The organism is Psychromarinibacter sp. S121, assembly GCF_049801035.1.
Taxonomy (GTDB): Bacteria; Pseudomonadota; Alphaproteobacteria; order Rhodobacterales; family Rhodobacteraceae; genus Psychromarinibacter.
The window spans coordinates 1-113,912 of sequence record NZ_JBNAGE010000006.1; the positions used below are offsets into that span (position 1 = coordinate 1).

The 113,912-nt window shown below is 66.0% G+C and carries 104 protein-coding genes and 1 riboswitch (1 of these 105 running past the window's edge); of the genes, 40 read left to right on the top strand and 64 right to left on the bottom strand.

The features are described from left to right. A partial coding sequence (locus ACP156_RS21920) for a hypothetical protein (RefSeq protein ID WP_425053526.1) occupies positions 1-188 on the bottom strand: 188 nt, incomplete at its 3' end. A gap of 344 nt (positions 189-532) precedes the next feature. Here ACP156_RS21920 and ACP156_RS21925 point away from each other — a divergent pair. Then, positions 533-1,219 (top strand): NUDIX hydrolase, encoded by a 687-nt coding sequence (locus ACP156_RS21925; RefSeq protein WP_425053319.1) that lies wholly within the window; start codon positions 533-535, stop codon positions 1,217-1,219. Between the two features lie 109 nt (positions 1,220-1,328). After that, positions 1,329-2,234 (top strand): MBL fold metallo-hydrolase, encoded by a 906-nt coding sequence (locus ACP156_RS21930; protein WP_425053318.1) that lies wholly within the window; start codon positions 1,329-1,331, stop codon positions 2,232-2,234. A 3-nt stretch (positions 2,235-2,237) separates the two neighbouring features. Here ACP156_RS21930 and ACP156_RS21935 read toward each other — a convergent pair whose 3' ends face one another. From ACP156_RS21935 to ACP156_RS21995, 13 genes are all read right to left on the bottom strand, one after another. Next, entirely contained in the window at positions 2,238-3,302 is a 1,065-nt protein-coding gene (locus tag ACP156_RS21935; protein ID WP_425053317.1) for a YeeE/YedE family protein, read from the bottom strand. Between the two features lie 86 nt (positions 3,303-3,388). Next, positions 3,389-3,826 carry a DUF302 domain-containing protein gene (locus tag ACP156_RS21940; protein WP_425053316.1) on the bottom strand — a complete coding sequence of 146 codons (438 nt, stop codon included), beginning with the start codon at positions 3,824-3,826 and terminating at the stop codon, positions 3,389-3,391. Positions 3,827-3,906: 80 nt separating this feature from the next. After that, positions 3,907-5,166, bottom strand: a complete 1,260-nt coding sequence (locus tag ACP156_RS21945; RefSeq protein ID WP_425053315.1) for an FCSD flavin-binding domain-containing protein — start codon at positions 5,164-5,166, stop codon at positions 3,907-3,909. 22 nt (positions 5,167-5,188) lie between these two features. Beyond that, positions 5,189-5,902, bottom strand: coding sequence for a c-type cytochrome (locus tag ACP156_RS21950; protein WP_425053314.1), 714 nt, complete (start codon positions 5,900-5,902; stop codon positions 5,189-5,191). Further along, on the bottom strand, positions 5,899-7,248 hold the full coding sequence (locus tag ACP156_RS21955; RefSeq protein WP_425053313.1) for a c-type cytochrome: 1,350 nt from the start codon (positions 7,246-7,248) through the stop codon (positions 5,899-5,901). Before ACP156_RS21955 ends, ACP156_RS21950 begins: the two co-directional genes overlap by 4 nt. Then, the gene (gene soxC / locus ACP156_RS21960) at positions 7,232-8,500 is read right to left on the bottom strand and encodes a sulfite dehydrogenase (protein ID WP_425053312.1); all 1,269 of its coding nucleotides are present in this window, start codon (positions 8,498-8,500) and stop codon (positions 7,232-7,234) included. Before soxC ends, ACP156_RS21955 begins: the two co-directional genes overlap by 17 nt. Positions 8,501-8,517: 17 nt before the next feature. After that, the gene (gene soxB / locus ACP156_RS21965; RefSeq protein WP_425053311.1) at positions 8,518-10,215 is read right to left on the bottom strand and encodes a thiosulfohydrolase SoxB; all 1,698 of its coding nucleotides are present in this window, start codon (positions 10,213-10,215) and stop codon (positions 8,518-8,520) included. 87 nt (positions 10,216-10,302) lie between these two features. Beyond that, positions 10,303-11,163 (bottom strand): sulfur oxidation c-type cytochrome SoxA, encoded by an 861-nt coding sequence (gene soxA, locus ACP156_RS21970; RefSeq protein ID WP_425053310.1) that lies wholly within the window; start codon positions 11,161-11,163, stop codon positions 10,303-10,305. Positions 11,164-11,218: 55 nt separating this feature from the next. Beyond that, complete coding sequence (gene soxZ, locus ACP156_RS21975) at positions 11,219-11,548, bottom strand: thiosulfate oxidation carrier complex protein SoxZ (RefSeq protein WP_425053309.1); 330 nt, start codon at positions 11,546-11,548, stop codon at positions 11,219-11,221. 21 nt (positions 11,549-11,569) lie between these two features. Then, positions 11,570-11,989, bottom strand: a complete 420-nt coding sequence (soxY, locus tag ACP156_RS21980; protein WP_425053308.1) for a thiosulfate oxidation carrier protein SoxY — start codon at positions 11,987-11,989, stop codon at positions 11,570-11,572. A 26-nt stretch (positions 11,990-12,015) separates the two neighbouring features. Continuing rightward, positions 12,016-12,489: a sulfur oxidation c-type cytochrome SoxX gene (gene soxX, locus ACP156_RS21985; RefSeq protein WP_425053307.1), complete on the bottom strand. Its 474-nt coding sequence runs from the start codon at positions 12,487-12,489 to the stop codon at positions 12,016-12,018. A 95-nt stretch (positions 12,490-12,584) separates the two neighbouring features. Next, positions 12,585-13,160, bottom strand: coding sequence for a thioredoxin family protein (locus ACP156_RS21990; protein ID WP_425053306.1), 576 nt, complete (start codon positions 13,158-13,160; stop codon positions 12,585-12,587). 15 nt (positions 13,161-13,175) lie between these two features. After that, the gene (locus ACP156_RS21995; protein WP_425053305.1) at positions 13,176-13,907 is read right to left on the bottom strand and encodes a cytochrome c biogenesis CcdA family protein; all 732 of its coding nucleotides are present in this window, start codon (positions 13,905-13,907) and stop codon (positions 13,176-13,178) included. Positions 13,908-13,960: 53 nt separating this feature from the next. Between ACP156_RS21995 and ACP156_RS22000 the strand changes: the two genes are divergently transcribed. The 10 genes from ACP156_RS22000 to ACP156_RS22045 all read left to right on the top strand — a co-directional run bounded on the left by ACP156_RS22000 (position 13,961) and on the right by ACP156_RS22045 (position 23,061). After that, a complete protein-coding gene (locus ACP156_RS22000; RefSeq protein WP_425053304.1) occupies positions 13,961-14,347 on the top strand; it encodes a hypothetical protein in 387 nt (128 codons plus the stop codon). Between the two features lie 121 nt (positions 14,348-14,468). After that, a complete protein-coding gene (locus ACP156_RS22005) occupies positions 14,469-14,759 on the top strand; it encodes an ArsR/SmtB family transcription factor (RefSeq protein ID WP_425053518.1) in 291 nt (96 codons plus the stop codon). Positions 14,760-14,796: 37 nt separating this feature from the next. Next, entirely contained in the window at positions 14,797-15,852 is a 1,056-nt protein-coding gene (locus ACP156_RS22010) for a YeeE/YedE family protein (RefSeq protein WP_425053303.1), read from the top strand. Positions 15,853-16,089: 237 nt separating this feature from the next. Beyond that, a complete protein-coding gene (locus tag ACP156_RS22015; protein WP_425053302.1) occupies positions 16,090-17,115 on the top strand; it encodes a Bug family tripartite tricarboxylate transporter substrate binding protein in 1,026 nt (341 codons plus the stop codon). 86 nt (positions 17,116-17,201) lie between these two features. Further along, complete coding sequence (locus ACP156_RS22020) at positions 17,202-17,687, top strand: tripartite tricarboxylate transporter TctB family protein (protein ID WP_425053301.1); 486 nt, start codon at positions 17,202-17,204, stop codon at positions 17,685-17,687. Continuing rightward, a complete protein-coding gene (locus ACP156_RS22025) occupies positions 17,687-19,228 on the top strand; it encodes a tripartite tricarboxylate transporter permease (RefSeq protein ID WP_425053300.1) in 1,542 nt (513 codons plus the stop codon). Before ACP156_RS22020 ends, ACP156_RS22025 begins: the two co-directional genes overlap by 1 nt. Next, the gene (locus ACP156_RS22030; protein WP_425053299.1) at positions 19,225-19,875 is read left to right on the top strand and encodes a TetR family transcriptional regulator; all 651 of its coding nucleotides are present in this window, start codon (positions 19,225-19,227) and stop codon (positions 19,873-19,875) included. Before ACP156_RS22025 ends, ACP156_RS22030 begins: the two co-directional genes overlap by 4 nt. A 69-nt stretch (positions 19,876-19,944) precedes the next feature. Continuing rightward, positions 19,945-21,096: a Gfo/Idh/MocA family protein gene (locus ACP156_RS22035; protein WP_425053298.1), complete on the top strand. Its 1,152-nt coding sequence runs from the start codon at positions 19,945-19,947 to the stop codon at positions 21,094-21,096. Continuing rightward, a complete protein-coding gene (locus ACP156_RS22040) occupies positions 21,093-22,235 on the top strand; it encodes a dihydrodipicolinate synthase family protein (RefSeq protein WP_425053297.1) in 1,143 nt (380 codons plus the stop codon). Before ACP156_RS22035 ends, ACP156_RS22040 begins: the two co-directional genes overlap by 4 nt. A gap of 1 nt (position 22,236) precedes the next feature. Continuing rightward, on the top strand, positions 22,237-23,061 hold the full coding sequence (locus ACP156_RS22045) for a sugar phosphate isomerase/epimerase family protein (RefSeq protein WP_425053296.1): 825 nt from the start codon (positions 22,237-22,239) through the stop codon (positions 23,059-23,061). 28 nt (positions 23,062-23,089) lie between these two features. On the opposite strand, the gene ACP156_RS22050 is transcribed toward ACP156_RS22045, so the two are convergent. The 15 genes from ACP156_RS22050 to ACP156_RS22120 all read right to left on the bottom strand — a co-directional run bounded on the left by ACP156_RS22050 (position 23,090) and on the right by ACP156_RS22120 (position 38,979). Then, complete coding sequence (locus ACP156_RS22050) at positions 23,090-23,866, bottom strand: TIM barrel protein (RefSeq protein ID WP_425053295.1); 777 nt, start codon at positions 23,864-23,866, stop codon at positions 23,090-23,092. Then, the gene (gene iolB, locus ACP156_RS22055; protein WP_425053294.1) at positions 23,863-24,669 is read right to left on the bottom strand and encodes a 5-deoxy-glucuronate isomerase; all 807 of its coding nucleotides are present in this window, start codon (positions 24,667-24,669) and stop codon (positions 23,863-23,865) included. The genes ACP156_RS22050 and iolB overlap by 4 nt, the downstream gene beginning before the upstream one ends. A gap of 14 nt (positions 24,670-24,683) precedes the next feature. Further along, positions 24,684-26,537, bottom strand: a complete 1,854-nt coding sequence (gene iolD / locus ACP156_RS22060) for a 3D-(3,5/4)-trihydroxycyclohexane-1,2-dione acylhydrolase (decyclizing) (RefSeq protein WP_425053293.1) — start codon at positions 26,535-26,537, stop codon at positions 24,684-24,686. Positions 26,538-26,646: 109 nt separating this feature from the next. Continuing rightward, positions 26,647-28,560, bottom strand: a complete 1,914-nt coding sequence (locus ACP156_RS22065) for a bifunctional 5-dehydro-2-deoxygluconokinase/5-dehydro-2-deoxyphosphogluconate aldolase (protein ID WP_425053292.1) — start codon at positions 28,558-28,560, stop codon at positions 26,647-26,649. A 3-nt stretch (positions 28,561-28,563) separates the two neighbouring features. Continuing rightward, positions 28,564-29,496 carry a TIM barrel protein gene (locus tag ACP156_RS22070; protein ID WP_425053291.1) on the bottom strand — a complete coding sequence of 311 codons (933 nt, stop codon included), beginning with the start codon at positions 29,494-29,496 and terminating at the stop codon, positions 28,564-28,566. Then, the gene (locus ACP156_RS22075; RefSeq protein WP_425053290.1) at positions 29,493-29,783 is read right to left on the bottom strand and encodes a putative quinol monooxygenase; all 291 of its coding nucleotides are present in this window, start codon (positions 29,781-29,783) and stop codon (positions 29,493-29,495) included. Before ACP156_RS22075 ends, ACP156_RS22070 begins: the two co-directional genes overlap by 4 nt. Next, entirely contained in the window at positions 29,776-30,819 is a 1,044-nt protein-coding gene (locus ACP156_RS22080; protein ID WP_425053289.1) for a Gfo/Idh/MocA family protein, read from the bottom strand. The genes ACP156_RS22075 and ACP156_RS22080 overlap by 8 nt, the downstream gene beginning before the upstream one ends. Before the next feature lie 14 nt (positions 30,820-30,833). Beyond that, on the bottom strand, positions 30,834-31,775 hold the full coding sequence (locus tag ACP156_RS22085; RefSeq protein WP_425053288.1) for a sugar phosphate isomerase/epimerase family protein: 942 nt from the start codon (positions 31,773-31,775) through the stop codon (positions 30,834-30,836). 26 nt (positions 31,776-31,801) lie between these two features. Further along, complete coding sequence (locus ACP156_RS22090) at positions 31,802-32,974, bottom strand: Gfo/Idh/MocA family protein (RefSeq protein WP_425053287.1); 1,173 nt, start codon at positions 32,972-32,974, stop codon at positions 31,802-31,804. 29 nt (positions 32,975-33,003) lie between these two features. Next, entirely contained in the window at positions 33,004-34,029 is a 1,026-nt protein-coding gene (locus tag ACP156_RS22095) for a Gfo/Idh/MocA family oxidoreductase (protein WP_425053286.1), read from the bottom strand. A 10-nt stretch (positions 34,030-34,039) separates the two neighbouring features. After that, the gene (locus ACP156_RS22100) at positions 34,040-34,939 is read right to left on the bottom strand and encodes a sugar phosphate isomerase/epimerase family protein (protein WP_425053285.1); all 900 of its coding nucleotides are present in this window, start codon (positions 34,937-34,939) and stop codon (positions 34,040-34,042) included. 65 nt (positions 34,940-35,004) lie between these two features. Continuing rightward, the gene (locus ACP156_RS22105; RefSeq protein ID WP_425053284.1) at positions 35,005-35,835 is read right to left on the bottom strand and encodes an ATP-binding cassette domain-containing protein; all 831 of its coding nucleotides are present in this window, start codon (positions 35,833-35,835) and stop codon (positions 35,005-35,007) included. 4 nt (positions 35,836-35,839) lie between these two features. Next, entirely contained in the window at positions 35,840-36,835 is a 996-nt protein-coding gene (locus ACP156_RS22110; protein ID WP_425053283.1) for an ABC transporter permease, read from the bottom strand. Between the two features lie 10 nt (positions 36,836-36,845). Beyond that, positions 36,846-37,865 (bottom strand): ABC transporter permease, encoded by a 1,020-nt coding sequence (locus ACP156_RS22115; RefSeq protein ID WP_425053282.1) that lies wholly within the window; start codon positions 37,863-37,865, stop codon positions 36,846-36,848. A gap of 139 nt (positions 37,866-38,004) precedes the next feature. Beyond that, the gene (locus ACP156_RS22120; RefSeq protein ID WP_425053281.1) at positions 38,005-38,979 is read right to left on the bottom strand and encodes a substrate-binding domain-containing protein; all 975 of its coding nucleotides are present in this window, start codon (positions 38,977-38,979) and stop codon (positions 38,005-38,007) included. Positions 38,980-39,138: 159 nt separating this feature from the next. Between ACP156_RS22120 and ACP156_RS22125 the strand changes: the two genes are divergently transcribed. Both ACP156_RS22125 and ACP156_RS22130 read left to right on the top strand, forming a co-directional pair. Continuing rightward, complete coding sequence (locus tag ACP156_RS22125) at positions 39,139-40,179, top strand: LacI family DNA-binding transcriptional regulator (protein WP_425053527.1); 1,041 nt, start codon at positions 39,139-39,141, stop codon at positions 40,177-40,179. A 709-nt stretch (positions 40,180-40,888) separates the two neighbouring features. Next, a complete protein-coding gene (locus ACP156_RS22130) occupies positions 40,889-47,521 on the top strand; it encodes a cadherin-like domain-containing protein (RefSeq protein ID WP_425053528.1) in 6,633 nt (2,210 codons plus the stop codon). A gap of 67 nt (positions 47,522-47,588) precedes the next feature. Here ACP156_RS22130 and mtnK read toward each other — a convergent pair whose 3' ends face one another. Beyond that, positions 47,589-48,842: an S-methyl-5-thioribose kinase gene (gene mtnK / locus ACP156_RS22135; RefSeq protein WP_425053529.1), complete on the bottom strand. Its 1,254-nt coding sequence runs from the start codon at positions 48,840-48,842 to the stop codon at positions 47,589-47,591. 200 nt (positions 48,843-49,042) lie between these two features. On the opposite strand from mtnK, the gene ACP156_RS22140 reads away from it, so the two are divergent. Continuing rightward, positions 49,043-49,873: an N-acyl homoserine lactonase family protein gene (locus tag ACP156_RS22140; protein ID WP_425053530.1), complete on the top strand. Its 831-nt coding sequence runs from the start codon at positions 49,043-49,045 to the stop codon at positions 49,871-49,873. A 70-nt stretch (positions 49,874-49,943) separates the two neighbouring features. Here ACP156_RS22140 and ACP156_RS22145 read toward each other — a convergent pair whose 3' ends face one another. From ACP156_RS22145 to ACP156_RS22170, 6 genes are all read right to left on the bottom strand, one after another. Next, entirely contained in the window at positions 49,944-50,546 is a 603-nt protein-coding gene (locus ACP156_RS22145; protein ID WP_425053531.1) for a dihydroxyacetone kinase subunit L, read from the bottom strand. A 1-nt stretch (position 50,547) separates the two neighbouring features. After that, a complete protein-coding gene (locus tag ACP156_RS22150; protein ID WP_425053532.1) occupies positions 50,548-51,537 on the bottom strand; it encodes a dihydroxyacetone kinase subunit DhaK in 990 nt (329 codons plus the stop codon). A gap of 14 nt (positions 51,538-51,551) precedes the next feature. Beyond that, on the bottom strand, positions 51,552-52,565 hold the full coding sequence (locus tag ACP156_RS22155; RefSeq protein WP_425053533.1) for an ABC transporter permease: 1,014 nt from the start codon (positions 52,563-52,565) through the stop codon (positions 51,552-51,554). 24 nt (positions 52,566-52,589) lie between these two features. After that, positions 52,590-54,134: a sugar ABC transporter ATP-binding protein gene (locus ACP156_RS22160; RefSeq protein WP_425053534.1), complete on the bottom strand. Its 1,545-nt coding sequence runs from the start codon at positions 54,132-54,134 to the stop codon at positions 52,590-52,592. A gap of 4 nt (positions 54,135-54,138) precedes the next feature. After that, positions 54,139-55,053 (bottom strand): sugar ABC transporter substrate-binding protein, encoded by a 915-nt coding sequence (locus ACP156_RS22165; RefSeq protein WP_425053535.1) that lies wholly within the window; start codon positions 55,051-55,053, stop codon positions 54,139-54,141. Between the two features lie 378 nt (positions 55,054-55,431). Beyond that, entirely contained in the window at positions 55,432-56,331 is a 900-nt protein-coding gene (locus ACP156_RS22170) for a LysR family transcriptional regulator (protein WP_425053536.1), read from the bottom strand. Positions 56,332-56,461: 130 nt separating this feature from the next. On the opposite strand from ACP156_RS22170, the gene ACP156_RS22175 reads away from it, so the two are divergent. The 6 genes from ACP156_RS22175 (at position 56,462) to ACP156_RS22200 (ending at position 63,921) form a co-directional block, all read left to right on the top strand. Further along, positions 56,462-57,469: a TAXI family TRAP transporter solute-binding subunit gene (locus ACP156_RS22175; RefSeq protein ID WP_425053537.1), complete on the top strand. Its 1,008-nt coding sequence runs from the start codon at positions 56,462-56,464 to the stop codon at positions 57,467-57,469. Positions 57,470-57,576: 107 nt separating this feature from the next. After that, positions 57,577-59,493, top strand: coding sequence for a TRAP transporter permease (locus tag ACP156_RS22180; protein WP_425053538.1), 1,917 nt, complete (start codon positions 57,577-57,579; stop codon positions 59,491-59,493). Beyond that, positions 59,480-60,526 (top strand): amidohydrolase family protein, encoded by a 1,047-nt coding sequence (locus tag ACP156_RS22185; RefSeq protein ID WP_425053539.1) that lies wholly within the window; start codon positions 59,480-59,482, stop codon positions 60,524-60,526. Before ACP156_RS22180 ends, ACP156_RS22185 begins: the two co-directional genes overlap by 14 nt. Continuing rightward, positions 60,523-62,172 (top strand): FAD-dependent oxidoreductase, encoded by a 1,650-nt coding sequence (locus tag ACP156_RS22190; RefSeq protein WP_425053540.1) that lies wholly within the window; start codon positions 60,523-60,525, stop codon positions 62,170-62,172. Before ACP156_RS22185 ends, ACP156_RS22190 begins: the two co-directional genes overlap by 4 nt. Next, the gene (locus tag ACP156_RS22195; protein ID WP_425053541.1) at positions 62,169-63,134 is read left to right on the top strand and encodes an amidohydrolase family protein; all 966 of its coding nucleotides are present in this window, start codon (positions 62,169-62,171) and stop codon (positions 63,132-63,134) included. Before ACP156_RS22190 ends, ACP156_RS22195 begins: the two co-directional genes overlap by 4 nt. Positions 63,135-63,264: 130 nt before the next feature. Then, positions 63,265-63,921 carry a riboflavin synthase subunit alpha gene (locus ACP156_RS22200; protein ID WP_425053542.1) on the top strand — a complete coding sequence of 219 codons (657 nt, stop codon included), beginning with the start codon at positions 63,265-63,267 and terminating at the stop codon, positions 63,919-63,921. A 67-nt stretch (positions 63,922-63,988) separates the two neighbouring features. Here ACP156_RS22200 and ACP156_RS22205 read toward each other — a convergent pair whose 3' ends face one another. From ACP156_RS22205 to ACP156_RS22220, 4 genes are read right to left on the bottom strand one after another with little or no spacing between them, the layout of a single operon-like run. Continuing rightward, the gene (locus tag ACP156_RS22205; protein WP_425053543.1) at positions 63,989-65,701 is read right to left on the bottom strand and encodes an ABC transporter permease subunit; all 1,713 of its coding nucleotides are present in this window, start codon (positions 65,699-65,701) and stop codon (positions 63,989-63,991) included. Then, entirely contained in the window at positions 65,698-66,744 is a 1,047-nt protein-coding gene (locus ACP156_RS22210; protein ID WP_425053544.1) for an ABC transporter substrate-binding protein, read from the bottom strand. Before ACP156_RS22210 ends, ACP156_RS22205 begins: the two co-directional genes overlap by 4 nt. Positions 66,745-66,778: 34 nt before the next feature. Further along, the gene (locus tag ACP156_RS22215; RefSeq protein WP_425053545.1) at positions 66,779-67,801 is read right to left on the bottom strand and encodes an ABC transporter ATP-binding protein; all 1,023 of its coding nucleotides are present in this window, start codon (positions 67,799-67,801) and stop codon (positions 66,779-66,781) included. Next, complete coding sequence (locus ACP156_RS22220; RefSeq protein WP_425053546.1) at positions 67,798-68,613, bottom strand: creatininase family protein; 816 nt, start codon at positions 68,611-68,613, stop codon at positions 67,798-67,800. The genes ACP156_RS22215 and ACP156_RS22220 overlap by 4 nt, the downstream gene beginning before the upstream one ends. A gap of 538 nt (positions 68,614-69,151) precedes the next feature. Here ACP156_RS22220 and ACP156_RS22225 point away from each other — a divergent pair. Continuing rightward, positions 69,152-70,336 carry an amidohydrolase gene (locus tag ACP156_RS22225; RefSeq protein ID WP_425053547.1) on the top strand — a complete coding sequence of 395 codons (1,185 nt, stop codon included), beginning with the start codon at positions 69,152-69,154 and terminating at the stop codon, positions 70,334-70,336. A 9-nt stretch (positions 70,337-70,345) separates the two neighbouring features. Continuing rightward, positions 70,346-71,824, top strand: coding sequence for an FGGY-family carbohydrate kinase (locus ACP156_RS22230; protein ID WP_425053548.1), 1,479 nt, complete (start codon positions 70,346-70,348; stop codon positions 71,822-71,824). 16 nt (positions 71,825-71,840) lie between these two features. On the opposite strand, the gene ACP156_RS22235 is transcribed toward ACP156_RS22230, so the two are convergent. Further along, on the bottom strand, positions 71,841-72,632 hold the full coding sequence (locus ACP156_RS22235) for an SDR family NAD(P)-dependent oxidoreductase (RefSeq protein WP_425053549.1): 792 nt from the start codon (positions 72,630-72,632) through the stop codon (positions 71,841-71,843). Between the two features lie 137 nt (positions 72,633-72,769). Between ACP156_RS22235 and ACP156_RS22240 the strand changes: the two genes are divergently transcribed. Next, positions 72,770-73,603, top strand: coding sequence for a DeoR/GlpR family DNA-binding transcription regulator (locus ACP156_RS22240; RefSeq protein WP_425053550.1), 834 nt, complete (start codon positions 72,770-72,772; stop codon positions 73,601-73,603). A gap of 24 nt (positions 73,604-73,627) precedes the next feature. Then, on the top strand, positions 73,628-74,431 hold the full coding sequence (locus tag ACP156_RS22245; protein WP_425053551.1) for a BtpA/SgcQ family protein: 804 nt from the start codon (positions 73,628-73,630) through the stop codon (positions 74,429-74,431). An 80-nt stretch (positions 74,432-74,511) separates the two neighbouring features. Here the strand turns inward: ACP156_RS22245 and ACP156_RS22250 are convergent, their stop codons facing one another. Then, the gene (locus tag ACP156_RS22250; protein WP_425053552.1) at positions 74,512-75,978 is read right to left on the bottom strand and encodes an NAD(P)-binding domain-containing protein; all 1,467 of its coding nucleotides are present in this window, start codon (positions 75,976-75,978) and stop codon (positions 74,512-74,514) included. 131 nt (positions 75,979-76,109) lie between these two features. Next, positions 76,110-77,087 carry a LysR family transcriptional regulator gene (locus ACP156_RS22255; protein WP_425053553.1) on the bottom strand — a complete coding sequence of 326 codons (978 nt, stop codon included), beginning with the start codon at positions 77,085-77,087 and terminating at the stop codon, positions 76,110-76,112. A gap of 346 nt (positions 77,088-77,433) precedes the next feature. On the opposite strand from ACP156_RS22255, the gene ACP156_RS22260 reads away from it, so the two are divergent. The 5 genes from ACP156_RS22260 to ACP156_RS22280 all read left to right on the top strand — a co-directional run bounded on the left by ACP156_RS22260 (position 77,434) and on the right by ACP156_RS22280 (position 83,890). Further along, positions 77,434-78,483, top strand: coding sequence for a questin oxidase family protein (locus ACP156_RS22260; RefSeq protein ID WP_425053554.1), 1,050 nt, complete (start codon positions 77,434-77,436; stop codon positions 78,481-78,483). A gap of 389 nt (positions 78,484-78,872) precedes the next feature. After that, the gene (locus tag ACP156_RS22265) at positions 78,873-79,892 is read left to right on the top strand and encodes a glycosyltransferase family 2 protein (RefSeq protein WP_425053555.1); all 1,020 of its coding nucleotides are present in this window, start codon (positions 78,873-78,875) and stop codon (positions 79,890-79,892) included. Position 79,893: 1 nt separating this feature from the next. Next, on the top strand, positions 79,894-80,880 hold the full coding sequence (locus ACP156_RS22270; protein ID WP_425053556.1) for a lysylphosphatidylglycerol synthase transmembrane domain-containing protein: 987 nt from the start codon (positions 79,894-79,896) through the stop codon (positions 80,878-80,880). Positions 80,881-80,897: 17 nt separating this feature from the next. After that, positions 80,898-82,229, top strand: coding sequence for an NAD(P)/FAD-dependent oxidoreductase (locus tag ACP156_RS22275; RefSeq protein WP_425053557.1), 1,332 nt, complete (start codon positions 80,898-80,900; stop codon positions 82,227-82,229). Beyond that, complete coding sequence (locus ACP156_RS22280) at positions 82,226-83,890, top strand: hypothetical protein (protein WP_425053558.1); 1,665 nt, start codon at positions 82,226-82,228, stop codon at positions 83,888-83,890. The genes ACP156_RS22275 and ACP156_RS22280 overlap by 4 nt, the downstream gene beginning before the upstream one ends. Before the next feature lie 36 nt (positions 83,891-83,926). Here ACP156_RS22280 and ACP156_RS22285 read toward each other — a convergent pair whose 3' ends face one another. The 5 genes from ACP156_RS22285 to ACP156_RS22305 all read right to left on the bottom strand — a co-directional run bounded on the left by ACP156_RS22285 (position 83,927) and on the right by ACP156_RS22305 (position 89,118). Then, the gene (locus tag ACP156_RS22285) at positions 83,927-84,673 is read right to left on the bottom strand and encodes an ABC transporter ATP-binding protein (RefSeq protein ID WP_425053559.1); all 747 of its coding nucleotides are present in this window, start codon (positions 84,671-84,673) and stop codon (positions 83,927-83,929) included. Beyond that, entirely contained in the window at positions 84,670-85,512 is an 843-nt protein-coding gene (locus ACP156_RS22290; RefSeq protein ID WP_425053560.1) for an ABC transporter ATP-binding protein, read from the bottom strand. Before ACP156_RS22290 ends, ACP156_RS22285 begins: the two co-directional genes overlap by 4 nt. A gap of 4 nt (positions 85,513-85,516) precedes the next feature. Continuing rightward, entirely contained in the window at positions 85,517-86,410 is an 894-nt protein-coding gene (locus ACP156_RS22295) for an ABC transporter permease (protein ID WP_425053561.1), read from the bottom strand. After that, a complete protein-coding gene (locus tag ACP156_RS22300; RefSeq protein ID WP_425053562.1) occupies positions 86,407-87,435 on the bottom strand; it encodes an ABC transporter permease in 1,029 nt (342 codons plus the stop codon). Before ACP156_RS22300 ends, ACP156_RS22295 begins: the two co-directional genes overlap by 4 nt. Positions 87,436-87,510: 75 nt before the next feature. Beyond that, complete coding sequence (locus ACP156_RS22305) at positions 87,511-89,118, bottom strand: ABC transporter substrate-binding protein (RefSeq protein WP_425053563.1); 1,608 nt, start codon at positions 89,116-89,118, stop codon at positions 87,511-87,513. A 424-nt stretch (positions 89,119-89,542) separates the two neighbouring features. Here ACP156_RS22305 and ACP156_RS22310 point away from each other — a divergent pair, with 424 nt between their 5' ends. The 3 genes from ACP156_RS22310 (at position 89,543) to ACP156_RS22320 (ending at position 91,901) form a co-directional block, all read left to right on the top strand. Further along, positions 89,543-90,307: a FadR/GntR family transcriptional regulator gene (locus ACP156_RS22310; protein ID WP_425053564.1), complete on the top strand. Its 765-nt coding sequence runs from the start codon at positions 89,543-89,545 to the stop codon at positions 90,305-90,307. A gap of 146 nt (positions 90,308-90,453) precedes the next feature. After that, positions 90,454-91,560 (top strand): mandelate racemase/muconate lactonizing enzyme family protein, encoded by a 1,107-nt coding sequence (locus ACP156_RS22315; protein WP_425053565.1) that lies wholly within the window; start codon positions 90,454-90,456, stop codon positions 91,558-91,560. 11 nt (positions 91,561-91,571) lie between these two features. After that, positions 91,572-91,901, top strand: a complete 330-nt coding sequence (locus tag ACP156_RS22320) for an L-rhamnose mutarotase (protein WP_425053567.1) — start codon at positions 91,572-91,574, stop codon at positions 91,899-91,901. A gap of 367 nt (positions 91,902-92,268) precedes the next feature. Here the strand turns inward: ACP156_RS22320 and ACP156_RS22325 are convergent, their stop codons facing one another. The 8 genes from ACP156_RS22325 to ACP156_RS22360 form a co-directional block, all read right to left on the bottom strand. Next, entirely contained in the window at positions 92,269-92,454 is a 186-nt protein-coding gene (locus ACP156_RS22325; protein WP_425053568.1) for a hypothetical protein, read from the bottom strand. Between the two features lie 71 nt (positions 92,455-92,525). Continuing rightward, positions 92,526-92,795, bottom strand: a complete 270-nt coding sequence (locus ACP156_RS22330) for a hypothetical protein (protein ID WP_425053569.1) — start codon at positions 92,793-92,795, stop codon at positions 92,526-92,528. 63 nt (positions 92,796-92,858) lie between these two features. Beyond that, positions 92,859-93,200 carry a hypothetical protein gene (locus ACP156_RS22335; protein ID WP_425053570.1) on the bottom strand — a complete coding sequence of 114 codons (342 nt, stop codon included), beginning with the start codon at positions 93,198-93,200 and terminating at the stop codon, positions 92,859-92,861. Between the two features lie 42 nt (positions 93,201-93,242). Further along, a complete protein-coding gene (locus tag ACP156_RS22340; protein WP_425053571.1) occupies positions 93,243-94,445 on the bottom strand; it encodes an SH3 domain-containing protein in 1,203 nt (400 codons plus the stop codon). A 553-nt stretch (positions 94,446-94,998) separates the two neighbouring features. After that, the gene (locus ACP156_RS22345) at positions 94,999-96,516 is read right to left on the bottom strand and encodes a sugar ABC transporter ATP-binding protein (protein WP_425053572.1); all 1,518 of its coding nucleotides are present in this window, start codon (positions 96,514-96,516) and stop codon (positions 94,999-95,001) included. Then, entirely contained in the window at positions 96,516-97,478 is a 963-nt protein-coding gene (locus tag ACP156_RS22350; protein WP_425053573.1) for an ABC transporter permease, read from the bottom strand. Before ACP156_RS22350 ends, ACP156_RS22345 begins: the two co-directional genes overlap by 1 nt. A 16-nt stretch (positions 97,479-97,494) precedes the next feature. Then, positions 97,495-98,535, bottom strand: a complete 1,041-nt coding sequence (locus ACP156_RS22355) for an ABC transporter permease (RefSeq protein WP_425053574.1) — start codon at positions 98,533-98,535, stop codon at positions 97,495-97,497. 112 nt (positions 98,536-98,647) lie between these two features. Then, on the bottom strand, positions 98,648-99,670 hold the full coding sequence (locus ACP156_RS22360) for a sugar ABC transporter substrate-binding protein (RefSeq protein ID WP_425053575.1): 1,023 nt from the start codon (positions 99,668-99,670) through the stop codon (positions 98,648-98,650). A gap of 169 nt (positions 99,671-99,839) precedes the next feature. Between ACP156_RS22360 and ACP156_RS22365 the strand changes: the two genes are divergently transcribed. The 5 genes from ACP156_RS22365 to ACP156_RS22385 are packed head-to-tail and all read left to right on the top strand — an operon-like array spanning position 99,840 to position 105,010. After that, positions 99,840-100,583 carry a GntR family transcriptional regulator gene (locus tag ACP156_RS22365; RefSeq protein ID WP_425053576.1) on the top strand — a complete coding sequence of 248 codons (744 nt, stop codon included), beginning with the start codon at positions 99,840-99,842 and terminating at the stop codon, positions 100,581-100,583. 35 nt (positions 100,584-100,618) lie between these two features. After that, complete coding sequence (locus ACP156_RS22370) at positions 100,619-101,359, top strand: SDR family NAD(P)-dependent oxidoreductase (protein WP_425053577.1); 741 nt, start codon at positions 100,619-100,621, stop codon at positions 101,357-101,359. A 10-nt stretch (positions 101,360-101,369) separates the two neighbouring features. Then, positions 101,370-102,836, top strand: coding sequence for a mannitol dehydrogenase family protein (locus tag ACP156_RS22375; protein ID WP_425053578.1), 1,467 nt, complete (start codon positions 101,370-101,372; stop codon positions 102,834-102,836). Continuing rightward, positions 102,837-104,024 (top strand): mannonate dehydratase, encoded by a 1,188-nt coding sequence (uxuA, locus tag ACP156_RS22380; RefSeq protein WP_425053579.1) that lies wholly within the window; start codon positions 102,837-102,839, stop codon positions 104,022-104,024. Beyond that, positions 104,021-105,010, top strand: coding sequence for an aldo/keto reductase (locus tag ACP156_RS22385; RefSeq protein ID WP_425053580.1), 990 nt, complete (start codon positions 104,021-104,023; stop codon positions 105,008-105,010). Before uxuA ends, ACP156_RS22385 begins: the two co-directional genes overlap by 4 nt. Positions 105,011-105,018: 8 nt before the next feature. On the opposite strand, the gene ACP156_RS22390 is transcribed toward ACP156_RS22385, so the two are convergent. From ACP156_RS22390 to ACP156_RS22410, 5 genes are all read right to left on the bottom strand, one after another. Next, entirely contained in the window at positions 105,019-105,216 is a 198-nt protein-coding gene (locus ACP156_RS22390; RefSeq protein WP_425053581.1) for a hypothetical protein, read from the bottom strand. Beyond that, positions 105,213-106,193: an ABC transporter substrate-binding protein gene (locus ACP156_RS22395; RefSeq protein ID WP_425053582.1), complete on the bottom strand. Its 981-nt coding sequence runs from the start codon at positions 106,191-106,193 to the stop codon at positions 105,213-105,215. The genes ACP156_RS22390 and ACP156_RS22395 overlap by 4 nt, the downstream gene beginning before the upstream one ends. Next, complete coding sequence (locus ACP156_RS22400; protein ID WP_425053583.1) at positions 106,190-106,930, bottom strand: ABC transporter ATP-binding protein; 741 nt, start codon at positions 106,928-106,930, stop codon at positions 106,190-106,192. Before ACP156_RS22400 ends, ACP156_RS22395 begins: the two co-directional genes overlap by 4 nt. Then, positions 106,917-107,675 (bottom strand): ABC transporter permease, encoded by a 759-nt coding sequence (locus tag ACP156_RS22405; RefSeq protein ID WP_425053584.1) that lies wholly within the window; start codon positions 107,673-107,675, stop codon positions 106,917-106,919. The genes ACP156_RS22400 and ACP156_RS22405 overlap by 14 nt, the downstream gene beginning before the upstream one ends. A 66-nt stretch (positions 107,676-107,741) precedes the next feature. Beyond that, a complete protein-coding gene (locus ACP156_RS22410) occupies positions 107,742-108,353 on the bottom strand; it encodes a YkoF family thiamine/hydroxymethylpyrimidine-binding protein (RefSeq protein WP_425053585.1) in 612 nt (203 codons plus the stop codon). After that, a riboswitch (TPP riboswitch) is annotated at positions 108,344-108,450 on the bottom strand. It overlaps the preceding gene by 10 nt. Before the next feature lie 233 nt (positions 108,451-108,683). Between ACP156_RS22410 and ACP156_RS22415 the strand changes: the two genes are divergently transcribed. After that, positions 108,684-109,829, top strand: a complete 1,146-nt coding sequence (locus ACP156_RS22415; protein WP_425053586.1) for a DUF475 domain-containing protein — start codon at positions 108,684-108,686, stop codon at positions 109,827-109,829. A gap of 117 nt (positions 109,830-109,946) precedes the next feature. On the opposite strand, the gene ACP156_RS22420 is transcribed toward ACP156_RS22415, so the two are convergent. The 3 genes from ACP156_RS22420 to pyrC form a co-directional block, all read right to left on the bottom strand. Beyond that, a complete protein-coding gene (locus ACP156_RS22420) occupies positions 109,947-111,458 on the bottom strand; it encodes a replicative DNA helicase (RefSeq protein WP_425053587.1) in 1,512 nt (503 codons plus the stop codon). Positions 111,459-111,700: 242 nt separating this feature from the next. Beyond that, the gene (locus ACP156_RS22425) at positions 111,701-112,375 is read right to left on the bottom strand and encodes an orotate phosphoribosyltransferase (protein ID WP_425053588.1); all 675 of its coding nucleotides are present in this window, start codon (positions 112,373-112,375) and stop codon (positions 111,701-111,703) included. A gap of 41 nt (positions 112,376-112,416) precedes the next feature. Then, a complete protein-coding gene (gene pyrC / locus ACP156_RS22430; RefSeq protein WP_425053718.1) occupies positions 112,417-113,451 on the bottom strand; it encodes a dihydroorotase in 1,035 nt (344 codons plus the stop codon). A gap of 211 nt (positions 113,452-113,662) precedes the next feature. Here pyrC and ACP156_RS22435 point away from each other — a divergent pair, with 211 nt between their 5' ends. After that, on the top strand, positions 113,663-113,912 hold the 5' end (the start) of the coding sequence (locus ACP156_RS22435) for an urease accessory protein UreD (RefSeq protein WP_425053589.1). It continues 578 nt past the right edge of the window; only the first 250 of its 828 coding nucleotides appear in the window; it begins with the start codon at positions 113,663-113,665; its stop codon lies beyond the right edge, outside the window.

A 113,912-nucleotide genomic window follows, 5' to 3' on the forward strand; every position in this document is an offset into this window, starting at 1 on the left:
TTGCCGTAGTAGTCGTAGACGGTGACCCATTCGCAGTAGTAGGCGGTCTCGAAGCTTTCGCTGGTTTCGGCTGCGACGGGGGCCAGGTCGGCGAGGGTGTTGAAGGCAAGGGCGTCGGCGGGGGTGGCGGCCTGGGCGGTGACGGCGGTCAGGGCGAAGGCGGCGGCGGTCAGGGCGATCTTGAACATTTGATTTTCCTTTCGGTGTTGGGTGTTTGGTTTGGTGTGTCTGTCTGTCTGCGTCTTGATGATGTAGTTTTTACACTAACAGTAAGTGTTGTAAACACACTTAATGAAGGCCTTGTCCGGAAATCCGGTAAGGCTTTGATACGGAAAGTAAAAAAGTTTGAGATTTTGAGCGTTAGTGGCGCATTCCGGATGGAATCACCCACCCGGGATGCCCTGACTCCGCGACTCACGGCGTGGTTTTGACGGCTTTCGGGGTAGGGGAGCCGGCTCTGGCGGCCGATTCCGCACGGTCTTTACAGGGCTGGCGGACGAAAATAGTGTCCCGTCCACACAAAGAGGTTCCGATGCCCTATACCTATGACTATCCCCATCCGGCGGTCACCGCGGATGTCATCGTCTTCTCGATCATCGAGGGGCGGCTGAACGTGGCCCTGATCCAGCGCGCGGCAGAGCCGTTCAAGGGCTCCTGGGCTTTGCCCGGTGGCTTCGTGCAGATGGACGAGGATCTGGAAACCGGCGCGCGGCGGGAACTGGCGGAAGAGGCCGGCATCAATCCCGAACATCTGGATGGCCTGCCGTTCTTTCAGATCGGCGCATATGGGCGACCGGATCGCGACCCGCGCGAACGGGTGATCACCGTGGCCTTCGCGACGCTGGTGCCGATGGATCGGGTGGCGCTTGTCGCCTCAAGCGACGCGGCCGAGGCCCAGTGGTTCCCGCTGGACGACCTGCCGCCGCTTGCCTTCGACCATGCCGCAATCTTGTCCGATGCCCGCGCGGCGCTTGCGCGGATGGTCGAGACGCGGCTGACCGACGAGGCTTCGGCCGTCTTCGCCTTTCTGCCGGACGCGTTCACGCTGGCGCAGGCGCAGTCCGTGTTCGAGATCGTGAAGGGGCAGGAGCTGGACAAGCGCAACTTCCGCAAGTGGATCGACGCGAACTGGGAGATCGAGGACCTGAAGCGCAAGACCACCGGAGGCCGGCACCGGCCCGCGGCGCTGTTCCGGCTGGTGGGGCTGAAGGCGGGCTAGGGCGTTACGGAAAACGAAGGGACAGCGGCATTGCCGCTGGCCGGGGCGGGTTTCTCTCTATAACATTCACCAAAGCGAATTTGTGATTTCTTTGGGAGGAGAAACCGGCATGAATCGTCGTGATCTTTGCATCGCCATGGCCGCAAGCGCCGTCTTGCCCATCTTCACGACCCGCGCGGTCGCGAATGTGGCGGTGGCGGGCGGAACCCTGACCACTGTCAGCGATGGCAACCTTGTCCTGCCGCCCGCCTTCGTGCTGAGCGAATTGACCGACGCCGAGAAGGCCGAGGTCGCTTCGCGCTACGGGTTCGGCGAAGGATCGTACGAGCCGCCCTGCAACCTTACCCTGTTCCGCAAGGGCGACATGACGGTTCTGTTCGACGCGGGCTCGGGCGGAGAGTTCATGCCCTCGGCCGGTTCCCTGCTGGACAGTCTCGACGCAGCCGGGGTGTCACCCGAGGACGTGACGCATTTGCTGTTCACGCATGCGCATCCGGATCACCTGTGGGGGATCATCGACGACTTCGAGGATCTCGTGTTCGCGAATGCCGAGTACCGCATCGGGCGGGCCGAGTGGGACTATTGGACCCGGCCCGAGACGGTGGATGAAATCGGGGCAGAGCGGCAGGCTTTCGCGGTGGGCGCGGCGCGACGACTGGCGATACTGGAGGACCGGATCGACTTTTTCGACGATGGCGAAGAGGTGCTGCCGGGTATTGCCGCCGTCGCGACGGTCGGGCACACGCCGGGGCATATGTCTTTCGACATCATAGGCGACGGAGGCGGCGTCTTCGTGACCGGCGACGCCATCGCCAACCCGCATATCTCCTTCGGCTGGCCGGGCTGGAAGCTGGGCAGCGATCAGGACCCCGAGACTGCGGCGGCCACGCGGGTGGCGCTGTTCGACCGGCTGGTGGCCGAGGATCGGACCGTCGCGGGGTTCCACCTGCCCGGAGGCGGAATTGGCCGCGTGGCAGCGGACGGCGACGGCTATCGCTTCGACGCGGCGGAGTAGGGGTCAGGACAGGGTGGGCTGGGCGCTGTGACGGCCAAGCAGGGCATTCGTCAGCAGCGCACCGGCCCACATCGACGCCACCGCTACCCACGCCGTCAGCGCAAGGATCGCGCCGCCTGAAACGCCGGCGCCGACGGCGCATCCCCCCGCCAGCATCGCGCCGAAGCCCATCAGCACCGCTCCGACAAGGTAGCGTTCCATCGGGGTATCGGCGCCGAAGCGCTGGATCTGCCATTCCCCGGTCGCAAGCGCCGTCATGGCCGAGCCCGCGAAGACGCCGGGGACAAGGCCGATGCCGAAGGACAGCGGCAGGTTCCGCTCGGCGACCAGCGCCATCAGCGTATCGGTGGACGGCCCGGTGAAGGTGACCGAGGCGATGGGGATGACCTCGAACGAAACGGACGCGATGGCGTAGGTCGCCATCCAGCCAAGGGCGACGGCGAGGCCCACGACACCGCCGGCCAGCACCCGGCTGACGCGCACGCAGTGCCGTCGCGCCAGTTCCAGCCCTGCCAGCAGTCCGGCCACGCCGAAAGCCGTCGCGGCCCAGCCCGGCAGGCCCAGCAGGGCGGCAAGATCCCGCGACCCGCCGCCGGGAACGGTCCACAGTGCCGCGATCGCCTCGCGCGCGGGGGCAAGGATGCCGCGATACGAGGCCTGTGCGACCAGCGTGACGATCAGGCCGGTGACAAGGGCGCGCATGTTGCCGGTGCCCGACAACACCAGCAGGCGGCTTGCGCAGCCCCGGGCAAGGATCATCCCCGCTCCGAACATCAGCCCGCCGATCACCGCGCCGCTGAGACTGCCCGTCGCGGCCAGTTGCCGTGCGCCAGAGACGTCCAGAACCCCGGTAAGGATGGCGAGTTGCGTGGCGAGAAGCGCCGAGAAGAAGGCCAGAAGCCAGACCGCCATGCGCTCTCCGGGCCGGCGCTCGGCGACCTCGATGGTGGCGGCGCGCAGGCAGAAGCGGGAATGCTGCGCCGCCGCCCCGAAGAGAAGCCCCACGGCAAGGCCGCTTGCGCCCAGAAGCGGCGCCTCGCCATAGGTGTCGATCAGGGTTTCCAGCATCCGGCGTCTTTCGTTCCGCCGCAGGCTACCCGGCAGCCACGGCGGTTGGCATGATCTGCGTCAATCCGGGGCTCCCGGCGGCAGGATCATTCGGCGATCGCGTCCTTCACGATCCCGGCCAGAAGCTCTTCGACCGCGTCCATCGCGCCGTCGGGATAGTCGTGGTGGCCGATGGTCACCTTGCCGTCCATCTCGGCGACGAAGATGTTGTAGGGGCAGTGCACGATGTTCATCGGGTCCGCCTCCATCACCTGCCGCGACACGACGGCCGAGCAGAAGATGTAGATGTCCGCCGCCTCGAACAGCATCACGTCGCTGCCGACGTCCTCGCCGGTGCGGTTCAGCATGTCGCCGACGTGGCTGACGTAGTCGATCACAAGCCCGTGGTCGACGATGGCCGATTCCAGCGCGAAGGTGGCGTCGTCGAAGCTGCCTGCATAGTCGTAGGTGATAGCGTCCTGCGCGAAGACGGACGGCGCAAGGCCAAGCGTGGCGGCAGAGGCTAGGGCGAGAAGCAGTTTCATGGCGCGGTCCTTTCCGGTGCGTTTCAAAGTGTTTCGGGGCAGGGTGGTCCGGCCCCGCGAAGGGCCGGACCTGGGAGGCGTCAGCCGAACATGTCGGCGGTAATGCCGGCATACCAGCCGACGGATTCCTCGTAAGTGGCCTTGCGCAGCGCGGCGTCTTCGCCGGTCTGCGACACGAAGCCCTCGACCGAGGCGATCTTTTCCTCGGTCGGCTCGTAGCTGGCGCCGACCTTGACGCCGTCGTCCACGGCGATCAGCGACCAGCAGGTGTTGGTGTACTTGGCCGGGAACACGCGGCTTTCGGTCAGCGCGCCGCGGATGGCGTTGGCGCAGACCTTGGCCTGACTGTTGGCCGAGAAGCCGGACTTGGGCATGTCGCCCTGCTGGCTGGCGTCTCCCAGCACGTAGATGTCCGGGTCCGCCTTCGACGACATGTCGGTCGGGTTCACCGGCGCCCAGTTGCCGTCGGTCACGCCCGCGACCTCGGCGATGTGGCCGGCCTTCATCGCGGGGATGACGTTGCAGACGTCCACGTTCTCGACGCTGCCGTCGATGTCGATCGTCATCGCATCCGCATCGACCGAGACGTTGTTGCCGCCGAAATCCGGGCCGATCCGCTCGATCATTCCGCCGTAGTGCTTCTGCCAGCCTTCCTCGAACAGACCCTGTTTCGAGAACTTCTCTTTCGGGTCGACGATCAGGATCTTGGCGGTGGGGTTGGTCTGCTTCAGTTGCCACGCCACCATCGACACCCTCTCGTAGGGTCCCGGCGGACAGCGATAGGGGTTGGGCGGCGCGATCATCGCGAAGGTGCCGCCCTCGGGCATCGCCATGACCTGCGCCTTCAGAAGCTCGGTCTGCGAACCGGCCTTGAAGGCGTGGGGCATCTTGTTCTGGACCGAAACGTCCCAGCCGGGCACCGCGCCGTCGACGAAGTCGATGCCGGGCGACAGGATCAGCTTGTCGTAGGGCAGGCTGGCGCCGCTGGCGAGCGTTACGGTCCTGGCGTCGCGGTCCACCCCGACGGCATAGTCGTGGACAACGTTGATGCCGTATTCCGAGGCCAGCGTGCCGTAGGTATGGGCAAGGCTGTCAAGCTCGCGGAAGCCGCCGAGATAAAGGTTGGAAAAGAAGCAGGTGTAGTAGGTCCGCGACGGCTCGATCAGCGTGACGTCGATCTCGCCTTTCGAGTCCTTCGCGATGTAGCGCGCGGCGGTCGCTCCTCCGGCGCCGCCGCCGACCACCACGACACGGGGCATCCCGTGCGCCGCGGCCTGAACCTTCGGCGCGGCCAATACCGCGCCGGCAGTCGCCACGAACGTGCGTCTGTTGAATTTCATTGTCTCCTCCCTGTTTTCGCCCCTAGTCGTCCGGGGCCGCGAAATACGCGGCAAGCGCCGCGATCTCTTCTTCTCCGAGCCGCCCGGCAACCATGTTCATCACGGGATGCGTGCGGGATCCGGTCTTGTAGGCATGCATCGCGACGACGAAATCCTCCTCGGGCCAGTAGACGATCGAGGGGATGCCCTCGTCGCCGCCCTTGGCCTGATGGCAGGTCGTGCATTCGCTTGAGAGATACGCGCCGTATTCCGCATCGCCCTCGATGGCGAGGATCGCCGGGTCGAGGTCATGGTCGGTGGGACGGGCGGTCGGATCGGATTCCGGGTAGTTGGCCGGCGAGGCCGAGAAGGTTCGAAGGTAGGCGATCAGGTCGGCGCGCTCTTGCGCGTCGTCCATGCCGCGGAAACTCATACGCGTTCCGGGCACGATGGCCCGGGGGGACTCGAGAAAGGCGTGCAGCGTGTCGGCGTGCCATTCCAGCCCCTTGGACCCGGCACGGTCGAACGCCTTGGAATACCGAAACCCTTCGACCGTCGCGGCGCGTCGTCCGAAGATATTGTTCAGGATCGGGCCGATGCGGTTCGACGCATCGGCCCCGACCTGATGGCAACCCTTGCAAAGGCCGAACAACGCCTTGCCGCGCGCGGCGTCCCCGATGTCGTCGGCGGGCGCAGGTCCGGCAAGGCCGAACCCGGCAACCAGCGCGACGGTCAGGGACGCCGTCCTGGCGGTCATTCGTCGAAGGTCCGCAGGTAGGCGACGATGGCATCGATGTCCTCGGCATCCTTGAAGCCTGCGAAGGACATCTTGGTCCCCTTGATGTAGTCCTTCGGCTTCGCAAGGAACTCGGCCACCGTTTCCTCGGTCCACGTGAAGCCCTCGTCGTGGAGCTTTGCGAAGGGCGACGAGTACTTGAAGCCGTCGATGCTGCCCGCGACGCGCCCGAACAGGTCGTTCAGCACCGGGCCGGTGCGGTTCTTCGCGCCTTCGCCGACCTGATGGCAGGCCTTGCACTTCTTGAAGGCATTCTCGCCCGCTGCGATCAGTTCCGGATCGGCAGCCATCGCGTCATCCGCCTCGGCCGTCATCTCTTCGGCCGCTTCCTCGGCGGGGGCTTCGTCGGCGGGGGCCTCGGCGCTGGCTTCCTCGACTTCCGCCGCTGCATCGGCTTCGGGCGCGTCGTCGTTGGCGGCGGCGGCCGCGGCTTCCAGCCGTTCGCGTGCGGCGGCGTCGTCCGGGGTCACGTCGATGACCGCGGCGCGGGCGGTAATCTCGACGGTTTCCTTGCAGTTCTCCATGCAGGCGTCTTCCGAGAACGCCGCAAGCTCGCCGTCGGCGCGGTCGTCCATGTAGAAGTTATCCTCGTTTGGAAGGCGGACTTCGGTGAAGTTCTCGTTCGACAGGACGAAGTCGTCCTCGACGATGTAGTTGAGATACAGAAGGTAGGCGACGATGGCATACACGTCGTCATCGCTGAGCGACTGCGCATTGCCGAAGGGCATGGCGCGGTGGACATAGTCGAATACCGTCGACAGGTACGGCCAGTACGAGCCGATCGTCTTCACCGGATCCTCACCGTCCAGCGTGCCTTCGCCCCCGGCCAGCACCGGCCAGCGGTCGATGGCCTCGCCGAAGTCTCCGTGACACATGGCGCAATTGTCGGTGTAAAGCTCTTCGCCTGTCAGCGCGTCGCCCGATCCGACTGGCAGGCCCTGACCGTCATAGCGAATGTCGATGTTCCACGCCGCGACCTCGTCAGAGGTGGCCGCACGGCCAAGGCTGAAGGTCTCGCCCTCGGGAAGCGGGTCGCCAAGCCCTGCGGGCACGACGCTGGACTTCAGTTCCTCGATCTGGGTCGTCAGGTCGGTGGCCGAGGTATTCAGTTCCTCGACCTGCGTGGTCAGGGCCGCAACCTTTTCGGCCTCGGCGGCTGCGCGCTGCTCGGCGGCGGCGGCCTGCTTTTCGGCAAGCTCGGCCACATCGGCGCGATAGCTGCGGGTCGCAAGGCCGTAAGAGACGCCAAGCACAAGGGCCGCCCCGCCGACTGCGGGGATCAGCAGGCTACTAAGAGACTTCGACATTTTCGGCGATCCCCTGCTCGTTGACGTACCATGTCTGGATACCGTTGTTGTGATAGATCGAGTTCAGCCCGCGCCATTCGCGCAGCTGGTTCTTCGTCGGCTGCACATAGCCGGTGCTGTCATGCGCCCGTGACTGCAGCAGCAGCGGCGAGCCGTCCCAGTCGAACTCGTAGTAAAAGCGGTGCATCGACTTGTCGAAGCTGGGCCCCGACATGCGCGCCGCGTGCCAGTTCTTGCCGCCGTCGATGGTCACATCGACCCGCGGGATCGAGCCGCGGCCCGACCATGCGACACCGGTGATGGTGGTGCGTCCCGGCCCGTGCAGGATCGGCGCCTGCGGCGACGGGTTGGTGATGACGGACTTGGCGTCCATCTCCCACGTGAAGCGGCGCGCTTGCCCGTTTTCCAGCAGGTCGGTGTATTTCGACGTTTCCTCGCGGTGATGCCACGGCTCGTCGCCCACCTCGATCCGGCGCAGCCACTTGATCCACATGTTGCCTTCCCAGCCCGGCACCACCAGCCGCAGCGGGTAGCCCTGTTCCGGGCGCAGCGCCTCGCCGTTCATCTTGAACGCGACCATGCAGTCGTCGAGCGCCTTCTCGATCGGGATCGAGCGGGTCATGCCCGACGCGTCGGCGCCTTCGGGCAGGATCCACTTGGCGTTGGTCTTCAGCCCGGCGGTTTCGAGGATGTAGCGCAGCGGGATGCCGGTATACATCACGTTGTGGATCATGCCGTGGGTGAACTGGCAGCCGTTCAGCTGCGCGCCGCGCCATTCCATCCCCGAGTTCGCCGCGCATTCGAGGAAATAGACCCGGTTGTCGCGCGGATACCGCATCAGGTCCTGCATCGTGAAGACCAGTTCCTGCTCGACCAGACCGTTGATCATCAGGCGGTGCTGCGCCGGGTCGATCTCGGCGATGCCGCCGTGATGACGCTCGAAGCAGACGCCGTTGGGGGTGATGATGCCGTCCAGTTCGTGCAGCGGCGTGAAGTTCACCGACGAGATCGGGTCAGCGGTCAGCCACTCGACGCTGCGACGTTTCACATGCGCCTCGTACTGGCTGGGCGTGCCGTAGGGGCGGGCGTCGACGCCGTCGCCCAGCACCTGGTTCCATTCCTGCAACTCGAGGATCGCCGGATCGCCTTCCGCGCCGCGCGCGGCCCCGGCGGCAAGCGTCGCGCCCCCGGCGGCCACGGCGGACTTCAGGAAGCCGCGGCGCGAGGTCGTTGCCTTGTGGTCTTTGCTCATGACTTCATCTCCGTACTTCAGCCCGTCACGACCTGGACGCTGGTGTTGGGGTCGAGTGTCACCGTGCCGATCCGCTTGATGTGGCTTTCCACCACGTCCCAGATCTGCGGGCCCTCTGTGCCCGCGTTCACGCTGGCCCAGCCGGCGATCACGTAGCTGCGGGACGGGTCGATGGACTCGCCCGATTTCAGCAGGGTCATGTCGCTGATGCGCTCGCCCTGCGGTTTGGTGATGTCGATGCGGTAGCCAAGCCCGCCCGTCCGCACCATGTCGCCGCCCTGCTGGTAGTAGGGGTCCGGGTTGAACAGGTTGTCGGCCACGTCTTCCAGCACGACCTTCAGGAATTCGCCGGTCATTTCCGTGCGATAGGCCTGGCCGTAGGTCATCGAGGTGACGTTCCAGATGTCTTCGCGCGTGATCGCGTCGCCGGGCATCAGGCTGGGTCCCCAGCGCACGCCGGGCGACAGGGCGATTTCCGCCTCGCGCTCTTCCAGCAGGGCCTGACAGATCAGGTCGTCCCACGATCCGTTGAAGTTGCCACGGCGGTACAGAAGGCTGTCGGTAGTGCCGATGACCTCTTCCAGCTGCGCCAGATGCGGTGCGCGGATCTCGTCGATGACGGCGGTCATCTCGGGGTCGGGCGCGATGACATCCGAGAAGATCGGGATCAGCTTGTGCCGGAAGCCCATCATCTGGCCGTCGCGCACATCAAGGTCGACGCGGCTGACGAACTTGCCGTTGGAGCCAGAGGCCACGATGATCGTCTCGCCCACAAGCACGGGCTCGGGAAGGGCGTCGTGGGTGTGGCCCGACAGGATCACATCGATGCCGGTCACGACACCGGCCATCTTCTTGTCGACGTCGAAGCCGTTGTGGGACAGCAGGACCACCAGTTCGGCGCCCATGCCGCGAACCTCGTCCACCATCTCCTGCATGCGCTCGTCGCGGATGCCGAAGCTGTATTCGGGGAACATCCACGAGGGGTTGGCGATCGGCATGTAGGGGAAGGCCTGCCCGATGACGGCGATCTTGACGCCGCCGCGCTCGAACATCTCGTAGGGCTTGAAGTTCTCTGCGGGCTCGTCCCATTCGGCGTCGAAGATGTTCTGGCCAAGCGCCGCGAAGGGCAGGGCGTTCACGTGTTCCAGAACCTTGTCTGTGCCCAGCGTGAATTCCCAGTGGAAGGTCATCGCATCAGGCTTCAGCGCGTTCATCGCGGTGACCATGTCCTGCCCCTGCGTGTGATAGCAGGTGTAGGACCCGTGCCACGTGTCGCCGCCGTCCAGCAACAGCGCGTCGGGCCGGTCGGCGCGGATCGCGTTGATCACGGTGGCGACCCGGTCCAGCCCGCCCATGCGGCCATAGGCTTTGCCGAGCGCGGTGAAGTCGTCGTAGGTCAGCGCATAGTGCGAGGGGCTTCCGTCGTCGATGCCGTAGAGGCGGCGGAAGTCGGCGCCGGTGATATGGGGAACCTCGCCCTTGTTGGGGCCGACGCCGAGATTGATCTCGGGCTCGCGGAACCAGATCGGTTTCAGCTGGGCATGGATGTCGGTGACGTGGATCAGGCTGACGTTGCCGAAGCTGTCGAAGGACAGGAGGTCATCCTGCGACAGCGCCTGCTGGGCCGCGAGCCGGGACCAGTTCCCGAAGCCCGATCCGCCATACAGCGCCGCCGACGCCATGGCGGCCTGCAGAAAGTCTCGACGAGAGATCATCTGGCGCCTCTGTGTTGTTTTAACATTCGCATATTTGCATTCGTGAGGGCAGAGAAAGCCGCGCCCCTGTCGGAGCGCGGCTTTCTTTTACTGACGAACCGCGGGGGTCTCGACAGACAGGCCGTTGCCGCGCGAGGCGACGTAGAGTTCAAGCGCGCGGAACTCGTCCGAGCCTTCCTTGAAGGTCTCGGCCTGCGTGTCGCGGATACAGCCCTTGAAGCGGTTGTGCCGCGAGATCAGGGTGGCCTGCTTCAGGCGGTAGACCGGAAAGCCGGTGATCTGGCCCTGGCTCAGGTGGTCGGCCCGGATCATGTTGCCCCAGTTGTCTTCGTGACAGTTGGCGCAGGACAGTTCGAGCTTGCCGTACCGGGTGTAGTACATCTCTTTCCCCTGCTCCCAGTAGGGGGCGGCGGGGCCGTCGATGGCCACGTCGACCGGCATGCCGCGCGACTGAAGTCCGATCAGCGCGACCATGGACTGCATGTCGAGGCTGTTCCACTTCCACTCGTCGGCTTGCATCCGGTCGGTCCGGCACTCGTTGATGAGGTCTTCCATCACCACGAGCTTGCCGTCCTCGTCGACCTTGGGCATATGCGCGGCCAGACCGGCAAAGCTTTCCGGATCGTCGTGACACGACGCGCAGCTTTCGCCGGCAGCGCCCTCGACCGTCCCGAACATGTCGATCGCCGCGTCGACAGCCAGCATCGCCGGGTTGTCGAAGTCGTCGAGTTCCAGCGCCTGCGTCTCATCGGTGCGGAAGCGCCAGCCCGAGTAAATCGTGTCGATGTATTCCATGTGCTCGGGGGCCGGAGCCTCGGTGATGATCTCGGTCTCGCCGTTGATCACCAGCGCGTCGTCGTCCGGGTCGCCGAGGGCGGGTCCGGTCAGGGCCAGCACCGCTGCCAGAGCGGTCGCTGTCCCGAGACCGGGAGCGTAGGCTTTTTTCATGTTTTCCTCCCTTGAGTTGCCCCGCCGGTGACCCGCCGGGGCTGCCGTCGGCGGATCAGTTGACCGCAACCTCCTGCACGCTCTCGTAGACAGAGCCGTCATCGTCGTACCAGGTGAAGTGGAACTCGCCCGCTTCCGGCACGGTCGCTTCGAACTCGAAATAGGGGTTGGTCGAGATCGCCGGTTCGAGGGTCACGTCGATGACGTTCTCGCCGTTGAAGTCGACCACGAAGCGATTGATGATCGAGCGCGGAATGACGTTGCCGTCGCTGTCCTTGCGCTGGCCCGATTCCATCTGGTGACTGATCAGCGTCTTGATGGTGATGGTTTCACCGGCCGAGACCGACTTGGGCACCTTGACGCGCGGTTTGACACCTTCTGCCATTTTACTAGTCCTCTCCCTGACTCAGCCGCCGCAGCCGCCGATGGTGACCTTCACTTCCTTGCGGTCGCTGACGAAGCTGCCGTCGGCCATCTTGGCGACGGCGACCACGTCCTGCGTCCCGGCGAGGCGGATCCGCGTCGAAGCGCTCTGCGAGGCCGAAAGCGGGCCGAAGTTGAACGTGGCGACACCCGGGTTCGGGTTGCCGGCGGCGAGGATCAGGATCGACACCGCGCCGGGGGCCGATACCTCGATCGGAACCGTGTTGCCGTTCTCGGCGATCTCGGGCGCGGTCAGCGTGATGCCGCCCGTGCCGACTTCGGCGCCGCCGGTGAAGGCCGCGATGTCGTCCTCGGCGGCGGCAAGCGCGGCGCGATAGGGCAGCAGGGCCGCGGTGGCGGCGCCCAGCCCGATGGCCAGCGTCTGACGTCTTGTGTAACTCATGGATGTTTCTCCCATTCCTGCCTCGGTCACTCTTCCTTCAGCGTCATGAGGAAGGCGACCACGTCCTCGATTTCCTGCGCGGTGAGCAGGGGCTCCAGCGGCGTCGGGGCCGCCTTGCCGGTGTAGGCGTCACCCGGACGGATGTAGCCGTCGGTCCGGTAGAACGACGGCATCATCGACTCGGGGAACATGACCTTGGCGTTGGCGACGATCCCGCGCAGTTCGGCCTCGGTCCAGCGGTCGGCGGCGCCGTCCAGCATTGGCCCGATCTCGCCATGGAACGGCAGATCGGCCAGCGCGGTGACCTCGTGGCACGCGATGCAGTTGCCCGCGCCCTTGTTCATGATCGACCGGCCGTTTTCCGGATCGCCGGGCACCCCGGTCAATGACATGGCGACTGCCCCATCCTCGTACACAACGTCCGAGGGGGCAGGCGGTCCGGCGAGCGCGGCGCCTGCAAGGCACACTCCCGCCGCAACCAGCAAGCTAGTTGTTTTCATGACTCCTCCCGTCTTCATGAAGGAAAGCTTAGACGCGTGTCGGCCCAATACGCAACATCAAATTCATAGGAATGAATAATATGATGGGTTAAACGTCACTCGGTTCCGGCCGCGCGGCGTTCCTCGAACCGGCGGGCGTGGTAGCGTTGGAAATCCTCGCTGTCGTCGAGATAGCGTTCCTCGACCACCCAGGTCAGCATGTCGATCGTCGTGCCCGCCTCGAAGGCGCCCGGCATCACCGCCACGGCGGCCTGAGCGCCGGTGGTTCCATCGGCGACGTCCTCGGGGAAGAACAGCAGGGTGGGGGTGAACAGCAGGCCCCATTTGCGCGTCAGCGCCCTTTCTTCCAGCGCTTCGCCGTCGAAGTCGATCACCTCGGTCGAGCCGTGCAGGTTCAGTTGCACCACGAAGTAGTGTTCGTTGATGTACTCCGCGATTTCCGGGCGCGGAAACACCTCTTCGTGCATCTTCGTGCAGTAGATACAGCCGCGCTGTTCCACGATCACCATCAGGCGTTTGCCTTCGGCATTGGCCTCGGCGAGGTCTTCGCGCAGGTCCTTGAAGGTGTCGCGCATCCAGTCGGCCTTGTGCAGGCCGTCATCGCCGAGTTCCGCGCCAAGCGCGGCGCCGGCCCAGAAGACTGCGGCAAGCGCGATCAGGTAACGTTTCATTGCTTCCTCCCTTGCTCAACCGATGCCCGGCCAGAAGCCGACCATCCAGTTCGCGATCCAGTTGACGGTTTCGGTGGCGATCAGGATGCCGAAGACGATCAGCAGCACGCCCATCGCCTTCTCGATCGCCGCCATGTGTTTGCGGAACCGGCGCATCCAGTTCAGGAACGGCCGGATGAACGCGGCCGCGAGGACGAAGGGCGCCGTCATGCCGATGGCGTAGACCAGAAGCAGGCGCATGCCTTCGCCGACGGTTTCCTGCCCGCCCGCCATGAACAGGATCGCCGCCAGCACCGGGCCGACACAGGGCGTCCAGCCGAAGGCAAAGGCCAGCCCGATCACGTAGGCGCCCAAGATGCTGGTGTTGTTGGTGTCGCCCGCACCGGTGTTGAACTGGCGGTACAGGATGCCGATCCGGATCACGCCAAGGAAATGCAGTCCCATCGCGATGATCACCGCTGCCGCGACCCAGCGCAGAACGCCGAACCACTCGCGCACAAGCTGGCCGAAGGCGGTGGCCGCCGCGCCAAGGCCGACGAAGATCGTGGCCACGCCAAGGGCGAACATGATCGAGGCCAGAACGGCGCGTTTGCGGACGCCGGGCGGAAGCTCTTCGCCGGATTGCAGCGCGTTGATTCCCGCACCTGCAAGATAGGACAGGTAGAACGGCACAATCGGCAGCACGCATGGCGACAGGAATGACAGTAAACCGGCGATCAGCGCCCCGGTCAGCGTGACGTCGAACATTCTCCCCCCGGTTCGCTTGTCGGCTTCAGATAAACATATTATGATCCTTATATATGATCGGTCAATTCCTCGCTCGACTGCTCGTCATCATGGGCCTGCTGTTTCCGGGGGGCGCCATGGCCGCGGGCGAAGACACGCTGTTGCTGATGGGCGAACAGCGGGGCTGCATCTACTGCGCCCGGTGGGATGCCGACGTCGCGCCGGAGTACGCAAAGACCGCAGAGGGCCGTTCGGCGCCGCTGTTGCGCGTCGATATTCACGAGCCGCTGCCCGAAAACGTCGACCTTGCCGGGCCGCTCAGGATCACGCCGACTTTCGTGCTTCTCAGAAATGGTCGCGAAATCAGCAGGATCGAAGGTTACCCGGGCGAGGATTTCTTCTGGGGCCTGCTTCAGCGCATGTTGGACGATGCAGGCATTGACTATGGCGCCGGAGGGTAGTGTTTTGCGCGGCATGACTCCGATCGATGCAAGCGGCCCCGACCACGGGGCGATGACCGACGACGAAACCGACCAACAGGGGCGGTTGCCCGTGATTTCGGAGACCACGACTCCGGAAGAGATGGATCGTATCGCCGAGAACGCAGAGCTTGCAGCGAACTTCCTGAAGGCGATCAGCCACGAAGGCCGGCTGATGATCCTGTGCCATCTCGCGACGGGCGAGAAGTCGGTGACCGAGCTGGAGGACCTGCTTTCGGCCCGGCAGGCGGCGGTCTCGCAACAGCTTACCCGGCTGCGGCTGGAAGGGCTGGTGAAGCCCCGGCGCGAGGGCAAGGCAATCTACTACCGCTTGACGGATGACCGCACGACCCAAATAATCAGCGTCGTCTACGACCTGTTCTGTCGCAGATAAGCGCCGGGCGTCTGACCGGCGCAAGGGAGGAGATCAGATGCTGGAGGTGCTGGGCGAGCCGCTCGCTGCGGCGCTCGTCGGGGTATTCGGTGGCGTCCTTCTGGGGCTCGCCGCCCGACTGGGTCGTTTCTGTTCGCTGGGCGCGATCGAGGATGCGCTGTACGGCGGCAGCTTGCTGCGATTGCGGATGTGGGGCGTCGCCATCGGCGCCGCCGTCATCGGAACGTTCGCCGCGCAGGCGCTTGGCTGGGCCTCTGTCGAACAGTCCGCCTATCTGCGTCTGGCGTGGAACCCGCTGGCCAGCATCGCGGGCGGCATCACCTTCGGTTATGGCATGGCGCTGGCCGGGAACTGCGGTTTCGGCGCGCTGGCGCGGCTTGGCGGCGGCGACATCCGCGCCTTCGTGATCGTGCTGGTGATGGGGCTGTCCGCCTATGTCGCCATGTCCGGCCCGCTGGCGGAACTGCGCGTCTGGGTCTTCCCGCAAGAAGAAATAACAGGGGCGGTGCCCGGCATCGCACACCACCTGTCGGGGCTGACCGGCCTTGGCCTGCCGCTGGTCGGGCTGGTGATCGGCGCGGTCATTCTCGCCGCGTCGCTGTGGGATGCCGAGATGCTTGCAAAACCCTCTGCTATCGCGTGGTCGCTGGCGGTCGGACTGGCCATCGTCAGCGCGTGGGTGGGGACAAGCTGGATCGCCGCGACCGGATTCGCCGCGCCCGAGGTGGTGTCGCACACCTTCGCCGCGCCGCTGGGCGATACGATCCTGTATCTGATGACCTCGTCCGGAAGTACCGTCAGCTTCGGCGTCGGCTCGGTCGCCGGTGTCATCTGCGGCGCGCTGCTGGGCAGCATGGTCAACGGTCGGTTCCGCTGGGAAGCCTGCGAGGATCCCCGCGAGCTTCGCCGGCAGATCCTTGGCGCGGTGCTGATGGGTGTCGGTGCGGCCGTCGCGATGGGATGTACCGTGGGGCAGGGGCTGTCCGCATTCTCTGTCCTCGCGGCCTCTGCGCCGGTGACGGTTGCGGCGATCGCCTTCGGCACGGCAATCGGGCTTCGGCAGCTTATCGCCGGGTTTATGCCGTCGGAATAAGTCGTCCTTCAGGCTGGCCCGCATCCCACACACGGAGTGCGGGCAGGCTGATTGCACCGTTAAGCGCAAAATGAATTTAAGATAATAACCGGCGAAAAAGGCGTAAGAAAACGCCTTTCGCGCTGACCTCTTGCATCCTCCTTATCCTGTCTCCCTGGCCGCTGTCCGCCAGCAGGGCGTTGACGGATTCGCGAAGATTTAGTTACCTACCAGTAGGTAGCATATGGGAGGAGAATCATGCTTACCAAGAATCTGGCGCGGCTCGCCGGAGCCGCGGTCTTGGCGATTTCCGCCACCGCGGGTCCCGCACTCGCGCAGTGGCAGCCCGACAAGCCGATCAACATCATTGTCCCGTGGTCCGCTGGCGGATCGACCGATCAGGTCACGCGGGTCGTCGCGCCGATCCTGGAGGAGGCACTCGGCACGCCGGTGGTCGTGGTGAACCAGCCCGGCGCTTCGGGCTCTATCGGCACCAAGGCCGCGCTCGACGCACCGCGCGACGGCTACACCTGGACCGCCAACGCCATCGCCAACAACGCCACCTACGCGGTGACGGGGCTGGTCGAGGATACCTCGATCGAGGATTACCACATCTACCTGCACGTCGCGAACGTGCCGGTGATCTCGGTCAATGCCGACGCCCCGTATCAGGACTTCGGCGAACTGCTGGAAGCGATGAAGTCGGACGACTCGGTCACCGTCGGCACCGCTGGTGTGAACTCGTCGGGCGGCATGGCGCTGGCCGCGATCAACGAAGCGGCGGGCGGCGACGTTCTGGCGCGCATGGTCACCTACGACGGCGGCAACCCGGCGGTTCTGGCGACCGCGGCGGGCGAGACGATGGTCACCACCCAGCTTGCGGTAGAGCAGACCGAGATGATCCGCGCAGGCAAGATCCGCCCGCTGGCGGTGTTGTCGGACGGCGAACTCATCATCGAGGGGCTCGACCCGATCCCGCCGATCACCAACTGGCTGCCGGACATGCATGTCGCGCCGGACTATTTCGGCGTGTTCATCCCGACCGGCGCCCCGCAGGAGGTCTATGACACCGTCGACCAGATCTGGGCCGAAAAGGTGATGACCTCGGAAGCGCTGATGACCTACGCCACCGAGCGCGGCGCCGTGTTCGCGCCCAGCTTTGGCGAGGAAGCCATGGACAAAGCGATGCCGGTCGTCATCGCCGAGGCTTGTGCCCGCGTGACGCGGGGCGAGGCGGTGCTTGATCCGTCCGAGATCGGCATCGACTGCCCCGAAGGCATGTAAGCGAATGGGGTTCGCGCGCGGTGCGCCGCGCGCGGACACCCGGCCCGTCGCATCCGCCCGCGCCGGCGTTTCCAGAAGGCAATACCATGCGTTTCGACACACCCGCCGCTGACCGCATCACCGCGGCCACTCTCTTCGCGCTTGGCGCGGCAATGAGTTGGGGAGGCTTCGTGATGGACCGGCTTGAGAGCCGGCAGATCCATCCGGCCAGCATTCCCGGCCTCGTTCCGATGATCCTTGGCGCCGCGATGATGCTGTGCGCCGTGCTGCTGGCCCTGTCGACGCGCGGCCAGACGGCGCCCGACGCATCCGGGGTGCAAGGCAACTGGACGGACTTCGGCTTCGCCGCCGCATGGAGCTGCGTGTTCGCGCTGCTGCTGGTCGGCACGCTGCCCTTCGCCGCGGCGGCGGCACTGTACATCTTCATCTTCGCCGGATGGTTCTCGTGGCAACCGGCAGAGCCGCAGGCCCGAAACGCGAAACGCATGATCTTCGTCGCCGTCTTCGCGGTGGCGGTCGCCGTGGGCGTGGCGGCGCTGTTCCGCTACGGCTTCCTTGTGAGGCTGCCGTGATGGAGGCGCTGAACGCACTTTTGTCCGGGCTGGGCCAGTTCATGACGCCGATGGGCCTGTTCCACGTCGCATGGGCGACGCTGCTGGGCATCCTCGTCGGCAGCCTGCCGGGCCTGACCGCGACCATGGGCGTGGCGCTGTTGACGACCTTGACCTACACGCTGGACCGCGACAGCGCGATCCTCGTGCTGATCTGCATGTACGTCGGCGCGATCTATGGCGGCTCGCGCTCTGCGATCCTGTTGAACATCCCCGGCACGCCCGCATCCGCCGCGACCTCGCTTGACGGCTTCCCGCTGGCGCAGCGGGGGCAGGCGGGCTACGCGATGGCACTGGCCACCGCCGGGTCCGCCATGGGCACGCTGGTGGGGATCCTGCTGCTGGTCCTGCTTGCGCCCGCGCTGGCCGCCATCGCGCTGGACTTCGGCTCGTTCGAGTTCTTCTGGCTCGCCGTGTTCGGCATCGTGATCTCCGGCCAATTGACCGGCGGCGTGAGCCCGCTGAAGGGCTACATGGCGGGGCTTTTGGGCCTGATGGTCGCGATGGTCGGATCAGAGGGCATCCACGCGCACGTCCGTTTCAACCTCGGCTTCGATCAACTGAACGGCGGCATCGGGCTGATCCCCGCGATGGTCGGCGCGTTCGGGTTCGCCGAGGTTTTGACCGTCATGTGGCGCCGCAAGGCAGAGCTTTCGACCGAGGAGTTGAAGGAAGACCGCGTTCTTCCCCGTCTGTCCGACCTGTGGCGCTATAAGATCACGATCGGCCGGTCCGGCGTGATCGGCACCCTTGTCGGCATCATCCCCGGCGTGGGCGAGGATATCGGGGCCTGGGCCTCGTACGCCGCCGCCAAGCGCAGCAGCAAGGAGAAGGACCAGTTCGGGAAGGGTTCCTACGAGGGGCTGACGGCGGCAGAGACGGGCAACTCGGCGGTTGTACCCGGCGCGCTGATCCCGGCGCTGACCCTTGCGGTGCCCGGTTCGGCCCCGGCGGCGGTGCTGATCGCGGCGCTGTTCATCCATGGCGTCCGGCCCGGCCCGATGATCATGTTCGAGCAGCCGACGTTCATCTACTCGATCGCGGCCATGCTGATCCTCGCGACCATCGCGATCGCGATTTACGGCCTGTCGCTGACGCGCCTGTTCATCCTTGTCCTGCGCATCCCGCGCGAGTTGCTGATGCCCGTGGTCTTCACGCTGTGCGTCATCGGGCCCTACGCCCTGACGCAACGGGTCTTCGACATCTGGGTGATGGCCGCCTTCGGATTGATCGGCTTCGTCCTGCGGCAGATGAATTACCCGATGGCGCCGCTGGTTCTGGGCATTATTCTTGGCGATTTGCTGGACAAATCCCTGCGGCGTGGGCTCACCCTGTCTAACGGGTCGCTCGAGCCTTTCTTCACCCGGCCGATCTCGCTGGCCTTCGTGGTGATCATCGCGCTCAGCATCGTCCTGTCGATGCCCGTCACCCGGCGCGCCGTCGGCAAGGTGATCGGTACGAAACGCGGCCCGACCGAGCAACCGGAGGGCAGGAAGCCATGAACCAATCCGCACCCAAACCCGTGAAGCGCGACGCTGCCGCGTCGAAACGCCGGATCCTGAAAGCCGCGCTGGCAGAGTTCGCGGCGCACGGCCACGCCGGCGCGCGCATCGACACCATCGCCGAGAAGGCCAGCGTGTCGAAGCCGATGATCTACAGCTACTTCGGCGACAAGGAGGAGCTGTACAAGGCGGCGCTGCGCGAAAGCTACGTGCAGATCCGGCAGGGCGAACGGAAGCTGAAACTCGAGGACCTGAGCCCCGAGGAAGCCGTGCGCGAACTGGTCGGCTTCACCCTGCGCCACTTCGTATCGAAGCCATGGTTTGTTTCGATGCTGAACACCGAGAACCTGCTGGGCGGCAATGCGATCCGGCAGATCGGAGACGTGGCAGAGATCCAGTCGCCGCTGATCGACTCGATCCGGCAGTTCCTTGAACGCGGCGCGGCGGCGGGGCAGATCCGCGACGATGTCGACCCGGTGGAACTGTACATCACCATCGCTTCGCTTTGCTACTTCCCCGTCTCGAACAAGCACACGCTGCGCGCCGTCTTCAAGGTGCCGATCGACGAGGCGTGGCTGGACCAGCGCGCGGCGATGATCTCGGAAATGCTGACCTGTTACCTGCGACGTCCGGCGCAGGACCCATGATGACCCGCGCGGCCACCCGGCTGCGCACCCCCTGACACGACAGACAAATCTCTGAAAGGACCGAAGAAAATGAGACAACAACGGATCGGCATCATCATGCACGGCGTGACCGGGCGGATGGGGATGAACCAGCACCTGATCCGCTCGGTCCTCGCCATCCGCGATCAGGGCGGTCTGGCGCTAAAGGATGGTTCGTACCTCGTGCCCGACGTGATCATCGTTGGCCGCAACGCCGACAAGATCGAGGCGCTGGCGAAGACGCACAACGTGCAGCGCTGGACCACCGATCTGGACGCCGCGCTTGCCAACCCCGACGACACGATCTTCTTCGACGCCGCCTCGACCCAGCTGCGGCCCGAACTGCTGAAGAAGGCCATCGACGCAGGCAAGCATGTCTACAGCGAGAAGCCGGTCTCTGAAGGATTGGCCGAGGCCGTCGACATCGCCCGCTATGCCAAGGAGAAAGGCGTCAAGAACGGCATCGTCCATGACAAGCTGGACCTGCCGGGCCTGCTGAAGCTGAAGCGCCTGCGCGACAGCGGCTTCTTCGGGCGGATGCTGAGCGTGAAGGGCGAGTTCGGCTACTGGGTGTTCGAGGGCGACTTCCTGCCCGCGCAGCGTCCGTCGTGGAACTACCGTTCGGAAGATGGCGGCGGCATCATCTCGGACATGCTGTGCCACTGGCGCTATGTGCTCGACAACGTCGTCGCGCCGGTAAAGTCGGTCAGCTGCCTTGGCGCGACCCACATTCCCGCGCGCTGGGATGAGCAGGGCAAGGAATACACCGCCACCGCCGATGACGCGGCCTATGCGTCCTTCCTGCTGGAAGGCGACATCGTGGCCCACATCAATTCAAGCTGGTGCACCCGTGTCCGCCGCGACGACCTGGTGACATTCCAGATCGACGGCACCCATGGGTCCGCCGTCGCGGGGCTGCACAAGTGCTACTCGCAGCATCGCGTCAACACCCCGAAACCCGTCTGGAACCCCGACGAACCGCAACCGCTGGACCTGTTCGGCGGCTGGGAAGAGGTGCCGGACAACACCGTGTACGACAACGGCTTCAAGGTTCAGTGGGAGCAATTCCTGCGTCACGTCGTCGAAGATGCGCCGTTCTCCTACACCCTCGCCGAAGGCGCGAAGGGCGTGCAACTGGCCGAGGCGGGCTATCAAAGCTGGCGCGAACGCCGCTGGATCGACCTGGAGGACCTGGGGCTGTGAGCACGACACTCAACCTTCCCGGCGGCGCTGTCACGCTGAAGGACGGCCCCGCGCCGGTGGCGTCCGACGGCTGGACCCGCACCGCCTTCGCCGCCGCGCATGTCGTGGCAGACCCGCTGGCCGAGGCCGACCCGTGGCTCGACTGTCCGATCGACTGGGACCGCACGCTGGCCTTCCGCGAGCACCTGTGGTCGCTGGGCTTCGGCGTGGCCGAGGCGATGGACACCGCGCAGCGCGGCATGGGCCTCGATTGGCCCACCTCGCTGGACCTGATCCAGCGCAGCGTCGCGCTGGCGAAATCCGGCGGCCACCTGATCGCTTCTGGCGCGGGCACTGACCACATCTCGCCCGAGGGCGCGACCATCGAGCAGGTGATCGCCGCCTACGAAGAACAGTGCGAGGCTGTTGAAGCGACCGGCAGCCAGGTCATCCTGATGGCGTCCCGCGCGCTGGTGAAGGCGGCGAACGGTCCCGAGGACTACGCCAAGGTCTACGACCGCGTGCTGTCGGGCCTGCAACAGCCCGCGATCCTGCACTGGCTGGGAGAGATGTTCGATCCCGCGCTGGAAGGCTATTGGGGCTCGGGCGACCACATGGCGGCGATGGACACCTGCCTTGAGATCATCGAGGCCAACGCCTCGAAGGTCGACGGCATCAAGATTTCGCTTCTGTCCGCCGACAAGGAAATCGACATGCGCCACCGCCTGCCGGATGGCGTGCGCATGTATACCGGGGACGACTTCAACTACCCGGACCTCATCGCCGGGGACGATCAGGGCTATTCCCACGCGCTGCTGGGCATCTTCGATCCCATCGCCGGGGCCGCCGCCCGCGCGCTGACCGCGCTGGGGCAGGGCGACATGAACCGGTACGGCGACGCCTTCGGTCCCACGGTCCCGCTGTCGCGCCATATCTTCAAGGCGCCCACGCGGTTCTACAAGACCGGCGTGGTGTTCATGGCCTATCTCAACGGGCATCAGGACCATTTCACCATGATCGGCGGGCAGGAAAGCACCCGCTCGACCCGGCACCTTGCCGAACTGGTGCGGCTGGCCAACGATGCGGGACTGTTCCCCGACGCCGACCTTGCCGCCGCCCGCGCGCGGCCGGTCTTCGCCGCTCGCGGCGTGGAGGTCTGAGATGACCGGCGTAGACGCATCCCGCCTGTCGCTGAACACCGCGACCGTGCGCGAGCAATGGACGCTGGCCCAGTGCATCGACGGCTGCGCGCGGCACGGCATCGGCGCGGTCTCCCCGTGGCGCGACAAGTTGCAAGAGATGGGTCCGACCGCCGCCGCGCGTGCCATCCGCGATGCGGGGCTGGGCGTCAGCGGGCTGTGCCGAGGCGGCTGGTACACCGAGGACGGGTCGCTGACCCGGAAGGTCAGGGACGACAACCGTCGCGCGGTGGACGAAGCCGCCGAGATCGGCGCGGCCTGCCTTGTCATGGTCGTGGGCGGCCTGCCGAAGGGGTCCAGGGACCTCCCCGCCGCGCAGGCGCTGGTCGAAGAGGGGCTGGCCGACACGCTCGACTATGCCCGCACCGCAGGCTTGCCCGTCGCCATCGAGCCGCTGCACCCGATGTACGCGGGCGACAGGGCCTGCGTGAACACGACCCGGCAGGCGCTGGATATCTGCGACCGGCTGGGCGACGGCATCGGCGTGGCGCTGGACGTCTACCACGTCTGGTGGGACTTCGAGATCGCCACCCAGATCGCCCGCGCGGGCCGTGACCGTCTTCTGGCGTTCCACATCTGCGACTGGCTGGTCCCGACCAGTGACCTGCTGCTGGACCGAGGCATGATGGGCGACGGCGTGATCGACATCGCCGCCTACCGCGCCATGGTCGAGGCGCAGGGCTTTGATGGCTTCGTCGAGGTCGAGATCTTCTCGGCCGACAACTGGTGGACCCGCGACGCGGACGAGGTGCTGGCCACCGTCATCGAACGCGCGCGCAACTGCTGATTATTGGGCGGGGCGTCGCGACGCCCCGCTATGCCTCGAGACGCTGGAACGATGCCTCGATCTCTGCCGCCACGGGCCGCGCGATCAGGCCCGGCTCGGTGCATTCGAACGAGAACGCCGCGGCATAGCCGCCGTCCAGCAACGCCCGGACCTGGCCCCGGTTGCCGCAGCGGTCCCCGGCATCCACCAGCACGCGGTGGCCGTCCTGTTCCGCGTCAAGGGCGACCGTCGGATCGGAAATGCCCGAGACGTGCACGATGGCCGTATGTTCCGGGAAAAGCTCGGTCTCACCTGCGATGACGTGCTGAAACGTGTCATGCACCAGTTTGAACGCCTCGGTGCCGCCGACCGCCTCGATCGCGTCGACCAGTTCGGCCTTGCGGGGCAGGGTGGAGGACGCGAAACCGATGGGCTCGATCAGCGGCAGCACCGCGCGGCCCTCGGCCAGCGCAAGGATGTCCCGCATCACGTCGCGCAGGGCGCGCGTTGGGCGGTCGTCGACGCTGGGGATCAGGCTGATCGTCTCGGCTCCCGCCGCCTCGGCCACATCCAGCAGCGCCCCGATCTGCGCCGCGCGGGTGTCGTCCCAGACGTTGAACCCGTAGACCTCGGACAGACCCAGCAAACGCAGCCCGCGCGCCTTCGCCATCGCCGCCGCCTCGGCGGGCGCGATGCCGTCGAAGAACGGACGGCCAAGATCGTTGCGCGGCTCCACCCCCACGCATCCAATCCCGGCGGCAAGGTCCAGAAACGCCTCGAAGGGCAGGTCGCGCGCTGTCTTCTGGTTCAGCGCCCTCGGGATCATGCGTCGCGGTCCATGATCCACTGAACCGCCGGGTCCGCGATGAAGCGCCACTTCCGCAGCGGCCCCGCCATCACGTTGAGGTAGTACATCTCGAAGCCATAGGGCGCGCCGCAGGGGTGGTGACCGCGCGGGACGCAGACCACGTCGCCGTCCTTCACCGCCATCGTCTCGTCCAGCACGCCGTCCTCGGTATAGACCCGCTGGATGCCGAACCCGTCGCCGGGGTTCAGGCGGTGGTAATAGGTCTCTTCGAGATAGGTGATATTCGGATAGTCGTCCTCGTCGTGACGGTGGCTGGGATAGCTCGACCAGTTGCCGTCCGGCGTGAACACCTCGGTCACCAGAAGGCTGTCGCAGTAATCCTCGTTCTCCATCGCGATGTTGTTGATGTGGCGGGTGTTGTTGCCCTTGCCCCGCTGGGTCAGGGTGATCCCGTCCGGCCCGATCCGCCGGGCCTTGTGGCCACCGTGACCGGGGGCCGAGCAGACCGCCAGCGTGCAGTCGGTGGTCGCCGTGGCGTGCCACTCCTCGCCGTTCGGGACATACAGGCAATGCGGCGGCGTCTTCTCGAACACGTCCATCCGGTCTCCCAATTCGCCCCAGTCCCGCCCGGCGGCCTGCATCGTGGCCTTGCCCTCGACCATCACAAGGATCACCTCGCGGTCGCCCGTCGCCTCGGACACGGTTTCGCCCGGACGCAGCCGGTACAGCGAGAACCCGACATAGCGCCAGCCCGCCGACTGCGGCGTGATCTCGTGAACCTTGCCGTGGGCGCCGAAGGGTTTCTTCAGTAGGTCAGCCATTCCGGCTCCTTTCCTCAGTTGGTCAGCCGCGCATGGGCGATCTGCTTGAGATAGCCCTCGTAGCGGTCACGCTGTTTCTGGCGGTCCGAGACTTCGGGCACGGCGACATCCCAGAAGAAGCCGTGCGCGCCCGCGCGCGTTTCCAGCCCGGTGCCGGGGAAGTCCTTCGCAACGGTCTCGATCACGATCACGGTGGGAATGTCGCGGTCGCGCGCGGCCCGGATCTCGGCCTCCAGCTGATCGGTGTCGGCGGCCTTCACCGCATGCGCGCCCATGCTGGCGGCGTGGGCGACATAGTCGATCTCGGGCTGCACCTCGACGTTGCAGTCGACATACATGTTGTTGAAGGGCTCGCCGCCGCAGCCCATCGTCTGCAACCGGTTGATGCAGCCATAGCCGCGGTTGTCGGTCAGAACGACGGTGAACGGCACCCGCCGCATCACCGCCGTCGCCAGTTCGCTGTTCGCCATCATGTAGCTGCCGTCGCCCACGAAACAGATCACTTCGCGCTCGGGCGTGGCCAGCTTGATGCCCATCGCACCCGCCACTTCGTAGCCCATGCAGCTATAGCCGTACTCCATGTGATAGCCGCCCTGGCTGGGTTGCCACAGCAGCTTCAGCGCGCCGGGCATCGTCCCCGCGGCGCACATGGCGACCGCGGTCTCGCCCGTGGCCCGCTGCACCGCGCCGATCACCTGCCCGTCGGTGGGTTTCGCCGCCTGATCGTCGGGCCGTGCGCAATAGGCGTCGACCGCCCGAAGCCAGTCCGTCCGCATCTCGGGATCGAAAGCATCGGCCCTGTAGTCCCCCAGCGCATCGCTCAGAGCCTCCAGCGCCACCTTCGCATCGGCCACAAGGCTTTCCGCCCCGTGTTTCGCCGCGTCGTAGCCGTGGATGTTGATCGACACGAGCTTCGCCCCTGCGCCGAACATCGTGCGCGAGCCTGTGGTGAAGTCCTGCAACCGCGTGCCCACGCCGATCACCACGTCCGCCGTCTCGGAAATCGCGTTGGCCGCCGCCGAGCCGTCCACGCCGGACGCGCCGAAACTCATCGGGTGGTCCTGCGCCAGCGCCGACTTGCCGGCCTGCGTCTCGGCCACCGGGATCCCGTGGCGGGCGGCGAAAGCGGCAAGTGTCTCTTCGGCGCCGCTATAGATGACCCCGCCGCCCGCGATCATGACCGGGTTCTTCGCCGCCCGGATCGTCGCGGCCACCCGCTCCAGTTCGCCCGTATCCGGCGCGGGCCGGCGGATGTGCCAGACGCGCGGTTCAAAGAAGGTTTCCGGCCAGTCATAGGCCTCGGCCTGCACGTCCTGACAGAAAGCCAATGTCGCGGGCCCGCAGTTCGCCGGGTCGGTCATCGCCCGCAGGGCGCGGGGCAGGGCGGTCAGCAGATGCTCGGGCCGGGTGATCCGGTCGAAATACCGGCTGACCGGGCGCAGCGTGTCATTCGCGCTGACCGTGCCGTCGTCGAAATCCTCGACCTGCTGCAGCACCGGGTCGGGCCGCCGCGTCGCGAAGACGTCGCCCGCCACGATCAGCAGCGGAAGGCGGTTCACATGCGCCAGAGCGGCGGCGGTCACCAGATTGGTCGAGCCCGGCCCGATCGACGAGGTCACCGCGTGCGCCCGGCGCCGCTTCTTCGCCTTGGCATAGGCGATGGCGGCGTGGGCCATGGTCTGCTCGTTCTGCCCGCGCCATGTCGGGAACACGTCGCGATAGGCGTGCAGCGCCTCGCCCACGCCCGCCACGTTTCCATGACCGAAGATCGCCCACATGCCGTCGACGTAGCGCTCGCCCTCTTCGGTCATCTGCACGGAAAGCCATTTCACCATGGCCTGCGCCGCCGTCAGCCGGATCGTCCCCATGGCCACCTCCCTTTTCCTGTCTTCGCCAGAAGCTTCTTCTGTCCCAAAATATCCCGGGGGAGTCGCGCGAAGCGCGGCGGGGGCAGAGCCCCCTGACTCCGGTCCGGCCTCACGCCGCGTTCAGACGGGCCTCCGCCCGCGCCGCGTCCCAGATCCCGCAAAGTTTCGCATAGCGGTCCGCCATCTGCGCCACCGCGTCCGCGTCCGACATCTCGCCCTTCATCCACGCCCGCGCGGCATCGCCGAAGATCGTGCGGCCTACGGCGAAGCCCTTCACCAGCGGCTGCCGCGCGGCCAGCGCGAAGCTCTCGGCCAGTTCCGCCTCGGGCGCGTCGAGGCCCAGCACCACGATGCCGCGGGTCCGCGGGTCGTTGCGCTCGATCGCCGCCACCGCATTCGCCCACGCGGCCTCGGTCCGGAACGGCTCCAGCTTCCACCAGTCGGGATAGACGCCCGCGTCGTAGAACTGCTGGATCAGCGTCGCCGTCGTGCTGTCATCGACCGGGCCGACCTTCGAGGGGATCACCTCCAGCAGGAATTCCAGCCCGTTGCGGCGGGCGGCGGTGAACAGCCGCAGCACGCGGCGTTCCTGCAGCGCGCGGGTCTCGTCGTCGTCGTCGGGATGGCAGAACACCAGAAGCTTCACAACGTTCTCGCGCGCCCATTCCCGCAGGCGTCCCAGATCCGGGCCAAGCTCGGGCTCGAAGTCGATCGGTCGCGAACCCGGCAGCTCCGTGGGCCGACCGATCCACAGCCCCGAACCCGAGGCGCGATGCAGGGCGCTGCGGCCGATGCGGTTGTCGCACAGGATGCCATAGCCGCCCTGACCATCTTGAACCTTTAACGCAGCTTCAAGGCACAACTCCTTGAACGCGCCGCCTTTTGCCAAGGTATAGCCTGCCATCTCCTCAAGCTGCAGCCGGTGGTCGAATGCGAAGGTCTTCACACTGGACCAGTCGCCGTGGCGGTTGGTCGCCCAGTGTACCTGTTCCAGTTCCGCGTCGTTGCGCAGGTCCGGCCGTGTGATGCCGCGCTGGAAGAAGAACTGCAGTTCCTCCCAGCTTGGATAGGCCGGGGTACAGCCATGGCGCGACACCGCGAAGGCGCCGCAGGCATTGGCGTATTTCAGCGTCACCGGCCAGCTTTCACCGTCCAGCCAGCCCTTCAACAGCCCCGACATGAACCCGTCGCCCGCGCCCAGCACGTTGAACACCTCGATCGGGAAGCCCGGCCCGGTCTGGCCGTCGTCAAGGCTTGCCGGGATATCGCCCTCGAACGCGGTGGCCCCCATCGGCCCGCGCTTGCACACCAGCGTCGCGTCCGAGACCTTCCGGACATTGCGCAGAGCCTCCAGCGTATCGGTCGAGCCTCCGGCGATGTGGAATTCTTCCTCGGTGCCGACGATCAGGTCGAACAGGTGCAGCGTCTCTTGCAGGCTGGCCGTGACCTCGGCGCTTTCGGCAAAGCGGCTTTCGCCCTCGCCATGGCCCAGAACGCCCCACAGGTTCGGGCGATAGTCGATGTCCAGCGCCGTCCGCGCCCCGTGCTTGCGCGCCAGTTCCAGCGCCTTCAGCACCGCCGCGCGGGGCGTCGGGTGGCTGAGATGGGTGCCTGTCGCCACCACCGCGCGGGCCTGCGCCACGAAACCCTCGTCGACGTCATCGGCGCACAGCGCCATGTCGGCGCAGTTCTCGCGGTAGAAGATCAGCGGGAACTGTTCCTGGTCGCGGATGCCAAGGATCACCAGCGCCGACAGCCGGTCGGGATCGGTCTTCAGCCCGTCCACGTTGACGCCGTGGCGCACCAGTTCCTCGCGGATGAAGCGGCCCATATGCTCGTCGCCCACGCGGCTGATCAGCGCGGACTTCAGGCCCAGCCGGGCGGTTCCACAGGCCATGTTGGTCGGAGAGCCGCCGATGTACTTGTCGAACGAGCCCATGTCTTCCAGCCGCCCGCCGATCTGCGCGCCGTACAGGTCGACGCCCGCGCGGCCGATGGTGATGACGTCCAAGGTCTTGGTCATGGCTTAGAATCCCGTGTCCGAAAGGAACCGGCGCGAGGCCGCGAGGTCGTCCAGCACGGACGCCTGATTACGCGGATCGCGCTCTTGCTCGATGGTGATGTAGCCGCCATAGCCGCGGTCCCGCAGCAGGCGGTGGATGGCGGCATAGTCGATGTTTCCCTTGCCGATCGGGCACATGACGCCCTCGGCGCAGGCCTCGAAGAAGCGGATGCGCTGGCCCATGACCCGGTCGAAGACCGCTGGGTCGATGTCCTTGAAGTGGATGTAGTCCAGCCGGTCCCAATAGCGGTCCAGCGTCGCCACCGGGTCCATCCCGGCATAGGCGAGGTGCCCGGTGTCCAGACACAGCCCCGCCGTTTCCGGCCCGATGTCCGCGGCCATGCGGTCCAGTTCATCCTCGAATTCGATATAGCCGCCCGCATGGGGGTGGATCACCGCGCGGACGCCGTATTCGTCGCGCGCGGCTTCCGAGATCGCGCGGATGTTGTCCATCATCGCGGCCCATTGCGCATCGTCGAGGCGCGGCGCGCGGTCGGAATGGCCGGCGGCGTAGTCGCGCGCGTCGTGGCCCCAGTCCATCACGGTCAGGTAGGGCGCGGCAAAGCGCTGGCCGTCGTGCGAGGGCGGTGCGGGCAGGGCGGTGATCAGCGCGCAGATCTCGCGGGTGTGCAGCAGCAGCGTGTCGCGGTTCGCGGGGTCGGCCAGATCGTCGAAGATCGTCCCCGCCACGATGCTCAGACCGCGCTGCGCCAGAGCGTCCGACACGCGGGGCACGTCCAGCGGCATGTAGCCATAGGGCCCCAGTTCCAGCCCGCCGAACCCGGCGGCGGCGGCTTCGTCCAGCACCTTCTCCCACGCGGGCAGGTGCGGGTTCGACACGTCGTCGACGCCCCAGCAGCAGGGCGCGCAGGTGACGGTGACGGGAAGATCGCTCATTCCGGCACATCCGCGTTGATGGTTTCAAAGGTCAGCGCGCGGTTGAACTGTTCGTGGAACGCGATGAAGCGCTTGGTGTGCTCCTGTTCCATGTGGAAATCATGCGCGGCCCGGTCCACCCAGCTTTCGACGAAGACCAGCCGGTCGGGATCGTCGGTGCAGGTGTAGAAGTCATAGGCGATGCAGCCGGGCTCTGCCCGCGTCGCGGCCTGCGCCTCGGGCGCGGCGGCCAGCACCTTGTCGCGGGTGCCGGGCTTGAGGTCGATGGTGATGATGAACTTATACATCCGAGATCTCCCGGTCGACGCCGACGACCTGTCCGGTTTCGGCACTGGTGCGGGCCGCATCCAGAACGGCAAGGGCGGCGATCCCCTCGGCGGCGGTGACAGGTGGGGTGCCGCCGGTTCGGACGGCGTCGGCAAAAGCTTCGTAGTAGCGAAAGTAAGCGCCCTGCGCGCTTGGCACCCGGGTCGCGCCGGCCGCGGTGTGCAGGGTGGCCCAGTGGCTTTCCGGCTCGAACCCCCAGCCGTCGCGATCCTCGGCCGGGCGATTGCCTGCGAAGATCGCCTGTGCCTGAACGTCGGTGCTTTGCGCCACGTGGCTGCCGTCCGAGCCATAGGCGCGCAACTCGCGCATGTGCAGGCGGTTCAGCTTGGAGGCGCTGATATGGCTGTGCGCGCCGCTGTCGTGGCGAAGCGTCAGCGTGAACCCGGCGTCGGTCGCGCCTTCGGGCAGGTCCACCATGTCCAGTTGCGCGTCGACCGAGCGGACCGGCCCCAGAAGGTAGATCGCCTGATCGACAAGATGGGTGCCCAGATCCCGCAGCAGCCCGCCGGTCGGCCCGGCCTCCAGCGTGGCGGGATCGTCGAAATCCATCCGCGAGTGCAGCCGCCAGACCTTGCCCAGACGCCCCGCATCGAGAACCGACTTCAGCGTCTGAATGTCCGAGTCCAGCCGCCGGTTGTGGTAGACCCCCAGCGTCACGCCCCGGTCGCGCGCCGCGAGAGCAAGGTCGCGCGCCGCCGCGGCGCTGGGGGCGAAGGGTTTGTCGGCGATCACATGCACGCCCGCGGCGATGGCCTCCAGAACCAGCGCGCGGCGGGTCTGGGGCGGGGTGGTGATCGTGACGGCGTCGACGCCCGCGGCCAGCATGTCGGTCAGGCTTGCGAAGACCGGGACGCCCGGCAGGTCGGATCGCACCGCCGCGACGGTGGCCGGCGCACGCGCGACCACGCCCGCCAGTTCCACGCCCCGCGCGGCAAGGATGAACGGCACGTGAAAGTGCCGCCCGCCCGTTCCGTATCCAACCACGCCGATGCGCATGTTCCCGGTCTTCCTCAGCGGATGATGGTGGCCTGAAGCGCGTCGATGGAGGACTGGATGCCGGCCTCGGTGGACATGGTGAAATCCTCCATCTCCAGCGACACCCAGTCGTCGTAGCCCATCATGCCCACGACCGAGAAGAACTCCTTCCACCATTGCAGGTCGTGGCCCGCGCCGACGGCGACGTAGTTCCAGCTGCGGTTGGCGACGTCGGTCACGTCTTTCAGTTCCAGCAGGCCGTTCACGTCGGCCAGCCCGCGCTCGATGCGGGTGTCCTTGCCGTGCACGTGGTGGATCGCCGGACCAAGCGCGCGGGCGACGGCGATGGGGCAGGCGCCCTTCCAGAACAGGTGCGACGGATCAAGGTTCATGCCGACCATCGGACCGACCTCGTCGCGCAGCCGGAACAGCGTTTCCGGGTTCCAGACCAACATCGCCGAGAAGTTCTCCAGCGCGATCTTCTCGACGCCCACCTTGGTCGCGTGCTCGACCAGCCCGTGCCAGAACGGGAATGCGCGGTCTTCCCACTGGTAGCGGTCGCGCTCGGGCATCTCGTCGGGCCAGCTTTTGGTGTAGACCAGCCAGTTCGGGACCATGTCGCCGGGCGCCGCCTCGGGCAGGCCGGACATGGTGACGATCTTCTTCACGCCGATCTCGCCGGCAAGGGTGAAGGTGTCCTCCATCTCCTTGCGGTGGCGTTCGCCCATCGCGCCGGGGTCCAGCGGGTTGGCCGAGCAGTTGAGCGCGGCGATCTGCAACCCGCGCGCCTCGATCTCGGCCATCTTCTGCTTCAGCAGCCCCTTTTCGGCCAGCAGGTCCTCGGCCCGGAAATGCGGCGCGGGGGACCAGCCGCCGCCCGTCATCTCGATGCCCTCGACGCCAAGGTCGACGCATTTGTCCAGCATCTCGGTGAAGGACAGGTTGCCCATCACATCGGTGCAGATCGAAAGTTTCATGTCTCCAGCTCCTTCAACAGAGACGGTTATTCAAAGTCGACCCATGCGGCGCCCTGATCGGCGGACCGCACGCAGTTCTCCAGCCAGCGGACGCCTTCAAGGCCGGCGTCGATGCCCGGATAGTGATGGTTCGCCAGGAAGGCGTCGTCGCCGCGCATCCGGGCGTCGATGGCCTGAGCGATCCAGAGGTAGATGTTCGACCAGCTGTCCCCGAGACCCTCGGTGTGCAGCGCGCCCATCCGGTCGCAGGCAAGGCTCTCGTCTTCGAGATAGGGCATCCCGTGGTGCAGGATCCGCTCGGGTTCGCCCTGTACCTGGTACAGCAGTTGGTCCGGGTGGCTGTCGGACCAGACAAGCGACGCCTTGGACCCCACGAAGCGATAACGCTGCGAGCCCATGTTGCCCGCGTCCACCGACGACACCCAAAGCCGCCCGCGCGCGCCGTTGGAATAGTGCATCAGGACGGTCGCGTGATCCTCAAGCGGGGCGCGCGACGGGATGAAGGCGGTGCGGTCGCACAGCAGTTTCTCGACCCGGACGTCGCCCAGAACGATCTCGGACAGATAGTAAAGATGCGTTCCGATATCGCCCAGCACGAAGGTCGGACCGGCGGTCTCGGGGTTGGTGCGCCACTTCACCGCTTCGCCCGCGTTGGTGTCGTCGCCCGCGTTGAATCCGTGAGTGTAGGCCAGATCGACGATGCGGATCTCGCCCAGCATCCCCTTGGCCACCATCGCCGCCATCTGGCGCACCAGCGGATGGCCGGTGTAGCCGTAGGTCACGCCGACGATCAGGCCCTTCTCCTTGGCCAGCGCCTTGACCTCTTCGCACTCGGCGACGGTGAAAAAGAGCGGCTTTTCACAGATCACGTGAATGCCCGCGTTCAACAGCGCCTTGGTGATCTCGAAATGGGTGAAGTTCGGCGTCGCCACCGACACCACGTCCACCCCGTCCTCGCGCGCGGTCTCGCCCGCGATCAGGTCCTGGTAGGTGGCGTAACAGCGGTCGCCCTCGACCCCCAGCGCGGTGCCGAAATCGCGGCCGCGCTCGGCGTCGAGGTCGAAGGCCCCCGCGACAAGCTGATAGGTGCCGTCGCGCAGCGCACCGGTGCGGTGCTTGTAGCCGACCTGTCCGGTGCGGCCGCCGCCGACCATGCCCCAGCGCAGGGGGCGTTGAATTGTACGCTCGCCGTTGATCATGCCGGTATCCCGTGGTTCAGGGTTTCAAGTCAGGCCGCGGCGCTGGCCGCCGCCGCGCCGTAAAGGTCGGGTTTGTCGATCATCGAGATCGCTTCGAAGCCGCCCGAGGCCACCGCCCGCAGCGCGGCGTCGCCGGTCAGCGTGGCGGCATAGCCGTCCCAGGTGGAAGGACCGGTCGCGGTGCCGTTTCCGGCGGCGACGATCCATTCGCGGAACTCCTGGTCGTAGGCTTCGATGAACCGCTCGCGCCAGTCCTCGGGGATCGCCTGCCGGATGCCGTGCGCGTCGGTGATCACGGTCGCGGGCCGGTTGGGCAGGGCGGCGATGCCCATTTCGCAAGAGACCTCGCCCCGGATGTCGTAGCCGTAGGCGATGTTCACGGAAATCTCGACGTCGACGATCACGCCGCTGGTCATGTGCAGCAGCACGATGGTCGGGTCGCGCAGTTCGCCGCCACGGGTCGAGCGGCGCGGAAGCCGCACCTCGACGCCCCGGATCTCGTCCGACAGCAGCCAGCGCGAGATATCCGCGTCATGAACCAGCGTGTCGTTCAGCGGCATGTCCGAGGTATAAAGCCCCTCGGGCACGCTGGCGTTGCGGTGGACCGACTTGTACATCAGCGGCGCACCCAGCATGCCCCGGTCGATCACCGCCTTCAGCCGCCGGTAGTCGGCATCGAAGCGGCGCATGAAGCCCACCTGCACCAGCCGCCGGCCATAGGCGACCTCGGCCTCGATCACCCGCAGCGCGGCGGCTTCCGAGGTCACCAGCGGCTTCTCGCAGAACACCGGCTTGCCTGCCGCGATACAGTCCAGAAGCTGTTCCTCGTGCGCCGGGCCCCACGAGCAGATCACCACCGCATCGACATTGTCCGAGCGGATCAGGTTCTGCGGCGTGTCGAACACCTCGGCCCCTTCCGGCGCGGCAGAGCCCGCGCGGTCGCGGTCGATGTCGGTCACCGCGGTGACGGTGGCCCCGGCCAGCACCCGGGTAAGGCGACGGATGTGATCCTGTCCGATCATACCCGTGCCGATGACGCCTACGTTCAGTGCCATTGCCCGGACCTCACTTGAAATACTTGTCGACGTAGCGCTGCATCTCTGCGCGCATGAAGGTGCCGCTTTCGTCGGCCTTCTCTTCCCATGCGAAGACGCAGGCGGTCATGATGCCGTCGAAGCCGACCTCCGCGAGGGTCTTGTAGAAGTCGTCCCACGGCACCTCTCCCTGACCGATGTTCAGGTGCTGGTGTACGCGCGCGGTCGAGCCGGGCGGGTTGATGATGTACCGCAGACCCGAGCTGGCCTTGTGGTTGAACGTGTCTGCGATGTGGACATGCGCCAGCACGTCGGCGCATTCGCGCAGCATCGCGACCACGTCGTCGCCGAAGTAGAAGGTGTGCGGACAGCAATACAGGAACTTGACCCGCGGGCTGTTCACGGTGCGGATCAGGTCGACCGAGGGTTGCAGCGTCTCGACCCAATCCTCGGGGTGCGGCTCGATATGCAGGTTGATGCCTTCGCGCTCGAAGATCGGCACCAGTTCCTCCATCGACCGCCACCACGCGTCCTCGCAGGCCTCGATCATGCTGCCGGTGTGGCAGCAATAGCAGGTGCCCTTGTCGGGATGCGGACCGCGCCCGAATTCCGAGTTCATCGTGTCCACTTCCATCTCGACCGCGATCTCGATGGCGCGTTTCCAGTGGCGCACGGCGGCCTGACGCTCGTCCTCGTCGTTCGAGGCCCAGCGGTACATCGGCAGCAGCGTGGCGATGCCGACATCGGCGTCCTTCAGCGCTTTCTTGAAGCTTTTGACCCGGTCGGGGAACACGCGGGGCGCCTTGAACCACTCAAGGAAGTCGCCGCGCGGGCTAAGCTCGATCCAGTCGTAGCCAAGGTCCTTGACCTTCGACGGAAGCTCTTCGAGCGACAGGTGGCGATGCATAAACGGGTCGAGGGCGATCTTCATGTCCGAGCCTCCGGGATGTTGCGTTGGGTGCGCGCGCCGCCGGCGCGGCGCGCGGGGGAGGATGTCTACTGAGCGGGAGTCACGTGCGGCGGGTGGCCGTCGTGGGTTTCCATGTAGCCCTCGATGGATGCCTCGAGGTCCGCCATGGTCTCGCCGCCGGCCATCAGGTCGGTGATCTCTTCGCGGGTCTTCTCGCCCTTGCGGAAATCGGCGGCGATGGCGCCGCGGATCAGCACCGCGAAGTGGTCGCCCACGGTCATCGCGTGCATCACCTGGTGGGTGATGAAGATCACCGCCAGACCGCGCTTCTTGGCCTCGTTCACGATCCGCAGGACGTGCGCGGCCTGTTTGACGCCAAGTGCGGCGGTGGGTTCGTCAAGGATCAGCACGCGGGCGCCGAAATAGACGGCGCGGGCGATGGCAAGCGACTGGCGCTCGCCGCCGGACAGGCCGCCGACCAGCCGGTCGCCGTCGTCGATCCGGGTGATGCCCATCTTCTGGACCTCTTCCACCGCGATCCGGTTCGCCGTCTTGCGGTCGAACACCCGCAGCGGGCCGATGCCCTTGGTGGGTTCGACGCCCATGAAGAAGTTCCGCCCGACCGACAGCAGCGGGTAGGTGCCGCCGAACTGGTGCACCGTGGCGATGCCACGATCCTGCGCGTCGCGCGGGCCGGCGAAGCTGACCGGCTGGCCATCGACCAGGATCTCGCCGCGGGTGGGGGCGTGAACGCCCGCCAGCGTCTTGATCAGCGTCGATTTGCCCGCACCGTTGTCGCCCAGCAGGCAGAGGACTTCGCCCTCGCGCACCTTCAGCGAGATTTCGTGCAGCACGTCGATCGGCCCGAAGCTTTTGTCGACGTTCTTCAGTTCCAGAACCACTTTTGCGTCAGACATTGGGTCAGCCTTTCTTCTTCTTGACGGCGCTCATCGCCCGTTTGCGGAAGGTCTCGTTCATCCCGACGGCGACAAGGAGCATCACGCCGATGATGAGGTTCGACCAGTTGCGGTCGATGTCGGTGAAATCGATGCCCTTGTTCACGATCGCGAAGGTGATCGTCCCGATGAACACGCCGGTGATCGATCCGAAGCCGCCGGTCAGCAGCACGCCTCCGACCACGACGCTTACGATGATGTTGAAGATGTCGTTCATGCCGCCCGACACCTGCGCCGAGTTGAACAGGATGGCGTGGCACATGCCGACGAACGAGGCGGCGGTGGCGGTGCCGACGAACAGCAGGATGGTGATGCGGTCGACCGGGATACCGGCGTTGCGGGCGCTGACCTTGTCGCCGCCGATGGCGAAGATCCAGTTGCCGTACTTGGTCTGATGCATGATGAACCAGAACACCGCGGCGATCACGACCCACCAGATGATGACGGTCTGGTGGCTGCCGCCGAAGATCAGGTCGCCGAAGATCGTCTTGGACCAAGCCGGGGCGGTAAGCGGCACCGAGGCGGCGCCGGTCAGCAGCTTCGACCCGGCCAGCACGATGCCCTGCATCGCGACCAGCGTGCCCAGCGTGATGATCAGCGACGGCACGGTGGTCCGCACGGCGAGGAAGCCGTTGAACAGTCCGACCAGCACGCCGATGCCGATGGCGCCGAGGATGCCGAAGATGATGGGCATTTCGTAGTAGCCCGAGATGATGGCGGTGGTCATCGCGCCTGCCGGGATCATCGCGCCGATCGAGATGTCGATCTCGCCCGAGATCATCAGCAGGCCGACAGCGACCGCGACGATGCCGATCCGGGCGGCGTAGTTGACCCAGCTTGCCGCGCCCAGCAGCTGGCCGAGGTCGACGCCGCCGATGAGGACATAGAAGACCAGCACGCCGATCAGGCTGACGATGGAGGCCGCTGCGGGACTGCGAAGAAGGCCAGAGATCATTTCCATGGGTCCGTCCTCACTTCTTCTTGGTTGCGTAGGTCATGGCGAGCGTCCGGAAGCTGTCGTTCGACAGAACCGCCGCCAGCAGGAGCGCGCCGATGATGATCGAGCCGATGTTGGGATCGAGCGCGGCGAAGAAGATGCCCTGGTTCACGACCGCGAAGGTCATCGTCCCCAGCACCACGCCGATGATCGAGCCTGCGCCTCCGGTCAGAAGCACGCCTCCGATGACGACGCACATGATCGAGTTGAAGATGAACGACTGCCCGCCCGCGACCTGCGCGCTTTGGTAGGTCATCAGCTGCGCCACGCCCACGAAGGCGGCGCAGAAGCCCGAGGCCATGAACAGGCCGATGGTCAGCTTGCGCGTCGGGATGCCGGCGTTGCGGGCGCTGTCGGCGTCGCCGCCAAGGGCGAACACCCAGTTCCCCTTGGGCGAGACGTGCAGGAAGAAGAAGAACACCGCGACGAAGCCCAGCCACCAGAAGATCGCGACGTTGAACATGCCGTTCACGAAGGTGCCCAGCAGCGTCTTGGTCAGCGGGTCCGGCACGTAGCCGACGCTGGTCGAGCCGGTCAGCATCACCGCGAAGCCCAGCGTCAGGCCCATCACCGCGAACATCACGCCGATGGTGACGATCAGCGACGGGATCGAGGTGCGCGTGACCAGCAGGCCGTTGAAGAAGCCCACGACCAGTCCGACGCCAAGACCGCCGAGGATGCCGACATAGGCGGGCAGGTCATAGTGCCCGGACAGAAGCGCTGCGGTCATCGACGCGGCGGGCACCACCGCGCCGACCGAGATGTCGAATTCGCCGGCGATCATCAGCAGGCCGACGGGCAGGGCGATGATGCCCACCTCGGCCGCGATGTTCAGCCAGCTCGACCAGCCGGGCGCGCCCATGAAGACGGCGCCGCCCAGCACGGCGAAGAAGACGTAGACGACGGCAAACCCGATCAGGGATCCGGTCTCGGGGCGCCGGACGAGGCTTCCCAGCGATAGGCCGGGTCCGCCAGCTTCTGATTGCATCGACATCTGTGCGTTTCCTGTTGCGAATTTCGTCGGTCGCCCGGCCCGCATACGAGCCGGGCGTCCCGAAGCGGGGCCGCCCGCGGTGTTCGGGTGGCCGCCGTCCGTGGTCACCCCGGCGCCAGAGGCCCGGGGTGGGGGAGGATCAGCGCGCGCCGGCCTCGACGCCCGCGATGACCTGCTCGACGTTGGACGCGTCGATCACGCCCGGACCCGTCAGGATCTCGCGGGTCGGGATGGTCACGCCGTAGTTGACGAAGTTGTTCAGGATCGACACGGCGAAGAAGCCCTGCTGATACCCTTGCTGGTCAATGGCGCAGGCCTGCGTACCGGCCTGGATGTTGGCGAGGATCGAGTCGTTGAAGTTCATGCCGCAGACGTGGACCGAACCGCCCTTGCCAGCCTGCTGGATGCCGCTGACGGTGGCGTTGGTGTCGCCGTCGCCGATGGCGAACATCGCGTCGATCTCGGGGTTCTGCAGCAGGTGCGCGCGCACGGCCTGTGCCACGGCGGTCGCATCGCCGAAAGCGGTGGCGGGCAGCTGCAGTACGGAACCAGAGCCGCCGGCGGCTTCCAGCCCGTCGTTGAAACCGGCGCAGAAGGCTTCGATGTTCGCCGCGCCCGGCAGCGTGTTCACGCAGGCGCCGTTCTTGTGACCGGCGTTGCCAAGGTACTCGCCACCGGCATAGCCCGACTTGTAGTCGACGGCGCCGACATAGTTCATCGCGCCCAGGCGGTCCGCGGCCTCAAGGCCGCCGGCGTTGTAGATCACCAGCGGGATGCCCGCATCGACCACGGCCTCGAAGGCGGGGTCCATGGCTTCCGGCACCCAGTTCGGGCCCACGATGGCGTCAGCGCCCTGGTCGATTGCCTGACGGATCAGTTCCGCGGCGTCGGGGCCGAGGTTGTCGTAGTTCTGCGGCCCAAGCCAGGTGACCGAGCCACCCTGGGCTTCGGCGACGGCGCCAGCGTCTTCGGCGCCTTTCTTGACGCGCGACCAGAACGGATCGTCCGGCTTGCCGCCGATAACGAAGATGTCCGCTGCGAAGGCGGTGGACGCGGTGAGTGCGATTGCGGCGGATGCCAGCAGGCCACGCGCGAGGCGCGAGTTCATGTTCATAAGGATATCCTCCCGTTTCGGTGCCCGGTCCGACCCTCCTCCGGGCGCCGGGTGAGCTGAGGGATAGCGAGTGTCCGCCAACGATGAAACTGTTCTTGCTATCTTTTGATACAAAAGTATCATTACGTATCATGTCAAAATGAGATGGCGCGGAGTGTCATGGGTAAAAAAAGGATCACAATCGCGGACTTGGCGCGTGAATCGGGGGTCAGCATCTCGACCGTGAACCGTATCCTTGCGGGGGCGGACAACGTGCGCGCCGCCACGATCGAGCAGGTTCAGGAGACCGCGCATAGAATCGGCTTCTACGGCGCAGGCGTTCTGACGGCCCGCCGCGAGGGGGCTTTGCCGCACTACCGCTTCGGGTTCCTGCTGCAGCAATCGACCCGCGAACTGTACCGCTACTTCGGCGACAAGATCCGCGAGGCCGCCGCGACGCGCCGTGACGAGCGGGTCGACTGCCTTGTCGATTTCGTCGACCGGCTGGAGCCCGCGAACATCGCCGGCCGCCTGCGGGCGCTTGGCAAGGAATGCGACGCGGTGGCCCTGATCGCCGCGGACCACCCGCTGATCGGGCAGGCGATCCGCGAGTTGCACGACGAGGGCACCAGCGTCGTGACCTATATCACCGACCAGTCCGCGCCCGAGCGGGCGGCCTTCGTCGGAACCGACAACTGGAAACTGGGACGTACCGCCGCCTTCTTCATCTCGCAGATGGCGCGCGACGACGGGCGCATCGCGGTCTTCATTGGCAACCACCGCTACCAGTGTCAGGACGTCGCCGACGCCGCCTTCCGCTCGTACATCCGCGAGCACGCGCCGGGGCTGATCGTCGGCGAAAGCGAACCGACCCATGAGGACAGCGCGCAGGCCTACACAATGGTGCGCGAACTGATCGCGAAGCATGACGACGTGAAAGGCATCCTGATCGTCGGCGGCGGCATATCGGGCGTGTTGCGGGCGCTGCGCGAGGTGCCGGAAGAGCGTCGGCGGCAAATCCGGGTGATCTGCCGCGACATCGGCCCCGAGACCCGGAAGGGGCTGACCGAGGGGCTTGTGACCGCCGCCCTCTGTCACCCGCTGGAAGAGACCTCGCAGACGCTGATTCAGACGATGATCGACGTCAGTCAGCGCGGGACGACCGGGCCGACGCTGCAGCGCACGGTACCGTTCGAGATCGTCACGCCCGAGAATATCTAAGGGATGACCCAAGGTGGCAGCGTTTGGGGCGCGGAGAGATTCTCCGGCTGCCCGCTGCCCGCTGCCCGCGCCGCCCGGCGCGAAAATGGCGCATTGACGTGGTTTGGAAGGGCTCGCCCAATAATTAAGCGCCTATTGGTTTCGGTCTCCGACCAATCCTGCTGGTATCGGCATATTGTTGCCTCGCTAGTCGGAAGAATGACCGCTGATTTAGGGTGTCAGATACTACTTTAAGGGGAAATTTATCCTGAGGTGACCCTGTGGAAAATCACATGTTAAGGGTTTTCCGAGTCCACCTTGCTGGAATGCGGCGGTTTTTCGGGCCCTGTGATTTAGCGTCGGTGCGTCCATTCCGACTTCAGGTCCGATAATTCAAGCGTAGGTAGAAAAGTAGCCCTTCGCTGGTCAATCACGTTGCTTTGAACTGGTCTTGATTGCCCCGAATTTCTTGAGGAAAATGCTCGGCGAGAAGTGAAGTACTTCCTGGGGCGGCCGGTTTTTGATCGGCTTTATTGTGGGTGTGGGTTCGTTTTGTACAAATCTATTCGGCGATCGTCGAGTGCGGCGCTGCGCGTGATGTGCGGTGTCATTCGGCGTTTGACCTGCATTCCGGCGGCGCAGGCTGCGGATGCAATCATTTTCCCGCGCACCGGGCGCGCTGAACGGCAATTGTCCTTGTTTCGGATAGCTTGAGATCTTGGGGTAGCAGATGACTGAATTGGTATATTCCGCGCCCGGCGTGGCAGAGTTCAATGGCGCCGCCTCCGGCGTTCAGGAGCTTGGGCACACCGCGGCCTATGAGATCTCGGAAGGCACGATCGCCTTCTCCTTCATTGCGGACGACACGAACGGCGCGCAGGGCCTGTTCACAAAGGACGCTTCTGGCTACGCGGGCGGCGGCAACCACTTCGCGCTTTACCTCGAAGGCAACACCCTTCGGGCCCGCTTTCAGGACGGCGCGACAGAAGTCTTCATTGATTACCCGGGCATCGTCGCGGGCGAAGAATATGAGATCGCGGTGACCTTTGGGGCTGGCGGTTCGGCGCTGTGGGTCGATGGCGTCATGGTGGGCAGCAGCCCGCTGGTGATGGACTGGACCCAGAACGTCGAGGTGATCCAGTGGGGCGGGCGCGGCTGGGGCAGCGCCAGCGGCCAGACCGGGTTCGACGCGCCCTTCGAGGGCGTGATCGCCGATCGGCAGATCTATGATGCGGCACTGTCATCCACCGACATCGCGACGCTGGCGGGATCGTCCAGCGCCACCAACAGCGCGCCGACCCCGACGGGCGACGCCGTGACCACCGACGAGGACACGCCGCTGGTCATCGACGTGGCCGACCTGCTGCTGAACGACACCGACCCGGACGGCGACCCGCTGTCGATCACCGGCGTCGCAACCCAACCCACCAACGGCACCGCCGTCTACGACAATGGCACGGGCACGATCACCTACACCCCGGACGCCGACTTCAACGGCGCCGACAGCTTTACCGTGACCGTCGAGGACGGCGTCGGCGGCGTCGTGACCTCGGTGGTCGACGTCACCGTGGCGCCGGTCAACGACGCGCCGGTCGCCGAGGACGACCTCGAGAACGTGGTCGTCATGGGCGAAGCCGTCGTGATCGACGTGCTGGGCAACGACAGCGACCTCGACGGCCCCGACGCGCTGACCGTGACCATCGTCACCGATGGCGCGCTTGGCACGGTGGTGAACAACGGTGACGGCACCGTCACCTACACCTCGACCGGGACCGCGGGCGACGACAGCTTTACCTACACGATCAGCGACGGCGACCTGACGGCGACCGCGACGGTGGAGGTCAGCGTGCTGACCGAGGCCAATGTCGCGCCCGAGGCGGTGGCCGACGACTATTCCATCGCCGAAGACGGCGTGCTGACCGTGGCGGCGGCGGGCGTGCTGGCGAACGACACCGACGGCAACGGCGATCCGCTGTCGGCGAGCGTCGTCACCGACGTGACCGACGGGACGCTGGTGCTGAACGGCGACGGCTCGTTCACCTACACCCCGGACGCCGACTTCAACGGCACCGACAGCTTCGTCTACCAGGTCAGCGACGGCCTCGGCGGCACCGACACCGCGACGGTGACGATCACCGTCGACCCCGAGGCCGACGACCCGGTCGCGGCGGACGACACGGCGGCGACCAGCCGCGACGTGCCGGTGGTGATCGACGTGCTGGCCAACGACGACGACGCCGACGGCGATCCGGTGACGGTGACCGGCATCGGCGCGGCGCCCAGCAACGGCGCGGCGGTGGTCAACGCGAACGGCACCATCACCTACACGCCCGACGCGGGGTTCTTCGGCACCGACACCTTCACCTACGCGGTCGAGGACGGCACCGGCGGCACCGACACGGCGACGGTCACGGTCACCGTCAGCGGCGTGCCGGACCCGGTCTATTCCGCCGCGGGCGCCACCGAGTTCAACGGCACTGCGGGCGGCGTTCTGGAGATCCCGCACAGCGCCATCTACGAACTGCCCGAGGGCACCATCGCCTTCTCGTTCATCGCGGCGGACACCAACGGCGCGCAGGGCCTGTTCACCAAGGACGCCTCGGGCTACGTCGGCGGCGGCAACCACTTCGCGCTGTTCCTTGACGGCACCACGCTGCGCGCGCGGTTCCAGGACGGGTCGTCCGAGGTCTACATCAACCACGCCGGCATCGTCGCGGGCGAGGAATACGAGATCGCGGTGACCTTTGGGGCCGGCGGTTCGGCGCTGTGGGTCGATGGCGTCATGGTGGGCAGCAGCCCGCTGGTGATGGACTGGACCCAGAACGTCGAGGTGATCCAGTGGGGCGGGCGCGGCTGGGGCAGCGCCAGCGGCCAGACCGGGTTCGACGCGCCCTTCGAGGGCGTGATCGCCGACCGGCAGATCTATGACACCGCATTGTCTTCGACGGATATCGCAACGCTCGCAGGGGTTTCCAGCGGCACGAATGCCGCGCCGACTCCGTTGGACGACGCCGTCACGACCGACGAAGATACGCCGCTGGTCATCGATGTGGCCGATCTTCTGCTGAACGACACCGACCCCGATGGCGATCTGCTGTCGGTCACAGGCGTCGCAACGCAACCCAGCAACGGCACTGCCGTCTACGACAACGGCACGGGGACCATCACCTATACCCCGATTACCGGCTTCGAGGGCACCGACACCTTCACCTATTCCGTCAGCGACGGCAGCACGACCTCCACCGCAACGGTCGAGGTCACGGTCATCCCGGCTCCGGGTCCGAGTTCTTCGGACTTCTCGGGCGCCGAGCTTGATCCGGCGTGGACCTTCGAGGGCCCGGCCGGCACATCGTCCGCGCTTCAGACCAACGCGACGGACGCCTTCCTGTCGCTGGTGACACCGGACGGCAACTTCGACATCTGGAACGAGAACAACGCCGCCCGCGCGATGCAGGAGATCGAGGACGAGGACTTCTCGGTCGAGACCCGGTTCCTGAGCACCCCGTCCGAGCGGTACCAGATGCAGGGTTTGCTGGTAGAGCAGGACGCGGACAACTGGCTGCGCTTCGACACGCACTGGAACGGCTCGCAGTTGATCGCCTTCGGGGCGGTCACGGTAGACGGCGTGTCGTCGACGGCGTTCCAGGTCACGGTTCCGGGCGGCACCGCGCCGTATCTACGCCTGACGCGGGCAGACGATCTCTGGACGCTGGAATATTCGCAGGACGGCTCTGCCTGGACCGTCGCGGGCAGCGTCACGCATGTGCTGGAAGCCACGTCCTTCGGCGTGTTCGCGGGCAATACCGAGGATGCGAACGGGTTCACGGCGCAAGTCGACTATGTCGAGTTCGCTTCGGACCCGATCCTGAACGAGGATGGCGACTTCGTACCGCCGAGCGCCCCGGAGGCCACCGACGACGCGCTGGCGACCGAGCCCGATACCGCGCTTGTGTTCACCGCGGAGGATCTTCTGTCGAACGACACCGACCCGGACGGCGACACGCTGACCATCGAGTCCGTCGGCACCCCGTCCAACGGTGTGCTGATCGACAACCTGGACGGCACGTGGACCTACACGCCGGACAGCGGGTTCGAGGGGACGGACACGTTCACCTATGTCGTCAGCGACGGCACAGACACGGACACCGCGACGGTCACCGTCTCGGTGCGGCCGCCGTCGGGCTTCGATGCCTTCTCGGATGACTTCTCGGGCACGTCGCTGGATAATGGCTGGGAATTCAAGGGCATCACCGGCTCGGCCACGCTTGCGACCATCGACACCGATGCGGTCGTGCTGCTTGACTCGCCGCAGGGTATCGCGGTCTCGGCGTCCGACGTGATGACCACGCCGCGGCTGATGCAGGATGTGGCCGACGGCGACTTCCAGATCAGCGCGGGCTTCCTGAACGAGCCAGAGGAACTGTACCAGGAGCACGGGCTTCTGGTGGTGCAGGACGAAGGCAACTGGATCCGCTTCGACCTTGCCTATACCCACCTTGGCCTGACCCTGATCGTCGGCCAGATCGTGGACGGCTCGACCACCTATCCGCTGTTCGACGGCAACATCGCCGACGGAGAGGTCGCCGCCTTCCGCATCACGCGGACCGGGGACGACTTCATCTTCGAGACAAGCTCTGACGGGACTAACTGGCAGCAGGCCTATGCCCTGACGCGCAGCATGACGGTCACCGAGGTGGGCGCCTTCGCCGGCACCGCGCCGTATCAGGGCAACGAGCCGCCGGGCTACACTGCGCAGCTCGACTATTTCGAGAACAGCGCGGACCCGATCATCAACGAGGACGGCGCGCTGAACGGCAACCGTGCGCCGGTGGCGGCGGATGACGACTTCCAGACCGATCCCGACACCGTGCTGGTGCTGTCCGAGAATGACCTGCTGGGTAACGACAGCGACCCGGATGACGATACGCTGACCATCGACACTGTCGGCACGCCGACGAACGGCACGCTGGTCGACAACGGCAATGGCACGTGGACCTACACGCCCGATGGCGGGTTCGAGGGGGACGACAGCTTTACCTACACCGTCACCGATGGCGAGTTCTCGGATACGGCGACGGTTTCGATCTCGGTCGCGCTGCCGCCGGACGTGGTGTCCGACGATTTCTCGAGCGCGACGCTGGACCCGGCCTGGCGGAGCGAGGGACCGACCGGCACCTCTTCGGCGCTTGCGACCAACGCGACCGATGCGTTCCTGTCGCTGATCACGCCCGACGGCAACCATGACGTCTGGGGCACCAACAATTCGGCCCGCGTCATGCAGTCGATCCCGGACGAGGACTTTGCCGTCGAGGCGCGGTTCCTGTCGATGCCGTCCCAGCAGTACCAGATGCAGGGCTTCATCGTGGAGCAGGACGCGCAGAACTGGCTGCGGTTCGACGTTTATCACGATGGCAGCAGGCTTTATGCCTTCGGCGCCTCGACGGTGAACGGCGTTTCGTCGTCCGAGTTCCAGGTGACGGTGCCGGGCAACAGCGCGCCGTTCCTGCGGCTGGCGCGTGTGGGCGACCAGTGGACCTTCGAGTATTCCGCCGATGGCAGCAACTGGACCACGGGCGGCACGTTCTCGCACGGGCTGGAAGTGACCTCGGCCGGTGTCTTCGCGGGCAATGTCGGCGACGCGCAGGGCTTCACGGCGCATGTCGACTATGTCGAGTTCGACAGCGCGCCGCTGGTGGACGAGGATGCCGATTACGAGCCGGTGAACACCGCGCCCGAGGCGTCGGACGACACGTTCTATACCGAGCAGGACACCCCGCTTATCCTGTCGGCGGCGAACCTGCTGGCGAATGACGACGACCTGAACGGCGACGATCTGTTCGTCGAGTCGATCGGCACCCCGTCGAATGGCGATCTGGTGGACAATGGTGACGGCACCTGGACCTATACGCCGGACGCCGGCTTCCAGGGCACCGATACGTTCGTCTACACCGTCAGCGACGGCGACCTGACCGACACCGCGACGGTCGAGATCCTGACCTCCAGCGCCATCGACGTGTGGTACGGGTCGGAACAGACCTTCGGCGCCGTCGGCGAAACGCAGGTCTGGGTCAACATCCTCGGCACCGTCTACGGCGATGTCGCGTCGCTGAGCTATACGCTGAACGGCGGCACCGCGCGCGGGCTGGCGATTGGCGAAGATACCCGCCGCCTGCACGACGAGGGCGATTTCAACGTCGAGATCGCCTATTCCGAACTGGACGGGTCCGCCACGGACGACGTCGTGGCGATCACGGCGGTCATGACTTCGGGCGACGTCATCACCCGCAACGTGACCATCGACTACGAGTCCGGCAACGTCTGGAGCCCGAACTACAGCATCGACTGGCAATCCGCCGGGTCTTTGGAAGACGTGGTGCAGGTCGTGGACGGCACGTGGGAAATCGGCAGCCTCGGGGCGCGTCCGGTGGATCTTGGCTATGACCGTCTGCTGACCTTCGGCGACGAAAGCTGGGACAACTACCAACTGGCTATGACCGTCACGCCGCACGACCTGCTGAACCAGGACCCGCGCGGCCGCGACGGCGGCGCCTTCGGGATCGGGATGCTCTGGAACGGGCACACCGACGATCCGATCGGGGGCTTCCAGCCGCATTCGGGTTGGGAACCGGGCGCGGCCTTCGTGTTCTCTGACACCGACGGCAACGGCGTCGCGTCGCTGACCCTGCATCCGTCCGAGAACTTCTTCAGCACGCTCGGGTCGCAGAGCATCTCGATGGACGAGGACCTGACCTACAACATCGTCATGCAGGTCGAGCAGGTGAACCTGTACGACCGCCTGTACAGCATCCGCGTGTGGGAAGAGGGCACGTCCGAGCCCGCGGGCTGGACCCTGCAGGGCATCCAGACCTTCGGCATGGACTACGAGCCTGCGACCGGCAGCGTCTATCTGAATGCCCACTACAACGACGTGTCCTTCGGCGACATCACGGTGACCGAGATCACCGGCCGCGACATCGTCAAGGGAACCGATAGCGCGGACACGCTGATCGCGGTCGATACCGGCGACGCCAACCCCGGCTCGGGCGAAATCGATGTGTTCGTGGGCAGGGACGGCGGCGACACCTTCGTCTTCGGCGACTCCGGCGATGCCTATTATGGCACCGATGGCGACGACGACTATGGCTTCGTCTGGGACTTCGTGTCTGGCGAGGACCATGTCGAGCTTTGGGGCGCGGCCAGCGACTATGTACTGGTCGAGGATCAGGCAGGTCTGACCGCCGGCACCGCGATCTACCTGTCGGACGGCGGCTCGACCGAACTCGTCGGCCTGCTGAATGGCGTCTACGGTCTGGACCTCACCAGCGGCGACTTCATGTACACCGGCTCTGATCTGGTGACCTAAGCCACACCGCACCCGGGCCGGCGCTTTGCCGGCCCGCTTGCCCTGCTGGTTGCCGGACGCGCGGCGGTCAGATCACGTCCGTCGCATTGTACCTCCGCGCCCGTTCGCAGACCTCTTCGGCGCCGGTGATCGTATCGGCCAAGCGGATCAGGTCGGCGCCCAGCATAAGGTTGCGCGCTTCCAGCGGGGCGCGGATGGCGGGGTCGGGGATGTCCTCGAAATCGGCATTATGCGCGAGCGACAGGCAGCGGCGGTGCATCTCGATGCCGCAGACCGTCCACGCGTCGCGCCACAGGCCGGTCAGCACGGCGTCGCAGGCAGGGGCGCTTTCTTGGCCCTGATCCTCGAACAGAGCGGCGGGGTACAGGATGCCGGTGCGCTCGGTCGACCAGAGATGGCGGAATTCGGTTTCAAACGTCTCGCAGACCTCGATGATCACGCCGAGGATCCAGTCCTGATAGCCGGTCAGGTCGTCGCCCCGGTGCGCGGGCTGGCTGAAATAGGCCATCAGGAAGTTGGCACATAGCATCCCGATATCGAAACCCAACGGCCCGTACTGCACGAACTCGGGGTCGATCACGCGGCTGTCGTCGGCGGTCGACATGATCGAGCCAGAGTGCAGGTCGCCATGCACCATCGTCTCGGTGTTCGACACGAAACGCTGCAATGCCTGCTGCGCCTTTACCTTCAGCGCCACGTCGCCGCGCAGCCGGGCGATCACCGGCTCCAGCCCCGGTGTGTGGCTATTCATCTCGGCGGCGTAATAGGGATCGGTGAAAACCAGCGCCTCGGTGATGGCCGGGATCTCGACGTTGCCGGCGAACAGCGCGACGTCGGCTTTCTTGTCGGGCGAGGCCATCGACAGTTCCGATCCGCGAAACGCGCTGCGGGCGCAGAAGCGCCCCAGGAAGGCGGCCAGCCCCGCCACGCGCTCGCCCGCGATCAGCTTGCGGCGCAGGATCACGTGGGGCGAAAGGTACTCCATCACGATCAGGGCCTGATCCTTGTCGAAGTGATGGATCACCGGCACCGAGCCGGGGTCGCGGGCGGCCTGCCGCGTCAGGGCGTGGTACTCGTAGAAGGCGCGGTACAGGGGCAGGGGCCAGCTGTCGCCGACAAGACGGACGTAAGGAAGCGCCTGTTTCACGATCGCCTTGCCGCGCGGGCCGCTGACGATGAACACGAGGTTCAGGTTGCCGTCGCCGACTTCCTCGACCTGCCAGTCACCCGCACCGACCTGCGCCACCAGCGCCGCGACGCGTTCCAGGCGGGCGGGCAGGGTGTCGACGGTCAGTGCCTCGTAGTGGGTGCCTTCGGTCATGCCTGTCTCCTTTGATGGCGGGGGCGGTCCGGGCGCGGGGCCATTGCCAGATGTGGGCCCGCTGCTACGCTGATCCCGTCCCGGCTTGCCGGGTCGGCGGCGCTTTGGGAGGAGAAACCGTTGATGCGAACACCGATCTGTCCTTTGCGGATGACACCGGACGACACATCCAGGTCACACGGCTTGGCGGAGGCGCGGCGGTGAGCCCCGCGACCGGAGTGCCCGAGTACGAGGTCCACGCGATCCGCTACGGCCGGCACGATGACCGCCTGCTGCGCGAGAACTTCATCCCGCCGCTGAAGGAGACGGTGGACCTGCACGACGCCCCGATGCCGATGGACTTCTTCGTCTGGGTGTTGCGCGGTGGCGGACGGACCATCGTGGTGGACACCGGCTTTGACGCCCGCGAAAGCGCGGCGCGGGGCAGGGGCATCGTCTTTCCGGTCGAGGACGGGCTGATGGCGCTGGGGATCGCGCCCGGCACGGTGCGCGACGTGATCATTACCCATATGCACTGGGACCACGCAGGCAACCACGACCTGTTCCCGAACGCCCGCTATCACCTGCAGGCGCGCGAGATGAGCTATTGCACCGGCCCCTGCATGTGCCACCCCATGCTGCGCAGCACGTTCACGGTCGACGATGTCACCGCGATGGTGCGGCGCGTGTTCGATGGCCGGGTGCAGTTCCACGACGGCACGTCCGAGGTCGCGCCGGGCGTCACGGTGCACCTTGTCGGCGGGCATTCGCAGGGCTTGCAGATCGTCCGCGTCTGGACGCGGCGGGGATGGGTGGTGCTGGCGTCCGATGCCAGCCATTACTACGCCAACATAGATCAGGGGCGTCCCTTTCCGATCGTGTCGAATGTGGCAGAAATGCTGGACGGGTTCGGGCTGATCCGGTCGCTGGCCGCGTCGGCGGATCACTATATTCCGGGACACGATCCGCTTGTGCTGCGCCGCTATGCGCCGTCGCTGTCCGCCGACATGCCGCATATCGTGCGTCTGGACGGGACGCCGTCCAAGTCCTGACGCCCGGCCCGGACGCCTGCGGCCGGCCACAGGCGCGCGGACGGGGTGGCCCGCGCCGCGCGGCGGGCGATCAAAGCCCCTCGGCAACCCGCGCCAGCGCCAGCATTCCGGGGTCGTCCAGCCCCTTGCTGCGCTCTCCGAACATGCGCGCCCGGCCGACGCGGTTTTCCTGCGGGCGGAAGGTGTCCAGCGCCTGCGTGATCGCGTCGCGCGCCGCGGCAAGCAGCGTCGCGGGATCCTCCTTGCCTTCCGTCGCCTGCGCCACTGCGTTCAGCGCATCCAGAACCGTCTTGTCGCCCAGTTCCGCCTTGCCGCGCGTCATCATCGCGTCGCGGGCGGCGGCGACCAGCGCCGGGATCTCGGCGAAGGGAACCTCGGTCCGCCCCTTGCAGGCCTTCGCGGCAGCCATGAAGGCGGTGGCGGTCAACGTGCCATAGGAGGATGACGAGACCTTCTGAAACGCCTTGGCGCAGTCCAGAAACGCCATCCCCACATCGTCGGGCAAGGCATCGGCGGCAGAGGCGATCTCGGCCCAGCCCTTCGACACCGTGATCCCAAGATCGCCGTCCCCAAGCTGGCCGTCGGCGGCGTTCAACTCGTCGGCCACGCCCTGCACATGCGCCGCGATCCTCGTGGCGGCGGCGCGCAGGTCGTCGGTGGTGAAGCCGGCCACGTCAGACCCGCCAGAAGGCGCAGTCGCAGGGCGCCTTGAGCAGCGCCTCTAGCTCGTCGTCGAGATGGCAGACGGTGATCGTCGCGCCGGTCATCTCCATCGAGGTGGCGTAGCGGCCGACCAGCGGCATCACCACCGTCGCGCCCGCGTCTTTCAGGATCGCGGCGGCGCGGCGGTACATGATGTACAGCTCTTCGGGCGGTGTGGCGCCCAGCGAGTTGACCATGATCGACAGGCGGCCGTTCAACGCGCGGTCCTCGGCCAGCTTGGCCATCATCTCGTCCACGATGGCGTCGGCTGGCTTGATCCCGGACTTGTAGATGCCGGGCTCGCCATGGATGCCCATGCCCATCTCCATCTGCCCGTCGGGAATGTCGAAGGTCGGGCGGCCCGCCTGCGGCACGGTGCAGGGAGTCAGCGCCATGCCGATGGAATGGCAGGCGTCGGCGGCCTTCTGGGCGACGCGGGTGACCTCTTCGAGATCGGCCATCTCCTCGGCCCGCGCACCGGCCATCTTGAAGGCATAGACCATGCCGCCGGTGCCGCGCCGCTTTTGCCGCTCTGCGAAGGGGGCCGACACCACGTCGTCCGCCAGCAGCACGGTGGTCGAGGCGATGTCCTCGAACTCCAGCATCTCGCCCGCCATGTCGAAATTCATAACGTCGCCGCCATAGTTTCCGTACAGCCGCAGCACCCCCGCGCCGCCGTGGGCCTGCCGCATGGCTTCGGCCATCTGGTCCGACGATGGCGAGGCGAACACGTCGCCGATGGCGCAGGCATCCAGCAGGCCCTTGCCGACATAGCCGGTGAAAACGGGCAGGTGCCCCGAGCCGCCGCCGGTGACGATACCGACCTTGCCCTCGGTCGCGCCGCCCGCGCGGGCGATGACGCGCCGTTCGGGCTGGGCGTAGTACTCGGGATGCGCAAGGCACAGGCCCTCCAGCATCTCGTCGACATAGTCGGCAGGCGCGTTGAGGATCTTCTTCATCATGGTGGTTTCTCCCGCTAACCCGCCGATTCCTTGAGGCGCTGCGCGTAGACGTTGATGACAAGGGCGGCGAGAAGGATCAGGCCGCGGATCAGGATCTTCAGGAAGCTGTCGATCTGGATCAGGTCCAGCCCGTTGTTCAGCACGCCCAGCACCAACAGGCCGACCACCGTGTTGCCGATGCCGCCGCGCCCGCCGAACAGGCTGGTGCCACCCAGCACCACCGCCGCGATTGCCGTCAGCAGGAAGTCGTTGAACCCGTTCTGCTGCGCCGAGCCGAAATAGGCGACGCCGATCATGCCCGCGATGCCGGAACAGACCGCCGAGATGATCATGACCGAGGCGATGATCAGCCGCACGTTCACGCCGGAATACTCCGCCGCCTCGCGGTTGCCGCCGACCATGTACACGTAGCGCCCGAAGCGGGTGTATTTCAGCACGATATGGGCGACGAGCAGGAACAGGATGCAGACGATGATCGAATACCTTAGCCCGAACAATCGCCCGGACCCGATCAGCGTAATGAACTCTGGGAAATTATAGGCGATCTGTCCGCGCACCAGCACCGCCGAGATGCCGTCGGCGATCTGCATCATCGCCAGTGTCATGATAAACGAGGGGATGCCGATCACGGTGACCCCGAACGCGGTGACCGAGCCAAGACCGAAGGCCGCCAGCAGCGTCAAGATGATCGCGAGGATCCCGTACATCGGCCACGTGTTGATGTTCACATACTCGGGCTGAAGCGTGAAATAGGCGACCGTGATCCCGATCGCGTTGGCGATGGCCGCGACCGACAGATCGATCTCGGCGGTCAGGATCACGAAGGTCAGCCCGACCGCGATGATCCCGGTGATCGACGAGTTCGACAAAATATTCAGCGCGTTATCCAGCGTGAAGAACACCGGGCTTTGCACCGAGAAGAACACGATCAGGATGAGAAGCGTGAAGACCGGAGCGATGTTGCGCATCTGCTCGGCCAGAAATCTGCGCAGGCCGCCGCCTGCATTGGTTTGGGTTGTGTCTGCCATGCCTGTCCCTGTTCCCCGTCCGCCCTAGGCGGCCGACAGCAAATCTGCCTTTTCCAAATGTCCTGTGGTGAATTCCCGCGCGACGCGGCCCTTCTTCATGACGGTGACGCGGTCGGCGAGCGTCAGGATCGTCTCGGGCTCGGTCGACAGCACGAGGATCGCCACGCCCTTGTCGCGCAGCGATTTCACGATCCGGATCACATCCTCTTTCGCGCCCACATCCATGCCGCGCGTCGGTTCCACGAGGATCAGCGCCTTGGGCAGGTGGGTCAGCCACTTGGCCAGAGCCACTTTCTGCTGGTTGCCGCCCGACAGGTTGCCAAGCGCGATGTCGGTGCGGGGCGGGCGGATCTGAAGATCGTCGATATGGCTCTTCGCGATCCGCCTTTCGGCATTCGGGCGCAGCATGATCCGGTTTATCCGGTCGAGGATCGAGATCGAGACGTTCTTGAACACCGGTTCGGTCCGGAACAGCATCATGCCCCGGTTTTCGGGCACATAGGCCACGCCGGCGCGACGCGCGGCGGCGGTGGACCGGAACCGGACCGGCTTGCCGTCGAGGATCGTGGTGCCGCCGCGGAGGTTGCCCTTGCCGAACAGCGCCCGCGACAGCTCGATCTGACCGCAGCCCATGAAGCCGTAAACGCCGTGAATCTCGTTTTGACGCATTGCCAGAGAAACGTCCGCCAACCCCTTGCCATCGCTGAGGTTCTGCACCTCCAGCACCACCGGCTTTGCGTCGTCTCCTTCCAGTTCGGCCTCTTCGCCCATGGTCATCTCGGCAGAGCCGCGCCCGATCATCTGGCTGATGATCTCGTCCTTCGTCAGCGCGGCGGCCGGAGACGTTGTTACCCGTTCGCCGTTTCGGAACACGGTCACGCGGTCCGAGATTTCCAGCACGTCGTCGAGGAAGTGCGAAATGAAGATCAGGCTGCGGCCCTGTTGCCGAAGCTGGCGCAGAACGCCGAACAGGCGCTCGACTTCGGGCGGGGACAGGGCCGAGGTCGGCTCGTCGAGGATGATGATCTTCGCACCCGAGAACAGCACGCGGGACAGTTCGACCAGCTGCTGCAGACCGACGGGCAGGGCGCCCATCCGGGTGGTCGGGTCGATGTCCAGCCCAAGGCTGGCGATCTGCGTCCGAGCGGTGCGGTTCATCTTGCGCCAGTCGATCAGACCGCCCGCCATGACCGGCTGATGGCCAAGGAACACGTTCTCGGCCACGGTCAGGTCGGGCACCACCGACAATTCCTGATGCACCATGCCGATGCCGGCATCCAGCGCCTCGCGCGCCGAGCGGAAATGGACGGGCTTGCCGCCCACGAACATCTCGCCCTCGAAATCCGCGTGAACCCCGGCGATGATCTTCATCATCGTCGACTTGCCCGCGCCGTTCTCTCCGACGAGGCCGTGAACCTCGCCTTCGAGGATCGAGAAATCCACGTTGCGCAGGGCGGCGACGCCGCCAAACCGCTTGGTGACCGCGCGCATCTCCAGAAGCGGCGGCGCGTTCTCAGACGGGAGGGCCGAAGCCCTCCCGCCGGAATGGTACAGACTGTCTTCCGCCACGATCTTAGATCAGGAAGTTCTTCTGCAGCCACAGATGGCCCGCGGCGGTGTCCTGCGTGATGACGGGGCCATCCGCCCAGATATAGGACGGGATGTCCGTGCCGGACTTCTCGCCACCGACGGCCGCCGCCACGCCCGCAGCCACGGCCCAGCCGTGGATACGGCAGGACGGGTTGCGCACGGTCGCGACCAGAGTGCCGTCGAGAACGGCGTTCACAGCGGGCGGCATGGCGTCGATGCCCGACAGCTTGATGCCCTCGCGCCCCTTCGCCTTGATGACGTTGTTGGCGGCCAGCGCCATGTCATCGTTGTGGAAGAAGCCCGCCTTCAGGTCCGGGAACTTGGTCAGCAGCGAGTCCCAGATCCGCGCCACCTTGGTCACGTCCCAGTCGGCCGGCTGTTCGTCGACCAGCTCGATGTTGGGGTAATTGGCAAGGATCTGCTTGAAGCCCTTGGCGCGGCCCTGCGCGCCGGTGTGCCCCAGGGCGCCCTGCGTCATGACCACCTGACCCTCGCCGCCGATCGAGTCGAATAGCGCCTGCGCGGTGACCGAGCCCATGAACACGTTGTCCGGTGCGATGAAGGTGTGCAGCGCAAGCTGGCCTTCGGGCGCCATCATCGTGTCCATGGCGATGATGGGCGTGCCCGCGTCGATCATCTTGCTGACGGGGTCGTTCAGCGTCCCGATCCCGAAGGTCTGGATCGCCACGATGTCCCACTGCTGGGCCGCCATGTTGTCGATCGTCGCGCGTTGTTTGGTTGCCGACAACTCGCCGTCGAACCACGTGACCTCGACGTTCATGAGCTTGCCCCAGGCCTCGGCGGCCTGCTTGCCCTGTGCGCACCACGTGGCCTGAAGGCCCGCGTTGCTCATTCCGGCCTTGAGGGGCGATCCGGCGGCCATGAGTTCCTGCGCCATCGCCGGGTCAAATCCCGCCGTTGCAAGAAGCGCTCCCGCGACCGTGGTCGCTCCCAATGTCTTCAGCACATCCCTGCGAGAAGACACAACTTCACTAAGCTTTTCCAATTCGTCCGACATGCTTTTCCTCCCAAAAACAGCCGGCTCGGCGGATTTATTCAGTAATTTTTCGTCTATTCAGCTCCGCCTGATATGCCAGCGCGATTGATTAAATCTTTGGCTCTTTTTAAAGTCAACAACGTTAACGAGTACTGCCATTGCGTAAGTTTCGCTTCGCGGGCCAAGTGCTTTTGCCCATTGGGAAAACCGTCTTTGCTCAGAGTCTGGGCACATTCGGCGGGTTCTGCGCCTCGGGGGCGTCCGGTGGACCGGTCCAACCTAGCCTTTCAGGTCTTCCGCCAGCATCTCGACAAAGCGTTCCGCACTGTGGGACAGGCTGTGCTTGCGCCGCTTGACCAGCCCGGCGGCGCGCCGGATGACGGGGTCTACCAGCGGGACGACCTGTACGCCGGGCGCGGGCTGCGCATGTGCCAGCCGCGCGGGCAGAACAGCAAGCCCGATCCCGCACGAGGACATCCACGCCGCGCTGCCAAGAAAGCCCACCTCGGCCACCACGTTGGGCCGGATGCTGAGCCGCGCCAGCGTTGTCTCGACCATGCCGCGCACCCCGTAGTCGCGCCGCGACAGGATCAGCGGCTCGGACGCAAGTTCCTTCCAGCCAACGGCCTCGCGGGATGCGAAAGTGTGCTCTTCCGAGCAGATGATGCACAACGGGTCGAAGTGCAGGCTTACCCAGTCCAGCGCGGACTGGTCGGCAGGTTCGGTGCCGATGCCGAAATCCGCGCGTTGTTCCAGGATGTTGGAATAGAACTGGTCGGGCGCGCAGTCGTCCATGACAAGGCTCACGGCGGGGTAGGCGGCGCGGAACCGCCGCACCGTCTCGGGCAGCAGCGTCAGCCCCGTCGCGGGCGTCGCCGTCAGCCGGATACGCCCGCGTTCAAGATCGCGCAGGCCACGGATCGTCTCTTCCAGCGTGGAGAGGTCGCCGAGGATGCGTTCGACCAGTCCGATGACGCTTTCCCCGGCTTCGGATGGCGACAGGGACCGCGTTGTGCGGTCGAACAGGGTCGCGCCAAGCGCCGTCTCGGCTTGCCGGATCAACACGCTCGCGGCGGACTGGGTGATGTTCAGCGTATCCGCCGCCGCCGAGACCTGCCCGGTCCGGTAGACCTGCTGGATGGCGCGAAGCTGTTTGAGAGTGAGACTGGAAACCGGCATCGCACATTCATTTAATTAATTCATGAATACCTTATAAAAATTCAGTTTTGTTATCAAGGGTGTCGGTCTAGCCTTGCTCAAGTTCCGCCAGCCCGGTGACCACCGGAGGGGGGACGCAGGGAGGAATGACATGCAATCTATTTTCAAGGGAATTGCCGCTGCGGCGGCAATTGTCGCGGCCACTGGTTTCGTGAGCGGCGACGCGGCGGCGCAAGGCCGCGTGACCATCGGCACCAACCCGCAAGGCTCGCTGTACTACACCATCGGCAGCGGCATCGCCGCCGCCTTGCAGGACGCGTTGCAGCGTCCGGTGACGGTGCAGCCCTTCACCGGGTCGTCCGTTTATCTTCCGCTGATCTCGGCGGGCGAGGTGACGGTGGGCCTGAACTCGGCCATCGACGCGGGCGCTTGGTACACCGGCGAGACCTCGGGCGAGGCGCTGTCGGACCTGCGCGTTCTGGCGCGGCTCTGGCCGCTACGGCAGGCCTATATTACCCGTGCCAATGACGGGATGACCGAGGTCGGCGATCTTGCCGGCAAGCGGACCGTGGTGGACATGACGGCCCTGACCGGGGTCACCGCCGTGAACAAGGCGACGCTCATGGCCGGTGGGCTGGCGCTTGAGGATGTCGTCGCGGTCGAGGTTTCGGGCCTTGCCGCCGGTCTCGACGCGCTGGTCGAGGGCTCTGTAGACGCCACCGCCGCCGCCATCGGCATCCCGCTGACGCAGCAGGCCAACGCCACCATTCCGGGCGGCATCCGCTATCTCAGCCTGACCGGCGAGAACGCGACGACCGCCTTCTTCGACGAGAACCTGCCGGGCGTTTACCCGCTGGAAGTCGGTCCGAACCCGGCGATGCCCGAGATCACCGAGCCGGTGGTCATTTCGGCCTACGACATCTTCCTGACCACCAGCGCCTCGCTGTCCGACGAGGAGGCGACCGCCATCCTCACCGCGCTGTACGACGCCTTCCCGCAACTGCGCGAGGACTATCCTCCGCTGCGCGGCGGCGCTCAGGACGACATGGGCAACGCCAGCAACACCGTGCCGTATCACCCGGCCGCCATCGCCTTCTTCAAGGAGAAGGGCCTGTGGTCGGACGAGAACGACACGCGGGAAGCCACCTTTACCGAGTGACCCACGATGGCAGCCGGGACCGCCCCGGCTGCCGGTCAGACGTGACCCCTGAAACGCGATGACCGGTGCCGCCGGACCGTCGGCGCACACCCATCCCGGAGACCCGAATGCGCGCAGTCGCCGCCCTATTGGCCGCCAGCCTTCCCCTGCTTGGCATCGCCTGGACGTTCAACCTTCCCGAGGTTTTCGGACAGGTCTACATCACCGAGCAGTACCTTGCGGTGATCCTTGGCCTGACCATCCTCGCCGCGCTGCTGCTCAAGCCGCAGCCGCCGGTGCCGGTGGCCCTGGACGTCGCGCTGGGGCTTGCGGCGATGGCGGGCTGGTGGTGGCTGTCGCTGAACTATCAGGACTGGCTGCTCGACCCGATCAACCGCGGCCCCGAGAAATGGGTACCCGCCGTCCTTGGCATTCTCGGGCTGCTGGAAGCCACGCGGCGCCATTGCGGGCTGGTGCTGACCCTGCTGGGCGCGGGCTTCATGCTGTACGGCTTCATCGGCCACCTTGCGCCGGGGATCTTCGAGGCCGCGTATCTCACGCCGCCGCGTTATCTGCTGTATGTCTACAACGACTCGAACGGCGTGCCGGGGCTGGTGCTGGGCGTGGGCGCCACGCAGATCCTTGGCTTCATCGTGTTCGGCGCGGTGCTGACCGCGGTGGGCGGATCGGCCGCGATGACCGACCTTGCGATGGCCGCGATGGGCCACCGGCGGGGCGGACCGGCGAAGGTCGCGATCCTTGCCTCTTCGCTGTTCGGCACGCTGTCGGGCTCGACCGTCGCCAACGTCATGTCCACCGGGGTCGTCACCATCCCGATGATGAAGAAAAGCGGCTGGCCCGCGCGCCACGCCGCCGCCATCGAGGCGGTGGCCTCGAACGGCGGGCAGATCGCGCCGCCGGTCATGGGGGCCACCGCCTTCATCATCGCCGAGTTCCTGCAGATATCTTATGCCGAGGTCGTCGTCGCCGCGCTGCTGCCGGCCGCGTTCTACTATGTCCTGCTGTACCGGCAGGTGGACAGCTACGCCGCCGCCAACGGCCTTGTGGGCGAGCCGCGCGAGTCGCTGCCGAAGATCGGGGCCGCCCTGAAAGGCAGTGCGCCGCTTATCCTGCCGCTGGGCGTGCTGATGTACTTCCTGTTCTGGCTGGGCTACGCGCCGGGCAAGTCCGCGCTGTACGCCTCGCTTGGCGCGCTGGCGCTGTACCTGCTGACCGGGCGCAAGGCGCTGTCGGGCGCAAGGCAACTGCCCGCGATCCTTGTGCAGGCGGGCGAGACGCTGGTGCCGATCCTGCTGGTCTGCGCCGTCGCCGGGATCATCATCGGCACGATCAACGTCACCGGGCTGGGCTTTGCCCTGACCCTTGCGCTTGGCAAGATCGCGGAACTGGGCGGCAGCCTGCCGCTTCTGGCGACGACGGCGGTGATCGCCATCGTGTTGGGCGTGGGCATGCCGACCTCGGGCGTCTACGTGGTGGTCGCGGTGCTGCTGGCCCCGGCGCTGGTGCGGCACGGGGTCGACATCACCTCGGCGCACCTGTTCATCCTGTATTTCGGCCTGCTGTCTATGCTGACGCCGCCTGTCGCCATCGCCAGCTATGCCGCCGCCTCGATCGCCAAAAGCGATATGTGGCAGACCGGCGTGACCGGCGTGCGGCTGGCCTTCGTGGCCTACATCCTGCCCTTCGTCTTCGCGTTCAATCCGGCGCTGCTGATGGATGGCACGTGGCTTGAGATCGCGGTGTCCTGCGTGACCGTCTACGCGGGCGGGCACGTGCTGGCCGAGGTGCTGGCCCGCAAGACCGCCTTCGGCGGCGGGGCGGGACGGCTTCTGGCGGCGGCGGGTGGTCTTGTGCTGTTCTGCGCCACCGCCTTCGTGCCGCCGTCGCATCCGGTCGCGATGGTCGCCGCGGCTGCGGGGATCGCCCTGCTTGTCCTCTTTGCCTGGCTGGCGCGCCGCGCGCCCGCCAGCCCCGATCTTTCCCGAAAAACTCTGCAGAATGGAGCCTCCGATGCCCGCACATAACCCCAATCCGCCGTACAAGCGCATCGCGACGGAAGAGGCCTGGCTGCCGCAGGAGATCATGGATCTCTACCGCGCCGAGATCCGGGACAAGACCATCAACGAAAAGGGTTTCCAGACGCTCTGGGGCTTCTTCGCGGGCGACAACGACATCGCGCGGACGCACAACCGGCGCATCGTGGACCTTGGCGAGGACCGGCTGGCCGACATGGACCGCGCCGGCATCGACATCGCGGTGCTGTCGCTGTCGTCCCCCGGTGTGCAACTGTTCGACCCGGCGACCGCGACCAGCCTGTCGATCCGCGCGAACGACGAACTGGCGGAAGGGATCGCGAAACATCCCGACCGCTACGTCGGTCTCGCCGCCTTCTCGCCGCTGGACCCCGAGGGCGGGGCGAAGGAACTGGAGCGCGGCGTGACCAAGCTGGGTCTGCGCGGCGGCATCCTGAACTCGCATACGCTTGGCACCTACATGGATGACGAGAAATACTGGGCCGTGTTCGAGGCCGCAGAGGCGCTTGGCGTGCCGATCTACCTGCACCCGAACACGCCGTCGCCGCAGATGCTGGAGCCGTTCCTGTCGCGCGGACTGGATGCCGCCGTCTACGGCTTTGCCTGCGAGACCGGCCTGCATGCGCTGCGCCTGATCGTGTCGGGCCTGTTCGACCGCTTCCCCAAGCTGCAGATCGTGCTGGGTCACACGGGCGAGGCGCTGCCGTTCTGGCTGTACCGGATCGACTTCATGCACACCCGCATCTCGAATTCCAACCGCTGTCCGGGCGCGCAGCCACTGAAGCGCAAAGCGTCGGACTATCTGCGCGAGAACTTCTATTACACCTCGTCCGGCGTCGGCGATCCGAAGCCGATCATGTACGTCCAGGACGTCATCGGCGCCGACCGGGTGATGTACGCGATGGACTACCCGTGGCAGTACGTGGTCGAGGAAACCGCCTATCTCGACGCGATGCCGGTCGCCCCGAAGGTGCTGAAAGCCTTCTACGAGGACAACGCCCGCAAGGTGTTCGGCATCAAATGACGGATCTGTCGGCAGATGTCGTCATCGTCGGCGCGGGCCCGGTGGGCCTGACGCTGGCGATGGAACTGGACCGGCGCGGCGTGTCTTCGTTGATCGTCGAGAAGCGCCGGGCCGGAGAGCCGCCGAACGTGAAGTGCAACCACGTCGCGGCGCGGTCGATGGAGATATTCCGGGGCCTCGGCATCGCCGACCGCATCCGCGCGCAAGGCTTGCCCGAGGACTATCCGCACAGCGTCAGCTACCGCACGACGGTCACAGGGCGCGAGATCACCTGTATCCCGATCCCCTCGACCGCCGGGCGCAGGCGCGGCGATCCGGGGCCGGACACCGACTGGCCGACGCCCGAGCCGCCGCACCGGATCAACCAGATCTTCCTCGAACCCATCCTGTTCGCCTGTGCATTGGAACGTCCCGGCATCCGCATCGTCAACGAGGCCGAAGTGACGGGCTTTGCCGACCACGGCGCCAGCGTCGCCGTCTCGGTCGCCTGCGCGGATGGCACGACGCTTGCCGCGCGGGGGCGCTACCTTGTCGGCTGCGATGGCGGACGGTCGCAGGTGCGCAAGGACATCGGCGCCACGCTGGACGGCGATGCGGTGGTGCAGCGGGTGCAGTCCACCTATATCCGCGCGCCCGGCCTGATCGAGCGGATGCAGGTGCCTCCGGTCTGGGGCATGTTCGCCTACAACCCGGTGCGGGCGGGCGTCGTCTATTCCATCGACGGGCGCGAGACGTGGCTGCTGCACAATTATCTCAAGGACGACGAGGCCGATTTCGACAGCGTCGACCGGGACTGGGCGATCCGGCAGATCCTTGGTGTTGATGAGACGTTCGAGTACGAGGTGCTGTCGAAAGAGGACTGGTTCGGTCGCCGCCTTGTCGCCGACCGTCTGCGTCGCGGCAACGTGTTCATCTGCGGAGACGCGGCGCATCTTTGGGTGCCTTACGCGGGCTACGGGATGAACGCGGGGATCGCGGATGCCCATAACCTTGCGATGCACATGGGCGGCGTCTTCGCGGGCTGGGCCGGGGAACCGGCGCTGGATGCGCACGAGGCCGAGCGTTTGCCGATCACCGAACAGGTCTCGCACTTCGCGATGAACCACGCGCACGAGATGGCGCGGAAGCGCAAGGCGGTGCCGCCCGAGATCGACGCGGACACGCCCGAAGGGGACGCCGCCCGCGCGCGGGTTGGCCGCGAGTTGTATGACCTCAATGTCCAGCAATACTGCTGCGCGGGGCTGAACTTCGGCTACTACTACGAAGGCTCGCCCCTCATCTCGGGGGACGGCACGCCGCCGCCCTATGGTATGGGCAGCTTCACCGCCTCGACGGTTCCGGGCGCGAGGCTGCCGAACATTCAGATGGCAGACGGACGGTGGCTGTACGATGTGCAGGGCGCGGGTTTCGCGCTGGTGCGGACGGACCACGCGGTGGATGCGCAGCCGCTGGCCGCTGCCGCCCGCGCCGCCGGTCTGCCGCTGGTGGTGATCGACCTGCCTGACGCGCCTGCGCCTTTCACCGAGGCGCTGGTGCTGGCCCGACCCGACAACCACATCGCTTGGCGCGGTGACACATTGCCCCGCGATCCGGCGGCGCTGATCGACCTCGTGCGCGGGGCAAGCCTGAAGGTGGCCGCGGAATGATCGTCGATACCCACACCCACATGGTGACCGAGGACTACCTTGCGATGCTGCGCCGCGAGGGCGGGCCGAAATATACCTTCCGCACGCTGCCGGGCGGCGGCGAGGTGATCGACAAGGACGGCGTGCCGTTCTTCACGCTGCTGCCGCCGATGTGGGATTTCGACAAGCGGATCAGCGACATGGACGCCGCTGGCGTCGACATGGCCGTGATCTCGCTGACGTCTCCCAACGCGATCTTCGCCGACCGGGATCTCAGCCGCCGGGCCGCGCGCCTGATGAACGACGCCTTCGCCGAGGCGCAGACGGCCTATCCCGACCGCCTGCGCTGGTTCGCGGCGCTGCCGTGGACCGATCCGGCGGCCGCGGTCGAGGAACTGGCCCGCGCGGTCGCGAAGGGCGCCTCTGGCGTGATCGCGGTGGCAACGGTCGATGGCGCTCCGCTCACCGATCCGGCCTATGCGCCGATCTGGCAGGCCATCGATGCTGCGGGTCTGCCGGTGTTCCTGCACCCCTCGGTTCCGCCGGGAGAGGCGGCGCTGGGGCTGGCCGAGTACAACCTGTCACCGCCCATCGGCTTCGTGTTCGACACCACGCTGGCGATCAGCCGGATGCTGTATGACGGCTTTTTCGAACGCTACCCGAACATCCGCATGATCCTTGCCCATGGCGGCGGGGCGTTGCCGTTCCTGATCGGGCGGCTCGACGTCTGCCACGAGAACATCCCGGCCTGCCGCGCCGGGACGCCGCACCTGCCGTCCGAGTTCCTCGACCGCCTTTATCTTGACGGGGTCGTGTTCACCGGCGGTGCGCTGGACCTGTGTATCGAGACGGTGGGGGTCGGACGGATGCTGTTCGGATCGGACTATCCGCATAACATCGGCGACATGGCGGGGCGGCTAAGGCTGCTGGACAGCCGAAAGGTGCCGCACCGGGCGAATGCGGAGAAGCTGTTCGGGCTGTAATCCGCCCGGACGCAGAACGGCATCGGGGCTGTTCGCGAAAGGTGGCCCGCCTGTGCGCTGACGCCGCTATTGCGACCTTGTCGCCCGGCGGGCGAGGTCGTATCTCGGGCAGGTATCCCCGGAGGCATCCATGTACACAGGCATCGTTCAGGCCGTAAGGCCGGTATCCGCAGTCACGCCCTATCCGGGCGGCAACACGTACCGCATCGGGTTCACGCCCCGGCTGCTGGACGGGCTTGAGCTTGGCGCCAGCGTCTCGATCGAGGGCGTATGCATGTCGGTCACCGGCATCGACGGCGAGGGGGTGACCTTCGACGCGATGGACGCGACGCTGGACCGGACGAACCTTGGCGACATCGCGGGGCGGGGCGTGGTCAACGTCGAGCGCTCTGCCAAGCCGAACGAGGAAAACGGCGGCCACGACATCGCCGGCCATATCGCCACCACCGCCGAAATCGTCGAGATCGTCACCGACGCGCCGCAATCCTTCATCCGGTTCCGGGTGGCGCCCGAGTGGTCCAAGTACATCTTCCCGCGCGGGTTTCTGGCCGTGAACGGGTGCAGCCTGACGGTGGCCGAGAAGCAGGCCGGCGGCGAGACGGGCGACGTGTTCCAGATCAACCTGATCCCCGACACGGTGGAACGGACGACCTTCTCGCTCTATCGGCCGGGCGACCGGCTGAACATCGAGGTGGACCACCAGACGATGGTGATGGTCGACACCATCGAACAGACCATGGGCGCGCTGCTGCCGCGTTTGCTGGCGGAACACCTGTCGAAGGCCTGACCTTCGCCATCGAACGAAAAAAGGCCCGGACGTCGATCCGGGCCTTTCGTGTTTGGTGCGGGTGCGATCAGCGGGCGTACAGCCTGTCGACGCGGAAGATCTTGTTCAGCACCGCCAGCGCGACCAGCGTGATCACCATGGTCAGCGCCGACACCGCGTGGACCGTCGGCTCCAGCATGAAACTGGCGTCGGCGTAGATGCGGACGGGCAGGGTGGTCATTCGCGCGGTGGTCAGGAAGCCGGTCACAGTGACCTCGCCGAAGCTCGACAGGAACGCCATGATCGAAGCTGCCGCCAGACCCGGCGCTAGGCCCGGCAGGATGATCCGGAAGAACCGCACCACCCCGTTCGCCCCGAGCGAGGCCGCGGCCTCTTCCTGACTGCGGTCAAGCTGCTGGACCGAGGCCACCAGCAGGCTGATGCAGAACGGGATGACCAGCACGACGTGGACCGCAAGCAGTCCAAGGAACGGCGGCAGGATGATGAAGATGCTGAGCAGTTTCAGCATGCCCACCCCGATGGCCACCCCCGGCAGCGACAGCGGCAGCGCCCAGAACACGGCCAGCATCGTCAGACCCGGAAAGCGGAACCGGCTAAGCGCGAAGGCCGCCGGGATCGACAGCGCCAGCGCGATGACCGTGGCGGACACGGCCAGCTTGACCGAGTTCAGGAAGGCGTCGGTGTAATTGCCGTTCGTCAGGACGATCTCGTACCATTTCGTCGTGAACCCCCGGAACCGCGCCGACGAGGCCTGCGGCACGTCGTTGAAGCTTTGGACGACCACAAGATACAGGGGCATCAGCAGCAGGCCGATCGCGGCCAGTAGCAGGATCCAGTAGATCACCGGCCCCAGAATTTCCTGCGCGCGCATCAGCGGTGCCGGGATCGCGGGCAGGGTCGCGTTCGGGCGGCCGCTGTTCCGGGCGGTGTTCATCCACGGCATCAGGTATTTGAACACAAGGATGACCAGCGCCGAGAACGCGAGGCTTGCGACCGTCATCACCAGCGTCAGTGCCGCCGCGGTGGGGAAGTTCAGGTTCACGATGGCCTCGCGGTAGACCAGAAGCCCCGAGGTCAGCACTCGTCCGCCGCCAAGGATGGTAGCAGAGACATAGGCGGTCGAAGCCATCAGGAACACGATGATGATACCCGCGCGCAGGCCGGGCAGGGCCATCGGGAAGCGCACGGTCCAGAACACCATCGAGGGCGAGGCGCCAAGGCTTTCTGCGGCTTCCTTCACACGCGGATTGGTGCCCTGCAAAACGTCATACAGGGCCAGCACGACGAAGGGCATGAACACCTGCGCCAGCGCGACCATCACCGCGAAGTGGTTGTACAGCATGTTGCGGAACGGGCCGATGCCGACGAAGCCCAATATGCTGTTCAGGATCCCGTCGGGCGACAGAAGCAGCACGATCCCCAGCGAGCGGACCACGACGTTGGTCAACAGCGGGATCAGGATCACCATGAAGGCCAAGGACCGCCAGCGGGTCGGTACGCTGACCAGCCAAAGGGCGAGCGGATATCCAAGCAACACCGAGACCAGCGTCACGCCGCCAGCCAGCAAGAGCGTCTCGAACAGGATGCCCAGATAGAACCTGTCGCCCAGCACCAGCCGGAATTGTTCCAGGCTCGGGGGGCGCAGCAGCGGGCCGAAAATGTCGGAGTATTCGTGCAGCGACAGCAGCATCACGACGCCAAGCGGCATCGCGAAGGCGGCCAGCAGCCAAAGGGTGACCGGAGCCGCGAGGCTCCGGCCGACGTTGCGAGACAGGTTCACCCTGCGATTTCCCGGGTAAAGCGGCTGGTCCAGGCGGCCTGCTGGGATGCGATGTGCTCCCAGTCGAAGGCGACGAGGTTGTCGACCTGCTCGGGGGTCATGATCTTGCCCGCCAGTTCCTCGGGGATCTCGGCGTTGCGGACCGTGGGCGAGTAGTAGGTCTCGCGCATGTATTCCTGCATGACCTCGGGCGAGAGGTGCAGGTTGATCCACTCTTCCGCCAGCACCTGGTTCGGGGCGCCGGTGGTGATGCAGGCAAAGTTCATCGCGGCGCACATGCCCTCGGTCGGGTCGGCGATGACGATCTCGGGGTTGGTCGATTCCTTAGCGCGCTGCGCCAGCGATCCGAACTCGACGGTGATGTCCGCGATGTCCTGTTCAAACATCTGCCACGCCGACTCGGCCGAGGTCTGGATCGCGGCGAAGGGCTTCAGTGCGGCCAGTTTCTCGAAGCCGACGTCGACGTTGAACTCGTCACCGCCGTAGGTCTTGGCCAGCATCAGCAGCGCGGCCATGCCCTGCATGCCCGGCAGCGAGGGTGCGGCAAGCCGGCCCGCCCATTCCTCGTTGAACAGGTCTTCCCACGAGGTGATCGGCGCCGAGGCCTTTTCGCCCTTGTAGACCAGCGTGCAGGGGTTGAACGCGACGCCGTAGCCGCCGATCTTCGCGGCGTCGTACAGGTGTTCGTAGTTCGGCACGGCGTCGGTCGGCGCCTGCGTCACGCCGTCGGTCACGGCCTGACGGCTTTCGTAGATGTTCAGGTACACGATGTCGAAGCTCGGACGGCCCCGCTCGGCATAGGCGCGGGCGCGGCGTTCGCCGGTGCCGCCCAGCACGTAGGACACGGTGCAGCCGTACTTGTCGACCAGCTGCGGCTCGATCATCGCGCGCACGATGCGTTCCTGCGCGCCGCCCCAGATGCCGACCACCAGCTCGTCGCCGGGTTTCGGCTGCGCGATGGCAGTGCGGGTAAAGTGGAAGGGAGCGGCCACACCCGCGCCCAGCACGAGTTTGCCGAATGTCCGTCTGTTCAGTTTGGTCATGATCTTCTTTCCCTGTCGGTTATGTCGTTCAGTCTCAGATGAAGGTGATGCTGCCCGGCAGCGCATGGATGCTGCACGCGGCGCCGACCGGCGGAACCGGCTGGTCCGACGGCGTCAGCAGCCGCACGCGGGCAGAGTTCACGGTGACATCGGTCTCGACCGTGTCGCCGAGATAGGCTGTGGCCTGCACGGTGCCATCGGACACCTTCGGCCCGGCGGCGGCATCGAACCGCAGCCGCGCGGCGCGAAGGATCGCACGGGTCGACCCGGCGGGCGCGCCTTCCAGCCGGAAGCCCGGCGCCTCGAACACACCGTCCAGCGTCTGCCCGTTGACCACGGTGCGTTCGCCAAGGAACGAGGCGGTGAATTCGTGGCCCGGATGGTCGCACAGCGCGCGGGGCTCGCCGATCTCGACGATGCGGCCCGCGCTCATCACGACAACCCGGTCGGCCATCGCCAGAGCCTCGGCCTGATCGTGGGTGACGAAAACGGTCGTGATCGACAGGCGCTTCTGCAATGACCTGATCTCGCTGCGCATTTCGCCACGCAGGTGGGCGTCGAGGTTCGACAGCGGCTCGTCCAGCAGCAGCACCGACGGCTCGATCACCAGTGCGCGGGCCAGCGCCACGCGCTGCTGCTGGCCGCCGGAAAGCTGCGCCGGGTAGCGGTCGGCGAAGGGACCGAGACCCACGAGGTCCAGCGTCGCGCGGGCGCGCTCCAGCCGCTGCGCCTTGGGGATCGCGCGCATGGACAGGCCGAAGGCGACGTTGCCAAGCACGGTCAGGTGGGGGAACAGCGCGTAAGACTGGAACACCACGCCGATGTTGCGCTTGTGCGGCGCCATGCGGGTCACGTCGAGCCCGTCGATCACGACCTCGCCCGAGGTCGGTTGCACGAAGCCCGCGATCATGCGCAGCGTCGTTGTCTTGCCGCAGCCCGAGGGGCCGAGCAGGGCGATCAGTTCGCCCTTGTCGATGTTCAACGAGATGTCGTCGGCGGCCAGCGACTTGCCGTAGTGCGCTTGAAGCTGCTGAAGGCGAAGGTAGTCGCGGCTCATTTCTGCACCACCTGATAATCTGCGGGCTGTTCCAGCCGGTCGATGGGGAAGGCGGCGGTTTCGCGGATCAGGGTGATCAGCCGGTCCGCCGCGCGATCCACAAGGATTTCGCCCCGCTCGGCGTCCGAAGCGGCGGCGTTGCCGCTGACGCCCGAGCCGTGCAGGTCTTCGGCCATCCACGCCATCAGGCCGGGGGCGAGAATCTCGTTCTCGGTCTCCATCGTCATCGACAGTTGGCGGAAATCCTCGGCGCGGCTCATGTCGACAAGGTCGGGGTGCAAGGCCAGCATCGCGCTCGTCTCGATCTCGCCGCCGTGATAGCCGTGCTTCTGCTCTTCCTGAGAGAACAGGTCATCCATCGGCGTGATGTGGAACCACGTCGCGGCGACCGCCATCATGCCCAGTTTCGCCCGCAGGTCGCGGGCGACGATCTGGCTAAGCGCCACCTGACCGCCGTGCGAATTGAACAGGATGATCTTGCGGCAGCCGGTGCGGTTGACGCATTCGCCAAGCTGGAACCAGACCTGTGCCACCAGTTCCCAGTCCAGCGTCAGGGTGCCGGGATAGGCGAGGTGTTCCGTCGATTTGCCGAAAGGCATCATCGGCAGTGGCAGGACCTTCTGATCGTTGCCGATTTTCTTCATCGCGCGCGCGACGATCCCGGCGTTGATCATGGAATCCACGCCGACCGGCAGGTGCGGCCCGTGCTGTTCGACCGTCGCGATCGGCAGCAGCGCCACCGCGTCGGACAAGTCGCGTTCCGCGAATTGCGCTGTCGAGTAAGACCACCAGTTCAAGGCATCAGATGCCATGCCGTCCGTATCCTCATTTCTTGGCCCCGCAGGTCGCGGGGGTCTTGTCCGACGGTTATCACAAATGAACAGAAAGCAACGAAAAAGCACGATACGTCGGGCAGGTCAGTGACCTCACGGGTCATTTGCCCGTTGCTTCAGCGAAACGCCGGGTCGAGATGGTTAACAATGCAGCGTCGCGCGAAGTCCGCGGTGCGCGCCGTCTCAAGGCGATGGAAGTGCGATAGATGAACTTTGGGCGCTTGTTTCTGGGAATATGACATAAAAACAATCGCATGCGTCGAGATTGCGGTTGGGTGCGCACACGAAAGCCCCCTTTGAACGACCGTCGAATCGCCGCTTTCCCAGAACGGATTGAATCGCGTTCATTTCTACAAATAGCCGCCCGTCAGCGATTTGCAGGCTCGGCTGGCGCATCTTCATCGGCGCCCGGAGTGGCGTATTGCGAGACTGATCGCGACATTCGACTTCCCAAATCTTCACATTCGGTATCATCTCGGCGCATGATTCCTCGCAGAACCACAGGGACGGACGCAGCATGACGCAGGACACACTCACCGGAATAGGATCGGTGACCATGCCGGACGGCGCGCTTGCGGACATCGCTTTCGCCGAGGGGCGGATCGCCGCGATCCTGCCCGCCGGGATGCTGCCGGACGCTTTTGACATGCGCGGCCACGTGGCCCTGCCGCCGCTGGTCGAGGCGCATATCCACCTCGACAAGACCCTGCTGGGCCTGCCGTTCCAGTCGCACCTGCCGGGCGCGACGGTGGCCGAGCGCATCGCGCAAGAGAAAAGCCTGCGCGCCTCGCTGCCGCTGTCGGCCTTCGAGCGGGGGAACGCTTTGGTGCGGCAGGTTGCGGGCTATGGCACTCAGGCAATCCGCAGCCACGTGGATATCGACGGCGATCTGGGGCTGAGCGGGCTTGAGGATCTTTTGAAACTGCGCGAGGCGGTCGCGGATCTTGTCGATGTGCAGATCGTCGCCTTCCCGCAGAACGGCATCCTGCGCGATGCGCCGGTCGCGGACCTGCTGGCCGACGCGCTGGCGAATGGTGCGGACCTGATCGGCGGACTGGACCCCGCGGGCATTGACCGGGACGTCGCCGGGCATCTGGACGTTGTGTTCGGGCTGGCTGACCGCTTCGGCGTGGGTGTCGACATCCACCTGCACGACGCGGGCGAACTGGGCCTGTTCGAGCTGGCCGAGATCGCGAAACGGACAGAGGCGCTTGGCCTGCAGGGCAAGGTCGCCGTGTCGCATGCCTTCGCGCTTGGCTCTGACCTGCCGGGCGTCGGCGCGGTGGTCGAGGCGCTGGCGAAGGCGCGGGTGTCCATCGTCACCAACGGGCCGAACCGCATGGTCGCGATGCCCCCCGTGGCGATGCTGCGCGCGGCGGGAGTCGAGGTGGTCGCGGGCTCGGACAACATCCGCGACGCATGGAGCCCGCATGGCGACGGCGACATGCTGCGCCGGGCAGGGCTGATCGCCTACATGCAGGATTTCAGGGACGATTCCGATCTGGAGGTCGCGCTGTCCATGGCCACCAGCGCAGGCGCGCGCCTGCTGGGGCTGACCGACTACGGCCTGGCCGAAGGCGCGCGGGCCGACATGCTTCTGGTCGGCGCAAGCTGCGTCGCAGAGGCGGTCGCGGGCGTGCCGATGCAGCGCGTCTCGGTCCGGGGCGGCCGTGTGATCGCGCGCGACTGTGCGATTGTGTGAGGCGGGCGCATGGCTGACGTGATCGGGCTCGACATCGGAACAACCTCGACCATCGCGATCCGGATGGACGCGATGGGCGGCATTCTGGCATCGGCCTCGCGGCCCGTGACGTTGTCCTCGCCGCGTCCCGGCTGGGCAGAGGAAGACCCGGCCCAATGGTGGGCAAACGCCCGCGCGGTGCTGGCAGAGGTGATGCAGAACGCGGACCCTGCGCAGGTGAAAGGCATCTGCGTTACGGGGATGCTGCCTGCCGTGGTGCTGCTGGACAAGGACGGCGTGGTGCTGCGCCCCTCGATCCAGCAAAGCGACGGGCGGGTGTCGGCAGAGGTCGAGGAATTGCGGGCCGAACTGGACGAAGCGGCCTTCCTGAAGCGCACCGGCAACGGCATCAACCAGCAGCTAGTCGCCGCGAAACTGCGGTGGATTGCCAAGCACGAGCCTGAAATCTTCGCCCGGATCGACAAGGTCTGCGGCTCGTACGATTACATCGCGATGCGCCTGACCGGCGACCTTCGGGTGGAACAGAACTGGGCGCTTGAGGCCGGGTTCACCGATCTTGCCAGCCGCACGATTGACCCGGAACTGGTGGCGCTTGCCGGCCTTCCAGCCAGCGCGCTGCCAAGGATCGCGGTGTCGCACGAGGTGATCGGCCATGTCACGGCAGAGGCGGCGGCAGAGACCGGCCTGCCCGAGAGGCTGCCGGTAATGGGCGGCGCGGCGGATCACATCGCCTCGGCGCTGGCGGCGGGGATCGCACGGGCCGGGGACGTGCTGCTGAAATTCGGCGGTGCGGGCGACGTGGTGGTGGCCACCGACACGGCCCGGCCCGACGCGCGGCTGTATATGGATTATCACCTAGTCCCGGGGCTTTACGCTCCGAACGGCTGCATGGCGGCCTCGGGCGCGGCGCTGAACTGGCTGGCCGCGCTGCTGGACGACGAAGACAGCCCGCACGCCCGGCTGGACGCGCTGGCCGCCACCGTGCCTGCGGGGGCGGACGGCGTGCTGTGCCTGCCGTATTTTCTGGGCGAGAAGACCCCGATCCACGACCCGCTGGCGCGGGGCACCTTCACCGGCCTGTCGCTGAGCCACGGCAAGGCGCACCTGTGGCGCGCGCTGCTGGAGGCGGTGGCCTATGGGTTCCGCCATCACCTTGAAGTGTTGACCGAAATCGGCAACCCGCCGCAACGGGTGCTGGTCTCGGACGGCGGCGCGCGAAGCCGGGTCTGGATGCAGATCGTCGCCGATGTAATCGGTCTGCCGGTGAGGCTTTTGAAAAGCGACAATGGCTCGTCCGGCGGCGCGGCGTTCGTAGCGGCGATCGGGGCAGGGGTGGTTAGCGACTGGGCCGAGGTGTCCCGGCTGTCCGTAGCAGGCGAAACGCTGGCGCCGAACCCGGAAAACCGTGCGGTCTATGACGCGGGCTATGCAAAGTTCCGTGCGTTGTATCAGGCACTTAAGCCGGTGTGGCGGATGCCCGACCGCTAGGGCCGGGCGCCCGTGCCTATCCCATGTAGACGCCGCCGGTGACGTTGATCCCCTGACCGGTCATGAACCGCGCTGCGTCTGAGGCGAGGAAGACCACCACGCCCGCCACATCCTCTGGCGTCTCGATCCGGCCCAGCGGCGTCTGGTTCACGTAATCCTGCCGCACCTCGTCCGGGGTCATGCCGCGCAGCGAGGCCTCCCATTCGACCTCGCGGTCCTGCATTCCGGTGCGGACGAAGCCGGGGCACACGGCGTTGATGCGGATGCCGTGCGGCGCCATCTCGCGGGCGACGCCCTGTGTCCAGCCAAGCACCGCGAACTTGCTGGCCGAGTAATGCGCCAGCAGCGGCGCGCCGACCTTGGCGGCGAGCGAGGCGGTGTTGACGATGCAGCCCGCGTGGCCGGTGTCGAGGAAGTGCCTGCACGCCGCCTGATTGGTCAGGAACACGCCGCGCGCGTTCACGTCCATGTTGAAATCCCAGTCCTCGTCCGTCAGGTCGCAGGCCGCCCGCATGGTCGAGACGCCCGCGTTGGCGCACAGCACGTCCAGCCCGCCAAGTTCCGCGATTGCCGCCGCCATCGCCGCCTCGACCGAGCTTCGGTCGCGCACGTCGATCTTGCCGACCGTGACCGTCTCGCCCAGTTCCTCCGCCAGCTCGCCCGCGCCGTCGGTGTCGAGGTCCAGAATCCGCACCACCGCGCCCGCGTCGTGGAAGGCGCGCACGATGGCGGCGCCGATTCCCGTGGAGCCGCCGGTGACGATCACTCGTTTCCCCGCGAATTCCGATCCTGTTTCCGTCTGATTCATAGGCATGTCCTGTCCTTTTGACCGATCCGGAGAGGCCCGAACCAAGCGCGTAACACAATTTAACAAAATACAACCTTCATTAACGGAATGCCACATGTTAGTGTGCCGGGCAGGGAGAAGGTCATCGGGATAATCGGATGGATACGGAAGGCGAGGACGAGCTGAAGGTCGCTGTGGCGAAACGTGGTCGAGGCCGGATGCCGGCGCCGGTGCGGCAGTCGCTGATCATGTCCGCTTTTGAGCGGGACGGCTTCATCTCGATCGGCGATCTGGCGGAGGAGCTGGGCGTTTCGGGAATGACGATCCGGCGCGACATCGGCCAGCTAGAGGAACGCGGCGGTCTGAAGCGGACCCACGGCGGCGCGGTGCGCCCCGATCTTCTGGAGCCCGCGGCCGAGCCGCCCGAACCCGCCTTCGACGCACGCCTCAGCGAACATTCCGACAAGAAATCCACCATAGCTGAGATCGCCGTAAGCATGGTGCGCCCCGGCGAAGCGGTCGGGATCGACGTGGGCACCTCGACGCTTGAACTGGCGCGGCGGCTGACCGAGGTCGACGGGCTGCGGGTGATCACCAACAGCGTCCGCGCGGCGTCGGTGCTGGCCGAGGCGGGCTGCGCCGTCTACCTGCCCGGCGGCCGGGTGCGCGCGCCCGAACTGTCGGTCATCGGCCCGCAGGCGGTCGAAGGGATCGGCAACTATTACATGGACCGCGCCTTCATTGGCGTGTCCGGCGCGGACAGCTCTGGCTTTTCCGACTATTCGCCCGAGGACTCGGAAGTGAAGCACACCCTGATGGCCCGCGCCGAACAGGTTGTCGTGCTGTGCGATTCCTCGAAATTCGGCAAGCGCGCGATGTCGCGCGTTGCAGACTTCGGCTCGGTCGACGTGCTTGTCACCGACGCCCCGCCGCCCGACGACATTGCCGAGGCCCTTGCACGGGCCGGCACTCGGGTGGTGATCCCTTCGTAATCTCTCAGAAAGTCCGGAACGCAAATGGATCTCTTTACCCGCTCCAACAAGACCATCGTCGCCATGGCGCATATCGGCGCGCTGCCCGGCAGCCCGCTTTATGACGCGGCGGGCGGCATGCAGAAGCTGATCGACGATGTCGCCTCGGACGTCGAGAAGCTGCAGGCGGGCGGGGTCGATGCGATCATGTTCGGCAACGAGAACGACCGCCCGTACCAGTTGAAGGCCGCGCCCGAATCCATCGCCGCGATGACGGCGGTGGTGTCGGCGATCAAGCCGATGCTCAAGGTGCCGTTCGGCGTGAACTTCCTGTGGGACCCGATGGCCACCGTCGCCATCGCCAGCGCCACCGGTGCCAGCTTTGCGCGCGAGATCTTCACCGGGCTCTTCGCGTCCGACATGGGCCTGTGGAAGCCCGATGCGGGCGAGGCGCTGCGCCTGCGCCGCAACCTTGGCCGCGATGACCTGACGCTTCTGTTCAACATCAACGCCGAGTTCGCATCCTCGCTGGACAGCCGCACCGTGGCCGAGCGCGCGAAAAGCGCGGTGTTCTCGTCGCTGGCGGATGTGATCCTCGTGTCCGGCCCGATCACCGGGCAGCCGGTGGACGCGGCGCATCTGAGCGCGGTGCGGAAGGCCCTGCCGGACACGCCGATCATGGCGAACACAGGCTGCAACATCGACAACGTGACCGACATCCTGTCGGTGGCGGACGGCTGCGTGATCGGTACGCATTTCAAAGTCGATGGCGACACGTGGAACGCAGTCGACGGCGACCGGGTCCTGCGCTTCATGGACAAGGTGCGGGGGCTGCGCGTCGCCGCCTGAGCCTGCGCCTTTCTGGAAATGACGATGCCGCCCCCAGACCCGGGGGCGGCATCTTCTTTTTCCGTGAGTGTCGTGGTCGTTCAGTCGTCCATGCCCAGCATCGCCCGCGCATAGGGGGTCAGCTGGATCGAAGGCGTATCGAATTCCCGCAGGGTCGGGATCAGCTGGTCTTCCTGCTCGAGAAACAGCGCCCGCGTGATGCCGGTCGCGATCCTCGGCACGCCGAAGCGGTGACCGCTGATCGACACCGCCGACAGCCCGCCCATCGACAGGGTCGCAAGCGCGTTGAAGATGAACAGCCGCTCGATCCCCGGCGCGGCGCCGGGTTCGCGCTGTTGCAGGCGATAGTCTCGGTCGAGATAGGGCAGCTTCAGCCGCCCGGCGCTCATGTCGCCGTCCGGGGGCGTGAACCGGTCCCGCCACAGCAGCGCATCGCCCGCAAGGCGGCGCAACTCGGGGCGGATGGTCAGATCGACCGTGACGCCGGTCGCGGCGATCACGTGGTCCAGCCGGAAGGTGCCGCGCGGGGTGGTGATGACGGCCTTGCCGTCTTCATAAGCCACGGCCTGCCAGGGCGCGCCGTTCCAGAACTTGAAGTTGGAAAAGCTGAGCGCCTTGTTGAAATGATGTTCCGCAGGTGCCTGTGACAGCCCGGTCAGGAAGGTTCCCAGCTCCCACTTGGTCTGGTCGGACAGCTCGTGGCTGTGGTTCAGGTAACCGCCGGTTTCGAACTCGCGGACAAGGTCCAGAAGCCCGATCTGCGCCCGCCGCATGAAGGTGTCGACCCGGCGTGCGCCGGCGTCCAGCGCGGCGACCGACGAGTCGAAGGCGGACGCCCCCGCGCCGAGGATGCCCACGTCCTTGCCGCGCAGGCGATCGGCATCGTAGACCTCGCACGAGTGGTTGTACATGTGATCGGGCAGGGCGTCCCGGATCGCGTCGGGCACGACCCAGTCGCCGCCGCCCTCCATGCCGGTGGCCAGCACCAGATAGCGCGTGCGGATCGTCTCGCCCTCGGCGGTCGTCAGCGTGACGCCGTCGGGGTCATAGTCCACGTCGACCACGTTCACGCCGTTGCGGATCGGCAGGTCGGCGATGTCGCGGTACCAGCGCAGATAGTTCATCCAGTCGACGCGGGGCACGCGGTCGATGGCGTCCCACGCTTCCTGCCCGTGACGCGCGACGAACCAGCTTTGGATGCTCAGCGAGGGGATGCCGAGGTCGGAACCGGTGATCGTCTTGGGCGACCGGATCTCGTAGTTTCGGGCATAGGTTTCCCAGACGCCCTCGTAGCCCTCGGGGTTGCGGTCCAGCAGCAGGATGTTCCCCACGCCGCGCCGCTTCAGCGCGTGTCCCAGCACAAGGCCCGATTGCCCGGCGCCGATGATCACCACATCCGGGATCGTCTGCCCGTTCCATTGACGCGGCAGGACCCAGGGACGGGTGGCGTAATCCAGCATCGCAAGGTCGGACCGCGCGCGCCGGGCAAGCTCGGCAAGGCGCGTCTCGGCGCGGGTGTCTGGGCGGTGCGGGACGGCAATGTTCATCGAAGGCTCCGGAAGGATCGTGTCGCGCGCGCGAATGCGCCGCGCGCTTTCCTTCATTCTGCCGCGCCGCGGTGCAGCGACATAGCATCCAGTATCGGACACCCCGTTGCCATCCGGGCAACGCGTGGCGGTCACGAGGCTCCGGTGCTGACCCCGTCCGGCGGCACCGGCTGACCGGTCAGGTTCCAGACCCGCGCCGCGAACTCGGGCAGGGCGTCTTTCAGAAGCTCCAACATCACCGCCCCGGCGCTTGACAGCAGGCGCTGCGGGCGGACGTAGATGCCGAGCGAGGGATACGGGGCCAGCGGGTCGTGGATCGGCACGAAGGCCAGCGTCTGTTGCTCGAGGTCGTTGACGATACCGATGGGGCTGCGCACGCCGACGCCCAGCCCGGCCTTCACCATAACCGTCATGATGTCCGGCGAATTCGTCTCGAGAACAGAGCTTTGCGGCGCCGATTGCTCGATCTGCTGCTGCCACGTGGTGCCGCCGCCCATGCCGTCCTTGGCGCGGATGAACCGCTCTCCCGCGATGTCGTGCAGCCGCAGCGCCGCGCGTTCGCCAAGGGCCGAGCCCTTGCGGGTGATCACGCCCAGCGGCATCTCGGCGCGGCTCGCGATCTGCACGTCGGATCGGATCGGCGGCATCATCGCCATGCCGATGTCGATCTCGTCGGCGGCGACCTGCGCAAGCGTATCGAGCGCCGACTTGATCTCGACCGAATAGGTCACGCCGGGATGGTCCTCGTGAAACGCGGCCAGCACCGGCGGCAGGAAATCGCGTCCGATCCCGGCCTCGCAGGCGATGCGGACATGGCCCCGCCGCAGGCCGCGCAGGTCGTCGATCTGGGCAATGGCGCGTTCCAGATCCTGATCCAGCCGCTGCACGTACTGGTACAGCACCTCGCCCGCGGCGGTCAGGCGGACGCCTTCCGAGCGGCGCTCGAACAGGCGGCATTGCAGCTGGTCCTCCAGCTTGATGATCTGCCGATTGATGGCGGACGCGGCGACCGACAGATGCTCGGCCGCCTGCCGCATCGAGCCAGAACGGACGGTTTCGCTGAAATAGCGCAGCGCGACGAGGTGGACGTGAACGAAGGAGGCGGGCATCGGCAGCGTTTCCGGAAGGTGGCGCTGTGACGCTAGTTACGAAACGCGATGCCGAAAAGGCAACGCTAACGGCGGTAAGCACTTAATGCAGTGGGCGCACAATTGTTCGGCGCTGCGGCGTTCGACGGCGAGAATTTCAGCGCCTGTGGGCCGTTGGCAGCTTCCGCTGCGCATCCTTTTCGGAACAGGCGCGTTGCCCCGGATGCAACGACCGCGTTTTTTCCCTGATTTCGAGGCGGTGACGCGCAGGGCGCCTGACAGGGCCGCTTCGCGTCCCCCCTGTGCGCGGGGCGCCCGAGGAGATAGGCTTTGGGCAACCCCGCAATGCACGACGAAAGAGGTTCCGATGGCTCTCGACCGACCGCAGATGCACGACACGGCGGCGCTGGCCCGCCTGATGGCGGAGATGCCGGAGTATCATTCCGAGTTTTACAAGACCTACGCCAACCACGCCCCGATGGTGCTGGTCGCGCTGCACCGGATCGGCGGCGACGCGGCGCGGATGAATGACTGGTTCAACCACTATCGGGACGAGAAGAAGCTGTTCGGCCCGCCCGAGCGGCAGGGGCCGCTGACGGCCGAGACGTGGGAAACCGCCATCGGCCACCGCGACCGGGAAACCGACCTGCGGGATTTCTTCATCGCCGAGGTCGATCGGCTGGGCATCGAGGCGGCGCTGGCCAAGTACCTGCCGCGCCTGTCGCCGGGTGTGGGCGCCAGCGCTCTGCATGCGCTGATGCGGATGGCCTATGCGCTGCTGCGCGAGGACGCGAAGGAGGTTGCGATCTCGCTTGCCTACTGGTCCGCCTGCTGGCTGGAGATGCCTAAATCCACCGGAGCCGAGCCGCTGACGAAAGACCCGGCAGAGGTTCTGGCGCGCGTCGCAGCGATCGACGTGCTGCACAGCCTGCCGCAGAAAGAGCTGTTGTGGCACAACATGATGGCGGTCGGGGAAGTGCCTGAATTCGCGCCCGTGGTCGACTGGATCAAGGTGGATGACAAGACCGTCACCCGCATGGCTTCGGCCTCGATTGCGCTGTTCACCGCGACGCAGGACTTCTGTGCGCTTCATGCGGTGACGGGGATGCACTGGATGCGGATCGTTCTGCCATATTGTCCGACGCCGGACGTGATGCTGCGGCATTTCTGGCAAGGCGTCGCCTCGCTGATGGGCTCGATGGGTTTCCCGTCGCTGCCATCGCCCGAGACGCTGGACTCTTGGCGCAAGCTTCCGGTGCCAAGCTGGGACGAGATCAACGCCGCCGCCGCGCAGTCCTATGACGAGCACGACCTGTCGATCACCTTCAGTTGTCAGGAAGAGATGAAGCTGTACGGCGATCCGCTGTACCAGCTGGCCGCTGCCCGTCGCATGGGTCTGGTGCCGGACTACACCTGAAGCGGTCCGTCCGGTCCTGCGTGACCTGCGGCCGGCGCGATTTGCCAAGGCTGCGACGTGCGTCGCACGCATCTCGTTTTCAATACAGTTGAATGACTATAGATTGTCTCGCCCGAGGGCTGTTCTTCGCCGGGCGAGGCGGGCCGTGATGCCTAATTTCCGGGCATTGACCGGCTTAAGGGCTTACGCGCGGGAAAGTTATGCAGGTGCAGCGAAGCCTGCCGCGGCGCATCTCTTGCCGACACGGCACCCTTAAATAGCTGAAATTTATGAGATTAAAGGCTGGTGTGCCAAGTCTAGCGGCGCGGGTGACGCAAAGTCGCCGCGCTTGATGGGCAGGGTAACTAAAGCTAAATTAAGGCAATTGCGGCAGGATTTGGACTGATTTCATGAGTAGGAATGCCCTGGGGGGCACGCAGAGTTTAGTATCTATCGTTGTCCCCTGTTACAACGAAGAGGAAGTCATTGCTGTCACGATCGACAAGTTGATCTCGGTCTCGGAAGGTTTTCATAACTGCCGAACTGAAATTATTTGTGTCGATGACGGGAGTCAGGATGACACTCTTAGGATTCTAGAGGAACTCGCGGAGCAGCATGATTGCCTTCGCGTTCTGAGTTTCGCGCGTAATTTTGGTCACCAGATCGCCGTTACTGCGGGAATTGATGCAGCGGACGGTGATGCGGTCGTCTTGATTGACGCTGACCTTCAGGACCCGCCCGAAGTCATCCCCGAGATGATTGCCAAGTGGCGCGAAGGGTTCGACGTGGTCTATGGCACGCGCAGCGAACGCGACGGCGAGTCCGCGTTCAAGCTGAAGACCGCTCGGGCGTTTTACCGTGTGCTGAACGGCCTGTCGGAGGTTCCGATCCCGCTGGACACGGGCGATTTCCGTCTGATGAGCCGCCAAGTGGTCGACACCCTGAAAAGCATGCCCGAGCGAGACCGCTTCGTGCGCGGCATGGTGTCGTGGGTCGGGTTCGAGCAGACCGCCATCGAATACCGCCGGGCCAAGCGTCATGCGGGCACCTCGAAATATCCGCTGCGCAAGATGATCACGTTCGCGGCGGACGGGATCATCTCGTTTTCGACGGTGCCGCTGCGGCTGGCGATCACGCTGGGCGTGTTGTTCGCCTTCTTCGCGGTGCTGGGCATCCTTTACGCGCTGTTCATGCGGATCTTCACCGACAATTTCGTTGAAGGCTGGACCGCTTTGATGATCGCGGTGCTTTTGATCGGGGGCGTGCAGCTTGTCTGCCTTGGAATTCTCGGCGAATACACCGGAAAGATCTACCGCGAGGTGAAGCGCCGCCCGCTGTACATCGTGCAGAAACGGATCGGCTTCGAGACCCGTGGCGCGACGCCGCGGCCGGTGCCGGCGCTGGACCGCGCCACGGCGGTAGGAGACTAGAATGACCGCCGGAAAAGCCCGCCATCTGGCTGTCGGTTTCGCCGTCGCCGCGTTCTTCTGCTGGCTGATCATCCGTCAGCTGGACTTCGAGACCTTCGTGAACGACCTGAGCCAGGCGCGGATCGGCTGGCTGGTGATCGCGGTGGGCGTCTTTTTCACCGGCTACGCCTGCCGGATCGCGCGGTGGCGCACGATGCTGCTGCGTGACAACCCGGCGCTGACGTGGGGCAACTGTGCGGGGCCGTTCATGGCCTCGATCGCGGCGAACAACGTGCTGCCGTTCCGCGCCGGTGACATCCTTCGGGTGTTCGCGTTCCGCCGCCGGATCGGCGTCGGCGGCGCCGAGGTGCTGGCGACGCTGGTGGTCGAGCGGCTGCTGGACCTGCTGGTGCTGCTGATGCTGATGGGCGGCGCGCTTTTGTACTTCAAGCCTGACACCATGGCCCTGCTGGGGCTGGGTGCGGGGGCGCTGCTTGCGATTGCCTTCGGCATTCTGCTGGTGCTGCTGTTCCCACAGGTATTCCGGCCTCTGGTCAACTGGGGCGTCCGGCTGCTGGCGCGGCTGTCGCCGAAGGTTGGCGCTTGGGTCGAGGGGCATGCGACGAGCGTTCTGGAGACCGCGATCTGGTTGTCGAAAGGGGCGGTGATGCCGCGTCTGCTGGCATGGTCCCTGGCGGCGTGGCTGTTCGAGGGGCTGGTGTTCTACTCGGTCGCGCAATCGCTTCCTGCCATCGCCGACCCGATGGGCGGCTGGCTGGCGCTGCCGGTGGGGACGCTCGCAACGCTGATCCCCAGCACGCCGGGTTATGCCGGGACCTTCGACTACTTCGTGATCCAGGCGATGACCTCGATCGGCAGCACGGTGTCCGCAGCGACGGCCTATGCGCTGCTGGTTCACGCCGCGTTGTGGCTGCCCGCGACCCTTGTGGGCGGGCTGTGGCTGGTGATTGCCGCGCCGGGGGCGCGGGCACCGCAGGATGCATCTTGAGAAATTGGGTTGATTGAATGAAATCGGGCAACAGTAAATCCGTCGCGGTTGTCGGCGGGGGCTTCACCGGGCTGTCGGCGGCTTACGAACTGGCGCGGGCCGGGCATACGGTCACGGTCTACGAGGCGGCCGCCGAAGTCGGCGGTCTCGCGGCGGCCTTCGACGTGGGCGGCGAGCGGCTGGACCGCTTCTATCATCACTGGTTCACCAACGATCTGGCGGTGATGGACCTGATCGACGAGGTTGGGATGACCGACTCTGTGGTGATCAACCCGACCAACACCGGGATGTACTACGGCAACAAGTTTTTCAAACTGTCGACGCCGTTCGACCTGCTGAAGTTCACCGCGCTGTCCTTCCCCGACCGCATCCGGCTGGGTCTGCTGACGCTGAAGGTGCGCAAGATCGAAAGCTGGAAGCAGCTTGAGAACATCACCGCCTATGACTGGCTTCGCAGCATGGCCGGCCAGCGGGTCTTCGACGTGGTGTTCAAGCCGCTGCTGGAAGGCAAGTTCGGGCCCTATGCCGACAAGGTCTCGGCTGTGTGGATGTGGAACAAGCTGAAGCTGCGCGGGTCCAGCCGCGGGCAGGCGGGCGAAGAGCGGCTGGCGTATCTGACCGGCGGTTTCGTGCGTCTTGCCGAACGGCTGGCCGCCATCGTCGAGGACAACGGCGGCCGCGTCCTGCTGAACACGCCGGTCTCCGAGGTGCAGCCCGACGGCGAGGGGCGCTGGCAGGTCACGACCCCCGGCGGGACAGAGACCTACGATCAGGTCGTCGCCACGCCGGCCTTGCCGCTGATCGGCGAGATGGTGAAGGGCTGGGCCGAGCCGGGCTATATCGAAAAGCTGAACGGCATCGACTACCTGTCGAACGTCTGCCTTGTGCTGGAATTGAAGCGGTCGCTGTCCGAGACCTACTGGCTGAACGTCAACGACCCCAGCTTCCCCTTCGTCGCGGTGATCGAGCATACCAACTTCGAGCGGGCCGAGACCTATGGCGGCAGCCACATCGTCTATCTGTCGAAGTACCTGCCGCACACCGACGCGATGTACGCGATGGACGCGGACGAGGCGCTGGAGTTCTCGCTGCCCTACCTGAAAGAGATGTTCCCCGAGTTCGGCGAGGACTGGATCCACAAGTACCACCTGTGGCGCGAACGCTGGTCGCAGCCGGTGGTCGGCAAGTCCTACGGCAGCAAGATCCCCGAGGAAGCAGGGCCGGAACAGGGGCTGTGGATCTGCTCGATGGCGCAGATCTATCCCGAGGACCGGGGCACCAACTATGCCATCCGCGAAGGCCGCCGTCTGGGCGCGCAGCTTGTGGACCGGCTGGAGAGCGCGGCGTGACACGGACCGTGGCGCGGGCGTCTGGTCTGACCGAGGGCGTCCCGGCCACAGGGCTGGGACGGCTTGACCGGGCCTATGGTCTTGCATGGCTCGCGCTGGCGGTCGTCGCCGCGATCCTGTCGGCGATCTTCCTGCTGCCGCGCGCCACCTATTCCGCGGCCTACGTGGGCGACGTCCTTGTCGCGCTTGAGGGCGCGTATCGCATCGCGGCAGGCCAGTGGCCCAGCGTCGACTTCAAGTCGCCCCTGGGCTTCATGTCCTACTGGCTTCCCTATATCGGGTGGCAGACGCTGGGCCAGTTCGGCGGCGCGATGGAGTTCGCGTCGGTGTTGCTGGCGGTGATCGTCACCCCGATGGCGATGATCATGGCGCAGGCGCGCGTCGGCGCGATCCTGTCGGCGCTGTTCTCGATCTGGGTGTTCTGCCTGCTGGTGGTGCCGATGGAGCCGGGCATGCCGGGGACATGGTCGAACCAGTCGATGCACTACAACCGGTGGGGCTGGCCGATCCTGTCGACGATCCTGCTGCTGGGGATCGAGCCGCGCGACGCGATGCGGCCGCGCTGGCGCACGGCGCTGGACGTCGCGTTCGTCGCGGTGCTGCTGTTCTTCCTGTTCTGGCTGAAGGTGACGTACTTTGCCTTCGGCGGCGCTTTCCTTGCGATAGCCTTCCTGATCGCGCCGCGTCTGCGCTGGACCGCCTTCGCGGCGGGGGCGGCGGCGCTTGTGCTGGTCGGGCTGTCGGGCCTCGCCGGTCTTGGGATCGTGGAATACATCAACGACATCCGCGAGGCTGGCGCGGCCTCGGGCGTCGTGCGCGGCGGGTTCATAGGGTTGATCGTCAACAACGCACTGGAGTTCTTCCTTGTCGCGGTGATGGCGGCCTATCTGCTGACCGTGACGCGGCCCAGCCTTTTCGACATCGCGGTGTTCCTGTTCGTGCCGCTGGCCGGGATGATCATCCTTGGCCAGAACCACCACGACAACGGACCGCTTCTGCTGGCGTTCCTGTTCCTGTACGGCGCTCGGATGCATCAGGGGCCGCCACGCCCGGAGCTTCCGGTGCTGCTGCTTGTGGTCTTCGCGGTGCCGCATATGGCGCAGATGGCGATGTCGACGCTGACCTTTGCGCGAAATGCCAACGCACAGTCGGTCGCCATCGGCTATCCGGGGTTCGAGACCTACTATGTCGGCGACACCCGCAGCAACGCGCTGTCCGTCGTCGCGGCGGCCGAGACGCCAGAACAGGCCTTCGTGGCTGGCAGGCTGATCGGCTCGGAGCGGCACACCCATATCTATTCGCAGGGCGAGATGCTCGAGATGATCGGGCAGGGCGTGACGCTTTTGGAAGAGAACGACCTGACCGACCTGCGGATCATCGCTTTCGACTTCCTGAACCCGTTCCCGATGTTCGTCGGCGCGCCGCCTTTGGCGGGCATCCACATCTGGTTTCATCCGGGCCGCAACATCTCGGACGGTACACTGCCTCCGGCCGGGGAATTTCTGGCCGAGGCCGAGGTGGTGATGGTTGCCAAGCTGGGTTTCTCCGACGCCACGGCGCTGCTGTGGGAGACCTACGGCGACGATGTCGAGGACCGCTATGACCTTGTCGGAGAGAACGACATCTGGCGGGTATACCGCGTGCGGCCGGACGCCGGGTAAGACGGGCAGGGCGGTCGCCCGCGGCCCCGACCGCCGCTACACCGCGCGTTCATAGGCAAGGCTGGCGCCGATCAGTTCGCGCGCATAGGGATCCCGCGCCGCATTGGTCGGGATCGCCTCGCGCGGGAGGATCTCGACGATCCGACCGGACTGCATCACCGCGAAGCGTTCGCACATGTGATCGACCACTGACAGGTCGTGGCTAACCATGATGTAGGTGAACCCCTTGTCCGTCCGAAGCCGCGACAGCAGGTTCAGGATCTCGGCCTGTACGCTGACGTCCAGCGCCGAGGTCGGTTCGTCCAGCAGCACCACGTCCGGTTCCAGGATCAGCGCCCGCGCGATGGCGACGCGCTGCCTTTGTCCGCCCGAAAGCTGGTGCGGGAAGCGGTCGAGGAAATCGACCGGAAGCCCGACGTCGATCATCGCCTGCGCCATCCGCTCGTTCGCACGGTCGAGCCCGTGGATCTTCAGCGGCTCGGACAGCACCGTCGCGACCGAATGGCGGGGGTGAAGCGAGCCGTAGGGGTCCTGAAAGACCATCTGCACCATGCGGCAGCGGTTGTTCAGCGGCATGTCCCGAACCCGGACGCCGCCGATCGAAACCTCGCCGGTCCACTGTCCCTGCAACAGCGACATGCAGCGCAGCACGGTGGACTTGCCCGAGCCGCTTTCGCCGACCAGCCCGAAGCATTCGCCCGCGGCGACGTCGAAAGACACGTCATGCAGCACCTGAACGGCGCCGAAGGACATGCACAGGTCTTTCACCGCGATGGGCTTCATGACCGCACCTCCGCCTGCATCCAGCTGTCGTCGCGTTCCAGCACAGGCAGGGGGCCGCGACTGCCGCCGATGCGCGGTTGCGCCGCCAGCAGGCCCCGGCTGTAGGGGTGCTGCGCGTTGTCGAGGTCCGAGGCCGCCAGCGTCTCGACCACCCGGCCCGCGTACATGATGATCACCCGGTCGCAGAAATTGCGCACAAGGTTCAGATCGTGGCTGATCATGATCAGGCCGATGCCATGCTCGTGCACCAGCCGGTCAAGGATGTTCAGGACCTGAAGCCGCACGGTGACGTCCAGCGCCGAGGTCGGCTCGTCCGCGATCACAAGGTCGGGGTCGGTCAGCAGCATCATCGCGATCATGATCCGCTGGCCCATGCCGCCCGACACCTCGTGCGGGTACAACTGGTACACCCGCTCGGGGTCGCGGATCTGGACCGCGTTCAGCATCTCGATCACCTTGGCGCGCGCCTCGGCCTTCGAGGCCCGGACATGGGTGCGGAACGCCTCGGCCACCTGATCGCCGCAGCGCTGGATCGGGTTCAGCGAGAACTTGGGGTCTTGCAGGATCATCGACATCCTGCGGCCCCGGACCTTCAGCATCTGCCGTTCCGAGGCGTTCAGCAGGTCGACATCCTCGAACTGCATGCGGTCCGCTGTGATCTCGGCGCTGTCCAGCAGCCTCAGGATGGCGCGGCCCACGGTGGACTTGCCAGAGCCGCTTTCGCCCACGATGCCCAGACGCTCGCGCCCCAGCGAGAAGGACACGCCGCGCACCGCCGGTTCCGTGGCGCCGCGATAGCGGACGCTCAGGTTCTCGATGTCGAGGATCGGGTCGGTCATGGCCTTACCTCTTGTTCATCTGCTTGGGATCGAGGGCGTCGCGCAGCCCGTCGCCCAGAAGGTTGAAGGCAAGGCTGACGCTCAGGATCGCGAGGCCGGGGAAGGTGACCAGCCACCAGTGGTCGATCATGTAGCGGCGGCCGGTGGCGATCATCGCGCCCCATTCCGGCGTCGGCGGCTTGGCCCCGAGGCCGAGAAAGCCAAGCCCCGCGGCGGTCAGGATCACCGTTGCCATGTTCAGCGTCAGCCGGATCAGCACCGAGGGCAGGCACATCGGCACGATGCTTTTCCAGATGATCCGCGCCGAGGACGCGCCCTGCAGCCGCGCGGCCGAGATGTAGTCGGCAGAGCGGAAGGTCAGCGTCTCGGCCCGCGCCAGCCGCGCGATGGGCGGCCATGCGGTCAGTGAGATCGCGATGATCGCGTTGTTCAGGCTGGGGCCAAGCGCCGCGACGAAGGCCAGCGACAGGATCAGCGAGGGGAAGGACAGGAAGATGTCGGTCACCCGCATCAGGATCGTATCCCACCAGCCGCCGAAATAGCCCGAGATCGCGCCCACGAACAGGCCGATGGGCCCCACCACGATGGACACGAGGAAGATGATCATCAGCGAGATGCGCGAGCCGTAGACAAGGCGGCTGTAGATGTCGCGCCCCAGTTCGTCGGTGCCGAACAGGTGCCCGTCGCCGGGCGGTTGCAGCGGGTTTTGCAGGTCTTGCAGGAACGGGTCGTGGGTCGCCAGAAGCGGCGCGAAGATCGCCGTCAGGATCAGCACGGCCAGCACGAACAGACCGAAGGCCGAGGTCGGGCTGCGCAGCAGGAAGCCGATGATGTTCCTCGCCGCGATCAGGGATTGCGGCATGCGGCGCGGGCGGGTGGTGTCCGTCGCAAGGGTCATTCGGCGCGGGTCCTCGGATCGAAGACGCGATACAGCACGTCGGAAAGCAGGTTCAGCGAGATGAAGATCAGGCCAACGACAAGCACGCAGCTCATTACGGCGTTCATGTCGCCGATGATCAGGTTGGCGGTCAGGTAGCTGCCGAAACCGGGCCACGCGAAAACCGTCTCGATCAGCACCGCGCCCTCCAGCAGCGAGCCATAGGCGAGGGCGACGATGGTCACGAGCTGCACGCGGATGTTGCCGAAGGCGTGGCGCCAGATCGTCTTGGGCCGGCTCAGCCCCTTCACGCGGGCGGTGGTGATGTATTCCTGGTTGATCTGGTCCAGCATGAAGCTGCGCGTCATCCGGGTGATGTAGGCGGACGACGAGTAACCCAGCAACGAAGCGGGCAGGATCACGTGGTTCAGCGCGCTCCGGAACACGTCCCAGTCTCCGGCCAGCGCGCTGTCGATGAACAGAAAGCCGGTCTTTTCGGGCACCAGCCCGATGTAGAACTGGCTCATCCGTCCGGACCCGCCGACCCAGCCAAGCCCCGCGTAGAAGATCAAAAGCCCGATCATCCCGATCCAGAAGATCGGCATCGAATGCCCCAAGAGGCTGATGATGCGGATCACGTGATCCGGCCAGCGGTCTTTCTTCACGGCGGCCAGCACACCCATCGGCACGCCCAGACCGGCGCCGACGATGATGGCGAAGGTGGCCAACTCGATGGTGGCGGGCAGGACGTGCAGCACGTCCTCGACCACCGGGCGACCGGTGCGGATCGACACGCCAAGATCCAGCGTCAGGATATCCCGCATGTAATAGAGGAACTGGATGTACAGTGGCCGGTCGAGGCCCAGCTTGCGATAGACGTTCTCGTAGACGTCATTCGTCGCGTCCTCGCCCACGATGGCCGCCACCGGATCGACCGGCATGATGCGACCGATCACGAAGGTCAGCACCAGCAGACCGAACAGGGTGACAAGAACCGTCGTCGCCTGTCCCATAGCCGAACGGGTCCGGCCCTTCATACGCCACATGCCCTGCGCCTTTGTCTGTGTTGGGGTGGGGCCGGGGGCGCGAACACCGCCCCCGGCCTTGGTCCGGAGGAGGTCCTAGCGGTCCTTCTCGACACCTTCGAAACGCGACACCCACGGGTTCACGATGACGCCGCTGACATCGCTTTGGTAAGCGGCGGTGACCACGCGTTCCGAGAAGGGCTGGATCGACATGACGAGGTCGGCCATGTAGTGCTGAACTTCTTCGTACATCGCCCGCTGTTTGTCCTGATCGGTCTCGAGCAACGCGGTGCCGATCATGTCGTTCAGCTTCTCGTCGTAGAAACTGGTGCGCCAGCCCTGATAGTTGGTCAGCTTGGCCTCGTCCGCATTGTCGGGGTTGAAGGCCATGGCGCGCAGGTTGCTTTCCGGGTGCGGGATCTGCCCGCCGCCGCCGCGTCCGACGAGCAGTTCGAAGTTCCGCTCGCGCATCGCGCCATAGATCTGGCCGCCGTCGCCGGTGATGATCTCGGCGTTGATCCCGGCCTGCGCCAGCGTGCCCTGAATTGCGGTCGCCGCGTCGAGGAAATGCTGCTCGGAGATCACGCGCAGCGTGGTGTCGAAGCCGTCGGGATACCCGGCCTCGGCCAGCAGGGCCTTGGCTTTCTCGACATCCAGCGTGTAGCCCGGTTCCTCGATGGCGCCGAACACGCCCGAGTTCAGCGGCCCCTGATGCTTGACCCCGTAGAACGGCATCACGGCAGAGTTCACCCCGTCATAGTCGATCAGGTACCGCAGTGCCTCGCGCACCTTCTGGTTGGCGAACCGTTCGTCCTTCATCGACACCGCGAGATAGTAGAACCCGGCGCTTGGCACCGTTTCGATGGTGATGCCTTCTTCCTCTTGCAGCGCCGCGAGGTCGGGTGCGGCCAGCGAGTAGGCAAGGTCGATATCGCCCTGTTGCAGCGCCAGACGCTGCGACTGCGACTCGGGCAGGTGCCGGATCAGCACGCGCGCCATCTCGGGCATCTCGCCCCAGTAATTTTCGTTGCGGGTCAGGATGATATACTCGTTAGACCGCCACTGGGTCAGCACGTAGCCGCCAGAGCCCGCAGAGTTGTTGGTCAGCCAGGCATTGCCCCAGTCGCCGTCGACCTCGTTCTCCATCACCAGTTTGCTGTCGACGATCGAGCCCGCGCCCGCCTGCGTCAGTTCCATGATCAGGATCTTCGGGTCGTCCTGCTGCGGCAAGTTCATCACGAAGGTCGTCTCGTCCTCGGCGACGAAATACTTGTCGGCATCCTCGGGCAGGAAACCCCGGCTTTTCAGGTTCGACGAAGAGGGCAGGTTCAACAGAAGCGCGCGCTTCAGGCTGTAGGCCACGTCTTCGGCGGTCAGCGGGTTGCCCGAGGCGAACTTGACGCCTTCACGCAGCTTGAACGTCACCTTCATGTTGTCGTCCGAGAACTCCCAGCTTTCCGCCATGCGCGGGATCAGCTCGTTCGTCTCGGGGTCCAGTTGCGCCAGCGTGTCGTACAGGTTGTTCAGAACCGCGACCGTCTCGCTGCCGGTGATGGCGGCGGGGTCCATGGTCAGGACGTTGTTCAGCGTCCACGCGACGATAAGCTGGTCCGCCGGCGTCTCCGCCCATGCGGCGGACGGTGCGCTTAGCGGCGAGGTCATCAGCATCGCCCCGAAGGCGGCGCAGGCAAGTAGTCGTTTCATTGGTCCTCCCTTTCTGTTGGCGGCGCGCCCCTCCTCCGGGCGGGCCGAGGTCGTGTGATGTCAGGGCATCGCGTCGTTCCGGTCGGGGTGGGTGGCGACCCGCGCGCGGGGCGCGGGTCTGCCACAGGCGCGATGCCCGGAACGCGGGGTTCCGTAGCGGCAGATCGCGGCGGATGGATCGCTGATCAACATGGCCCCTCCCTGGCCATACCGTCATTTCGGACAAGAGTTGTATGATAGCTTAATGCAAGTCAACTGACAAATTTAGAGATTTGTAAGTCTGCTTGTGACAACATTTTTTTGACTTTAGGCAATGGGTTAGGCTTGGTTTTCTGGCTTGCGTCCCGATTCCATCCAGTCTGGTTCGACAACCTGTCTGCACTCTGGATTGACCGCTCGCACCGGACCGGCCATATTTGTATGAGTGCCCAAACCGGTTTGGGACGTCACAGGGCGGGTTGGCGTGGAACAGGCAGAGCGAAAGACCGAATCCCTTTCAGCGCGGCTGAGCGAACTGCTGCGCGAACGGATCGTGAGCGGGGCGGTGAAGCCGGGCGACAAACTGCCCAGCGAAGCCGAGCTGACGCGGGTCCATTCCGTCAGCCGCACCGTCGTCCGCGAGGCGATGGCCGCGCTGCGGATCGAGGGGCTGGTGGAGGCGCGGCGCGGGTCGGGGGTCTATGCGCTTGACCGCGGGCCCGTCTCGGACGGGCAATCCCTGACCGGGCTCACCACGGGGCGGATCACCGGCGTCATCGAACTGCTCGAGATCCGCGGCGCGGTCGAAGTGCGCGCCGCCGGGCTGGCAGCGATGCGGCGGTCCAATGCGAACATCGACACGATCCTGGACGCCAACAACGTGGTCGCCGAGTTCTACCGAAAGAACGAACCCACGCGCGAGGCGGACTATCGCTTTCACTATGCCATCGCCGAGGCGACGCAGAACACCTTCTTCCCGCAGTTCCTGAACCTGATCCGCACCGGCATGGTGCCGCGTCAGGATCTTGGCAAAAGCCTTGCCGGCCACGTCTACACCCGCAATCCCGCGCTGTTGCAGGAGCACCGGCAGATCGTCGAGGCGATCATCTATCAGGACGCCGCCGCCGCCGAGACCGCGATGGAGCAGCACCTCGAAGGCAACCTTGCCCGGTATCGCGCGCTGCTGCGCGACACGATCACCACCGAATAGCCGGCCCCTGACCGTCCGAAGACGGGCGGCGCTCTGCCAACATCCTGAAAACCCGGTGGCATCCCGACCTCCGCCCCTCTAGCGTCAGACGTGGAGGAGGGGCGCGGTCGCCCGCCGCGCCCGGCCGTGAGGAGGCGGCCGAGGCAATGGCAACTATCGAGAAAATCACCCTGCGCATGGTGGACCTTGCGCCGAAGGTTCAGCGCACCGACGCGATCCAGTCCTTCGTCAGCCAGGAAACGCCGCTGGTCACGATCACCGACAGCGACGGCGCGGTCGGGCAGGGCTATTCCTACACCATCGGCACCGGCGGCTCGTCCGTGATGCGGCTGCTGTCCGACCACCTTGCCCCCCGGCTGCTGGGCCGCGAGGCCGAGGAGGTCGAGGCGATCTGGACCGATCTCGAATTCTTCACCCACGCCACGACCGTTGGGGCGATCACCTCGATCGCGCTGGCGGCGGTGGATACCGCGCTGTGGGATCTGCGCTGCCGCCGGGCCGGGCTGCCGCTGTGGCGGCTGGCGGGCGGCGCGAAACCCTCGGCGCCCTGCTACACGACCGAGGGCGGCTGGCTGCACTTGCCGGTGCAGGCGCTGGTCGAGGATGCGCTGGAGGCGAAAGAGAGGGGCTTCAAGGGCAGCAAGGTGAAGATCGGCAAGCCCACGGCGGCCGAGGATTCCGCAAGGCTGCGCGCGGTGCGGGGCGCGGTCGGCCCCGACTACGAGATCATGACCGACGCCAACCAGGCCTTCCGCCGCGACGCGGCCCGCCGCCGCGCGCTGGCGCTGGCCGAGCACGACCTTGCGTGGATCGAGGAACCGCTGCCCGCCGATGACGTCGAAGGCCACGCCGAGCTTGCCCGCGTTGCACCGATGCCGGTGGCGGTGGGGGAAAGCCTGTACTCGATCCGCCACTTCGCCGACTACGCGGCGCGCGGCGCGGCCTCGGTCATCCAGGTCGACGCGGGCCGGATCGGCGGCATCACCCCGTGGCTGAAGGTGGCGCACATGGCCGAATGCCACGGCCTTGCCGTCGCGCCGCATTTCCTGATGGAACTGCACGCCTCGCTGGTCTGCGCCGTCCGCAACGGGGTCTGGGTCGAATACATCCCGCAACTGGACGACATTGTGGGCGACCGCCTGCGGATCGGGGACGGGTACGCCCAAGCCCCCGACACCCCCGGCATCGGCATCGACTGGAACGAGGACGAGATCGCCCGCCGCGCCGTCGCCGAATTCACCACCCACCTGTAAGGAGCCCGCACATGATCCGCATCGGACAGGTCATCGGCATCAAGCCCGAGGTCATCGAGGAATACGCCCGCATCCACGCCGAGGTCTGGCCCGGCGTGCTGGACCGCATCGCCGCCAGCAACATCCGCAACTTCACGATCTTCCTGCGCCGCCCCGAGAACCTGCTGTTCGCCTACATGGAATACCACGGCACCGACTGGGAGGCCGACACCGCCAAGATCGCCGCCGACCCCGAAACCAAACGCTGGTGGGAAATCACCGACCCGATGCAAGTCCCCCTGGAAACCCGCGCCGAGGGCGAATGGTGGGCCGGGATGGAGGAGGTGTTTCATGTGGATTGAGGGGGGGGCGGGGGGCGAGAACCCGACGTTCGCTGCGCTCGGCACCAATGTCCGCTGCTCGCGGACCTTGCCGACCTTCAAACGGATGTGAAGACCGGCGGCGTACCCGCTTTCGATCTAACTCAACGACCGATGCCACGACGGAGATGAGTTGCGACCAAGTCGCGCCGGTGCGCGTGTTCGGTACCGATCGCACGATGCGAGATAGGACCGTGTCGAACGATGCGGCAGGATGGCAGTACCAAAGAAGGCGCCCTTAGACGCCTTCTTCTCACAAAATAGCGTCTGTCACGCCCGCCTCATCTGGTCGTGCAAGTAGCGCGGCAGGACACTGGCATGCCTGAGCAGAGCCGCCGGCGGTGGCATCTCAGACCTCGGTTCCGGACGGCCAAACCATATTCATGACCATCAGCACCACGAACAGGACCACGAAGGTCAGTAGCGCCTTTCGCCCCTTCGACATGGTCTCTGCCGCTGGCAGGTGGCTGATGCCGAACACGACGACGAAGATCACGATGGCCGTGGCGATCATATGGGGGATGTCGATTGTCATGACTTGGGTTCCCTATTCTGTTGCGGCTTTCGTTCTGCCGCAAATTGCGGTGATGTGGCTAAGCCTCACTTTCAGGTCTGCCGTTGACGCACGACGCGGCAGAGAAAGGCGATGATCGCGATGTTCAGCAATGGCGAAAGCGCCGCAGCCCAGGGTCGCAGCGCCTCGGGAAAAAGGTCGACCATGTAGACCCACGGCAGACCCAGCGGGATCAGGAAGACCGCGGCCAGAGGATCCCGGTCCTGCCCGAACAGGCCGAACGTCCCGACAAGCAGAAGGGCGAGTGCCAATGCGTAGAGCACCACGAAAATGCGAACGACCCACTTGCAGATAGTGCCCATCGTCATCTCCCCTCGTTTGCCCGGAAAGCTCCGGCGCCCTAACTTGCGGGCACCGGGCAGGTGTTACAGGGCGCCTTCGCTGCCCACGAACATCAGGGACGGGTTGCTGCCATCGTCAGACACCAGACAGCGCCACGGGGCTCCGTTCTCGCCGACCCGCATGTAGACGGCGCTGTTGGCTTCCGAGAACTCGGACCCGACGACCGTGACCCCTCCGGCCGTCTGCGACGCCAGCAGGCTCCGGCAGGCCGAAACAGCGGCGTCGCTTGCGCCGTAGTTTCCTTCGATGAATGGCGGGGCGTCGGGCGCCGGCTGCATCATGTCGCCGCCCGTCGGCGTCTCGAGGCAGCCAGCCAGCGCGACAAGCGCTGCCACCCCTGCGAAGGTCTTCACGATATGGGCCATGTCTTCTCTCTCTCCTGTTGATCCCTGGGTGCGGCCGGGCGTCTACTCGATCCCGAAAATGACGTTGAACCGTTGCAGTCCACCCGCGCGATTGATGACTTCGACTTTGTGGTCGCCGGTCTGCCAAAGCTCGCCACGGTACGCCTTGGAAGGTGCGCCCTCGTCCAGAAGCGATCCGTCCGGGTTGTACAGCCGCCAGGAAACGCCGTTCGCGTCGGTCGCAAGACGGAAATAAAGGTCCTGCCCGGCGGACGCCCCAAGCACATAAGTCACCGACGTACCCGGCCCCAGTTCATCGGTGAACTCGGTCCCGCTTGTTCCGGCATTGAACTGCACCCGCACCACCCGCGCCGCGTCGGGAAGTTGGGCCGGAGCGTTGCCCTGAGCCGCGATGTAGCGTGCGTTGATCCAGCCACGCTCACGCATGTCGGTAAGCATCTCGATCTCGCACCAGGTTCCGCCGTCGACCGGTTGGCATCCTAGGTTGACGACACGGTCATCGTTCCCCAGCGCCCCGACAATGTCGTATCCCGTGCCCGGCCCGTTGCGGACGTTCAGCAAGTCGTTCTCCGGCACCCCGGCGATGGTCACGACGTTTCCGCCGCCCGTCGCTTCGCCGCCGGCCGGGCCGGGCAGCGCCAGAAAGCGCGCCGCTACCCAACCCCGGATACCACCGCCTTCGGCCTGCACCTCGCACCATTGCGCCCCCTCGGTTACCGTGCAGCCGCCCACATTCGCGACGTTGATGCCGTTTGCAATCGTACCGACCAGCGATCCCGTCTCTGACGGGGCGTCCCGGACGTTGAGATGCCCACCGGCACTGGACAGGCGCACGACAAAGAAGTCCTCTTCCGGTAGCATGTCTGCCGGGGGCACCGGGCTCGCCGTCCCCGAACCCGAGGGCCCCGATGAGATGTCGACATCAATCGAGAAACCAACCGTCTTGCCGGTGTCCCGGTCGTTGCCCATCAGGTAGACCCGGATTGCCCAGTCGCCATCAGAGGGTACGACCACCTCGGCCCGATTGTCGTCATCGGTGCTGCCTATGTACGGCCCGCCAAAGTCCTGACCTGCCGGAAGGATATTGAAAAAGGCGCTGCCGAACCCATTCGTGCCCGTCACCGTCAGCGCGACGGACATGGTCTGCCCGCCCCGCGCCCGCAGCACATAGTCGATATACTCGTTCCCGATGATCGTGCCGTTGATCGTGGTGCCCGTTTGCCCCGCGGGGAAAGCGACATTCACGCTCTCCTGGGCTTCGGCGGAGGACGTCGGGGGCGAAACGGCGGCAAGACCAGCAATGCAGCTGATCAGAACGTAGCGGGCTAAGCGGCAGACGAGGCTATGCATTTCCGTGCTCCCCACGAATCGTTATTAGTTAACGTAAGGGTAACCGTCGGTTGCAAACTGAAAAGAAGTATCGCGGATGCAGCTTTTTTGACTGTCCATCGGCGTGGGCACGCGCACCGCTTTCTGTCTTGGAAACAGAGGATACGGTAGATTTGAATCCCATGCATATCGCGTGGGGCGGGTCACGTGACCAGATTTTCTGACGGCCAAACGAACCTAAAAGTGCGTTCGGGCACGAGTTTTTGGCTGCGTGGCTATCTTCAGTTCGACACTCAGGACACACTGCTCGGAGTAACGACTAGCATGCCTAACTGTGCGCGCGATTGCCCGAAACGGCCCAGGTTTCGCCCTGCAGCAAGGGCGCGTAGCGGACATTCGCTGCGGCACCTTCCAACGACGGCTTTGGGCCGACATCGCCCAACCACCAAACCGCCCTACTCCCCCACCGCTACCCAACCTCCCCCATATCATGGATCCGGTCCATCACCGCCCGGCTTACGCTGTCGTACTCCCCGGTGTTCGGCAGCTCTCCGGTGACGCGGTAGCCGTCCATCACCACGATGCGGTCGGCGACGGCGATCATTTCGGGGAGGTCGCTGGTGATCAGCAGGATCGAGGTGCCGTTGTCCGCCAACTCGCGCAGCAACTCGTGCAGGTAGGCCTTGGTCTTGATGTCGATCCCGACCGAGGGCTCGTCGACGATCAGCAGCCGGACCCCCGCCGCCAGCCATTTGGCGACCGAGATCTTTTGCTGGTTGCCGCCCGAGAGGTTCGCGGCGGTCTGGGCGAGGCTGGGGGTCTTGACCTCGAGCTTGCGCAGATACGGCAGCACCGCGTCGCGGATCTTGCCGTCGGTCAGCGTCCCCAGCGCGCCGCCCAGCTTGCGCCAGATCGGCACGCCCGCGTTGGCCAGCACCGAATGCTGCAGGATCAGGCCCTCGGTCTTGCGGTCCTCGCTGACGTAGCCAAGGCCGTGGGTGTGGATCGCCTCGAACACCGAGCGGATGCGGACGGGCTTGCCGTCGACCCGCACCTCGCCGCCGGTGACGGCGGACTGGCCGAGGATCGACTTCGCCAGTTCCGTCCGGCCCGCGCCGACCAGGCCGTAGAGGCCCACGATCTCTCCCTTGCGGACCGAAAGCGACACGTCGCGGTGGCCCAGTTCGGTCGAGACGCCGCTTAGCCCCAGCACCTCGGGCTGGGCCGAGGTGTCGCGGGCGCGCCATGCGCCTTCGCCCTCGGCGCGGCCGATCATCATCTGCACGAGGTCGTGGCGCGTCACCCCCTCCATCGAGCGGCTGTCGCAGGCGTTGGCCCCGTCGCGCAGCACGGTCACGCGGTCGCAGATTTCCTGCACCTCTTCCAGCTTGTGGCTGACGAAGACAAGGCTTGTGCCGTCGTCGCGCAGGCGGCGGACGATCTGAAACAGGCGGTCGGTTTCCGAGGTGGTAAGCGAGGCGGTCGGCTCGTCCAGCAGCAGCACCCGGCTTTGTAGCGACAGGGCCTTGGCGATCTCGACCAGTTGCATCCGGGCGACGGACAGCTCCGACACCGGGGTGGCGGGGTCGATGTCCAGCTCCAGCGCGTCCAGCCAGCGCCGCGCCTCGCGGTTCAGGCGGGCATAGTCGACGGGTTTCAGATAGCTGGACCCGATCTGTTCCAGAAAGATGTTCTCGGCCACCGAGAAGCGGGGGAACAGGTTGCGTTCCTGGTGGACCACGCCGATGCCCTTGGCGATGGCGTCGCGCGGGTTGTGGAACTGCGCCTGCTGGCCGTCCAGCAGCAGGGTGCCGGCGGTGGGCTGGTGGACGCCGGTGATCACCTTGATCAGCGTCGACTTGCCCGCGCCGTTCTCGCCCAGCAGCGCGTGGACCGATCCGGGCAGCAGCGACAGCGTGACGCCCTTCAGCGCCATGACGCCGGGAAACGCTTTCTGGATGCCCTTGGCTTCGAAAATGGGTTTCATCACAGGCTTCCTTTCGCGGTGTCGCGGGCGCGCAGCTTGTTCAGCCCGACGGCGGCAAGGATCAGCGCGCCCAGCACCACCTGCACAAGGAACGGGTCGATCGAGAACAGCACCAGCGCCTGCGTGATGATCGCGACGATGACGACACCCAGCGCGGTGGCGGTGACGCTGACGTGTCCGCCCGCCAGCACCGCGCCGCCGATCACGGGCGCGGCAAAGGACAGGATCAGCCAGTCGTCCCCGATGGACGGCTGCCCGATCTGCAACCGCGCGACCACGAGGATGCCCGCCAGCGCGGCGAGGAAGCCCGAGATGCCATGTGCGATCACCACGGTCGCCCCGACCGAAATGCCCGACAGCCCGGCGGCGTGGTCGTTGCTGCCGACCGCAAGGATGAACCGGCCCACCGGCAGGCGGCGCAGCATGTACCACAGCGCCACGGTCGCCACGATGGTCGGCGCCAGCAGCCACGGGATCGGCCCGAGGATGGTCGCCGCGCCAAAGGCCTTCACCGCCGCCGGCACGCCGTAGAACGGCTGCGCCTCGGTGATGCCAAGGTTGATGCCCTTGTAGATCGACAGGGTCGCCAGCGTGATGACGAAGGCCGAGATGCCGGTGATCCGCACCAGCACGCCGTTCAGCACGCCGCACAGCAGCCCGATCACCAGCGCCAGAAGGGCGGCGGGCAGGGCGGGCAGGCCCCAGACCTCCATCATCCCGGCAAACGAGATCGCAGCAAGCCCGCCGATGGCGCCCACCGACAGGTTCATCTGGCCGATGGCGATGATGATCATCTGCGCGAAGGCGATCAGCGCGTTGACCGCGATGGCCAGCAGCAGGATCTGGATGTTGTAGGGCGACAGGAAGTTCTTGCTGAGCGATCCGATGATGACGATGGCCAGCACGGTGGCGAGCAGCGGGCCGAACCAGTCGGTCCGGGACAGGCGAGAAATCTGTTGCATGGGTCCGGCTCCGGTCTCAGGCAAGGTTGCGGCGGGCAAGGTACGAACGGCGCGCCTTGTCCAACAGGACGGCGACCAGCAGCATCAGGCCAAGGAAGCTTTGCACCCAGAAGGCGCCGATCTGCAGCATCAGAAGGCCGCTGGTCAGCATGGTGACAAGGAAGGCGCCCAGCACCGTGCCCAGCACAGATACCTTGCCGCCCTGAAGCAGCGTGCCGCCCAGCACGGGGCCAAGGAAGGCGGGCAGCAGCCAGTCCTGTCCCAGCTGCCCCGCCATCGACGGGATCGCGGCGCCGTTGCGGGCCACCAGCATCAGCGCGGCGATGCCCGCCAGTGCGCCCGACAGCATGTGGCACAGGATGACCATCCGGCCCACGCGGATGCCCGACAGCTCTGCCGCCGCGGGCGATGCGCCCGCGGCCAGCATCTCGCGCCCCAGAACGGTGCCGCGATAGAGCCATGCAAGAAGCACCGCCACCACCAGCGTCACCAGCAGCAGGGGCGAGACATAGCCCAGCACGCGGGCACGGCCGAACTCGGTGAAAACGGGCGGCAGTTCACGGAATGCTTCGGCCTTGGTCAGAAAGATCATGACGCCGAAGAAGATGCTCATCGTCGCCAGCGTGATGATGAAGCTGTGAAGGCCCGTGCGCACCACCGTCCATCCGTTGATCCAGCCCAGCAGCGCGCCGAAGGCCAGCCCGCCCGCGATTGCCAGCGGCCACGGGATGCCAAGGCTCTCGATCATCCAGCCGCAGACCATCGCGGCGCAGACGCCCATCGCGCCCACCGCGAGGTTCAGGCCACCGGTGACGATGACGCTCATCATCGACAGGCCGATCATGATGTTGACGGCCGAGTTGCGCCCCAGCGCGAACAGGTTGAAGGGCGAGAAGAAGCCCTTGGTCGCGAAGCCGAAAATGATCGCGAAGATCGCGATCAGAAGGATCAGGCCGAACTCGTTGGACAGGAAGAACCGGCTGCGCGACAGGCCCGTGCGGGGGCCGAGCGGGCTGTCGTCGGTGCCGGAGGAATAGGTGGCGTCTTGCAGCGTCATGGGGCGGCGGATCTCGTGCGTCTGAAAGATGCACCGCCGGCGCGCAAGGCACCGGCGGTTGGGGAGCGGGGCGGCCGGGCCGGGAGAACCCGAGCGCCGCCCCGTTTTGGCGTCACTCGCAGTTCAGGTACGTGGCGTCGAAATCAGCGAGGATCTTGTCCGTCTCGGCCCGCATCGTGTCGAGATAGCTGTCGGCGTTCGACGCATCGACATAGGCCGTGCCGCTGTCGATGAACTTGGTCGTCAGCGCGTTCGACCCAAAGGGCGCGTCGTCCTTCACGGTGCAGCCCGACCGCAGCTTGTCCAGTGCATAGGCGCCGATATAGCCCTGACCATAGGGGTTCTGGATCATCGTGCCGTCGATCACGCCGTCCTTGATCGCGTTGATCACCGCCTCGTCATGGTCGATGCCGACCATGTGGATACGGTCGTCGCCCATGCGGCGCAGCGCGTTGGCGGCAACCACGGCGGGCACCCATGCGGTCGCGATGATGCCGTCGACCTCGTCCGCGTGGGCGGCGAGATAGGCGTTGATCTTCTCTTCCGCCGGTTCCGGCGCGTCGATGTCGGCGATCACCTGCACCACGGTCGCGCCTTCCTCTTCCGCGGCCTGAACCACGGCGTCGATGCGAAGCTGGGTGTTCGGGTCGACAAGGAAGCCGGTGAAGTGGACGATCCGCTTCTCGCCGTCACCCATCGCCTTGATCAGCTCTTTCGCGCCGAGATAGGCGGATTTACCGGTGTCGGTGCCAAGGCAGAAAGCGGCGGGCGAGGGGTCCTTGTAGCAGCCCGCGCCGGCGATGACCGGCGCGCCGAAACCCGCGAGTTCCTCGGCCGTGGATACGGCGCCCACCGGGTCGCCCGGGAAGATCAGGAAGCCGTTGTAGCCCTGGCTCAGAAGGCTTTCGAGAAGCTGGTTCTGCTGCGCCAGTTCCCATTTCTGCGGGATCTTGTAGGTCGCTTCGCCCAGCCCAAGGTCTGCGGCGGCGTCGATGCCGGCCTGTTCCCATGCCGCGAAATAGGGGTGCGGGCCGCCGGGAACCAGCGCCAGCGTGCTGTCGTCGGCAGCGCCCGCTGCGGTGACGCCGGCGCACAGAAGGGCAATCGCAGCAACGCTGCGGTTCAGGGTTTTCATGGTGATCTCCTCCTTGTCGAACCGGGGCGGACAATCCGCCCCCGGGTTCAGTGGACCCTCCATTGTCCACTTGCATTCGCTTGTCGGACCCTAGTATGCTTGTATACAAGCTTGCAAGTCAAAACTTGCTGCACTTAGCTGAACCCGACGACACCAGAGGATCGCCGCCATGACCAAGCCACCGCCAGAGGGCCCGCGCGGCAAGCTGTTCGGCGCAAGCGCGCAGGGGTTGGAAGAGCTGGAGCTTGTCCTTGGCCGCACCGGTTCGGTCTCGGATCAGGTCCATGACGTCCTGCGCCGCGCGATCATCGAGGTGCGGCTGGCTCCGGGCGCGCCGATCAGCGAGAACTCGATCTGCAAGCAGTTTGCCGTCTCCCGCACACCGGTCCGCTCGGCCATCCAGCGTCTGTCCGAAGAGGGGCTGGTCGACATCCTGCCCCAGCGCGGAAGCTACGTGGCGCCCCTGCGGCTTGGCAACCTGCGCGACAGCCACTTCATCCGGCGTTCGCTGGAACTGTCGCTGCTGCGCGAGACGGCGAAGGTCTGGACCCCGGAGATGAGCCGCACCCTGCGCGACATCGTCGAAGACCAGCGCCGCGTGATCGAGGCGGAAGACCCCGACGGCTTCTTCCACGCGGACGAAGAATTCCACCGGACGCTTGCGGGTTTCTCGGGACGGGCCGGCGTCTGGGACGCGATTCAGGCGGCCAAAGTCTCGCTGACCCGGTTCTACCGCTACTGGGCGCAGGCGGACCGTCTGCCCGACGTCCTGACCGAGCACCTCGCGGTGCTGGACGCGCTGGACCGGGGCGACGTGGACGGCGCGGAGGAGGCGCTGGCCATACACCTCGACATGGCATTCGTCATCTTCGACCAGATGCCGGAAGAGGACAGGAAACAACTGCCCGTCTGAGCGGGCAGACCGAAAGGACCACTGGGAGGAACTTCATGGAGCTTCAGGACAAGACCGCGCTGGTGACCGGCGCGGGCGGCGGCATCGGTCGCGCGGTTGTGACGGCACTGGCCGCGGAAGGGGCGCAGGTGATTGCGCTGGACCGGGACTCCGCGGCGCTCGACGCGCTGTGCGCCGGGATCGGCCCCAACTGCACCGCCGCCGTCGCCGACCTGTCCGACGGGCCGGGGCTTCAGGCGCTGGCGGCGAAGCTTCTGGACACGCACGGGCGGATTGACGTGCTCGTCAACAACGCGGGCATCCTGACGCCGCACAAGCTTGCCGGCATAACGCTGGACGACTGGCACGCGCTGATGGCCGTCAACCTCGACGCCGCGATGCTGCTGACGCAGGCGGTGGTGCCGGGGATGAAGGACGCGGGCTGGGGCCGCGTGATCAACATGGCGTCCTACGCGTGGAAGTCGGGCGGGCTGACGGCGGGCACCGCCTATTCCGTGTCGAAGGCCGCGCTGGTCGGGCTGACCTATTCCACCGCACGGGAACTCACCGGCACCGGCATCACCGCGAACGCCATCGCGCCCGCCTATGTCGTATCGCCGATGATCATGAACCAGCTGTCGGACGAGGACCGGGCGCGCCAGTTGGCCGCGATCCCCGTGGGCCGGTTCTGCGAGCCCGAGGAAGTGGCGCACACCGTCCGCTTCCTTGCCTCTCCGCTGGCCGGGTTCATGACCGGGCTGACCATAGACATGAACGGCGGCCTGCAGTTCGGCTGAGGGGGACGGCATGACCGACAGACTGAACGACGCGGTGCTGAACCGCCTGCCGGAGGGCGTCGCCCGCCCGCGGTACGACCGCAGCGCGGTGACGCCCGGCATCGTCCACCTTGGCGTGGGCGCGTTTCACCGGGGGCATCAGGCGGTGTTCGTCGATGACTGCCTGAACCGGGGCGAAACCGGCTGGGGCATCGTCGCCGCCTCGCTGCGCAGCGCGACCACCCGCGACGCGCTTGCGCCGCAGGACAACCTGTACACCTATTGCGAGCGGGACGGGCAGGGCGAGACGCTGCGCGTGGTGGGCTCGATCCTCGACGTGCTGGTCGCGCCCGAAAACCCCGCCGCGCTGCTGGCGGCGCTCGCCGATCCGCGCGTGAAGATCGTGACTCTGACGGTGACCGAGAAGGGCTATCTCGCCGACCTGTCCACGGAGCGGCTGATGACCGACCACCCCGACATCGCCCATGATCTTGCGCACGCGCATGCGCCGCGCACGATCTACGGTTACCTGACCGAGGCGATCCGCCAGCGGCAGGCGGCCGGGGCTGTGCCGCTGACGCTGCTGTCGTGCGACAACCTTCCGTCGAACGGGCGCATCCTGCACCGTGCGCTGGCGGATTTCGCGGCGCGGCGCGACCCGGCGCTGGCGGACTACATTCGGGACGCGATCCGCTGTCCCTGCGTGATGGTCGACCGCATCGTGCCCGCCACGACCGACGCCGACCGCGACGGCGTGGCGGCGGGGCTGGGCGTCGCCGACGCGTGGCCGGTGGTGGCGGAACCCTATTTCCGCTGGGTGATCGAGGACGACTTCGCGGGACCGCGCCCCGCGCTGGAACGCTCGGGCGCCGAGTTCGTGGCCGATGTCGAGCCGTTCGAGCACATGAAACTGCGGATGCTGAACGGCGCGCACACCGCAATCGCCGCCATCGGCCAGTCCACCGGGCTGGCGACGGTGGACGCCGTTTATGCGGTGCCAGAGGTGCGCGACTTCATCGACCTCTACTGGCGGCAGGTGGGGCCGACGCTGCGACCCGAGGTCGACGGCGCGGCCTACGTGGTGGGGCTGCGGCAGCGGTTCGCCAACCCGTCGCTGAAACACAAGGCGGAACAGATCGCCTCGGACGCGTCGCAGAAGGTGCCGCAGCGCATCCTTGCGCCGCTGCGCGAGTTGCGCGCGGCGGGCCAGCCGCACACCGCGCCGATGCTGGCGCTGGCGCTGTGGCTGCGGTCTTGTGCGGCGACGAACGAAAAGGGGCAGGGCATCGCGATCCACGACCCCGCCTTCCACGACTGGGACGCGCCGGATCAGGACACGCTGCCGCCCGAAGAGGTGGTGCGCCGGTTCCTGGGGTTTTCCCGCGTGTTCGGCTCCGGGCCGGATCAGACATTTGCGGCGGACCTCACCGCCGCCTACACCGATATCCGCACGCAGGGCGTTCTGGCCTGCCTGCGCCGCATGACCAAGGAGGGGTGAATGCAGGAAACCTGGAGATGGTACGGAGAGCCCGACCCGATCCCGCTGAGCCATGTGCGCCAGACCGGTGCCACCGGCATCGTCACCGCGCTGCACCAGATCCCCGACGGCACCGTCTGGCCCGAGGAAGAGATCGCCAAGCGAAAGGCCATGATCGAGGCCGCCGGCATGTCGTGGACCGTGTGCGAGTCGATCCCGATGGAACAGTGCGTCAAAAGCGGCGGCAAGGGCGCGGCAGAGGCAATTGGACGCTGGAAGGACACGCTGATGCGCGTGGGCCGCGCCGGTGTGCCGGTGGTCTGCTACAACTTCATGCCGGTGGTCGACTGGACCCGAACCGACCTGCGCTGGAAAGCGCCCGGCACCGGGCTGGCGCTGCGGTTCGAGATGGTGGACTTCGTGGCCTACGACGTCTTCGTGCTGAACCGTCCCGGCGCGTCGGACGACTATGACGCGGCGCTGGTCGCCCGCGCCGAGGCGCGCGCCGCGGAGATGTCCGAGGACGAGAAGCTGCTACTGGAGAAAAACGTGATCGCCGGCCTGCCCGGCGGCGCGCTGGTTCAGACCCGCGCCTCGATCGCCGCGCTGATCGACAGCTTCAAGGGGATCGACCGCGAAACGATGCAGGGCAACCTGATCGCCTTCCTGAAGGAGGTCGTGCCGGTCGCGGAAGAGGCGGGCGTCCTGCTGGCCATCCACCCCGACGATCCGCCCATCCCGCTGTTCGGCCTGCCGCGCGTCGTCTCGACCCCAGAGGACGTGCGCAACATCCTCGCCGCCGTCGACAGCCCGCACAACGGCATCACCCTGTGCACCGGGTCCTATGGCGCGCGGGCCGACAACGACCTGACGGCGATGGCACAGGAATTCGCCTCGCGCACCAACTTCGCCCACCTGCGCAATGTTACGGTCGAAGAGGACGGGTCCTTCTTCGAGGACGACCACCTTGAAGGGCGCGGCGACATGATCGCGATCATCGAGGCTTTGCTGCGCGAGGAACGCGCCGCCGCCGCCGAAGGCCGCCGCCCCGATATCCCGATGCGCCCCGACCACGGTCACCTGCTGGGCGACGACATCGACAAGGTCACCAACCCCGGCTACTCGTACAATGGTCGTCTCAAGGGGCTGGGAGAACTGCGCGGCATCATCCGCACCGTCTCGCGCCAGCTGGACGGAGAGCCCGCATGAAGACGCGCAGGCTTGGCAATACGGCGCTGGAACTGACACAGCTGTCCTTCGGCGCGGCGCCCATCGGCAACCTTTATCGCCCCGTGGACCGGGCGCAGGCGATGGACGTGCTGGACACCGCGTGGGACGCCGGAATCCGCTATTTCGACACCGCGCCGTACTATGGTCAGGGCCTGTCAGAGCGGCGGCTGGGGGATTACCTGCAGGACAAGCCGCGCGGCGACTTCGTGCTGTCCACCAAGGTCGGGCGGCTGCTGTCGCCGGTCACAGACGGCCCGCTGCCCGACAACGGCTTTGCCGACGCGCTGCCGTTCAACGTGCGCTATGACTATTCCTACGACGGCATCATGCGGTCGTGGGAGGACAGCCTGCACCGGCTGGGTTTGCCCTCGGTCGATATCCTCTATGTCCACGACCTTGAAAGCGGCACCTTCGGGGGCGACGACTATGCCGCGCATCTCGAGACTTTCGCGACCAGCGGAATCAAGGCGCTGGAGCGGCTGAAATCCGAAGGCTCTATCGGGGCTTACGGGCTGGGCGTGAACCAGGTCGACGCCTGTATCAACGTCATGGAACGGGTCGGGCTGGACTGCTTGCTGATGGCCGGGCGCTATTCGCTGCTGGACCGGTCGGCCTGCACGCGCCTGATGGGCATGTGCGAGGACAGCGGCACCGCGATGGTGGTGGGCGGCGTGTTCAACTCGGGCATCCTTGCCACGGGTGCGAAGCCGGGGGCCACGTTCAACTATGCCGAGGCGTCCGACGATGTCATGCAACGGGTCAGTGGGATGGAGGCGGTGGCCGACGCCCACGGTGTCACGCTGGCCAACGCGGCGCTGACCTTCCCGTTGCGCAACCCGGTGGTGGCCAGCGTGCTGATCGGGTCATCGAAGCCTTCAAGCCTCACGCGGAATTTCGCGACCATCGCGGATCCCGTGCCCGACGCGCTTTGGCCCGAGATGGAGCCTTTCGCCATCCACGGCTGACCTGCGGGTCAGCGCACCCGCAGGTGCGGGTCCACAAGCCTGCCGAACGCCGCGATACCGTCGGGCAGAAGCGGCGGCATCACGTTGAACCCGTCGGCGGCGCCATGGGCGATCCAGTCGTCCAGCGTCGCGGTCGCCCGCGCCGCCGGGTGCCGCCACGCGGCCTCGTGGCTGCCGTGGCCGAACAGGACGGCGTTCAGGATCACCGCGACATCCAGCTTTGATCGTACCAGTCCGCCACGCTGCCGGGCCAGTCCAGCGGCTGCCCGTCCGTGCCTTTCAGAACACCGCTGTCGAACAGGAACTTCGCCATCCCTTCCACCCGTGTCGGGTCGATGGCGCCCACGGGCGTGTCGCCATCGGTCAGGAACCCGCCCTCGGTGATTGCCTGCATCGAGCCTTCGACCAGCGCCGCGTTCGGAAAGTCCCCGGCGGCGATCATCAGCGCGGCGGCGGCGTCGGGATTCGCGGCGGCCCATTCGTAGCCCTGCTGAGTCGCCTGCATGAACCGCGCCACGATGTCGGCGTGGTCCGAAAGGTAGGCGCTGCGGGTGCCGATATAGCCGTTCTGCTGATCCGGGATGCCAAAATCGGCATAGGCGAAGGACGACTGGTTGCGCCCCAGCAGTTCGCTGTTCACGCCTTCCCACGTCGCGACCTCCAGCGTGAAGTCGACCGCGCCGGTGGCCAAGGCCTCGTAAGCGCCGGTGCCCAGCGTCACCGTGTCATACACCGGATCGCCGCCATCGGTTTCGATCATGGTCGAGATCAGCGCGTGCTCCCAATCGCTACCGAACCCGGCATAGGTCTTGCCCGACAGGTCGGCGGGTCGGGTGATCGCCGCATTGTCGGCGTTGTAGACCAGCCGCCCGGTCTCGTGCTGCATGGTCACCCACAGCGCCACCAGATCGGCGCCACCGGCCCGCGCGCTCATGAACCCGAGCGAGGTCATGTAGGCGAAATCGGCGGCCCCGGCGGCCAGCAGCGCGGTCGAACTGGTGTCGGAATAGGGCAGGATGTCCACTTCCAGCCCGGCGTCTTCGTACAGGCCTCGGTCGCGGGCGGCGATCAGGCCCACGTGGTTGGTGTTCAGTGTCCAGTCCAGCGCGATGGTCACGGCGTCCTGCGCCAGCGCGGCGGCGGGGGCCGCCAGCGCGGCGAGGGTGAGGAGGGTGCGGATCATGAGGTCTCCTTTAGCAACAGGGATTTCAGGGTCGATCGGGTGTCGGCCAGCGCCGCCTCGGTCCGGGCGGCGCGGGGGGTGGTCAGGGGGATGTCCGCGACGATGCGGCCGGGCCGGGCGGACATGACGAGGATGCGGTCGGCCATCTGCGTCGCCTCGTGCAGGTCGTGGGTGACCATCAGCACGCCGCGCGGGGTCTCGGTCAGGCGGGCGCATAGCCAGTCCTGCATCCGCAGGCGGGTGACGGCGTCCAGCGCCGAGAAGGGTTCGTCCAGAGCCACGAAACGGGTGTCCTGCACGATGGTCCGCAGGAAGGCCGCACGCTGGCGCATGCCGCCGGACAGCTGGGCGGGGAAGGCGTCGGCGCATCCGTCAAGCCCAAAGGGCGCGAACAGCGGCAGCACCCGCGCGCGCGCGTCCCGGCGGGACTGCCCGCGCATCTCTAGTCCCAGCCCGGCATTCTCGGCCACGGTCAGCCATGGAAACAGCGCGTCCTGCTGCGGCTGATAAGCCAGCGCGGGGTCGGGGCGCGGCACCGGTCTCCGGTCCAGAAAAGCGCGGCCCGATGCTTCGAGCGATCTGTCAAGAATGCCGGACAGCCACTTGATAACAGTTGACTTCCCGCAGCCGGAGGGGCCGATCAGGCAGGTGATCCGGCCGTCCGGTATCTCCAGCGACAGATCGTCAACCAGAACTCGCGCACCGGCGCGGATCGTCAGCCCCTCAACGCGCAGCATCGGACGCCTCCCGGAACCGGCGCGCCGTGGTGCGGTCGATGATCTGAAGCGCGCCCAGCAGGGCCAGCGTCAACACAGCAGAGACAACGACCCCGGCCAGCACGAGGTCGGCGCGGAAGTTGTTCTTGGCCGTCAGGATGAAGATCCCGATCCCGGCCCGCGCGCCCGCGTATTCGGCGAAGATCGTCGCCACGATGGCGTAGGTGGCAGAAATCCTCAGCCCGGCGAAGAAGGCGGGCCGGGCCGATGGCATCGTCACCCGGCGGTACACCTGCCACCGGCCCGCACCCATCGATGACAGCAGGTCGACGAATGCGCCCGGCGCGCGGGCATAGCCCGACAGCAGGCTGACGAGGATGGGAAAGAAGGTCACGAGGATGACCAGAAGCACTTTCGGCAGCAGGCCGAAGCCGAACCACAGGATCATCAGCGGCGCGAGCGCGACCAGCGGCACCGTCTGGCTGGCCACCAGCAGGGGCATCGCTCCGCGCCTGAGCCATGGCGCGAAATGCAGTGCGACCGAGGCGGTGCAGGCGAAGAACACCGACAGCGAAAACCCCAGCGCCGCCACAAGGATCGTGCTGCCCGCGTGGTGCAGGATCTGGTGGCGCTGAACGACCAGCGCCCGCAGCACCCCGCTGGGCGGTGGCAGCACCAGCGGCGACACATCGGCGGTGGCGCAATAGATCTCCCACGCGGTCAGCAGCAGGGCGGCGAACAGAAGGGCGGGCAGGATGCGGGGCATGGCGGCTCCGTCAGAGGCTCCGGGCGCGCGGACGCCCTGCGGCGCCCGTCGCGACGGGGTCGGGGATCAGCGGAGGCTGGGAGAGTTGGCCGAGGCGGTCAGGTCGATGGTCACGTGACCCTCTGCCGGACCGAAGCGCAGGAAGGCTTGCCGCACCGTCTCGAACACGGCGCCCGCGTCGCCGCGCAGGCGGGTGCAGAAGTTCTTGGACTTCAGAAAGGTGCCCGACGCCTTGAGGAAGTCGATGCAGCCATAGATCTCGTCCATGTGCCGGTCCTGACCCAGCACGTACAGCGAGAACTGCACGTCGATGCCCACGCCGGTCACCGGGGCCTCGGCCACGGCGGCGCGCGCCTCGGCCTGCCGCTGGTCGAGCGACTGGTTTTGTGCGCGCGTCAAGGTCTCGCACCGGCAGGTGGGATCGTCCGGCTCGCCCGGACAGCCGCGCGACAGGGTGACGTGCATCGTCACGTGTTCGGGCCTGCGCGCGGCGGCGGCGAACAGATCGCGGATCGCGTCAAGCAACGGGCCCGGCGCGCCGACCATCAGGGTCGACATATCGTCCGTCTCGATCCGCAGATCATCTCGGTAGGGATCCAGCCCCTTCAGGCCGGTGAGGATGACATCCACGAAATCGGACGTCATCGGATACAGCGACACTTGCGCGCCTATGAACATAAGAACCTCGCTCCGCTGGCATGACCCAGATCAGCTGTGAAGGGTTCGCGCATCGTCGCGCATCTCAGCCCCGCTCGGGGCGCCCCTGGTGATGTAGCCGCACGCTCTGCCATCGCGGCGCGAATGTCAACGGCCCCCGGATGACTGCCCCAAACCGCGAAATGCCAGTTGCTAAGTCCCTTAAGGTAACCTAGGTTCGCGGGCACGCAGCGCGTGCCGCATGGCGGCCGTTGGCGCGTATAACCGGTGACCGGGCCCCTCTGGCGGAAGTGGCGGCGCTTCCGTGATGTCGGCACCAGTTTTGTTCCAGCCGCCTGGATACACTTCAACATGACACAAGGAACTCGCCCCCAGGGCCAGACCGCGGCAGGTGCCGTGGGTCAGCGATCCATGCTTTCGTACCTCAAGTGGGCCTTCGTGGTGACCGCCGCCGGCCTTGCGCTTGGCGCTTTCCTCGGCTGGCAGACCACGGGGACGCTTGCGGGCACCGGCTCGATCCTCTTCATCTGCGCCGTGCTGGCGGTGCTGGAAATCTCGCTGTCCTTCGACAACGCCATCGTGAACGCCAACAAGCTGAAGACCATGCGCCCGGAATGGCAACGCAGGTTCCTGACCTGGGGCATCCTGATCGCCGTGTTCGGCATGCGGATCGTGTTCCCGCTGCTGATCGTTGTGATCGCCGCGAAGATCGGCCCTTGGGAAGCCATCGTGCTGGCCGCCGGGCAGCCCGAGGAATACGCCCGCATCATGCACGAGGCGCACCTGCCCATCGCGGCCTTCGGCGGAACCTTTCTGATGATGGTGGGCCTGTCGTTCTTCTTCGATCACGAGAAAGACGTGCATTGGGTGCGCTGGCTGGAATCGCGGATGACCAAATACGCCACCATCCGCGGCGTCGAGGTGGCGATCGCCCTGCTGTTCGTGATGGGCTTCTCCAGCCTGCTGGAAGGCGCCGAGCGCACGGTGTTCTTCAGCGCCGCCATCTGGGGCCTGCTGACCTTCCTGCTGGTCGAGGTCGTGGGCGGCCTTCTGGACAGCACGCAAGAGGCGCAGAAGACGGCCGTGCGTGGCGGTCTTGGCGCTTTCCTTTACCTCGAGGTGCTGGACGCGTCCTTCAGCTTCGACGGGGTGATCGGGGCCTTCGCGCTTAGCCAGAACCTGTTCGTCATCGCCATCGGCCTTGGCATCGGGGCGATGTACGTGCGGTCCATGACGATCATGCTGGTCGAGAACGGGACCCTGGCCGAGTACCGTTTCCTTGAGCACGGTGCGTTCTACGCGATCTTCACGCTGTCGATCATCATGTTCGCGCAGTCGCAGGTGCATATTCCCGAGGTCATCACCGGCCTTGGCGGTGCCGCGATGATCGGGTTCGCGCTGTGGTCCTCGATCCGCTGGAACGCCCGCGAACGGGCCGAGGCGGATGCGGAAGACGCCGCGCAGGACGCGGTGACGGAGCCGGCCGCGGCTCACTGACGCCCGCAGGGGCCGGCGCAAGATCGGCCCCGCCGCGTCACGATCCACAGCCGAACAGAAAAACGGGGAGCCGCTGGGGCTCCCCGTTGTCGTCTGCTCGTTGGTCTGCCTTTTGTATCAGTAGTCGTCGCCACCGTGGCCGCCGCCGTCCTGCCACGGCTTCACGAGGTTGCCGAAGCGGGTGAACTGGGCCTCGAAGCTCAGCTCCACGGTGCCGATGGGACCGTGACGCTGTTTGCCGATGATGACTTCGGCCTTGGCGTGCAGGCGGCTCATCCGTTCCTGCCACGCCGCCATTTCTTCCAGCTTGTCGTCCGACGGCTTTTCGCGTTCGACGTAATATTCCTCGCGGAACACGAACATCACGACGTCGGCGTCCTGCTCGATCGAGCCCGATTCCCGAAGGTCCGACAGCTGCGGCCGCTTGTCCTCGCGGCTTTCGACCTGACGCGAAAGCTGCGACAGGGCGATCACCGGGACGTTAAGTTCCTTCGCCACGGCCTTGAGGCCCATGGAGATTTCCGCGATCTCCTGCACCCGGTTGTCGGACTGGCCGCGCACCAGCTGCAGGTAGTCGACGATGATAACGTCCAGCCCGTGCGTCCGCTTCAGACGGCGGCAGCGCGCCGCCAGCTGGCTGATCGGGATGGCGGGGGTGTCGTCAATGTACAGCGGACAGGCTTCCAGCGATTTCGCGGCTTCCACGAAACGGCGGAACTCGCTTTCGGTCATGTCGCCCTGACGGATCTGGTGCGACGAGATTTCCGAGGCCTCCGCAAGAATACGCGCGGCCAGCTGTTCCGCCGACATTTCGAGCGAGAAGAAACCCACGACACCGCCGTCCACCGTACCCTCGGTGCCGTCGGGCAGCAGGCCCTTCTTGTAGGCCTTGGCCACGTTGAAGGCGATGTTGGTGGCCAGCGAGGTTTTCCCCATCGACGGACGACCGGCGAGGATCAGAAGGTCCGACTTGTGCAGGCCGCCCAGCTTCTTGTCCATGTCGATCAGGCCGGTCGAGACACCGGCAAGGCCGCCCTCGCGCTGGTAGGCGGCGTTCGCCACGTTTACCGCGTCCGTGACGGCGCGTAGGAACGACTGGAAGCCGCGCTCGGCCTGTCCCTGTTCGCCCAGCGTGTACAGCTGCTGTTCCGCCTCGACGATCTGTTCGCGGGGCTCGGACGCCACGTCGACCTTTTTCGCCTTCGCCGCGATGTCCTGACCCAGCCGGATCAGTTCGCGCCGGATGGCGAGATCATAGATCATCTGCGCATAGTCGCGCACCGCGAAGGTCGAGATCGCCGCACCGGCAAGACGCACCAGATAGGCACCGCCACCCAGTTCCTTCAGACCCTCGTCGTCTTCAAGGAACGCCTTCAGCGTCACCGGCGAGGCCAGCGCGTTCTTGGCGATCCGCGCGGCGGCCACCTCGAAAATGCGTTGGTGCACGGGGTCGTAGAAATGCTGCGGCTTCACGATGGCGCTGACCTTGTCGAACGACTCGTTGTTCGTCAGGATCGCGCCCAGAAGCTGCTGCTCGGCCTCGATGTTGTGCGGGAGAGTGTCCTCGGCCTGCTCGGTGCCGTTGTCGGACTCGTTACCCGTCTGCCGGATGGCAGTTATCTCGTTCATTCCTCACCTCTGTCCCGTCGGTTCGGCCCTCATAGCCTAGCCGGACGGTTCGTCCTATCTGGAAAAATGCGGGGATAACCCGGTTGGTAACCCGCCGCTATGCTGCCTCTGAGGTCGCGTGTTTCCAGATCTGGCAAGACCCGCCCGCGTTGAGACCACATATAGACCATCGACCCGATTCTGTGGAGGATCTTTTCACAAAAGGTCCACACGCGAACCGGCGGGGTCTTGCCGGTGTGTGATTATTTGTGCGCAGCCTGCCAGGCGCGCGGCTGTGTGAGGAATTCCTCGACCTCGGCCAGCGTCTCCGTGTCGAATGCCTCGATCTCGCGAGCGTGGGCCAGAACGTCCCACCAGGTGCAAAGCGAGTGCAGCGCAACGCCGTGATCGCCCAGCGTTTTCACGGTTTCCGGGAAGATGCCGTAGTAGAAGATCACCGCCGTGTGCCCGCAGGTCGCGCCGGTGTCGCGGATCGCGTCGACGAAGGACAGCTTCGAGCCGCCGTCGGTCGTCAGGTCCTCGACCAGCAGGACGCGCTGGCCCTCGGTCATCACGCCCTCGATCCGCGCATTGCGGCCATAGCCCTTGGGCTTCTTGCGCACGTAGGTCATCGGCAGGCCAAGCCGTTCCGCCACCATCGCGCCAAAGGGGATACCCGCCGTCTCGCCGCCCGCGACGTTGTCGAACGCCTCGAACCCGGCCTCGCGCATCACCGTGACCGCAAGGAAATCCATCAGCGTCGCCCGCACGCGCGGGAACGAGATGATGCGGCGGCAGTCGACATAGGTCGGACCCTTAAGGCCCGAGGCATAGGTGAAAGGCTCGCGCGCATTGAAATCCACCGCGCCGATCTCCAGCAGCATCTGCGCCGACAGGCGGGCGATTTCTTCCTTGGAGGGGAACGAGGTGGGGATCATCAGGGGCTGCCTTTCGTGTGGGGGTCGTGTGGGGGCTGTTGTTACGCGACGGACCAATGAAGCGGGAAACCGGGGTCGAACACGGTCACCGGGCCCGCGCCGGTCTCGATCTTCGCGGGATAGTCCACGGCGCTGCCCTTGGTCAGCGTCACCGTCTCGTCGTTCACCGGCAGGCGGTAGAACGCGGGGCCGTTCAGCGAGGTGAAGGCCTCCAGCCGGTCCAGCGCGCCCGCTTTCTCGAACACCTCGGCCAGCACCGACAGGGTGTTGGTCGCGGTGAAGCAGCCGGCGCAGCCGCAGGCGTGTTCCTTCAGCGCGTCGATATGCGGTGCGCTGTCGGTGCCAAGGAAGAACGGGCCCGCGCCACTGGTGGCCGCCTCGACCAGCGCCACGCGATGCTCTTCGCGCTTGGCCACCGGAAGGCAGTAGTAGTGCGGCTTGATCCCGCCCACGAGGATGTGGTTGCGGTTGATGACAAGGTGGTGCGTCGTGATCGTCGCGCCCATGTCGTCCTGCGATTTGACGTAGTCGACGCCGTTCTTCGTGGTGATGTGCTCCATCACCACGCGCAGGCCGGGGGTGGACTTGCGGATCGGGTCCAGCACGCGGTCGATGAACACCGCCTCGCGGTCGAAAATGTCGACCTCGGGCGTGGTCACCTCGCCGTGGGTACAAAGCGGCAGGCCGATCTCGGCCATCTTCTCAAGCACGCCGCGCACCTTGTCGAAGTCCTTGACGCCGCTGGCGGAATTGGTGGTCGCCCCGGCCGGGTACAGCTTGACCGCCTTGACCAGCCCGCTGGCCGCGGCGGCGGCCACGTCGGCGGGATCGGTCGCCTCGGTCAGGTACAGGGTCATCAGCGGCTCGAACGCCATGCCGTCGGGCAGGGCGGCAATGATCCGGTCGCGATAGGCCATGGCGTCGTCGCCCCGCACCACCGGGGGCACGAGGTTCGGCATGATGATGGCGCGGGCGAAATGACGGGCGGTTTCGGGCAGCACGCCCTCCAGCATCGCGCCGTCGCGCAGGTGCAGGTGCCAGTCGTCGGGGCGGCGGATCGTGAGGCTTTCGGTCATGGCCGAGGCCATAGCGCAAAGCCGCAGGCGGCGCCATCCGAAACCGGTCTTCACGGCAGGGCTTCACAAACCGCCCCGGGTTTGGGCAATCTGCGTGGGAAATCAGCCCGCTCCGCCGGGCGCGCCGGGCATCGGGCCGGGGCATCGAGCGGGGCGATTGCGGGCGGTCGAGCCGCCGCCTAAGCCTTGGACGCCAAAGACAGAACGCCAGATGTACGACGAAACCCTTTCCGCTCCGCAGATGCAGCGCGCCCGAGGCCGGGCGGCGGTGTCCTTTGCCATGGACCGGGGCAGGGTGCGGCTGAAGGACCTGCACCAGTCGGGCTCGGCCAAGGCGATGCTGCCACGGGTGCATTCCGAAACGCCCGAGGTGGTGTTTCTGAACACTGCAGGCGGTCTGACGGGCGGCGACGATATGCGGTTCTCGCTCGACGTGGGGGCGGGCTGCCGGGTGACGGCAA

What these genes read in the sequence shown, in the direction of transcription:
- soxX (WP_425053307.1), bottom strand. Translation starts at nt 12,489, where the DNA reads ATGAAAACAACTAGCTTGCTGGTTGCGGCGGGAGTGTGCCTTGCAGGC.
- ACP156_RS22130 (WP_425053528.1), top strand. Translation starts at nt 40,889, where the DNA reads ATGACTGAATTGGTATATTCCGCGCCCGGCGTGGCAGAGTTCAATGGC.
- ACP156_RS22325 (WP_425053568.1), bottom strand. Translation starts at nt 92,454, where the DNA reads ATGACAATCGACATCCCCCATATGATCGCCACGGCCATCGTGATCTTC.
- ACP156_RS22415 (WP_425053586.1), top strand. Translation starts at nt 108,684, where the DNA reads ATGACACAAGGAACTCGCCCCCAGGGCCAGACCGCGGCAGGTGCCGTG.
- ACP156_RS22090 (WP_425053287.1), bottom strand. Translation starts at nt 32,974, where the DNA reads ATGATCAACGGCGAGCGTACAATTCAACGCCCCCTGCGCTGGGGCATG.
- ACP156_RS22395 (WP_425053582.1), bottom strand. Translation starts at nt 106,193, where the DNA reads ATGATCCGCACCCTCCTCACCCTCGCCGCGCTGGCGGCCCCCGCCGCC.
- ACP156_RS22075 (WP_425053290.1), bottom strand. Translation starts at nt 29,783, where the DNA reads ATGTATAAGTTCATCATCACCATCGACCTCAAGCCCGGCACCCGCGAC.
- ACP156_RS22210 (WP_425053544.1), bottom strand. Translation starts at nt 66,744, where the DNA reads ATGACCAAACTGAACAGACGGACATTCGGCAAACTCGTGCTGGGCGCG.
- ACP156_RS22255 (WP_425053553.1), bottom strand. Translation starts at nt 77,087, where the DNA reads ATGCCCGCCTCCTTCGTTCACGTCCACCTCGTCGCGCTGCGCTATTTC.
- ACP156_RS22110 (WP_425053283.1), bottom strand. Translation starts at nt 36,835, where the DNA reads ATGGAAATGATCTCTGGCCTTCTTCGCAGTCCCGCAGCGGCCTCCATC.
- ACP156_RS22180 (WP_425053538.1), top strand. Translation starts at nt 57,577, where the DNA reads ATGCGCGCAGTCGCCGCCCTATTGGCCGCCAGCCTTCCCCTGCTTGGC.
- ACP156_RS22320 (WP_425053567.1), top strand. Translation starts at nt 91,572, where the DNA reads ATGATCCGCATCGGACAGGTCATCGGCATCAAGCCCGAGGTCATCGAG.
- ACP156_RS22300 (WP_425053562.1), bottom strand. Translation starts at nt 87,435, where the DNA reads ATGTGGCGTATGAAGGGCCGGACCCGTTCGGCTATGGGACAGGCGACG.
- ACP156_RS22225 (WP_425053547.1), top strand. Translation starts at nt 69,152, where the DNA reads ATGACGCAGGACACACTCACCGGAATAGGATCGGTGACCATGCCGGAC.
- ACP156_RS22005 (WP_425053518.1), top strand. Translation starts at nt 14,469, where the DNA reads ATGGATCGTATCGCCGAGAACGCAGAGCTTGCAGCGAACTTCCTGAAG.
- ACP156_RS22420 (WP_425053587.1), bottom strand. Translation starts at nt 111,458, where the DNA reads ATGAACGAGATAACTGCCATCCGGCAGACGGGTAACGAGTCCGACAAC.
- ACP156_RS22015 (WP_425053302.1), top strand. Translation starts at nt 16,090, where the DNA reads ATGCTTACCAAGAATCTGGCGCGGCTCGCCGGAGCCGCGGTCTTGGCG.
- ACP156_RS22120 (WP_425053281.1), bottom strand. Translation starts at nt 38,979, where the DNA reads ATGAACATGAACTCGCGCCTCGCGCGTGGCCTGCTGGCATCCGCCGCA.
- ACP156_RS22100 (WP_425053285.1), bottom strand. Translation starts at nt 34,939, where the DNA reads ATGAAGATCGCCCTCGACCCGTTTATGCATCGCCACCTGTCGCTCGAA.
- ACP156_RS21950 (WP_425053314.1), bottom strand. Translation starts at nt 5,902, where the DNA reads ATGACCGCCAGGACGGCGTCCCTGACCGTCGCGCTGGTTGCCGGGTTC.
- soxB (WP_425053311.1), bottom strand. Translation starts at nt 10,215, where the DNA reads ATGATCTCTCGTCGAGACTTTCTGCAGGCCGCCATGGCGTCGGCGGCG.
- ACP156_RS22245 (WP_425053551.1), top strand. Translation starts at nt 73,628, where the DNA reads ATGGATCTCTTTACCCGCTCCAACAAGACCATCGTCGCCATGGCGCAT.
- ACP156_RS22315 (WP_425053565.1), top strand. Translation starts at nt 90,454, where the DNA reads ATGGCAACTATCGAGAAAATCACCCTGCGCATGGTGGACCTTGCGCCG.
- ACP156_RS22295 (WP_425053561.1), bottom strand. Translation starts at nt 86,410, where the DNA reads ATGACCCTTGCGACGGACACCACCCGCCCGCGCCGCATGCCGCAATCC.
- ACP156_RS21925 (WP_425053319.1), top strand. Translation starts at nt 533, where the DNA reads ATGCCCTATACCTATGACTATCCCCATCCGGCGGTCACCGCGGATGTC.
- ACP156_RS22010 (WP_425053303.1), top strand. Translation starts at nt 14,797, where the DNA reads ATGCTGGAGGTGCTGGGCGAGCCGCTCGCTGCGGCGCTCGTCGGGGTA.
- ACP156_RS22355 (WP_425053574.1), bottom strand. Translation starts at nt 98,535, where the DNA reads ATGACGCTGCAAGACGCCACCTATTCCTCCGGCACCGACGACAGCCCG.
- ACP156_RS21955 (WP_425053313.1), bottom strand. Translation starts at nt 7,248, where the DNA reads ATGTCGAAGTCTCTTAGTAGCCTGCTGATCCCCGCAGTCGGCGGGGCG.
- ACP156_RS22020 (WP_425053301.1), top strand. Translation starts at nt 17,202, where the DNA reads ATGCGTTTCGACACACCCGCCGCTGACCGCATCACCGCGGCCACTCTC.
- ACP156_RS22200 (WP_425053542.1), top strand. Translation starts at nt 63,265, where the DNA reads ATGTACACAGGCATCGTTCAGGCCGTAAGGCCGGTATCCGCAGTCACG.
- ACP156_RS22260 (WP_425053554.1), top strand. Translation starts at nt 77,434, where the DNA reads ATGGCTCTCGACCGACCGCAGATGCACGACACGGCGGCGCTGGCCCGC.
- ACP156_RS22360 (WP_425053575.1), bottom strand. Translation starts at nt 99,670, where the DNA reads ATGAAAACCCTGAACCGCAGCGTTGCTGCGATTGCCCTTCTGTGCGCC.
- ACP156_RS22220 (WP_425053546.1), bottom strand. Translation starts at nt 68,613, where the DNA reads ATGGCATCTGATGCCTTGAACTGGTGGTCTTACTCGACAGCGCAATTC.
- ACP156_RS22305 (WP_425053563.1), bottom strand. Translation starts at nt 89,118, where the DNA reads ATGAAACGACTACTTGCCTGCGCCGCCTTCGGGGCGATGCTGATGACC.
- ACP156_RS22155 (WP_425053533.1), bottom strand. Translation starts at nt 52,565, where the DNA reads ATGGCAGACACAACCCAAACCAATGCAGGCGGCGGCCTGCGCAGATTT.
- ACP156_RS22150 (WP_425053532.1), bottom strand. Translation starts at nt 51,537, where the DNA reads ATGATGAAGAAGATCCTCAACGCGCCTGCCGACTATGTCGACGAGATG.
- soxA (WP_425053310.1), bottom strand. Translation starts at nt 11,163, where the DNA reads ATGAAAAAAGCCTACGCTCCCGGTCTCGGGACAGCGACCGCTCTGGCA.
- soxC (WP_425053312.1), bottom strand. Translation starts at nt 8,500, where the DNA reads ATGAGCAAAGACCACAAGGCAACGACCTCGCGCCGCGGCTTCCTGAAG.
- ACP156_RS22030 (WP_425053299.1), top strand. Translation starts at nt 19,225, where the DNA reads ATGAACCAATCCGCACCCAAACCCGTGAAGCGCGACGCTGCCGCGTCG.
- ACP156_RS21945 (WP_425053315.1), bottom strand. Translation starts at nt 5,166, where the DNA reads ATGAAATTCAACAGACGCACGTTCGTGGCGACTGCCGGCGCGGTATTG.
- ACP156_RS22240 (WP_425053550.1), top strand. Translation starts at nt 72,770, where the DNA reads ATGGATACGGAAGGCGAGGACGAGCTGAAGGTCGCTGTGGCGAAACGT.
- soxY (WP_425053308.1), bottom strand. Translation starts at nt 11,989, where the DNA reads ATGAGTTACACAAGACGTCAGACGCTGGCCATCGGGCTGGGCGCCGCC.
- ACP156_RS22375 (WP_425053578.1), top strand. Translation starts at nt 101,370, where the DNA reads ATGACCGACAGACTGAACGACGCGGTGCTGAACCGCCTGCCGGAGGGC.
- ACP156_RS22275 (WP_425053557.1), top strand. Translation starts at nt 80,898, where the DNA reads ATGAAATCGGGCAACAGTAAATCCGTCGCGGTTGTCGGCGGGGGCTTC.
- mtnK (WP_425053529.1), bottom strand. Translation starts at nt 48,842, where the DNA reads ATGACCGAAGGCACCCACTACGAGGCACTGACCGTCGACACCCTGCCC.
- ACP156_RS22070 (WP_425053291.1), bottom strand. Translation starts at nt 29,496, where the DNA reads ATGAGCGATCTTCCCGTCACCGTCACCTGCGCGCCCTGCTGCTGGGGC.
- ACP156_RS22370 (WP_425053577.1), top strand. Translation starts at nt 100,619, where the DNA reads ATGGAGCTTCAGGACAAGACCGCGCTGGTGACCGGCGCGGGCGGCGGC.
- ACP156_RS22185 (WP_425053539.1), top strand. Translation starts at nt 59,480, where the DNA reads ATGCCCGCACATAACCCCAATCCGCCGTACAAGCGCATCGCGACGGAA.
- ACP156_RS22080 (WP_425053289.1), bottom strand. Translation starts at nt 30,819, where the DNA reads ATGCGCATCGGCGTGGTTGGATACGGAACGGGCGGGCGGCACTTTCAC.
- ACP156_RS22330 (WP_425053569.1), bottom strand. Translation starts at nt 92,795, where the DNA reads ATGGGCACTATCTGCAAGTGGGTCGTTCGCATTTTCGTGGTGCTCTAC.
- ACP156_RS22345 (WP_425053572.1), bottom strand. Translation starts at nt 96,516, where the DNA reads ATGAAACCCATTTTCGAAGCCAAGGGCATCCAGAAAGCGTTTCCCGGC.
- uxuA (WP_425053579.1), top strand. Translation starts at nt 102,837, where the DNA reads ATGCAGGAAACCTGGAGATGGTACGGAGAGCCCGACCCGATCCCGCTG.
- ACP156_RS22350 (WP_425053573.1), bottom strand. Translation starts at nt 97,478, where the DNA reads ATGCAACAGATTTCTCGCCTGTCCCGGACCGACTGGTTCGGCCCGCTG.
- ACP156_RS22270 (WP_425053556.1), top strand. Translation starts at nt 79,894, where the DNA reads ATGACCGCCGGAAAAGCCCGCCATCTGGCTGTCGGTTTCGCCGTCGCC.
- ACP156_RS22115 (WP_425053282.1), bottom strand. Translation starts at nt 37,865, where the DNA reads ATGTCGATGCAATCAGAAGCTGGCGGACCCGGCCTATCGCTGGGAAGC.
- iolB (WP_425053294.1), bottom strand. Translation starts at nt 24,669, where the DNA reads ATGGCTGACCTACTGAAGAAACCCTTCGGCGCCCACGGCAAGGTTCAC.
- pyrC (WP_425053718.1), bottom strand. Translation starts at nt 113,451, where the DNA reads ATGACCGAAAGCCTCACGATCCGCCGCCCCGACGACTGGCACCTGCAC.
- ACP156_RS22365 (WP_425053576.1), top strand. Translation starts at nt 99,840, where the DNA reads ATGACCAAGCCACCGCCAGAGGGCCCGCGCGGCAAGCTGTTCGGCGCA.
- ACP156_RS22250 (WP_425053552.1), bottom strand. Translation starts at nt 75,978, where the DNA reads ATGAACATTGCCGTCCCGCACCGCCCAGACACCCGCGCCGAGACGCGC.
- ACP156_RS21940 (WP_425053316.1), bottom strand. Translation starts at nt 3,826, where the DNA reads ATGAAACTGCTTCTCGCCCTAGCCTCTGCCGCCACGCTTGGCCTTGCG.
- ACP156_RS22285 (WP_425053559.1), bottom strand. Translation starts at nt 84,673, where the DNA reads ATGAAGCCCATCGCGGTGAAAGACCTGTGCATGTCCTTCGGCGCCGTT.
- ACP156_RS22425 (WP_425053588.1), bottom strand. Translation starts at nt 112,375, where the DNA reads ATGATCCCCACCTCGTTCCCCTCCAAGGAAGAAATCGCCCGCCTGTCG.
- ACP156_RS22105 (WP_425053284.1), bottom strand. Translation starts at nt 35,835, where the DNA reads ATGTCTGACGCAAAAGTGGTTCTGGAACTGAAGAACGTCGACAAAAGC.
- ACP156_RS22085 (WP_425053288.1), bottom strand. Translation starts at nt 31,775, where the DNA reads ATGAAACTTTCGATCTGCACCGATGTGATGGGCAACCTGTCCTTCACC.
- iolD (WP_425053293.1), bottom strand. Translation starts at nt 26,537, where the DNA reads ATGGGGACGATCCGGCTGACGGCGGCGCAGGCCATGGTGAAATGGCTT.
- ACP156_RS22095 (WP_425053286.1), bottom strand. Translation starts at nt 34,029, where the DNA reads ATGGCACTGAACGTAGGCGTCATCGGCACGGGTATGATCGGACAGGAT.
- ACP156_RS22190 (WP_425053540.1), top strand. Translation starts at nt 60,523, where the DNA reads ATGACGGATCTGTCGGCAGATGTCGTCATCGTCGGCGCGGGCCCGGTG.
- ACP156_RS22400 (WP_425053583.1), bottom strand. Translation starts at nt 106,930, where the DNA reads ATGCTGCGCGTTGAGGGGCTGACGATCCGCGCCGGTGCGCGAGTTCTG.
- ACP156_RS21990 (WP_425053306.1), bottom strand. Translation starts at nt 13,160, where the DNA reads ATGAAACGTTACCTGATCGCGCTTGCCGCAGTCTTCTGGGCCGGCGCC.
- ACP156_RS22170 (WP_425053536.1), bottom strand. Translation starts at nt 56,331, where the DNA reads ATGCCGGTTTCCAGTCTCACTCTCAAACAGCTTCGCGCCATCCAGCAG.
- ACP156_RS22165 (WP_425053535.1), bottom strand. Translation starts at nt 55,053, where the DNA reads ATGGCGCAGGAACTCATGGCCGCCGGATCGCCCCTCAAGGCCGGAATG.
- ACP156_RS22125 (WP_425053527.1), top strand. Translation starts at nt 39,139, where the DNA reads ATGGGTAAAAAAAGGATCACAATCGCGGACTTGGCGCGTGAATCGGGG.
- ACP156_RS22195 (WP_425053541.1), top strand. Translation starts at nt 62,169, where the DNA reads ATGATCGTCGATACCCACACCCACATGGTGACCGAGGACTACCTTGCG.
- ACP156_RS22035 (WP_425053298.1), top strand. Translation starts at nt 19,945, where the DNA reads ATGAGACAACAACGGATCGGCATCATCATGCACGGCGTGACCGGGCGG.
- ACP156_RS22385 (WP_425053580.1), top strand. Translation starts at nt 104,021, where the DNA reads ATGAAGACGCGCAGGCTTGGCAATACGGCGCTGGAACTGACACAGCTG.
- soxZ (WP_425053309.1), bottom strand. Translation starts at nt 11,548, where the DNA reads ATGGCAGAAGGTGTCAAACCGCGCGTCAAGGTGCCCAAGTCGGTCTCG.
- ACP156_RS21930 (WP_425053318.1), top strand. Translation starts at nt 1,329, where the DNA reads ATGAATCGTCGTGATCTTTGCATCGCCATGGCCGCAAGCGCCGTCTTG.
- ACP156_RS22045 (WP_425053296.1), top strand. Translation starts at nt 22,237, where the DNA reads ATGACCGGCGTAGACGCATCCCGCCTGTCGCTGAACACCGCGACCGTG.
- ACP156_RS22410 (WP_425053585.1), bottom strand. Translation starts at nt 108,353, where the DNA reads ATGTTCATAGGCGCGCAAGTGTCGCTGTATCCGATGACGTCCGATTTC.
- ACP156_RS22175 (WP_425053537.1), top strand. Translation starts at nt 56,462, where the DNA reads ATGCAATCTATTTTCAAGGGAATTGCCGCTGCGGCGGCAATTGTCGCG.
- ACP156_RS22065 (WP_425053292.1), bottom strand. Translation starts at nt 28,560, where the DNA reads ATGACCAAGACCTTGGACGTCATCACCATCGGCCGCGCGGGCGTCGAC.
- ACP156_RS22000 (WP_425053304.1), top strand. Translation starts at nt 13,961, where the DNA reads ATGATCGGTCAATTCCTCGCTCGACTGCTCGTCATCATGGGCCTGCTG.
- ACP156_RS22025 (WP_425053300.1), top strand. Translation starts at nt 17,687, where the DNA reads ATGGAGGCGCTGAACGCACTTTTGTCCGGGCTGGGCCAGTTCATGACG.
- ACP156_RS22335 (WP_425053570.1), bottom strand. Translation starts at nt 93,200, where the DNA reads ATGGCCCATATCGTGAAGACCTTCGCAGGGGTGGCAGCGCTTGTCGCG.
- ACP156_RS21935 (WP_425053317.1), bottom strand. Translation starts at nt 3,302, where the DNA reads ATGCTGGAAACCCTGATCGACACCTATGGCGAGGCGCCGCTTCTGGGC.
- ACP156_RS22405 (WP_425053584.1), bottom strand. Translation starts at nt 107,675, where the DNA reads ATGCCCCGCATCCTGCCCGCCCTTCTGTTCGCCGCCCTGCTGCTGACC.
- ACP156_RS22215 (WP_425053545.1), bottom strand. Translation starts at nt 67,801, where the DNA reads ATGAGCCGCGACTACCTTCGCCTTCAGCAGCTTCAAGCGCACTACGGC.
- ACP156_RS21995 (WP_425053305.1), bottom strand. Translation starts at nt 13,907, where the DNA reads ATGTTCGACGTCACGCTGACCGGGGCGCTGATCGCCGGTTTACTGTCA.
- ACP156_RS22230 (WP_425053548.1), top strand. Translation starts at nt 70,346, where the DNA reads ATGGCTGACGTGATCGGGCTCGACATCGGAACAACCTCGACCATCGCG.
- ACP156_RS22050 (WP_425053295.1), bottom strand. Translation starts at nt 23,866, where the DNA reads ATGATCCCGAGGGCGCTGAACCAGAAGACAGCGCGCGACCTGCCCTTC.
- ACP156_RS22290 (WP_425053560.1), bottom strand. Translation starts at nt 85,512, where the DNA reads ATGACCGACCCGATCCTCGACATCGAGAACCTGAGCGTCCGCTATCGC.
- ACP156_RS22265 (WP_425053555.1), top strand. Translation starts at nt 78,873, where the DNA reads ATGAGTAGGAATGCCCTGGGGGGCACGCAGAGTTTAGTATCTATCGTT.
- ACP156_RS22235 (WP_425053549.1), bottom strand. Translation starts at nt 72,632, where the DNA reads ATGAATCAGACGGAAACAGGATCGGAATTCGCGGGGAAACGAGTGATC.